Genomic DNA, 115,343 nt, shown 5'->3' with positions numbered 1-115,343 from the left:
ATCCTGGCGGGAAAAATTACCGATGCGACATCGGTGACGGCATTTCTGTTGGCCCAGGCGAAAAAGTTAATCGATTAACGCCGCCACCTCCGTTGTGGCCTGGCATTTGATGATTCTGTTGCGCATCGCTGCGCACCTTAGGAAACCGCGCGGGTCATTATCGATCGCCACGCCTGGCGATCGATAAATAACGCATTACGCAGACGCTATCTGCGCCAATACGACCTCAGCCTGCGCGCTATTCACCTCTACACCTTCAATCAACAGCTTACGCTGTTCACCTACTGGCAATGTCACTTTCAACCTCTGCCATGCCGGCTGGAAAGTGCCCTTGCGGGTAAAGGTGACATGAATGCTCTGAGCATCGCTGCGCATTTCCCAGTTCAGCCATAGCGCATTGCCCTGCTGGTAGCCCCATGATTCGCCATCATCCTCAAACAGCATGCCGTTCGTCACGCCTTTGCCCTGTAGTGGGAACAGCTGCAGGGTGCGGCAATCGTCAGCGTTGGCATCCACATGCCGCAGGCGCTCGCTGAGCGGTAATCCCGCACCGGCTCGCACCAGCATCGGCTGCGTTTCTAACGGCGCGTCCAGCGTGACCCACTGACCGGCGCTATACCATCGCTGACTGGCAAAATCATACCAGCCGGTTTGGTTATCGGGCAGCCACAGACGACGCGTGCGCTGGCCGGGTTCGACCACGCTGGCCACCAGTAGATCGCGCCCCAGCATAAACTCATCGCATTCGGCAAACGTCTGCGCGTCCTGCTCGTGATCGAGGAAAGTTGGACGCAACATCGGCTCATCATCAGCATGGGCCTGCCACAGCAGCGTATAGAGATACGGCAGCAGACGATAACGCAGCGCAATCGCGGCGCGAATCGCAGGCGTGGCGGCCGGGTACATCCAGGGCTCATTTACGGTGCGATCGTCATTCCAGGAATGAATAGTAAAACGCGGGTGCATCACGCCGTTTTGTATCCAGCGCACAAACAGTTCGGCATCGGGCTTATCGCCGGAGAAACCGCCCACGTCATGTCCTACGTTGTACAAACCAGACAGACTCATGCCTAATCCCATGCGAATGTTGTAGCGTAACGTGGTCCAGTTGGTGCGGTTATCACCGCTCCAGGTTTGCACGTAGCGCTGCATCCCGGCGCAGCCGGAGCGTGAAATCAGGAAAGGACGTTTTTCCGGGGCGAAACGCTGCTGCGCTTCCATAGAGGCGCGCATCATCAGCAGCGGCATCACCGGACGAATGTGTTTGATGGCAATGGGCGTGCCAAAGCCGTGGCAACGCGCCTCGCCATCCCACACCTCATATTCATTGTTATCATTCCAGGTGGAATCAATACCTTTTTCCAGCAGCTGTTTGGTGACATTTTCCTGCCACCATGCCACGGCGCCAGGATGGGTAAAATCAAGATGCGACCCCTCGTCATCCCAAAACACCGAGCGCTCAGGCGCATCGGCCTCAGAGTCGCGAATAAACAGCCCTTGCTCTGCCACTTCGTTGTAACGCGGATGATCCTGCAACAAGCACGGTTTGATATTGGCGGCGAGGCGCAAGCCGGCATCGTGAAACGCCTGACTCATCACTTCCGGCTGTGGCACTTTGTCGTAGTTCCAGTTGAACACGTAGCGCTTGTTGTTAATGGAGGTATAACCCGATGAAAGCTGGAATGAATCACACGGAATATCATGCTCTTCACACAGATGAATGAAGTTCATCAACTGATTTTGCGCGTCTGGCGCATCCGTATAATGCATGGTTGAACCGCTGTAACCGAGGCTCCATTTCGGGCCGAACAGCGTTTTCCCGGTGAGACGCACAAAAGCCTTGGTGACATCCAGTACCTTATCAGCAACAAACAGGTAATAATCGATGTCGCCACTCTCCGCCTGCCAGCGGCGATACGGCTGATGATAATTATCGAGCTCGTTCCCCAGATCAAACCAGCTGCTGCTGAGATTATCGTAGTAGAGACCAAAGCTGACATTGTCGCGGCGCGTAATGGTAAAGGGCACGTGTTTGTAGAGCGGATCGGTCGAAGAAGCGTTATAGCCCATAGCATCCAGGTTGCGCATTTCATAACGCTGACCGTTGCGCTGCAAATCGCCGCTTTTCTCACCCAGCCCATAGTAACGGTCATCAGGCATGCGGCGCTGATAGTGCGCTACGCCATCGCCGTGTGCATTGAGTTGATAGGCGCTGGTCGGGCGATCGCAAGTCAGCAGCTGCCACGCGCCGGCGCCGTCGCAATATTGCCACTCCAGCGCCAGCGGCTGATGCACGATTACCCGTAGCTTATCGGTGGCGATCACCAGGGTGCTGCCCTCCTCCTCAAGCGTAAAGCCCGGCAGTGAGAAGCCCGCCAGACTGTCACGCTGACGCCCTTCCCACGGCACATCACTCTGCGGCGCAATGCTCCATGTTCTGTCGAGGGTATAGGCGCCCTGACGTTTAATCGCCACGCGAAACATCCCCGATTCCAGCACATACAGGCAGAGCGTGTGTTTACCATCGACGGTCAGCGCCACATGATGCGCATCAGAGCCAGCTAAAGACCAATTTTTTAACGTTTTCATCGTTACCTACTTATTCAGGCGCGCTGTGCGCGACGTTCAGCAATAAAAGCAATCAGGAATACCGCACCGATCAGGTCAAAAAAGCCCATGGCGACAAACAGTGGATTAAAACCGATGGTGTCGGCAGTAACGCCGATCAGCAGCGAGAACAGGAAACTGGAGATCCAGGCAAACGAACCGCGCATACCGTTGACGGTTGCCATCTGCCCTTTATCAAACTTCTCTACCACCAGCGCGCTCAGCATGCAGGAGATGATTTGATGACCGAAACCGCCAATTGAGATCAGCGCGATAGCAACATAGGGATCTTTGGTGACCGCCACCATCGCCAGCGACAGCATCAGAAATGCACCGGTCACCGAGCTTGCCACCACGGAGTTAACCTGAGTGAAACCAAAAATTTTGGTGTAAAGGCGGGTCAAATAACCGCTGGCCGCGCTGCCTAAATCAGCGGCGAGGAACGGCAGCCAGGCGAACATGGCGATCTGCTTCAGGTCCATGCCCAACTCTTTCGCCAGATAAAGCGGCACCCAGAAACTCAGCACGCCCCAGGCGGGTTCCGCCATAAAGGCGGGAATGGCGATCCCGTAGAAGCGTTTGTTTTTCGACACGGTTTTCAACGCGGTAAAGAAAGGCAGTTTTACCGCCGGTGGCTCGTTGTCCTGACGAATAAATGCCAGTTCGGACGCCTGCAGATTGGGATGCTGCTCAGGGTCGCGATAGAACAGCCACCACAGCACCACCCAGCCCAGCGCCAGACAGCCCGTGAATAAGAACGCCCCCTGCCAGCCAAAGGAAGCGTGAGCGAAGTAGATAATCGGCGGTGCCAGCATCGCGCCGATGGAGAAACCTACCCCCGCCCAACCGGCGGCAATTGGGCGCTCTTTTTTTGGAAACCACTCGCCTATAACTTTCGCGTTAGCCGGCGTGGCTGCCGCTTCTGCGCCCCCCATCACAAACCGTAGAATCGCTAAATGCACCCAGCTGGCCGCCCCCGCGTGGAACAAGCAGGCCAGTGCCCAAATGGAGGCACAAATGAGAAAGCCGAGCTTGAGGCCAATGACATCGATCAGCCAGCCACAAAGGGGCTGAAAGAAGGTGTACGCCAGCTGGAATGCGCCGACAATCCACGAATATTGTTCGGTGGTGATGCCGAGACTGGTTTTGAGTTCGGGCGCCAGAATGCCTAACGAGTTACGGGTGATGTAGTTGACCGTAACGCCTGCTAAGAACAGCACCAGCACCCACCAGCGCAGATTGCGCCAGGTGCGTTTGGTGCCTGCAGCGGTTATGCCTGGATTTAAACTGCGGTTCATCGGCCTCTCCATATTGAGTCATTTCTCATCATTCGCCAGGAGTGAAACACAGTTGTGGAAAGTGGTCGCCAGCGTGATGTCGCATTTGTGATCTGGTTAACCAAAATCACTCAGAAGGTTGACTTAATTCCACAAAGAGCAGAGTTTTAACCGCTAGCGGCGTGATTATTGATGAATAAAACACGCTAAATGACCACATTGGTCAACCAAATTTAGTGAGGTAACAACATGAAGCAGACCTGGCGCTGGTATGGCCCAAACGATCCAGTCTCTCTTGCCGATGCGCGCCAGGCTGGCGCAACCGGCATCGTCACGGCGCTGCATCACATCCCCAATGGCGAAGTGTGGTCAGTGGCAGAAATCCAGCAGCGTAAAGCGCTGGTTGAAGCCGCAGGCCTGGTGTGGTCGGTAGTTGAAAGCGTGCCGATTCACGAAGAGATCAAAACCGGCAGCGGCCGCTGTCAGCACTGGATCAGCAACTATCAGCAGTCGCTGCGCAATCTGGCGCAGTGCGGCATTACCACCGTGTGCTACAACTTCATGCCGATTCTTGACTGGACGCGCACCGATCTCGAATACCTGCTGCCGGATGGTGCCAAAGCGCTGCGCTTTGATCAGATTGAGTTTGCGGTGTTTGAACTGCATATCCTGCAGCGCCCCGGCGCGGAGCGGGATTACAGTGCACAAGAGATTGCCGAGGCCGCCGAGCGCTTTGGGCAGATGAGCGAACAACACCGCGAACGCCTGACGCGCAACATTATCGCCGGATTACCCGGTGCTGAAGAAGGTTATACGCTGGACCAATTTCGCGCGCAGCTGGCACGCTATGACGGCATCGGTAAAGCTGAACTACGTGAGAATTTTGCCAGGTTCCTGCGGGCGATTATTGCTGTTGCCGAGGAAGTGGGCGTGCGCATGGCGGTACATCCGGACGATCCGCCCCGCCCGATTCTCGGCTTGCCGCGCATCGTATCCAACGCCGACGATTTGCAGTGGATGATTGATACCGTTAGCAGTCCGGCCAATGGTTTCACCCTGTGTACCGGTTCGTATGGCGTGCTGGCAGAAAATGATTTAGCCGGTATGGTGAAACGCTTTGGCCCATGCATCTACTTTGCGCATCTGCGTTCGACAAAGCGTGAAGAGAATCCAAAGAGCTTCCATGAGGCGGCGCATCTGGGTGGCGATGTCGATATGTTTGCCGTGATTAAAGCGATTGCCGAAGAGGAGCATCGTCGCAAAGCAGCCGGTCAGGAAGACGTTATCCCGATGCGCCCCGATCACGGTCACCAGATGCTGGATGACCTAAAGAAGAAAACCAATCCCGGCTATTCGGCGATTGGGCGATTGAAAGGGCTGGCTGAGATTCGCGGCGTTGAGCTGGCGATTCATCGCGCCTATTTTGACACAGCGGCGAATCAGGGAGCCCGGTAATGCGCTTTATGGATGAGGATTTTCTGCTGCAAAGTGACACCGCGCGGCGTTTATATCATGATTTCGCGGCTGACATGCCAATCTACGATTACCACTGCCACCTGAATCCGCAGGAGATTGCGGAAGATCGGCGCTTCGCCAATCTCGGCCAGATTTGGCTGGAAGGCGATCACTATAAATGGCGCGCGCTGCGTGCGGCGGGCGTAGATGAATCCTTGATCACCGGCAAGCACACCAGCGATTACGATAAGTATCTCGCCTGGGCGCATACCGTGCCGAAGACGCTGGGAAATCCGCTCTATCACTGGACCCACCTTGAACTGCGCCGGCCGTTTGGCATCACTGATACGCTGTTCGGCCCGGACACCGCGCCTGACATCTGGCACCGCTGTGCCGAAAAGCTGGCGCTAACTGAATTTTCCGCGCGCGGTATTATGCGCCAGATGAAGGTGCGCATGGTCGGCACCACCGACGATCCGGTCGATTCACTACGCTACCATCGCCAGATCGCCGATGACGCCAGCATTGATATTGAGGTCGCGCCGAGCTGGCGTCCGGACAAGGTGTTTAAAATTGAGCTGGACGGCTTCGTCGCCTATCTGGGGCAGCTGGAAGCGGCAGCGGATATCGCCATCGATAGCATCGAGGCGCTGCGCCGAGCCCTGTTGCGCCGCCTCGATCACTTCTCTGCCCACGGCTGCCGCGCATCGGATCACGGCATCGAAACCCTGCGCTTTGCGCCGGTGCCAGCAGATAACGTACTCGACGCAATCCTGGAGAAACGTCGCTGCGGTAATCAGCTGGATGAACTGGAAATCGCACAATTTAGCACGGCGATATTGGTGTGGCTCGGCAGTGAATACGCCCGCCGCGGCTGGGTGATGCAGCTGCACATTGGCGCCATCCGTAATAACAGTACGCGCATGTTCCGCCTGCTGGGGCCAGATAGCGGTTTTGATTCAATTGGCGATAATAATATTGCCTGGCCGCTGGCGCGCCTGCTGGATGCGATGGACATCGACGATTGCTTACCAAAAACCATTCTTTACTGCCTCAATCCGCGTGATAACGAAGTGCTGGCGACCATGGCCGGTAACTTCCAGGGCGCAGGCATGGCTGGCAAAGTGCAGTTTGGTTCTGGTTGGTGGTTCAACGATCAGCGCGATGGCATGCTGCGCCAGTTGGAACAGCTGTCACAAATTGGCTTACTTAGCCAGTTTGTCGGTATGCTGACCGATTCGCGTAGTTTCCTCTCCTACACGCGACACGAATATTTTCGCCGCATTCTGTGTAATTTGCTGGCGCAGTGGGTTAAGGACGGGATAGTACCTGCGGATGAGCCAATGCTGGGTGGCATGATCCGCGATATCTGTTTCAACAATGCCAAGCGCTATTTTTCGCTTAACACGGCGTGAGAGCAGCCTGTGATACGTGGTCCAGGCCGATTCTTATTCACTATGTTAAAGTGCGCGCCTCTGAGCTCGCCAGCCTCAGAGGTTGTGAATCCCTTAACGCAAAGAAAAGAGCACAATGAAAACTCCAACTTCAGCTCAGCGTCCGTATCAGGAAGTGGGCGAAATGCTACGTAATATGATTACGCAAAAGCAGTACGCCGTTGGTCAACGGTTGCCGCCGGAACGTGAACTTGCAGCACTGCTCGACGTGACGCGCACCTTAGTGCGTGAAGCTCTGATCATGCTGGAGCTGGAAGGGTTAATTGAGGTGCGTCGCGGTGCTGGCATTTATGTGATTCATGACACCCCGCCACACCCGGCATCATCACAAAAAGCCAGTAACGATGCGGGGCCGTTTGAGATGCTGCAGGCGCGTCAGCTGCTGGAGAGTAATATTGCCGAATTTGCTGCGCTGCAGGCGACGCGTGAAGACATCATGAAAATGCGCCAGGCGCTGGAACTGGAAGAAAAAGAGCTGGCCTCTGGCGCGGTTAACCAAAGTGAAAATGGCGATCGCAATTTCCATTTGGCGATTGCTGAAGCCACGCACAACAGCATGCTGGTTGAGCTGTTTAAGCAATCCTGGCAGTGGCGCGAAGACAACGTGATGTGGAGCCAGCTGCATCGCCATCTGATTAACAACGATTACCGTAAGCAGTGGCTCGACGATCACAAGAAGATCCTCGCTACGCTGGTCAAAAAAGATGCACGCGCCGCTAAACAGGCAATGTGGGAACATCTTGAGAACGTGAAGCAGCGGCTGCTGGAGTTTTCGGACGTCGACGATATCGATTTCGATGGCTACCTGTTTGAATCCTGGCCTTTGTACGTCACCCGAAATCCTAATTAAGAGCGTAATCGAAAAGGTCAACCACATGCTTCGGGAAAACTTTAACGACCTCATCTATTTAATCATGGTGGCGCGCGAATGTAGCTTTACCCGTGCCGCAGCAAAATTAGGCGTTTCACAATCTGCATTGAGCCATTCAATTCGCGGTCTGGAAGAGCGTTTAAATACGCGACTCTTAACGCGCACTACCCGCAGCGTGGCGCCTACCGAAGCCGGTGATAACTTAATAAAAAGCGTTGCACCGATGATGGCCGACATTGAAAAGGCCCTGCTGCAACTGACCGATAATCAAAACAGGCCCTCGGGGAATATTCGCATTACCGCCGGGGAGCATGCGTTGTCCTCAACCTTATGGCCGCTGCTTAAACCGTTTGTGCAGGCCTATCCAGACGTTAACGTTGAACTTTCGGTCGACAATACGTTAACGGATATCGTAAGTGGCCGTTTCGATGCGGGAGTACGGCTGGGTGAAAGCATTGAAAAAGATATGGTGGCGGTGAGGATCGGCCCAGACTGGAAAATGGTTGCCGTGGCTGCACCGGAATATCTGCAAAAAAACGGAATCCCCGCCACACCTTACGAATTGCAGAACCACAACTGTATCAACATGCGCCTTCCCACGCTGGGCGGTTTATACAGCTGGGAATTCAGCAAAGCGGGCAAAGCGATTCGCGTGAAAGTGGATGGACAACTTATTTTTAATCATCTGGCGTCGCGTATTGATGCCGTGCTTGCTGGCATGGGCATTGCCTTTGTGCCAGAAGATACCGTTAGCAAACACATCGCCAGCGGCGAATTGCAAACGGTCCTGGATGACTGGTGCGAACCGTTTAGCGGATATTATCTTTATTACCCCAGCCGCAAACAGCATACCGCCGCATTTGAGAAATTAATCGAAGCCATAAAATACAAAGGTTAAGATTTTATCTCTCCACGCTCAGCGCCTGATGCTTCGCCAAAAAGAACGGCCTCAAATAGGCCACGCTATTCGACAGCGGTAATACATCTGCGCTGAGCTGAATGCCAATCACCTCTCGCAAATAACGACGGCGGGTCTCAATGCGCTGCCACAGTGCCGGATAGGCGTGACGAATCTCCATTTGTAACGCCGCATCAGCCAGCGCTACGCACTCTTCCGCGCTCGCGCCGCTGTAACCCGCAACCGCGGGGATAATATCAATCTGGAGCATCATGCCGCTTTTCAGCACTTCAACCGAACGCGGATAAATCGGCGATGACATCCACTCTTCATCCGCCACCAGATGTCCGGGATTAAGATGCCAGCCGAAATGCTGCTTCGGCAAAACCTGCTCAATAAGATCGTAAAGCATGCCACCGCGGGTTCCGACGCGAATATTTTCCAGCCAGGCAACCACGGCGCCAAAGTAGGGTTTCGCGATGCGATCCAGATAATCGGACTGGCTTTGCGGCAGTTCACTCGCTTCAGCGATGACAAAACCGCTGCGACTTGAGAGGCCACCTTTGAAACCGGTGGTAAGCGAAAGCGGATCGCCGCGCTGTATTTTTTTATAGGTTGGATAGAGATTCGCGTTAGCGAAACGACTGCCGGTCGCCGCAATAGTTACCACCGTGTGGGCTTGCCCTTCGCCACTCAGTAGTGCGCCCAGCTCGGTTTCACGTACGCCAACCTCGATGGCATTGAGCGCATCCAGCATACAGTTCGACGCGAGGTTGGCACCATATTCGTAATGGGCTATTTCGTTCGCATTACAGGTGGTTCTGGCACCGTTATCGCCAATAAAAAGGTGGACGGCATTTTCCAGCACCGCGTCATCTTTCAACGTCCGTTTTATGGCATCAACGATGAAATACGGCAAATCAAAGAGTGTGTGGCCATTTCCCGCTGCGGGCGTGAACATCTTCCATCCCACCAGCCCAACCTTGTTGCTGTTATTTAAGCCCGCATCAGCGAAAAGCTGTTCCAGCGGAACTTCATTCTCCATCGGCTGATTGGGCAGTGAGAAGAAAGGCGTGTGCACCAGCGAAGCCGCTACGCGTGAAAAACGTGCCAGCTTGAGGTTTTCGTTGCCTAATACCAGAGTGCAGCGTCCGGACTGGTCCAGCAGTAACAGTCCCTCTTCGAAACGCGGAATAAATCCGGTGAGATACTCGAAATTACTCCCATGTTCCTTGTCCGCGTAAATCACCAGGCTATCAAAACCCTGCCGTTTCATGCCTGCCAGAAGCGTATTTTTTCGTTTTAGCAGGGTGTCATCGGAGAGAGAGACCGGCTCAACGTCACTAAACTTCACCGGCGCGGTGAGGGGGCCAAATTTGATTGCCATGATGCGTTTCCTCGCAGTGCAAATAGTTGCCTGAGATAGTAGCGTCTTTTGCCGGGCAGGATTTTGATGCAAACGAAAAAAGGCGGAGGGGTGAGCTCCGCCTTGTTTCAAGTTCCGGTCAGTGCGCCTGACCGGTCAGTTGCAAAAGGGCAACGATGATTTGCAAGATGACCCGGACTAAGTCCAGTAGCAATCGAACAATTTCCATCACTTTCCTTCTCCTCTGATAGGAGCGCGCCTTTCAGCCGCCGGGGCTTTGACTCCACCCGCCGACGGCCTAAGCACATTGTGTGAGGAGTGCTGAGCGGCTCTCATTGTGAAAGCCACAGGCCAGCACCACCTGAAACCTGCCGGGATTTGACTATCCGCGCCCCTGGAGTCATCAGAAAAACAATGAGGCTTCGCTCGTCACTCAACACCTGTATAACCATACAGTATTATTGCAAAACTTGAAATATCTCGCCGCACATTTTATTATCGCCTCTGTGAGGAGTGCTGAGCACCCCGTTCGCAGCGCGGTTACCAGCCGGTTTGCGAACATAAAAAAAAGGATTTGGCGTTTAAGCCAAATCCTTTTTTATTATCTGCGATGAATTACCGCGCGGAACTGATACGCCAGATAGCGTTGCCCGCATCATCAGCAATCAACACGCCGCCCTGCTGATCGGTGGCTAAGCCAACCGGTAAGCCTCGCACCTGCTTTTGATCGTCGGTGAGGAAGCCTGTCACCACCGGCTGTGGCTGCCCTACCGGCTTCCCGTCTTCGAACTTGACCCACACCACCTGATAGCCGTTAAGCGGCGTGCGGTTCCAGCTGCCGTGTTCGCTGATAAACGCCCCGCCACGATACTGCGGCATGTTATCTGCGCCATAGAACAACAGGCCGAGCGGTGCGACATGCGAGCTGAGTGCATAATCCGGTTTAATCGCTTTCTCAACCAGATCCGGCCTTTGCGGCTGCGCGCGCTCATCGACGTGTTGACCATAATAGCTGTACGGCCAGCCGTAGAAGCCTTTATCCTGCACCGACGTCATATAATCCGGCACCAGATCCGAGCCAATCTCATCACGCTCATTCACCACCGCCCACAGCTTGCCGCTCTGCGGTTCCCATTGTAAGCCGGTTGGGTTGCGCAGGCCGCTGGCGTAGATACGACTGGCACCGCTTGCCGCATCCACCTCCAGCACCGCCGCGCGGCGATACTCCTCGCCGATACCATTTTCCGTCACGTTGCTGTTTGAACCTACCCCAACATACAGCTTGCTGCCGTCAGGGCTGGCAAGCAGCGATTTCGTCCAGTGATGATTAATCGGTCCGCCCGGCAGTTCTGTGACCTCTACGGGCGGCGTGCGTATCTCGGTTTGCCCGGTTTCGTAAGGGAACTTCACCAGACTATCGGCGTTCGCCACATACAACGTGTTACCAACCAGCTGCATACCAAACGGCGCCGTGAGGTTTTCAATAAAGCGATGCTGCTCCCATTTTCCGTTCACGTTGCGCAGCAGCGTTATGCGATTGCCACCCTCACCGCCTTTGCCTGAGGCTTTCTGCACAAGGCCCATGATCAGCTGCTTAGGCGCGGTGGTCGGCTTTGGCGTACCATTCGATTCCGCCACCAGTACATCATTATTAGGCAGAACCAGTACCTGACGCGGGTGTTGTAGCCGATCGGCGATCTTCTCGATCTTCAGCCCATCCGCCACTTTCGGCATTTCGCCGGCTTTCCACGGCGTGCCTTCCGGCACCTGCATTGGCGGCATAAAGAAGTTCTGCGCCTGCGGCAGTTCAGGGTTAGCACCAATTTGCTTTTGCGGATCGATCAGTGCCCCGTCATCACAGGCACTGAGCAACATCGCGAGCGTTATCGCGCTAAGTACATATTTCATGCGCGACCTCCTTGTGTGCGGCGATCTCGCAGCACCAACTGCACGTTAGCGATCAGCAACAGCGCGACCACCAGCGTCGAGAGCGTGACGCCCATGGGCACCACAGCATACGCATCACGGCTATGAATAAAGGCGTTCACCACCGCCAGCACGATCGCCAGCAGCGACAGCCAGAAATGGGTCTTTTCATTCGACCTGGCCCCGCGAAATAAATAAACCAGGCTAATTAAACGTGGCAGGATGGCCAACACCAGACCGATAGCAATCAGCCAGCTGGCGGATTTGGTCCACATGATGACGAAGGTTTGCAGATAGAGGATATCGAAAAACCAGGCCGCAACGAAAAAGCCCAGCGGCAGCGGTTCCAGCAATGTGTAGAGCGTCACGCCGAACACCGATCTTCCTGAGGTATAGAACATTACTCTCTCCCTTTTACCGTATTATCATCAGATGGCGTACGCGGTTCGCTTTATTGCAACAACGTGCCACCACCTGTGAAATATTAGTAAAGATAAACAGTAACGTTTAACACTTATCTAACTTTTTAAAAATGATGACTTATCTGCCGTCAAAGGTTCTCGGCGGCTTAGCGATATCAGTGCTTTTCAATCCACAGTTCGCGGCTATACGCCACGTCTTCTGGATTGGTGATCGGATAACCTTTCACCCACGGCTTTATTAAACGTCCATTGGTGTATTGATAGATCGGAGCAATGGGCGCCTGATCGGCAATGATCTGTTCGGCTTTGTTGTAGTCAGCGTTGCGTGCCGCCACACTGGTTTCCCTACTCGCTTTTGTGAGCACCGCGTCATAATCTCCGCTGTGGAAGCGCGCGATATTGCCGCTATGAGTGGAGGTCAGCAAACTGAGGAAGGTAGATGGTTCGTTGTAATCGCCCACCCACGACGCGCGAATCACATCGAAACTACCGCTATTACGGCTATCGATATAGGTCTTCCACTCCTGATTTTGCAAGGTGACGTCCACGCCAAGATTCTTCTTCCACATCGACGCCACGGCAATCGCGATTTTCTGATGGCTTTCAGAAGTGTTGTACAGCAGCGTCAAATGCAGCGGTTTACCCGGCCCATAACCCGCCGCCGTCAATAACGCTTTGGCCTGGGCATTGAGCTCCTGCTGACTGTGCTGTTGCAAATAACTTTGCTGTGGCGTGAAGCCAGCGGTGACATCCGGCGTAAAATGCCAGGCCGGTTTCTCACCGGTGCCCAGTACTTTCTCGGCGATAATACGGCGATCGATACTCCACGACAGCGCCTTACGTACGCGCACATCCGCGGTCGGCCCTTTCTCAGTATTAAATGCGTAATAATAGGTACCGAGCTGATCCGGCGTGTAAACCTGACCAGGTAACTCTTTCTTCAGCAGCGCGTACATATTTTTGGGGAAGGATTCAGTGATATCGATATCGTTGGCGCGATAACGCTTGGTGGCGCTCGACTCTTCGTTAATCGGCAGGAACGTGACCTTGGTCAGTATCGACTCTTTGTCATCCCAGTAATGGCTGTTACGTACCAGTACGATTTTTTCATTCACCACGCGTTCCTGCAGCTGATAAGCCCCATTTCCCACCAGCTTGCCCGGCGAAGTCCAACTATCGCCCTCTTTTTCTAACACTTTTTGCGAGACCGGGTACATCGCGGCGTTGGCGACCATGCTCGGGAACCACGGCACGGGACGTGACAACGTCACTTTGAGATGTGTTGCATCGGTAGCGGTCACGCCAAGTTTATCGGCGCTCATCTGCCCTTTGGTGATGGCTTCCGCATTCTCAATACCGCTGAGCGCAGCAAACCAGGCAAAAGGTGAACTGTTCTTTGGCTCAACTAAACGCTGCCAGCTATACACAAAATCCTGCGCGGTGACCGGCTCGCCATTTGACCAGCGCGCCTCTTTACGCAAGGTGAAGATCCACGTTTTGTTATCGTTGCTGCTCCAGCTTTGTGCCACCCCCGGCACGATTTTGCCGTGGGCATCCTGATTCGTCAGTCCTTCGAACAAGTCGCGCATGACCTGAATTTCCGGCAGGCCTACCGCCTTCATCGGATCCAGTGAAGCGGGCTCATCTTTAATATGGCGGACGATTTCCTGCGAGCTAGCCAACTGTGCACCCGGCGGAATGTTGGCGGCAAATGCGGGTGAAACTGCGCTGGTGATGACTAAGGCAGCCAGCGTCTTGCGGAACGTTAATTTCATTACCACTCCTTAACCCGTAAAAACGGCGACAGCAAACAGGATTATGTCGCCAGCAACTTTCGGCACTTTATCGCAAATCGCTGATTGATATATAGCTATTTCCCTGCGTGCTGTTTACCGTTATGTTGAGGCTGGATTGCCGGTCACATTTTTCTTGCGCGCCAGAACGCTTTTGGCGGAGTTGGAAGCATTTCAATGAGGAACCTTATGTCGTCATACCATCCGCGTCCGCTGCGCGGCAAGCTGGACGCCGTCTGGCAACAATACGGGCAATCGGTGCTGGGCACGCCGCTGCTGTGGTTTCCCGCCCCGGCCGCTGATGCAGAAAGTGGGCTCATTATCGCCGGTACACACGGCGACGAGAATGCCGCCATTGCCACGTTATCCGGCGCGATGCGTACCCTGCCGGACGCGCTGCGCCGCCATCACGTGATTCTGGCGGTGAATCCTGACGGCTGTCAGCTGGGGCTGCGCGCCAACGCTAATGGCGTCGATCTCAACCGTAACTTCCCTGCCGCTAACTGGCAGAGCGGCGACACGGTGTATCGCTGGAACAGCGAAGCGGATGAGCGTGATGTCGTGCTCTCAACGGGATCGGGGCCGTCATCCGAGCCTGAAACCCGCGCGCTGTGTCAGCTGATCCATCAGATCAAACCAAGCTGGGTGGTTTCCTGGCATGAACCGCTCGCCTGCATTGACGATCCTCATCACAGCGAGTTAGCGCAGTGGCTGGCGCAGCAAACGGCGTTGCCGGTTGTCAGCAGCGTTGGGTATGCCACGCCGGGCTCGTTTGGCAGCTGGTGCGACGATCTCGGTCTGCTGTGCATCACCGCCGAAATGCCGCCGATTTCGGTGGACGAAGCCACCGAAGTTTACCTCGAAGCGATGATTAATCTGCTGCGCTGGCAGCCAGCGGCTTAAGTACGCCGTGCGTGAAATGCAGCGACGGTTCAACATCGGCAGCCAGCCAGGTTGGGCCGTCCAAATCCGCAAATGTCGCCCGTGACGTCAGCGGTAACGCCGCACGAATTGCCCGTGATGTGCACAGCATACAGCCGAGCATAATGGCAAATCCCTGCTCACGAGCGGCATCGACCAGCGCCAGCGCCTCGGTTAAACCGCCGGTTTTGTCCAGCTTGATGTTCACCATCTCATAGCGCCCTTTTAGCTGGGCCAAACTCTCACGGGTATGGCAGCTTTCATCAGCACAGATCGGCAGGGGATGGATAAAGTTACCGAGTGCGTCGTCCTGTGCCGCAGGTAGCGGCTGCTCAAGCATGGCGATGTTCAAATCGGCCAGCAATTGGCAGCGAGCCGCCAATCCCTCGGCATGCCAGGATTCATTCGCATCAACAATCAGCGTGGCATCCGGTACCGCGGAGCGAATCGCCACCAGACGTTCGCTGATGAGATGGTCATCCATTTTGATCTTTAGCAGACGCGCACCATGCTGCCAGAGCGCCTGCGCGCTGCTGGCCATCGCATCCGGGGTATCAATGCTGATGGTATGCGCGGTGGTGATTTCCTTAGCCAGTGCAACATCACACAATTCCTCCAGGCTTTTGCTCTGCTGCTGCCGCTCTAAGTCCCACAAGGCGCAGTCGATAGCATTACGCGCTGCACCCGCAGGTAACGCCTGCTGCAGGGCTTCACGCGTCATGCCGCTCTGCAGCGCACTCAACTGCGAGGCAATCTGTTTCAATACCGAGGCTTCGCTTTCGCCGTAACGCAGATAAGGCGTGGCTTCACCCACCCCTTTGATGCCGTTCTGCTCAATTTCCACCACCACCACATGCGCCTCGGTGCGGCTGCCGCGCGAAATAACAAACGGCGAATGGAGCGGCCAGGCTTCCGGATAACTCTTCACTGTTCTCATTCTTTCTCCTTAAATCCGCATGTTAATTGCGAGCCGGCTCGATTATCGTCCGGAAAGACGCTCGTAAACCCTTAAAAATTATGTCATAAACAAACGCTATATCTGTTCTGACGCGGCTAAAGTCAGATATTCACTTGTTAAAAAAGGAAATCGTATGTCTCAGACTGTTCACTTCCAGGGTAGTCCGGTACCTGTTGCAGGTCACTTCCCGCAGGCTGGCGAGCAAGCAAAGCCTTTCAATCTGGTCGCCAAAGATCTCAGTGATGTCTCCCTTGCTAAGTATGCAGGCAAACGTAAAGTTCTGAACATTTTCCCAAGCATCGATACTGGCGTGTGCGCCGCATCGGTGCGTAAGTTTAACGAACGCTCGGGTGAAGCGGACAATACCGTCGTACTCTGCATTTCGGCAGATCTGCCTTTTGCGCAGTCACGCTTCTGCGGTGCGGAGAACGTCAGCAATGTAATCACGCTCTCTTCACTGCGTGGTGCTGAGTTCAAAGAAAACTATGGCGTGGCGATTGCTGATGGCCCGTTAAAAGGCCTGACCGCGCGTGCTGTGGTGGTGCTGGATGAAAACAATAAAGTGATTTACAGCGAATTGGTGAACGAAATCACCGAAGAGCCAAACTATGATGCGGCGCTGGCTGCGTTGAAGTAATTTTTTGTATTAAAAACGCCGCCCTATTGAGGCGGCGTTTTTAGTGTGCGCGCCTATCAATGCGCGCCTTGCTGCCACATCATCGCGGCCAGCGGCTACTCGCTCTCGGTGCGCTTCTGCCCCAATCCATACTCACGCAACTTATTAGCGATTGCGGTATGCGATACGCCCAGGCGTTTGGCCAGTTTGCGTGTGCTGGGATAGGAGAGATACAGACGCGTGAGCACCGAACGTTCAAAGCGACTGGTAATGTCATCCAGCGATCCTTCCATCGCCTCTTCGCCCAGCGACACATCCAGCGCCTGCTCCGGTAACACAATATCCTGCGGTCCCAGTTCGTAACCTTCCAGCTGCGTCAGCGCGCGATACAGCGCATTTTTTAGCTGCCTTACGTTACCCGGCCAGTTGTAGCGAGTTAGAAACGGTGCCAGCTGCGATGACAGACGTGGACGCGGTAATCCCTGCTCATCGGCAAAGCGCGCCACAAACATTTCCGTTAGCGGCAGGATATCCAGCGGACGTTCACGCAGCGGCGGTAGATTCAGCGTCAGCACATTCAAGCGATAGAACAGATCTTCACGAAATTCGCCGCGTTGTACTAGCTCAATCAGGTTCTTCTGCGTGGCGCAGATCACACGCACATCAACATGCACTTCATGCTCTTCACCCACGCGGCGGAACGTCCCATCATTGAGGAAGCGCAGCAGTTTGGTCTGCATGCGTGGCGACATTTCGCCAATCTCATCCAGCAATACCGAGCCGCCGTTGGCCTGTTCAAAGAATCCTTTTTTGCCTTCCAGTGCATTAGGATACGCGCCCGCTGCGTGGCCAAACAGTTCGCTTTCAGCCACATCATCCGGCAGCGAGGCGCAGTTAAGCGCGAGGAAAGGTTTTTTACCCCGCGCGCTACGCAAGTGGCAGGCGCGCGCCAGCATATCTTTGCCGGTGCCGGTATCGCCCACGATCAGCAGCGGAGCATCGTGCATCGCCAGTTTGCGTGCTTGATCGATCACCTGACGCATTTTTGGCGTTACCGCCACAATATGATCGAATTCTGATTCGTCAGTGACGGTGAGGTTTTGCAGCTGTCGCCCCATGCGCGCCGTTGATTTCAGCGTAATCATCGCGCCGACCGGCAGATCGCTCTGGCCCTCTTCTTCTGCCAGATAAATTGGCCGCGCTTCCATCAGGAAATCGCGTCCCTGTATCACCACATGCTGCGCCTGAGCATCAACCCGCTCATTCTCCAGCCAGCGCTGGAAGTTGAAGCCGGTGATTAGCGTGCCAACGTTTTGATTACGCAGCTTCTGTTCATCAAGCGTGAAAAGGTTTTGTGCCGCGGGATTCGCCAGCTCGACCTTGCCTTTTAGATCGATCGACAACACCGGCTCCGGCATCGCCACCAGCAGCGCGCTCAATGCACGATGTTCGCGTTCAGATGGCATAAACGAGACGGTGCGCACATCTGTCACGCCAGGTGTACGGCGAATTTCCGCCATCAGATTGCTGAAGGGTTCAAACTCCAGCGCGGTAAAATTGAGGTAAATGCGGCCGAGTGGCGCAATTTCGATGCCGCGCAGGTCAATATTGCGGGCAACCAACAGGTCGAGCAACTCGCGCGCCAGACCGATTCGGTCCTGGCAGAAAACTTCCAAACGCATTGCGATGAGCCTTAGTCAGGTTTTGATTTTAGTGATAATACGCTAACTTGCAGCGCCTCAGAAGAGGCCTGTCATGAAAAGTTGACAGCCAGAGGCAGGTGATAGAGGGAAGTGTAGCGGAGCGACCAACAAAAATCCCGCCAAATCCAGGAGTTAACACAGATAATTTCACCTTTCACGCTACGGCTAGCGTGAAAGGTAAGCAATAGCTGATTATTTAGCAGCCTGCCCTGGTTTATCCCCACTTTTTACCAGCGTTTCTTTAAGCTGACCGATCAGCTCACGGCGGAAATCACCCAGACGCGGTTTGTCCTCTTCCAGCCATGGCAGTGGACGACACAGCTCCATGGCTTTGATACCAAGACGCGCAGTGAGTAAACCGGCGCCAATCCCTTGCGCAGCGCGGGTGGAGAGGCGCGCGGCGAGATCCTGCGACATCCAGTCCATCCCCACTTCACGCACTAGTTCCGAGGCACCGGCGAACGCCATATTGAGCAGTACCAGCCGGAATAGGCGGATACGACTGAAGTAACCCAGCTCGATACCATAAATGGCCGCGATGCGATTCACCAGCCGCAGGTTGCGCCAGGCGATAAACGCCATATCCACCAGCGCCAGTGGGCTAACGGCGATCATCAAGGTGGATTCCGCGGCATGACGGCTAATTTCACGTCGCGCCTGGCGATCCAGCACCGGCTGCACCAGCTGGGCATATAAAGTGACAATTTCCCGATCGTTATGGGTTTCATGCAATGCCGCATGCCAGCGTTGCAGCGCGGGATGCGCCTGGTCCAGCTGCGCCTGCTGCGCCAGTTTTTCGCAAAATGCCCGCCCTTTACCGACGCCGTGGCTGTGCAACAATTCGCGGCCAATATCGCGTTCCTCGGCACGTTGGCGCAGACGATAGAGGCGACGCCATTCACCTATCAGCGCGCCAGCGCCCGCCGCAACAATCAATCCACCGGCAATGCCCGTGCCGAGCGCAAACCAGTCGCGCGTGATCCATGAATCGTGCAGCCACTGTGCGCCCTGCGCCACCACGCTGACGCCAAAAATACCGAGCCCAACGCCAACCATCTTGCGCCACAGGCTCCGTTTAGGACGCAGTGCCGCCTCCACCGCTTTTTCGCCTTGCCCCTCTTCCAGCGGCTCGGCTTCTGCCGTGGCAAGAAACGCGCTCTCACTTTCGGGGGTGAAGGTTTGCGCGGCGCGCAGCGGTTTTTCTGCTTCTACCGTCAGCGGGCGGGCAAAATCAATGCGCCCTTTTAAAGGTGTTTCATCGCTCATCGCAATTTATCTCCCAGTAAAAATTCCAGCGCAGCATCCATGCGAATGTGCGGTAGCGGACGGTCGACATCCAGCTGCTGCGGTCTGAACTGCTCAAACTGAAATCCCTGCTGCTGCCAAAAACCGTGGCCAGGCAAACGCGGCGGCACTTCGCCGGGATAAAACGTGAGCGCTTCGTTATCGGCCAGACGATGGCCACGCAACGCAGGCAGCTTCTCGCCACGATGATCAACCAAGCCGCTTTCGGTGGCCTGCACCGACGCCAAACCAAGGCAATCCATGTTGATCCCTTCAAACGCCGCGTTCTGCCACGCATCCTGCACCAGCTGCTGCAGCAGAGAGACCATGTTGGCATGTTGATCGGCAGTCACATGATCGGCTTTGGTGGCAGCAAACAGCAGCTTGTCGATGACCGGGGAAAACAGGCGGCGGAACAGCGTGCGCTGGCCGTAATGGAAGCTCTGCATCAGCTGGGTCAGCGCCAGGCGCATATCGTTGAACGCCTGCGGTCCGCTGTTGAGCGGCTGCAGGCAATCGACCAGCACAATTTGGCGATCGAAGCGCAGGAAGTGATTCTTATAGAAACCTTTCACCACGTGCTGGCAATAGTAGTTGAAGCGCTGCTGCAGCATAGCAAAGTTGCTGCCCGCGGGGGCTTGCGCCAGTTTGCTAACCTGCATCTCTTCAACCTGCGGCCAGGGGAAAAACTGCAGCGCCGGCGCACCCGCCATATCGCCCGGCAGCACAAAGCGTCCCGGCTGGATAAAGTGCAAGCCTTCGGTTTTGCACTGATGCAGGTAATCAGTCCAGGCAGCAGCGATCGCGGCGAGGCGATTCTCATCGGCTGGCGCGAAAGGATCGAGATCGGCACACAGGCTGCGCCAGTGCGCTGACCACGCAGCACGGTCGCCCTGCAACAGCCCGACCATTTGGCGTGACCAGCTAAGGTAATCCTGCGCCAGCATCGGCAGATCCAACAGCCATTCGCCGGGATAATCGACGATTTCAAGGTACAACGTGGCAGTGTCTTTGAAGTGGCGCAGCAGCGATTCATCGGGCCGATAGCGCAGCGCCAGGCGCATTTCGCTCACGCCCCGCGTAGGCGTTGGCCACATGGGCGGCGTGCCATACAGCTGGGCCAGACCTTCATCGTAGGTGAAACGCGGCGTACCCAGTTCACGCTGCGGTACGCGCTTCACGCCCAGCAGCCGATCTTCGCGCACCACGGAAAACAGCGGCAAACGCGCGCCACTGTGTACATTGAGAAGCTGGTTAACCAGCGAGGTGATAAACGCGGTTTTGCCGCTGCGGCTTAAGCCAGTAACCGCCAGGCGCAGATGGCGGTCAACACCGCGGTTCATCAGCGCCATCAATTCATTTTGCAGTCTTTTCATCGTTCTCCCTGATGAATCGTGCCGACAAGCGTTTGAACGCTTTGCTCAGCAACGGTTCCAGGGCGGCCGCCAGCAACAGGCGCAGCGGACGGCGCGCCACCGATTTCACCGCCCAGCCAGCAATCCCGCCGGGCCCGTAAGTTACTGCGCTAATGATGATAAATTTCCCCGCCGACATCAACGCAGGTGTCGCGCGACGGCGCAGAGCAGTAAAACGTTGAGTTTGCATACAGTTTCCTATTTCACTTTTTAACCAAAATAATTCGAGCGGCAGAAAGGCGGCAAGTGCCTGAATCCCCGGGAGCTTACTCTAGTAAGTGACCGGGGTGAGGTCACGCAGCCAACGCATCTGCCGCTTGAAGTATGACGGGTAAAATCAGATTTGGCGGAAGCGGCTACGCACGCTAAATGTTTCCGAGGTGACATAGCGTTCAATCTCACGCACGTTACGTTCGTCACTGTGTAGCGTGGCTTCCAGCTCGTCGAGCAGTTCCCTTGCGCTCGGAGTGCGTTCACCCGCGGCATCGGCGGGCTTCTCATCCAGCACAAAACCGAGAATAAAATAGGCAACGATGGTGAACATAAATAAGCCAAGGAATAGCGACAGCACCACAATCACCCGCAGTAAGCGTACTGGAATGTCGAGATATTCTGCCACGCCGGCACAGACGCCGCGCACTTTACCCTGCTGAGGTATGCGCCACAGTTTACGACCGTTCATCATGGCTGCCTCCAGTTTGGATGTTCGGCATCCAAAATGGCTTCCAATGCTTCCACACGCTCACGCATACGACGTGCATCCTGGGTGATCTGTTGCAAACGCTGCAAATCATTCGATGACAAATCTGCACCGCCGTTGCGTTTGTTGCTGTAATGCAGCCATAACCAGATCGGTGCGACAAATAGCACAAAGATCGTTAACGGTATGGCGAGAAAAAGTGCGCTCATTAATTCGACTCTCCTTAATCATTTACACCCTTTTAACTCGGGCCTGCGGCCAGGCCCGTGGCGATCACTCACTGCGATTCATTTTGGCTTTCAGTGCGGCCAGCTGCTGGCTGATTTCATCATCGGCTTTCAGTTCAGCAAACTCCTGATCCAAACCTTTCGGTTTACCAAAACGCTGACTTTCCGCTTCGGCTTCCATGTGATCGATACGGCGCTCAAAGGATTCAAAACGCGCCATTGCATCGTTCAGCTTGCCGCTGTCGAGCTGACGACGTACATCACGTGAAGAGGACGCCGCCTGGTGACGCAGTGTTAATGCCTGCTGACGCGCACGGGTTTCGGTCAGTTTATTCTCCAGCTCACCAATCTCGCCTTTCATGCGTTCCAGCGTCTCTTCCACTTGCGCCGATTCCTGCTGCAGGGCCGCCATCAAATCGGTCAGTTTCTGCTTTTCGATTAACGCAGCACGCGCTAAATCCTCTTTACCTTTATTAATCGCCAGTTCGGCTTTGTCCTGCCATTCAGTCTGCTGAATCTCAGCTTGCTCAATGCGGCGCGATAACTGTTTCTTTTCCGCCAGCGCGCGAGCGGAGGTCGAACGCACTTCAACCAGCGTGTCTTCCATTTCCTGAATCATCAGGCGTACCAGTTTCTGCGGATCTTCGGCGCGCTCCAGCAGAGAGTTGATGTTAGCGTTCACGATGTCGGCGAAACGAGAAAAAATACCCATAATGATGTTCCTCTAATTTTGTAGGTAGGTGCGCAAGGCGCTCTTCACTAATACAATTCGCGTGCCAACTTTTAGTTGTTTGATTTTAATGACTTTGTTTATTTTACATCCGCCACAACATCACTTAAGGTAGTGAAATTGATTAATCAGTGGCGAATTTCATCATGGCAAACGGTAGTGACAATCTCTTGGGCGAGTCGAATAACTTTCTGGAGGTATTGGAGCAGGTCTCGCGTCTGGCGCCGTTAGAAAAACCTGTACTGGTGGTCGGCGAACGCGGCACCGGCAAAGAGCTTATCGCTAGCCGCTTACATTATCTGTCAAACCGTTGGGAAGGCCCTTTTGTTTCCCTCAACTGTGCTGCGCTGAATGAAAACCTGCTCGACTCCGAACTGTTCGGCCATGAAGCCGGTGCATTTACCGGGGCGCAAAAACGTCATCTGGGCCGCTTTGAGCGCGCCGACGGCGGCACACTTTTTCTTGATGAGCTCGCCACCGCGCCGATGCTGGTGCAGGAGAAACTGCTGCGCGTGATTGAATATGGCCAGCTGGAGCGCGTTGGCGGCAATCAATCACTGCAGGTCAATGTGCGCCTGGTCTGCGCAACGAATGAAGATCTGCCCGCGCTGGCCAGCGCCGGAAAATTTCGCGCGGACCTGCTCGATCGCCTGGCCTTCGATGTGGTTCAACTGCCGCCGTTGCGCGAACGTCGCAGCGATATCTTGGTGATGGCTGAACATTTTGCGATTCAGATGTGCCGCGAATTAGGTTTGCCTCTCTTCCCCGGTTTTAGCGAGCGCGCCCAGCTGACGCTGCTGAAGCACAGCTGGCCCGGTAACGTACGCGAATTAAAAAACGTGGTAGAACGTTCCGTGTATCGCCATCACAGCGCTGAAGAGCCACTGGATAATATCATTATTAACCCGTTTGCTCCGCGCACGCCGCTGCCAATTCACTCCGAACCGACAGCAGCTCCCCTGCCTTCTCTGCCGCTTGATTTACGCCAATGGCAAAACCAGCAGGAACGTGAGTTAGTGGAAGTGAGTTTGCAGCAGGCCAAATACAACCAGCGCCGCGCCGCCGAACTGTTACGTGTGACTTACCATCAATTGCGCGCAATGATGAAAAAGCACGGCATAGAGATGAAGGTAAATTGAATAATATCGATTATTAAATCTTTATAAATCTCACCGCTATTTTTACGGCTTTTTTACGAGTGAGTCGGCTAGATTAATTCTATCGACAACCCTGAAAGATGCGCAGGAATAGCAATAAATGGAAAATATCGAGTTAACTGGCAGGACTCGGCCGTTCATTAATACGCGCGAACGTTAAATAATGAGCGGCTTTCTTCAATTCCTTTTACATCAACCTTTTTTTAACGCTCTGCCAGAAATCGAGAACAGGCAGGTTAAGCAACAGGTAAAAACTATGTCAGGCTTAATGTTGGTTTCGCACAGTCAGAATAGTCACTCAACTCTCGCCACTATTTATGAAAGCATATTAGCGCGCCGCGGTGGAATGTGGGTGAAATGGAGCGGTGAGTTCGAGACTCTCTCTTCAGAGCTGCACCGTGAGCTGAATTTTAATAAAGGTAATGAATATGACACGCTGACATTTCGCTTAACCAAAGCTGAATATGAAGAGGGTTACCATCAATATATTCATCAGGGATTGTGGCCGGTCTTTCATCAGCGACCTGACATGGCTCGATTTTCAACCAGTAGCCAGATTGGCTATATGCGGCTTAATGAAACCTATGCGCGTGCTATTAGTGATTATGCCATGCCCGATGATGATATCTGGTTGCAGGATTATCATTTAATTCCCAGTATTAAAATGCTGCGCGATGCGGGGCTAATCAATCGTATTGGTTTCTTTTTCCATCAACCTTTTCCCGCTGGGCAATCTTTTGAATCGATACCCAACTGGCGCTATTTGGCCGATTCATTATTGTGTGCCGATCTGATTGGTTTCCAGACCACCCAGGATATGAACAATTTCACTGCATGGGTAGGATCGCGTTTCCGCTGTGAACACCTCTCGCCTTATACGCTGCGGATTCATGGCCGCCAGTTAAGCGTTGGTGTATTTCCAGTGGGCATTGATACGGCGGAAACCAGCGCGCTGGCTGAAAGCAACAGCTGCCTTTTTATGGAACAGCAGTGCCGTGAAACCTTACCGGAGAATATCATTCTTAGCAGCGGACACTTCGACGATAGCACCGGCACGCCCTACCGTATCAGCGCGATTGAGGTATTACTTCGTCAACATGAAGAGTACCACCACAAATTTTCATTGGTGCAGCTCGCTTCTATGGCGTCCGGCTATTCTCATCGCATTAAAGAATTGTCGCGCGATCTTGAGACGCGCTGCGGCGAAATGAACGGTATTCATGGTGAGCTGAACTGGTATCCCGTGAGTTATCTGAGCAATCATTATTCACGAGAAGAGCTGTGCGGATTCTACCGTGCGGCGCGCGTGGCGCTGGTAACACCGCTGATAGCCGGGATGAGCCTGATGGCTAAAACCTATGTCGCCGTGCAGGATCATACTAATCCCGGCGTTTTAATTTTGTCACAGTTTGCCGGTGCCGCCGAGCAGATGCAGGGGGCGCTGGTGGTCAATCCTTACGATCCCGATGCGATTGCAGATGCCATTCATACCGCGCTCATCATGCCACTTTCCGTACGCCGCGAACGTCACGCGAGCCTGATGAAAAACCTTCACCTGCATAACTGCTATACGTGGGCGGAAGCCTTCATCAACGCCTTGCAACCGCGCGAACAAGAGGCCGATTTGAGCGTAAAATCAGGCGTGATGCTCTCGAATGGCTTCAGTGGACGCCTGCGTTATTAACGCTGGCTCGGACCTGGACAAAAAAAAGCCCGCACAGCGTGCGGGCAACTAATACTGGAAGCAATGTGAGCAATGTCGTGCTCTTCTTCGGTAGAGCCACCGTCGAAGCGCAGATGAATAATAATCATTCTTATTATCATCTGTAAAGCCCTAATTGAGAATTTTTCTCATTTCCACACTAAGATTGTGATTACCTCATCGCCACTTTGGCGAAAAACACAGCAGAAGCGTCGCGAATTTTGGGACTCCGAGCGGTTTGGGATACACTCACGCTATTGCCTCAGAATCGTTGAGTTCTATGCCAAAACTATTCCCTTCTCTGCTGCTTGGTCTCAGCATCATGAGTGCGTCAGCGTGGGCCGCGCCAACCGACAATATCCGCCACAGCGGCTTTGTCTATTGTGTGAACGGCACGGTTAATACGTTCAATCCGCAAATGGTAAGCAGCGGCCTGGTGGTCGATACGCTCGCGGCACAGCTGTACGATCGGCTGCTGGACGTCGATCCTTATACCTATCGGTTGATTCCCGATCTGGCTGAGAGCTGGGAAGTGCGAGATAACGGTGCAACCTACCGTTTCCACCTGCGCAAAGACGTGGCCTTCCAGCACACCAACGGGTTTAAACCGACGCGCAAAATGAATGCCGACGATGTGGTATTCAGTTTTGCGCGCATGTTTGACCGTAAGCATCCGTGGCATAACGTCAACGGTGGCAGCTATCCCTATTTCGACAGCCTGCAGTTCGCCGATTCAGTGCAGAGCGTTAAAAAGTTGGATAGCGATACGGTGGAAATCCGCCTCAACAGCCCAGACGCCTCCTTCCTCTGGCACATCGCCACCCATTACGCGCCAATTTTGTCGCAGGAGTACGCCAACAATCTCAGCGCTAAAGGCCAACAAGAGCAGCTGGATCGCGAGCCCGTAGGTACTGGCCCGTTCCAGCTGAGTGAATACCGCACCGGGCAATATCTGCGGCTGGCACGTAATCCGCAGTATTGGAAAGGCGTACCGCGGCTGCAGCAAGTGGTGATTGATTTGGGCGTCGGCGGGACCGGACGTTTATCTAAACTGCTGACCGGTGAATGTGATGTGCTGGCCTATCCTGCCGCCAGCCAGCTGAGCATTTTGCGCGACGATCCGCGTCTGCGTATGACGTTGCGACCCGGCATGAATATCGCTTATCTGGCGTTTAACACCCGTAAACCGCCGCTCGATCGCCCGGAAGTGCGTCATGCACTGGCGCTGGCAATCAATAACGAACGCTTGATGGAGTCGATTTATTACGGCACCGCAGAAACGGCGGCTTCGATTCTGCCGCGCGCGTCATGGGCTTATGACAACGATGCACACGTTACCGAATATAATCCGGCGAAAGCACGAGAAGCACTGAAGGCGCTCGGTCTGGAAGACCTGCATTTACGCTTAGTGGTGCCCTCTTCTTCACAGTCATGGAATCCTAGCCCATTGAAAACCGCTGAGCTGTTACAGGCCGATTTGGCTCAGGTTGGCGTGCGGGTGACCATCGCGCCGGTGGAAGGCCGATTCCAGGAAGCGCAGCTGATGGAGATGAATCACGATCTCACGCTAACCGGTTGGGCCACCGACAGTAACGATCCCGACAGTTTCTTCCGGCCGCTTCTGAGTTGTGCCGCTATCCGCTCGCAGACCAACTATGCGCACTGGTGTTCGCCGGCGTTTGACGAAGCGCTGCAACATGCGCTGTTGTCGCAACAGCTTTCGGCGCGCATCGATAGCTACGACAAAGCGCAGCAGATTTTGGCGCAGGAGCTGCCGGTATTGCCGCTGGCCTCTTCGCTGCGTTTGCAAGCCTATCGACATGACATTAAAGGCTTAGTACTGAGCCCGTTTGGTAACGCCTCTTTTGCCGGCGTTTATCGTGATGAGAGCAGCGAGGAATAAGCATGATCATCTATATTTTGCGTCGTCTGCTACTGCTGCTGATCACCCTATTCTTGCTTTCGCTGGTGAGCTTCAGCCTCAGTTACTTCACACCCAACGCGCCGCTGGAAGGTGCATCGCTGTTTGATGCCTGGTGGTTCTGGTTTAAAGGCCTGTTGCAGTTCGATTTCGGCGTATCCAGTACCAACGGTCAGCCAATCGATATTCAACTGCGCGAAGTATTTCCCGCCACGCTAGAGCTGTGCGTAATGGCGTTTATTCTGGCGCTGCTGGTGGGCATTCCACTGGGGATCTGCGCCGGCGTGATGCGGAAAAAGTGGCAGGATAAAGCGATTAGCGCCCTGGCGCTGCTGGGTTTCTCAATGCCGGTGTTCTGGCTGGCGCTGCTCTTTACCCTTTTCTTCTCCTTGACCCTCGGCTGGCTGCCGGTTTCCGGACGCTTCGATCTGCTTTATCCGGTGCAAAATATCACTGGCTTCGCGCTGATTGATGCCTGGCTGAGCCATTCGCCCTGGCGCCATGAAATGATGGTGAGCGCGTTGACGCATATGATTCTGCCGGTAATAGTGCTGGCCGTTGCGCCGGCTACCGAGATGATCCGCTTACTGCGCAGCAGCACCAGCGACGTGATGGACAAAAATTATGTCAAAGCTGCCGCAACGCGCGGGTTGTCGCGCTTCACGGTGATTCGCCGTCACGTATTGCATAATGCGCTGCCGCCGGTGATTCCTCGTCTTGGGCTGCAATTCTCCACCATGCTGACATTAGCGATGATCACCGAAGTGGTGTTCAACTGGCCAGGCCTTGGTCGCTGGTTGATTAATGCGATTCGCCAGCAGGACTACGCAGCAATTTCTGCTGGCGTGATGGTGGTCGGTGGATTGGTCATTCTGGTTAGCGTGTTATCCGATATTCTCGGTGCGGCACTTAATCCGCTGAAACATAAGGAATGGTATGCCCTACGATAATGTCTATGACGAGAAGCGGCTGCCCAGCACGCTGCGTCGCAGCTGGCAGCGCTTATATCGCGACACCAGCGGCATGGTCGGTTTGTACGGCTTTGGCATCCTGCTCTTCCTCTGCCTGTTCGGTGGTTTGCTGTCACCTTATGGCATTGACCAGCAATTCCTGGGTTATCAACTACTGCCGCCTTCGTGGTCGCGCTATGGCGATGTCTCTTTCTTCCTTGGTACCGACGATCTTGGGCGCGATGTACTGAGCCGACTGTTAAGCGGCGTGGCGCCCACCGTGGGGTCCGCCATTCTGGTTACGGTGTTAGCGACGATCTGCGCGCTGGTGCTCGGTATCTTCGCTGGCATAACGCGCGGCGTGCGTTCGGCGGTAATGAACCACGTGCTGGACACGCTGCTGTCGATTCCTTCGCTATTACTGGCGATTATCGTGGTGGCCTTTCTCGGGCCGCGTCTGGAACATGCGATGCTGGCCGTGTTTCTGGCGCTGATCCCACGTTTAGTGCGCGAAATCTATACTGCTGTACATGATGAGATGGAGAAAGAGTATGTGGTGGCGCTGCGTCTCGATGGTGCGCGCAATCTGAATATTCTGTGGAACGCCGTGCTGCCGAATGTGCTGCCGCTGCTGGTGAGCGAAATTACCCGCTCGCTGTCAATGGCGATTCTGGATATCGCGGCGCTCGGTTTCCTCGATCTTGGCGCGCAGCTGCCCTCACCCGAATGGGGCGCAATGCTCGGTGACGCGCTGGAGCTGATCTATGTGGCGCCCTGGACGGTGATGCTGCCAGGCGTGGCGCTGATGGTGAGCGTGTTGATCGTTAACCTGCTGGGCGATGGTATCCGTCGCGCAGTAGAAGCGGGAGTTGAATAATGCCGCTACTGGATATCCGAAATCTGACCATCGAATTTATGACCGCTGACGGTCCGGTCAAAGCGGTCGACCGCATCAATCTGACGCTTACCGAAGGTGAAGTGCGCGGGCTGGTCGGTGAATCAGGATCGGGCAAGAGCCTGATCGCCAAAGCCATTTGTGGCGTAACGAAAGATAACTGGCGCGTCACCGCCGATCGCATGGTATTTGACGACGTCGACCTGCTGCGTCTGTCGCCGCGCGAACGCCGACGTATTGTCGGCCACAATGTCTCGATGATTTTCCAGGAGCCGCAATCCTGTCTCGATCCTTCAGAAAGCATTGGCCGCCAACTGATGCAGGCCATTCCGCGCTGGACCCATAAAGGTCGCTGGTATCAGCGCCTGTGGTTCTGGCGTAAAGTGCGCGCGATTGAGCTATTGCACCGCGTTGGCATCAAAGATCATAAAGACATCATGCGCAGCTTCCCGTACGAATTAACCGACGGTGAATGCCAGAAAGTGATGATCGCTATCGCCCTGGCCAATCAGCCGCGCCTGTTGATCGCCGATGAACCGACCAACGCCATGGAGCCAACCACGCAGGCGCAGATTTTCCGCCTGCTGAGCCGCCTCAATCAGAATAACAACACCACGATTTTGCTGATCAGCCACGACCTGCGTACGATGAGCCAATGGGCTGACCGCATCAACGTGATGTATTGCGGCCAGACGGTGGAAACGGCGCAAAGCGAAGATCTTATGGATACGCCGCACCATCCTTATACTCAGGCGCTGATCCGCGCGATGCCCGATTTCGGCAGCGCGCTGCCGCACAAAAGCCGATTAAATACGCTGTCGGGCGCGATCCCGTCGCTGGAACATTTGCCGATTGGCTGCCGTCTTGGGCCACGCTGCCCGTATGCGCAGCGAAAATGCATTGAGACTCCGCGTCTGACCGGTAACAAAGCCCACCTGTTCGCCTGCCACTTCCCGCTAAATATGGAGGGCCAGTAGTCATGGACACCTTGCTGGAAGTACGCAACCTGAGCAAAACCTATCGCTATCGTACCGGCCTGTTTCGTCGTCAGCACGTTGAGGCGGTGAAAGGCGTCAGTTTTACCCTGCGTGAAAAGCAGACGCTGGCGGTGATCGGTGAAAACGGTTCGGGAAAATCCACGCTGGCGAAAATGCTGAGCGGCATGGTGGAACCCACCGCGGGTGAAATGCTGATTGACGATCATCCGCTGGAGTACGGCGACTATGGCTACCGGAGCCAGCGCATCCGCATGATTTTTCAGGATCCCTCCACCTCGCTCAATCCGCGGCAGCGCGTCAGCCAGATTCTTGATTTTCCGCTGCGTCTGAATACAGAACTCGACGATGAAGCGCGCGAGAAACGCATTATCGCCACGCTGCGCCAGGTCGGCTTGCTGCGCGATCATGCTGGCTACTATCCACATATGTTGGCGCCCGGACAAAAACAGCGCCTGGCGCTGGCACGCGCATTGATTTTGCAGCCAAAAGTGATCGTTGCCGATGAAGCCCTTGCCTCACTGGATATGACCATGCGCTCGCAGCTGGTGAATCTGATGCTGGAACTGCAGGAGCAGCACGGCATCGCCTATATCTATGTCACGCAGCACCTTGGCATGATGAAGCACATCAGCGATCAGGTATTAGTAATGCATCAGGGCGAAGTCGTGGAGCGCGGCGGCACCGCCGATGTGCTGGCCTCGCCGTTACATGATCTAACCAAACGCCTGATCGCCAGCCATTTTGGTGAAGCCTTAACCGCCGAAGCCTGGCGACGTGAGCGCTGATGCCGCACCGCAGCGTGGAAAACGCGGTGCGATTTACCGCATTTATAGAGACGTGCTAGACTTCGCACGAGATTAACGTCGGTCGCCTGCTTTTTAACCATCGCGACCGCCAACAACAATGACCAAAAGGATTACAGCTATGGGTTTTCTTTCCGGTAAGCGCATTCTGATTACTGGCGTTGCCAGTAAACTCTCAATCGCCTACGGTATTGCGCAGGCGATGCACAAACAGGGCGCAGAACTGGCTTTCACCTACCAGAACGACAAACTGAAAAGTCGTGTGGAAGAGTTTGCCAAAGATCTGGGTTCAGACATTGTTCTGCCTTGCGATGTCGCAGAAGACGAGAGCATTACTGCGCTGTTCACCGAACTGGCAAAAACCTGGCCGAAATTTGACGGTTTCGTTCACTCCATCGGTTTCGCGCCTGGCGATCAGCTGGATGGTGACTACGTGAACGCCGTTACGCGTGAAGGCTTCAAAATTGCGCACGACATCAGCGCCTACAGCTTTGTGGCGATGGCAAAAGAGTGCCGCGCAATGCTGAACCCGAATTCTGCCCTGCTGACCCTCTCATACCTCGGCGCAGAGCGCGCGATCCCGAACTACAACGTGATGGGTCTGGCTAAAGCGTCTCTGGAAGCCAACGTTCGCTACATGGCGAACGCGATGGGTCCTGAAGGCACGCGTGTTAACGCCGTTTCTGCTGGTCCAATCCGTACCCTGGCCGCGTCAGGCATCAAAGATTTCCGTAAGATGCTGGCACATTGCGAAGCGGTGACCCCGATTCGTCGTACCGTGACCATCGAAGACGTGGGTAACTCTGCGGCTTTCCTGTGTTCTGACCTCGCGGGTGGTATCACCGGTGAAGTGGTACACGTTGATGGCGGCTTCAGCATTGCCGCCATGAACGAGCTGGAATTAAAGTAAGCGTTATCATCGGGTCGCCATTTATGGCGACCTCTTTATACAAAAACATCCCTCCTTATACTCGTAAGCTATTAATTATTCCCCATCATTCTTTTGCCGTGGACAGCCGTTCAGCGACGATAAGCTAGCCCTTTGTTGCACGCCTGCTTTTCAGATTCGCACGCCGTGCAGCAAGTCCGTTTTTAGCGAAAGGAATGACCATGGAACAACGCCGTTCTCCCGGCCATGACCACTGGTTTTATGAAAGCCAGACTCGCCCTAATACTACCGCCACCGCACCGCTGGTGCCCGAAGCCGCCTATATCGAAGACCGTTTTCTGCTCGGTTTGCAACAGGAAGCCACCGCACTCCAGCCGCTGTTGACGCGTTTTCAGCCCACACTGCTGGCCGCACGCGACCTGAGCCAGATCCTGTTTCCCGATACGCTCGCGACCAGTTTGACCCACACCTTGACGCTGTACGATCGTCTTAGTACCGCGCTGACGGTAGCGCAGGTGGCCGGCGTTCAGCGCCTGTGTAATCACTATTCTGCGCGGCTTAATCCTTTGCCAGGCCCGGATTCCTCACGTGAAAGTAACAATCGCCTGACGCAAATTACCCAATATGCTCGCCAGCTGGCGATGCAGCCTGAATTGATCACCACTAACAGCATCAGCGCGCTGGATGCAGTGGGATTGACGGAGCCCGATATCGTCACGCTGAACCAACTTATCGGGTTTGTCAGCTATCAGTCGCGCGTTGTGGCCTCGCTGCACGCGATGATGGGCTTGCCGGTACGCTGGATCCCTGGTGTTTCTCCGCCACCCGATGCCAGCGCAGCGTTGTTTGCCAGCAGCGCTGGCTGGCAGCCTGCGCTAAAACCGGTGGAATTGCGCTATGCCAGCGCCGAACAGCTGGCAGCGGTGACTTTCTGTCAGGGAATTGACGGGGTAGATGACGCGATCTGGTTATTGGTACACGATGCACAAGCGCTGTACGGTTTCGCCACTCTGAAGCAGCGACTGAGCACACATTTCGCTGCGGAAGAGGCGCTGGCACAAGCGGTCTGCGCACGCGTGCTGGGTTGTCGCCGCCAGTTCGGGCAACTGACGGGCGAATGGCGCGCGGCGCTGCTACAGGATGTGGAGAACGCGGGTACTGCATCGCCGGTGATAGCGATTGGCGCCCAGTTAACCCGCCAGCCCGATCGCTTTAGCGCGGCACATCTGCAACCCCTGCTCAATGCGGGCTGGGGCACCGAACGCATCTTTACGCTGTTACAAGCCGTGGCGTTTGCTAACTGGCAGGACCGCGTGCTGATGGCGTTAGGAGAAACCCGTTAGTCGGGCAGATGCCGACGCGCTTCATCAAAGAAGTGCTGAGCCAGCGGTGAAGCTCTGCCTGGCTCGGCAATCACCAACGCTGCCTGGCGCCCCATTGGGGCAATCTCAATTGGCCGACGCGCCAGATTCTGTAACAGCTCCGGCAGCAGATGGCCGCATGGCGACACCATTACGCCCAATCCCACCTGCGTACTTTGCAACAGTTGCATAATTGACGCGCTTTCAACGATAACGCGCGGAATGAGGCCAGTTTCACGCAGCTGGCCGTCGAGATAACGGCGAAAATAGCGCGTTGGCTCGGCCAGACACAGCGGGTGGCTGGCGAGCATCGATAGCGACAGCGTTTCATGCTCAAGCAGTGCCGGAAAATAGTGAGGATTGAAAAGTGCTTCCACGCCGGGATCTTTTAACAGAGCGGTTTGAAAATGCAGCTCGCGTAAGGAGGTCAGCTCAAAGAAGCCAATCCCGCCATCTACCGTGTGGCTGTTGAGCGCCTCTAAAAGCTGATCGGCGCTCATCGCTGAAACGCGATAATCAAGCTGCGGGTAGCGTATTTCAACCGCCTTTAATAATGCCGGCAGCGCCACGCTGCACTGCGGCATCACGCCCAGCCGCAAGGTGCCATTCACGCCATGCTTGAGCGATTCCACTTCCAGCTTTAAACCCTGATAAACCGAGACAATTTCCCGCGCCCACGTCAGTACGCGCTCGCCTTCCGGCGTGAAACCATCGAAATTGTTGCTGCGATTGATCAGCGATAACCCTAACTCGCGCTCAAGGTTTTTCAGCCGCATTGAAAGCGTTGGCTGGCTAACAAAGCTGGCCTCAGCCGCACGTCCAAAGTGGCGTTCGCGTTCCAGGTTACACAGATAAATTAACTGTTTGATGTCTATTTTATTTGTCCAGCAATAAGTGATGAAAGATGACGTCGGCTACCTAAAAATGCCGTGTTACCCAGCAGGCGAGCGCCAAATAATCGTGCCGGGAAAAACCGGGGGATGTTCAACCAGCCCGCCAGTGATGTCAATGTAACCCCTTCATTTTATTCCCGGGTATGCCTTACCCATTGAATTCTTTCTCCAACTTCAATTATTTACACCTCGCTCACTGGCCTTACTGCAACCAGCGTCTAAAATTGTCAGCGTGACTAGCTAGTCCTTAAATCTAATGGAACATTGATAAGAGGTCTTCCTATGAACAAACAGAGCTACAGAGGCGGCGCAGGGAATTTTGCCAACAATCCGGAACGTGCCAGAGAAGCTGGCAAGGCGGGAGGCCAGGCCAGCGGTGGTAACTTCAGAAACGATCCTGAAAGAGCCGTCGAAGCGGGTCGGAAAGGAGGCAAAATAAGCCGTCGTCCTCCAACGAAGTCTGAGTAAGGCGCCTTAGGATGTTGTCTGCCAGGGATTGGCATCAGCGTTGCTGTTATCAAGCAACGCTTTACGCCACGCCCAGAGCGCTTTTCACCTCGTTAGCAATCTTCTCAACCTGCGGGCCGTAAATCACCTGCACATCATGTTCGCTGACGCGATTAACCCCATTGGCACCGGTCGTGAGCAAGGTTTGATCGACCACTTGCTTCATCTCTTTGACCCGTACCCGCAGCCGGGTAAAACAACAATCGACATCTTCTATATTGGCTTCACCGCCGAGCCCGCTAATGATCACTTTGGTGCGCTCATCAGCCGCCACCTGCTCCGGTTTTTGCTCCTCATCAGATTCGCGCCCCGGCGTTTCCACACGCATGCGCGTAATCACAAACCGGAAGGCGTAATAGTAAATCGGCACATACATCACCCCCAGCACAATCGTCCACCACCAGTGGGTTTTCGTGCCGCCGAGAATACCAAATACCACCAAATCGATGGCGCCGCCCTGCACGTTACCGATCATCAGGTGCAGCATCGACATCAGCATAAAGGACAAGCCGGTGAGCACCGCATGCAGGATATAGAGCACGGGCGAAACGAAGATGAAGCAGAACTCCAGCGGCTCGGTGATACCGGTAGTAAAGGACGTTAATGCACCCGCCAGCACCAGTGCTTTAACGCGCTGTTTATGCTCGGGCCGTGCGGTGTGATAAATCGCGAGTGCGGCGGCCGGTAAACCAAACATCATTACCGGGATCTTGCCTTGGGCAAGGAATTGCGTGGCACCGCGCACCGTATCATCCGGGATCGCGCCGGGATGCGTCAGCGAAGTATTAAAGATATTCAGCGCGCCCACAACGCTTTGCCCCTCCACCGTCGCCATGCCACCAATCGGCGTAAACCGTACGGTTTCATTGAGAATATGGTGCAAGCCGGTGGGAATCAGCAGGCGTTCGCTGGTGCCAAGCAAAAAAGCACCATATTGCCCACTTTTACCAATCATCAGGCCAACCCACGCGATGCCTTCGCCGATGGTCGGCCAAATCAATGCCAGCAGCACGCCCACCAGCGGCAACACCACCACCGTGACGATCGGCACAAAACGACGTCCACCGAAGAAGCTGATGGCCGTGGGCAGCTGCTGCGTATAAAACCGGTTGTGCAACACCACGGTAATCAAACCTGCGATCACGCCGCCCAGCACGCTCATGTTGTAAGTAAAAATACCGAGCATGTCGATGTATTCGGCGGAGGTCATCATCGCGGCGGTTTGGTCCATGCCAGCCTTTTGCAATGCTTCTGGCGTGGTGGTCGCCGCCGTCAAGCCCTTCGACGCCAGCGTGGAGCTGATGCCGACGTTCATGGCGATATAACCAATCACTGCGGCGAATGCGGCGGTGGGCTTCTCGGCTTTTGCCAGTCCAATGGCGCTGGCCACGGCAAAGAACAGCGGCAGATTGGCAAACAGCGCTCCCGCCACTTTACGAATAAAACCAATGATCAGTTGTGGCACCTGCAGATTGGCGAAAGCATCTCCGGTAATTGCCGGGTTTTGCATTGCGGCGGCTAACCCAAGAAAGATCCCTGCGGCGGCGATCACCGAGATCGGCATCATCAAAGCTTTACCGAAAGCGTGAATTTGGCTGGCCAGATTCTTCATGCTGCGTGCCCTTCTCATCATTGAAAGAGCAATTATTAGTCAGTTATTCCTGCAGCACGTAACTCACGCACCTGACCAGCGGGAAAAATTTGATATAAGTCACGCTTTGCTACCTTTTTGCGATAAACGCCGCCTATCGCTCCATTAAACCAATCAATTAGACAACTTTTAAGGAGAGTCGCACACTTCCCGCTAACAGAAGACATATTCTGATAACAACTCATAAACAAATAAGCCTGCAACTATGAAATTTAAACGTAAGATTCAACCTTATCGCGCCGCGGCGGGCGGCTGGGGTTCATTGGAAGCGACTACCCGTTTTGTCCTTGATAGCAAAGCAGCGCTGAAAAACATGCGTAACTTAATGCGCATGAACAAAGCGCGCGGTTTTGACTGCCCGGGTTGTGCATGGGGCGATGACAACAAAAGTACCTTTAGTTTCTGTGAAAACGGCGCAAAAGCCGTGACCTGGGAAGCGACGCGACGCGTCGTTGCTCCAGATTTTTTTGCCCAGCACAGCGTGAGCACCCTCTATCAGCAAAGTGATTATTTTCTCGAATATCAGGGCCGCTTAACCCACCCTATGCGCTACAACAGTGCCACCGACCATTACGAACCCATTAGCTGGGATGACGCCTTTGCGCTGATTGCTCAGCACCTGCAGGCGATGGATCATCCAAACCAGATGGAGTTGTATACATCGGGTCGTGCCAGCAATGAAGCGTCATGGCTTTATCAACTGTTTGGCCGTGTGATGGGCACCAACAACTTCCCCGACTGCTCCAATATGTGCCACGAAGCCAGCGGCACTGGCCTAAAACGCAGCATCGGCGTGGGTAAAGGCACCATTCGTCTCGACGATTTTGATCATGCGGACGCGATTTTCGTCTTCGGCCAGAATCCAGGCACCAACCACCCGCGCATGCTGCACAGCCTGCGTCACGCTGCCGATCATGGCGCGAAAATCGTCACCTTCAATACCCTGCGCGAGCGCGGGCTGGAGCGTTTTGCCGATCCGCAAAAGCCGCTGGAAATCGTCACATCGATGGCCGGTACGATTAGTTCTGCCTATTACCAGCCCAATCTCGGTGGCGATATGGCGGCGATTCGCGGCATGGTGAAAACGTTGCTGGAAATGCAGCGTGAACGTTTGGCGGCTGGCGAAGCGGGCATTTTTGACCAGACGTTTATTAGCGCAAATACCCAAGGCGTTGAGGAATATCTAGCCGCCGTAGATAACACCCGCTGGGACGATATCGTGCGTCAATCCGGTCTGAGCGAAGCGCAGATACGTGAAGCCGCGGCAATTTATCAAAGCGCTGAGCGCGTCATCGTGACCTGGGCGATGGGTATTACCCAGCATAAACACTCGGTGGACACCGTACGCGAAATCACCAACCTGCAATTGCTGTTTGGCCAGTTGGGCAAAAAAGGCGCGGGCCTGTGTCCGGTACGCGGCCACAGTAATGTGCAGGGCAACCGCACCATGGGTATCGATGAAAAGCCGAGCAAGCCGTTCCTTGATGCACTGGGTACCCACTTTGGTTTTGAACCGCCGCGCGAGCACGGTCATAACACCGTTGAAGCGCTGAATGCGATGTTGCGTGATGAAGTGAAAGTGCTGATTGCGTTAGGCGGAAATCTCGCGGCGGCAGCACCCGACTCCCCCGTTACCGAAGAGGCGTTGCAGCATTGCGGTTTGACCGTGCACATCAGTACCAAACTGAACCGCAGCCATCTGGTGCCGGGCCATGAAGGACTGATTCTGCCAACGCTGGGCCGCACCGAACGCGATCGTCAGGCCAGCGGTAATCAGTACATCACCGTTGAAGACTCTTTCAGCATGGTACATGCCTCAGAAGGCGTGGGGATTCCGCTGGCGGAGACGCAGCGTTCCGAAACCGCGATCGTTGCGGGTATTGCGCATGCCACCTTAGGCAGCGAGAAAATCGACTGGCTGGCAATGGCGGGTAATTACGATCTGATTCGCGATCACATCGCTGCGACCATTCCGGGCTTTGACGATTTTAATAACAAGTGCGACATCCCCGGCGGTTTCTATCTCGGCAATGCCGCCGCAGAACTGCGCTTCAACACACCAAGTAAACGGGCAGAATTCAGCGCCGCCGCCCTGCCGACTTCACTGTTCCCGCAGTTGGGTGATGTGGCCGTGCCGTTTACGCTGCAAACTCTACGTTCACACGATCAGTACAACACCACCATTTATGGCCTCGATGACCGTTATCGCGGCGTGTATGGCCAGCGCGAAGTGGTATTTATCCATCCGGATGATATGGCGTCGTTAGGTTTCAGCGAAGGCCAGCTGGTGGATATTGAAACGCTGTGGAATGACGGATTAACGCGGCGCGTTAGTGGTTTCAAGCTGGTGCCGTACAATATTCCGCGCGGCAATCTCGCCGCCTATTATCCGGAAACCAACCCGCTGGTACCGCTCTCCAGCTTTGGCGACGGCAGCGGTACGCCGACCTCAAAATCGGTGCCGGTCAAGCTGGCATTAACTGCCGCCTTGCCCTCACAACGCATCGCCTAACCAAAGCGTTATCAGAAGGTAAAAAGCCGCGTAAAGCGGCTTTTTAGCCTGTTTTGACCTTGCCGCGCGCACGCGATTCGCGTAAAACTGTCAGCCGCTCTTAGGCCACGAAACTATATAAATTATGTTCCAGGATAATCCGCTGCTCGCGCAGCTTAAAGAGAAGCTTCATGCGCAGACTCCGCGTGTTGAAGGTGTTGTTAAAGGTACGGAAAAAGGCTTTGGCTTCCTTGAAGTTGATGCTCAAAAAAGCTACTTCATTCCGCCACCGCAGATGAAGAAAGTGATGCACGGCGACCGCATTCAGGCCGTGATCCACACCGATAAAGACCGCGAGAGTGCCGAGCCGGAAACCCTGGTTGAGCCGTTCCTGACCCGCTTTGTCGGCCGCGTACAAAGGAAGGACGATCGCCTGTCGATTGTGCCGGACCATCCGCTGCTGAAAGACGCGATTCCGTGTCGCGCCGAGCGTAGCGTGAGCCACGATTTCCAGAACGGGGATTGGGCAGTAGCGGAAATGCGCCGTCACCCGCTGAAAGGCGACCGTGGCTTCTATGCTGAACTGACCGAATTCATTGTCACGGCGGACGATCATCTCGCCCCGTGGTGGGTCACGCTGTCACGTCATAACCTCGAACGCCAGGCGCCTGACGTCGGCTTTGGTGAGATGCTTGACGAAAATCTCCAGCGTGAAGATTTAACCGCGTTGCATTTTGTCACCATCGACAGCGCCAGCACCCAGGACATGGATGATGCGCTGTATGTGGAAGAGAATGCCGACGGCAATCTGTCACTGACTATCGCTATCGCCGACCCTACCGCTTATGTCGCGGAAGGCAGCGAGCTGGATAAGCTGGCCGCTAAACGCGCCTTTACTAACTATCTGCCGGGCTTCAACATTCCGATGTTACCGCGCGAGTTGTCTGACAACGTGTGTTCACTGCGTCCGAACGAACGTCGCCCGGCGCTGGCGTGCCGCGTAACCGTGTTGAAAGATGGCAGCCTGGCTGACGATGTGCACTTCTTTGCCGCGTGGATCGAGTCCAAAGCCAAACTGGTTTATGACAACGTCTCCGATTGGCTGGAAAACAGCGGCAGCTGGCAGCCCGAAAGCGAGGCGATTGCTCAGCAAATTCGCCTGCTGCATCAGCTGTGCCTGGCGCGCAGCGAGTGGCGTCAAACCCATGCGCTGGTGTTCAAAGATCGTCCGGACTACCGCTTTGTGTTGGGCGAGAAAGGCGAAGTGTTGGATATCATTTCCGAGCCGCGTCGCATCGCTAACCGCATCGTTGAAGAATCCATGATCCTCGCTAACGTCTGTGCCGCAAAAGTGCTGCAGGAGAAGCTGGGCTTTGGTATCTACAACCTGCATACCGGTTTCGACCTCGCCAATGCAGAGCAGGCCGCAGGCGTGCTGGCAGGTCACGGCATCACCGTTGATCCGCAGGCGATTACCACGCTGGAAGGCTTCCGCCAGCTACGTCGTGAACTTGATGCGCAGCCTACGCAGTATCTCGACAGCCGCATCCGTCGCTTCCAGTCTTTTGCGGAAGTGAGCACCGAGCCAGGCCCGCACTTTGGTCTCGGTCTTGAAGCCTATGCCACCTGGACGTCACCGATTCGTAAGTTTGGCGACATGATCAACCATCGTCTGCTGAAAGCGATTGTGCGTGGCGACAGCATCGCCCGTCCGCAGGATGAGCTGACGACGATCATGAGCGAGCGTCGTCGCCTGAACCGTATGGCTGAACGCGATGTCGGTGATTGGCTCTATGCGCGCTTCCTGGCGCCGTTTGCTGGTACCGATCGCAAGTTCAGCGCCGAGATCATCGACGTGTCACGTGGCGGTATGCGCGTCCGCCTGCAGGAAAATGGCGCGGTCGCCTTTATTCCTGCTCCGTTCATCCACGCGGTGCGTGATGAGCTGGTGTGCTCTCAGGAGAGCGGCACCGTGCAGATTAAAGGTGAAGTCGCTTATCGCGTCACCGACATCATTGATGTGACCATTGCGGAAGTGCGCATGGAAACCCGCAGCGTGGTTGCCCGTCCAGCCGCCTGAGCATGAAAACTCGCGGGATAACAGCCGTTATCCCGCATTTCATTGCAATCACCTTCGCAAAGGTTAAATTTGCATTCTGCTTCACACTTCTGCTGCTAACCCCTGTCGTTAACAATTCATTACATTACTTTTAACTTGTTGTATTCGATCGCCTCTTTTCCCGGTCTCTACAAGGAGTTAACTCATGAACAACGTCAAAACCGGAGTCATCTGGTTAGTGGTGGCGTTAATTGGCGCAGGCGCATTTGCCATGCTGGCGCTCAGTCGCGGCGAACACGTCAACGCCGTCTGGCTAGTGATTGCCTCGGTCGCCTGCTACAGCATTGCCTACCGCTTTTACAGCCTGTTTATCTCTAAACGCATCTTTGAACTGGACGATCGTCGTCGCACACCCGCGGAACGCTTAAGTGACGGCCTCGATTACGTCCCCACTAATAAATGGGTGCTGTTCGGCCACCACTTTGCGGCGATTGCTGGTGCAGGTCCGCTGGTTGGCCCAATTCTCGCGGCGCAAATGGGTTTTCTGCCCGGCACCATCTGGATTCTGGTTGGCGTAATGTTTGCCGGTGCGGTGCAGGACTTTCTGATTCTGTTCATCTCTACGCGTCGTGATGGCCGTTCGCTCGGTGAGATGGCACGTCAGGAGCTCGGTTCGTTCGCGGGCGTGGTTACCATGCTCGGTGCGTTGGGCGTGATGATTATCATCCTCTCAGCGCTGGCGCTGGTGGTGGTAAAAGCGTTAGCAAACAGTCCGTGGGGCTTGTTTACCATCGCAGCCACCATTCCGATTGCGCTGTTTATGGGCGTGTATATGCGCTTCCTGCGGCCGGGAAAAATTGCCGAGGTGTCGATTATTGGCTTCGTACTGATGATGGCGGCGATCATCTACGGCGGCAACGTGGCAGCCGATCCTTATTGGGGGCCGCTCTTTACGCTCAAAGGCACTGAGTTGACGTGGGTGCTGGTGATCTACGGTTTTATTGCCTCTTCGCTGCCGGTGTGGCTGCTGCTGGCACCACGCGATTATCTCTCAACTTTCCTGAAAATCGGCGTCATCATTGGTCTGGCGATTGGCATTCTGTTTGCTATGCCGGAAATGAAGATGCCCGCCGTCACCAAATTTATCGATGGCAGCGGCCCGGTATTCTCCGGCGCGCTGTTCCCGTTCCTGTTTATTACTATTGCCTGTGGTGCGATTTCCGGCTTCCACGCATTGGTCTCGAGCGGAACCACACCGAAGTTGGTGGAGCGCGAAAGTCATATTCGCTTTATCGGCTATGGCGCGATGTTGATGGAATCGTTCGTGGCGATTATGGCGCTGATTTGCGCTTCGGTGCTCGACCCGGGCGTTTACTTTGCCATGAACTCTCCTGCCGCACTGATTGGGACTACGGTGGAAAGTGCCTCGCAGGCCATCAACGGCTGGGGCTTTGTCGTGACGCCGGAAATGTTGAGCGGCATTGCCCGCGACGTCGGCGAAAGCACGATTCTGTCACGTGCCGGTGGTGCGCCGACCTTTGCCGTAGGTATGGCGCATATTATTACCGAGGTGTTTAACAGCCGGGCCATGATGGCGTTCTGGTATCACTTCGCGATTCTCTTTGAGGCACTGTTTATTCTTACTGCGGTTGATGCCGGTACCCGCGCCTGTCGCTTTATGGTGCAGGACCTGGTGGGCACCGTGGTACCGTCGATGGCCAATAACCGTTCATGGCTGGGTAATATGGCCGGCACCACCGTGGCGGTAGCAGGATGGGGCTTCTTCGTTTATCAGGGCGTGGTCGATCCACTTGGCGGGATTAACACGCTGTGGCCACTGTTTGGCATCGGTAACCAGATGCTGGCGTCGATGGCGCTGATTCTCGGCACCGTTGTCTTGTTCAAGATGAAGAAGCAGCGCTACGCCTGGGTCACTATTTTACCTACCGCCTGGCTGTTCATCACCTCAATGACGGCCGGATGGCAGAAGATCTTCCACGAGAAGCCCTCCATTGGTTTCCTCGCGCAGGCGAACAAATTCAGCAAAGGTATCGATGACGGCATCGTTATCGCTCCGGCCAAGACCGTTGCCGATATGCAAACCATCGTGTTTAGCAATCAAATTAACGCGGCCCTGTGCGCCTTCTTCATGCTGGTGGCGGTCACCATGCTAGTGGCAGCCTTCTTCGTGATCCGTCGCGCACTCAACAGCACAGTGCCGACTACCCATGAATCCGAAATCTCCCTGCGCAAAGAGGTACGAAATGTCTGAGTCCATTTTTCAGTGGAGAAAGCCCACCGGTGCGTGGCAAATTCAGCACTGCTTACCAATCACACCTGCAGCGGGTGGGCAAAATCTTACGCGCTGGCAGCGACTCTGGCGGGGTTTGCAGCAAAGTTTTCGCTTAATGGTCGGCGTTCATGACTATGAAACTTATCTGAAGCATATGCGCGAACATCATCCAACGCACGCTCCAATGGATGAGCGCGCTTTTCACCGTCACTGCCTCGATGCGCGCTTTCCCAGCCAGCCAGGCAAGCTGGGTAAGTGCCCTTGCTAAAGACTTCAGCCCCGTTTATCGGGGCTTTTTCGTGCCATTCTTTAGTAAAAACAAAAATATATTTAATTTGCACCTTGTGCTGACGCAGGAGGTTGAATACTGTTGCTAAAATAATGAGATACCGCCCGCTGAGCATTCCCCCGGAGGAAGTTTCCATGACCGATGAACAAGGGCAAACGTTGCTATATACCTTGTTTGGCACCACCAGCCCTCATTGGCGTTTAACTTCAGATAGTGATGCTTTGCATTTTGCCGAAGATGAGAACGCTAACACCAATATGGCGGTTCCGCTTACCCCCGCGCAGGCCAGTTTACTTCGCGCGATGACGGTCATTACCTCCAGTATCAACCTTACGCTCTCGCTGCACGGCGAGCCGGTGCCGATGCATTTCGTCGGCCGTAAAGTTAACCAATCAACCTGGGCAGGAACCTCCTCAGCCTGGGGCGATACCTCCGCCGTCGCGCGAGATTTGACGCTGGGCTTATCTTTTGCCGAGCAGGTGGTTTCTGAAGCAAACTCGGTGATTGTGATCCTCGATCAACGCGGTAATATTCAACGATTTAACCGCTTGAGCGAAGAGTATACCGGGCTGAAAGAGCAGGAAGTGATTGGCCGCAACGTGTTTCAGCTGTTTATGACTAAACAGGAAGCCCAGGCATCACGGCGCAACATCACCGGCTTCTTCCGTGAAGGCAGTTCATATGAAGTTGAGCGCTGGATTAAAACCCGCAAAGGTCAGCGACTGTTTCTGTTTCGTAATAAGTTCGTACACAGCGGTAGCGGGAAAAATGAAATTTTCCTCATCTGTTCTGGAACCGACATCACAGAAGAGCGTCGAGCGCAGGAACGGCTGCGTGTTCTGGCCAATACCGATACGGTGACCGGATTACCTAATCGCAACGCCATCCATCAGCAGATCAGCCTGGCACTGGAGCTGGCAAAGGGCAGTCAAACCGGCGTGGTTTATCTTGATTTAGATAATTTTAAGAAGGTTAACGACGCCTATGGCCACATGTTCGGCGACCAGCTGCTGCAGGCGGTATCGTTAGCCATCCTCAGCTGTCTGGGTAAAGATCAAACCCTGGCGCGTCTTGGTGGCGATGAATTCGTGGTGCTGGCGGAACACACCAGCCAGGCCGCGCTAGAAGCGATGGCGTCGCGCATTCTTGAGCGCCTGCGCCAACCGTTCCGCATTGGCCTGATTGAGGTCTATAGCGGCTGCTCGATTGGCATCGCCCTCGCCCCGCTGCATGGCGAAGACCGCGAAAGCCTGATTCGTAACGCCGACACGGCGATGTACCACGCGAAAGAGAATGGTCGCGGTAAATTCTGCGTGTTCGCCAATGAGATGAACCAGCGCGTGTTCGAGTATCTTTGGCTGGATACCAACCTGCGTAAAGCGCTGGAGCTGGATCATCTGGTGGTGCATTACCAACCGAAACTCAATGCTAAAGGCGACGTGGTTAGCGCAGAGGCGCTGGTACGCTGGAATTCTCCCGAGCGCGGTTTGGTGCCGCCGGGCGACTTCATTTCCTATGCGGAGGAGTCAGGATTGATTGTGCCGCTGGGTCGCTGGGTCATGCTCAATGTTCTGCAGCAAATCATTAAGTGGCGTAGTGAAGGCATCTACCTGCGTGTCGCCGTGAATGTTTCAGCTAAGCAGCTGATCGATCAAAGTGTTTATACCGATCTAAAACATGCCTTAAGTGAAGCGGGCCTGACGGATTGTCCGATTGATATCGAACTGACGGAAAGCTGTTTAATTGAGAATGAAGCAGGCGCCCTGATGTTGATGAAGCAGTTTCAGGAACTTGGCGCAGAGATTCATCTTGACGATTTTGGTACCGGCTACTCTTCTCTTTCCCAGCTGGCACGTATCCCTATTGATGCCATTAAGCTGGATCAGAGTTTTGTGCGTAATATCAATATGCAACCTGTTGCACAATCGCTGGTCCGTGCGATTGTTGCCGTTGCTAAAGCCCTTAAGCTGCAGGTGATTGCTGAGGGCATTGAAACCGAAGCTGAAGAGAAGTTTGTGATGGCCAACGGTGTCGATGGGCGGCAAGGTTATTATTATGCAAAACCAATGCCCGCAGAAGAGCTCGGGCATTGGCTGGCTAAGCATCCTGCCCGCGTCTAATGCCGGTTAGCGAGATTAACCGGCTTTGCGCATGGAAGCGCTATGCCGGTTCTGCAGTTGTACCAGACGTTCCATATAGGCAATGTCTTTCGGTTCCAGCGTGAAGGCATAATCTACCCAATCCTCCGTTATATCCATCAGTTCTGCCCGTGACAGCTGCAGCACACGTTGACGAGCTTTGAGCATGGCACGTACGCCATTCAACTTTGGACGTAGCGTGTCGATAAAGGTCCGCGTAGTGCGATAACCATCGCCCGGCTGGAACACTTTATCGACCAGGCCACGCGTCTCATACCACTCTGCGCTGTGTGACTCCCCTTCCATAATCAGCTCTTCGGCCAGCTTCATGCCAGACCGACGCGCCACCAGGGAGTAACCGCCCATGCCGGGGAACAGGTTGAAGGCGATCTCGGGGAACCCCATGCGCGCACTGTTCTGCGCCAGAATGAAGTGGTGTGCCAGCGCCGCTTCAAAACCGCCACCGAGCGCACTGCCTTCAATCATTGCCAGGGTCACCGCTCCGGTATCAAACCCCCGCGCTGCGGAATGGATGCAGTCGACACAGGCACGTGCATAAGCGCGCAGCGCTTCACGACGATTATTGCGAATGCACTCTACGAAGAAACGCAGATCGCCGCCGGCGTTAAACATCTGCGGTACTAACGAACCCGTGACCCAAAAATCAATTGGCAGACCGGAACGCTGGGCGGAATAGCTCAGGTTCATGATCTCCTCGATTAATTCGTGGTTAAAACTCGGGCGTGGTTGCGCACGCAGCATCATCCACATGGTGTGGCGGCCCTCTTCATAGTAGGCCGCTAGCTGTGTGGTTTGTCCAACTTCGGTGAACAGTCTGCATGTGGGTTGGTTAATTACTGTCATTGTCTCATCCTCTGTTTATGTTTATGTGGTGCGTTAAACGCCACATCAGCGTAATCCAGAGTGAGGCCAGACCAAATGAGAGATTGATTTATAAAGCAAAATCCAGAGATATCCCCGACCACCGGCCGGGGAAGCATTAGCGGGCTTACTTGATGGCAGCGCGTTGCCCTACGGCAACATGAGAACGCTTAACGCGTCTTGAATAAACAGCGGTGATGATAGGCACGATTACAGACGTCACTATCACCGACGTGGCGACTAATGCCGTGGCAGCAGGAGCAACCGGTTTAAACTGCGGCAGCATTTCTGCAATCAGGACCGGCGTGGCGACCGCGGCTCCGGCAGTGCTGGAAGCCGCGATTCCCGCCGTGCCGTCGCCGCCACCGATGAAGCGGTCGGCAATAATCAGAGGAATGCCGGTAATAATGATGACCGCAACACCCAGCAAAATGCCCAACATCCCCGTTTGTGCAATCACCGCTAAATCGATGGTATTACCCAGCGCGAAAGCGAAGAAGGGAATCAAGGTGTGAACCGCTTTACCAAAGAAATCGCGCAGTTCCGGATCGAGATTGCCAAGCGCAAATCCGACAATAAACGGCAGTACTGCGCCAACAAAAACGTGGGGTTCAAATGAAGCGATGCCTGCGGTACCGAGGATCACCATGGTCATCAGCGGTCCCGATTCCAGCGACATCAACACAAAGGCTCCCGCCTCCTCTTTAGATCCATATTGCTGCATGATTGAGGCATATAAGCCGCCGTTGGTCATATCCATGGCGGCTACCAGGGCTAGCGTAGAAAGACCAGCAAACATCCCCACTTCAATACCATTTTCCGGCATCACGCGTGAGGCAATCGCCGCGACAACCCAGGCGACGGCAATTTTAGTGAGGACTAGCGTACCGGATTTACGCAACACCGTGCCGGTGGCGCTCAGTTTGATTGACGCCCCCATGCAGAAGAACCACACCGCCAGGATCGGTACCGTACCGCTCATCAAGCCATTAGTAAAAGAACCGAAATATTTACCCGCGCCGGGGGAAAAAGTATGGCATAGCGCGCCTAAAAACAGCGGAATCAACATCATACCGCCAGGAATTTTATCGATTGCCCGTTTAATATGCATAGGTCTGTCACCTTAACTGAGCCAAAGGGAGGTGCGTTTCAATTGCCGGAAGGCATGGGGAGCAAGATAACGGCGGGTGACAAGGAAAAAAGTGATCGCACCTTTATTTATGAAACAGTGTTTTATTTTTATTGGTTGATCATTTTGAATTTATGATGTGCATCGCCATACCAGTTGAAATGGCGGGAAAAAGAAAGGCGCCCTCAGGCGCCTGTCTCATTTTGCATACCCTTAATTCTGTCCATACCATGCGTTTTGACCATGTTTGCGCAGGTAGTGTAGATCGAGCAATGTTTGAGAAATGGGCGTTAACTCAGCTTGAAGCCTGGCAGTGTGCAACGCCATATAGGCAACTTCCTCCAACACCACGGCGCTATGCACCGCAGCGTGCGCATCTTTACCCCAGGCAAAAGGACCGTGTGAATTGACCAACGCAGCCGGAACGGCATTGGGATGAATCCCTCGTTGTGCGAAGGTTTCAATAATCACCTGCCCGGTATTCCACTCATAATCTCGCTCTATTTCTTCACGCTTCATCTGACGCGTGCAAGGGATGGTGCCGTAGAAATCATCCGCATGCGTGGTACCCAATGCAATGATCTCACGCCCAGCCTGAGCCCAGATAGTCGCGTGGCGCGAGTGCGTGTGAACAATACCGCCAACGTCCGGCCACGCCAGATAGAGTGCGCGATGCGTCGCCGTGTCAGATGACGGGCGCATTTTGCCTTCTATAATATTGCCGTTGGCTAATTCCACCACCACCATATCGTCGCGCCGCATATCCTCGTATTTCACGCCAGAAGGCTTGATCACAAGTAGACCGCGTTCGCGATCCACGGCACTGACATTGCCCCAGGTAAAGGTCACCAGGTTATAGCGTGGTAAATCGAGATTCGCTTCCAGTACCTGCTGCTTTAACGCTTCCAGCATGATTTTTCTCCTGAGAACTGTGATACCTCAATTGTGAGGAGCAGGCCAGGAAACCGTTATGGAAGGAATCGCTATAAAAGCAGCGAAAAGTGGCTGAGGCACCAAAAATGCGGTGTAAATTAAGACTTTTCTATCTTCGGAAACAATGCGCAAAGTTTAGACTTATCTAAGCATTGATGCGGACCTGATCTCTCCTAGTTTGAATGCTGTTGCAGGATGAATAGGGCAACGCATTTTACGGTGATTATCGACGGCATAGGATGTGACGAAGGAGAATTTTGGAGGACAACATCTATACTTACAGTGTTACCTCTGTGTTAACAATCAAGGAGAAGTGAATGACTACAACAATGAAACGTTTAACCGCAGCCTTACTGGCTACCACTTTAGTTGTTGCCTTGAGCGGTTGCTCCAACTGGTCGAAACGCGATCGCAATACCGCAATTGGTGCGGGTGCGGGTGCCATTGGTGGTTCCGTGCTAACCAACGGTAGCGGGCTCGGTACTATTGGCGGCGCGGCCGTCGGCGGTATCATCGGCCATCAGGTGAGTAAGTAATAAAACAATAATACGCAGGCTACGCAGCGCATCTACCGATCAACGGGCCACCGATAACGTGGCCCGAACTGTTTCAACCGCCGGCGAGTTTTACTTTCATACCTTTGGCTTCCAGCAGCGTCTTAATCACATCGCGCTTGTCGCCCTGGATTTCGATCACGCCCTCTTTTACCGCACCACCACAACCACATTTTTTCTTCAATTCAGCGGCGAGCTTTTCAAGTGCGGCATCATCAAGATCGATACCGCTGATCAGGCAAACGCCCTTTCCTTTGCGACCGCTAGTCTGACGCTGAATACGTACAATGCCATCGCCTTTTGGTCGCGGCGCTTTCTCTTCTTCGTGCGTAATGCGACCGCTATCCGTCGAATATACCAGTCGATTGTCCTGAGCCATTATGCCTCCTGTAAGCTATGCAGGATTTGCTGCAGGGTTGCTGCCGGATCGGCGGATTGGGTAATCGGACGACCAATCACCATATAATCCACACCCGCCAGTTTAGCCTGCTGCGGCGTCATGATGCGTCGCTGATCGCCTGCATCACTGCCTGCGGGCCGAATGCCAGGCGTTACCAGCGCAAATTCCTTGCCAATTACCTGCTTAAAGTGCGCGGCTTCTTGTGCAGAGCAAACCACGCCGTGCAGACCGCAATCATGGGTTAAACGCGCCAGGCGTTCTGCCTGCTCAGCCGGGGAAAGTGTAATACCCAGACCTTTCAAATCGCTCTCATCCATGCTGGTTAACACGGTGACGGCAATCAGCAATGGTGCATCATTCCCAAAGGGTACTAACGCTTCACGCGCCGCATTCATCATGCGCGCGCCACCGCTTGCATGAACATTTACCATCCACACGCCTAAATCGGCGGCGGCTGCCACAGCATGAGCCGTCGTGTTTGGGATATCGTGAAATTTGAGGTCGAGGAACACTTCAAAACCGCGCTCCTGCAGCAGCTTCACCAGTGCAGGACCAAATAACGTGAACATCTCTTTGCCCACTTTCAGCCGACACTGGCTTGGATCAATGCGGTCAACAAACTGCAGCGCGCTGTTGAGATCATGATAGTCGAGAGCCACCAGAATGGGTGAAGTGGTTACAGGCATAACGTTTCCTCAGTGACAGGCACCCGCAGGCGCGATGGACAAACGGCAAGCATTCTACCTGCGCAGAACGGTGACCACAATCACGCTACCGCATCTAACAAACCTGATTGACGAGCCTATGCACGATGTTGAGGAGTCGCAAAAGCGTAAACCCTACTGTATGTTGTAACTATATCGCGCTATAAAAAGAACATCACGGCCGCTATTGGCCGTCGAGTCCACGAATGGGTTTAACGGAAGACCACGCACGACAGGATGGACAATGCCAGTACAGTGCATGCGCCGTAAATCCACACTTCTGGCAGCGATAGCGCGGTTTGGTGCGGATCTGTTCACCTACCATGTCACGCAGGACCATCAAACTCTCTTTCGCGCGTCCATCTTCAGCTTCATGTAAGTGGAAATCCATCAGGCGATGGAATACGCGCATTGTCGGATGCCGCTGCAGCTGACGATTGATGTATAACTGCGCGGCTTCTGGGCCTTGCTGCTGCTCAAGGATGTCGGAGAGATAGAGTTCTGCCGCTGCGCCCGTGTTCTCATCAACGCAGCGTTGTAAAAATTGGGCCCAGTTTTCGGCTTGATTCAGTCGCTGATAGCAGGTTTCCAGCATAGGCAAGGTTTCGCTTACCAGTTCTTTATCCTGCTCCAGCACGCGCTGCAATCGGCTGGCAGCTTTGGCGTACTCGCCCTGCTCCATTAGAATACGGCCCATCATGATCGAAACGCGCGCACTCTGATGATCGGCTGATTCACCCTTTTTCAATAGCGTCATTGCACGATCAAGGTCATCACTGCTTAGCGCCTGTAATGCCAGCTCGCAATAGAAATGGGCGATTTCACCTTTTTGTTTGTCTTTACCGAGTTTAACCAGTTTTTCGGCCACTTCGATGGCCTTTTGCCAGTCGCTGGTCGCCTGATGAATCAGTAACAGTTGCTGGAGCGCACCAATGCGAAAATCCGTTTCTTCCACCAGCTGACCAAACATGTCTTCGGCGCGATCGTAAAGCCCCGCTGCCATATAATCACGTCCAAGTTGCTGGATCGCCAGCAAACGCTGTTCGTAGCTGAGCGAAGCGCTTTCCATCAATGCCTGGTGAATACGAATAGCGCGATCAACTTCGCCTCGCGAACGGAACAGATTGCCCAGCGTCAAATGCGCCTCAACTGTGCCGCTGTCCTCTTTCAACATATCGAGAAAGAGATCAACCGCTTTGTCCTGTTGATTGGAGAGTAAGAAGTTAACCCCCGCCACATATTCACGTGACAGGCGATTCGCTTCTTGTTGCTTATCCTGATGCGCACTGCGGCGGCCCATATACCAGCCATACGCCGCCGCAACAGGAAGAAGCAAAAACAGCAGTTCAAGCATCGAAAATTAATCCCGACGGCTAACAGTAGGTGACGTTGTCACAGCAGTGGCTTGTTCATTTTGCGCCTGAATACGCTTTAGTTTTCGCTGCGCGTTGGCCAGTGATACGCGTATGCGTAGCCAGAACAGACCACAAATCGCCCAGCCAAGCAGGAACCCGGCGCCAAACAGACTGGCGAGTAAAGTAGAAATACGAAATTCGCCCTGCGCAAGCAGATAATTAAAAGTGATGACCTGGTCGTTATGCGCTCCGAGCGTAACGGAGATAATAAAAATGACCAAAACCACGAGAAAAATTAGCAAATATTTCACAATGCATCCTGTCGAGAGGTTATCCAAGAGAAGTATGCCAAAAAAGCGCCATTGATGCTGCTTATCCCCGCATCAGTTAGCGCATTTTTCTGCAAGCGCAATCAATCATATGGGGACAAATAGCGTAATTACAATCCATCATCGCGCTGCGCAATCTCTTTCTGCTCTGCGGGGGGAACCGTTAGCGGGCCGCAAAAACGTTGGGCCAACAGGGTTGCTAGCGTCACCAGTACCCAGGAAATGATTGTTGCCATAACTATATCACGCGGCCAGTGCATACCCAGTAATAGGCGGCTTCCCATCACCATTGTTGCCCAAATAAACAACACTGCGACCGTCTTAATATGCCTGCGTGGCCATAACAGGCCGATCGCCAATAACGCCCAGCTGGCTGCAAACATGGTATGCCCGGAAGGAAATGCATAGCCGGTTTCAAAGGCCCAATGATTTTTTAACCATTGAGGTAGCTGCGTATCATTGGCCAATAAGGTGGAAACCATCTCACTGCGCTCGGTACGATGCAGCTGATAGAACTGATCGCCGCTAATGCCATGGCTTTTTTCCAGCCAAATCACATAAGGTCGAGGTTCCTGGACATGCTCTTTAATGGAGGTTTTGGTGTACTGGCCGGCAAGAATTGCGCCATTCATAATGAGAATAAGCAAAATCGCGGGTTTGAGACGAAAACGTAAACACCACAGCATCCAGGCACTGAGAATAATGCTGGTGAGAATCCCCCATGGGCTGGTTACGGTTTCCGTCATCCAAAACAACAGGCGCAGTATGTTACTGCTTTCTCCTGGCTGCCATTGCCAACCCGATATCCACACGCCCAAGGGCATCAGCAATAATAAAAACGCGCCGAAGGTGGTCCGCTTGATGATGTTTAACATTCGCTTCCTTTAAGATCTGCTGCAACACGCGCGGCATGCATAACTTTAGCTGAAAAAAGAATAACATACCCATTGCGGCTTGGATAATTGTGCTTTATCACTACAATCACTCTGACCGATTAACGGCGAGAGTTCGGGTTGTGGCACAATAGCGTAAGTTTCATCGGGCCACCTGGGCCCGTGCGTTATCATGATGATAGCGCATCCTCTGAAGGTTCTGGAGAGTCACATGCAGCTTAAACGGGTAGCAGAAGCCAAACTGCCCACGCCATGGGGAGATTTCCTTATGGTTGGTTTTGAAGAACTGGCAACCGGGCACGACCATGTCGCGCTGGTTTATGGAGATATTAGCGATCACAATCCGGTACTGGCACGCGTCCATTCCGAATGCCTGACCGGCGATGCCCTGTTCAGCTTACGCTGCGACTGCGGCTTTCAGCTGGAGGCCGCGTTAACGGCTATCGCTGAAGAGGGGCGCGGTATCTTGATGTACCATCGCCAGGAAGGCCGCAACATTGGTTTGTTGAATAAAATTCGTGCTTATGCCTTACAGGATAAGGGCTACGATACGGTTGAAGCGAATCATCAACTCGGTTTCGCCGCGGATGAGCGCGATTTCACCTTGTGTGCAGATATGTTCAAACTGTTGGGCGTCAATGAAGTGCGCTTGCTAACGAATAACCCACGCAAGGTTGAGATCCTGAGTGAAGCCGGTATCAACATCGTAGAGCGTGTACCGCTGGTTGTGGGGCGTAATCCAAAAAATGCCCACTATCTTGATACCAAAGCCGAAAAGATGGGTCATCTGCTACCGAAGTCTTGAGCAGATAAAAAAGCCGGGAAATCCCGGCTTTTTTTTAATTGAGCATGTTGCGTATCACATAGTGCAAAATGCCATCGTTCTGGTAGTAGGTTAGCTCATTGCCTGTATCGATTCGGCAGCGCGTTTCCAGCGTCTCTTTACTCCCATCCACGCGTGTCAGCGTTACCGTCACGGTTCCACCTGGCTTTAGTTGCGCCAGATTCGCTACATCAATGTACTCTTCACCGGTTAATCCTAACGTTTTGCGAGTGACACCTGCGGGAAACTCCAGCGGTAAAATGCCCATGCCAATCAAATTGGAACGGTGAATACGTTCGAACGATTCGGAAATAACCACGCGCACGCCTTGCAAGCGTGGGCCCTTTGCAGCCCAGTCACGGCTGGAACCTGAGCCATACTCCTTGCCGGCAATCACCGCTAACGGTACGCCTTCCTGCTGATACTTCATCGCCGCGTCATAAATCGCTAGCTGCTCGTTACTGGGGAAGTGTTTGGTGTAACCTCCCTCTACCCCCGGCACCATCTCATTGCGTATGCGGATATTGGCGAATGTACCGCGCATCATCACTTCATGGTTACCACGACGCGAGCCGTATGAGTTGAAATCGGTGCGTTCAACGCCGTGCGAGAGTAAATAGCGTCCGGCAGGACTTTCCGCTTTGATGCTGCCCGCAGGCGAAATGTGGTCAGTTGTTACGGAGTCACCGAGCATCGCCAGAATGCGTGCGCCCTTGATATCTTGTACTGGCTGCGGTGTTTTCTCCATATCATCAAAGAAGGGTGATAAACGAATATAGGTGGAGTCACCGTCCCAATCATAGGTTGCCGCTTCGCTGACCTTGATCTGTTGCCATTCAGGCGTGCCGTTAAAGACCTCAGCGTACTCCTTGTGGAACATATCGCTGGTCACTTTTTGCACCGCCGCTGCAATTTCTTCAGGCGATGGCCAGATATCTTTTAGGAATACATCATTGCCCTGCCTATCTTTTCCAAGCGGATCGGATTGCAGGTTGAGCTTCATATTGCCCGCTAATGCATACGCCACCACCAGCGGCGGTGATGCCAGCCAGTTAGTTTTAATCAAGGGATGAATACGACCTTCAAAATTACGGTTACCAGAGAGCACGGCAGCAACCGTAAGATCACCCTCTTTGATGGCGCTTTCTATAGCATCAGGCAATGGGCCTGAGTTACCGATACAGGTGGTACAGCCATAGCCGACCAGATTGAAGCCCAGATCGTTCAGGTAAGGCGTTAATTGCGCGACGTCCAGATAATCAGAAACCACCTTCGAACCAGGCGCCAGCGAAGCTTTAACCCAGGGTTTACGCATCAGTCCGCGCTCAACTGCATTCTTCGCTAGCAACCCCGCAGCCATCAACACGCTTGGGTTAGAAGTATTCGTACAGGACGTAATCGCAGAAATCACCACGGCGCCATCATCTAACTGATAACTTTTACCGGTTTCACTGTCGCGATAGCTTACGGTCTTATGCGGCTTTTGCGCCTGATTGATTTCAAGTTCATTACTGGCAGCAAAAGCATCAGGAACATCACCAAGCGATACACGATCCTGTGGACGTTTTGGTCCAGCCAGGCTGGATTCGACTTCGCCCATATCCAGCGCTATGGAACTGGTAAACACAGGCTCGTCCCCAGCGTTACGCCACATTCCCTGCTGTTTAGCATAGGCTTCAACCAACTCTACCTGCTCCTGGTCACGACCGGTGAGCGTCATGTAACTAAGCGTCACTTCATCAACGGGGAAGAAGCCACAGGTCGCGCCATATTCGGGCGCCATGTTGGCTATAGTGGCGCGGTCAGCAAGCGGCAGATCTGCTAAGCCATCGCCGTAAAACTCAACGAATTTACCGACTACGCCATGCTTACGTAGCATTTGAGTGACGGTTAGCACCAGATCGGTCGCGGTAATACCGGGACGCAATTTGCCGGTGAGTTTAAAACCGACCACATCAGGAATGAGCATAGAGACCGGTTGGCCCAGCATCGCCGCTTCGGCCTCGATGCCACCCACCCCCCAACCCAATACGCCCAGCGCATTGATCATCGTTGTGTGCGAATCGGTTCCAACCAGCGTATCGGGGTAAGCAACCTCTTGCCCATTTTGCGTTTCATGCCACACAGATTTGCCGAGATACTCCAGGTTCACCTGATGACAAATGCCGGTGCCCGGTGGTACAACGCGAAAGCGGTTAAAGGCTTTCTGGCCCCAGCGCAGGAAAACATAGCGTTCATGGTTGCGTTCCATTTCTAAACGTACATTTTCGTCGAAGGCTTTGTTATCACCGAAATGGTCGACGGTAACGGAGTGGTCAATGACCAAATCAACTGGCGAAAGCGGATTCACTTTGGCGACATCACCGCCAAGACGTTTTACCGCCTCACGCATAGCGGCTAAATCCACCACGGCGGGAACGCCGGTGAAGTCTTGCATTAGAACACGGGCTGGCCGATAAGCAATCTCACGATCGGCATGCGCATCTTTTTGCCATGCTACCAGGGCCTCAATATCTTCGGCCGTAACCGACTCTCCATCTTGCCAGCGCAACAGGTTTTCAAGCAGGACTTTCATTGACTTGGGCAAGCGATCGATGTTGCCCAATTGCTGAGCTGCTTTCGGCAGGCTGTAATAGTGATATTTTTTTGCCCGAACATTCAGCGTGTCCTGACTGTGCTCGCGTAACGTTAACGACATAGCGCCTCCATGTAAGTAGATCTCTTTTTAAACCTCAGTGACTGCAAGGTTTAGCTTAAAGATAGACCACATTTTCGTTAACGTTTTGATAACAACACGAATTGACACATTTTAACGTAATAAAAAATGCCCCGACATTTGTCAGGGCATTTCAAGTAATTCATTTTTAATTTGCGTTAGGGATTACATCATTGCCCAAAAGGCTGCTGCCCAAAAAACAAACGAAAAGGTATATACGCCAAACCAGGATAAGGTTGTTGTATTGAGGTTCATGATTCACTCCCTCCCGGATTCCGGGCAAAAAAAGTCCACCGTCGTCAGCGTTGTACTGATGACACCGTTTTTTTAATGCTGAGTGTTAAAGGACGGGCTTTTAACTTGCCCACCGGATAATCCGGCAAAATGAGGGACTAATTAGCGCTATTAAGAGCGGAATGCACACTGCGTTATTTGGACTTCGGATCCATGAATGATTCGATAAAATTACGTTGATTCTCACTCAGTTCCCACGATGCAGGAATGGTGACTTGCGGTTCTTTCGAAACAACGTCTTTAACTTTACATGCTGGCGTTTGCGACTGACGCGCAGCAACCGGATGTTTACGACTGAGAGTATTTGCCCACATGGCTTAACCCCACATACGCCAAATCATTAATGCCACCACTACCCAGAACAGTGCTGAAGCAGCGAAGACAGTCAACCAAGCCTTGCGACGAGTGTTACCAGAACGCTCAACTTTGGTGCTTTTAGTCCGGAAATCCGGCTGTACAGTTATTCTCGTGTTCATAGTTTTTGATAATCACTCTCAATAAAACGATTGATGACAACGATTAAGATTTAGGACGAATCCTAAACTTGTTAAGACCGAAAATCCAGTTATTTTTATTGAGCACAACGATTAACGCTATTTATCAAAACACAAAAAATTGATGAGATAAATTTAATTGCCACGATAACTATTAATTAAATAGTTACATTGTAAATTTGAGTTAGCACCAAATTAGATCCACTTTAAATTTGAGTTTAATTCGCTAACCCAGTAAAAAAGCCCTTCTCCATCAACTCTTAACTGGAGTATGGGAATATTCCTGGCGTGCTGCAAAGTAGCAAGGTAAAAATTGTGTACTGATTCGCATTTAATAACTAACAATAGAAAAACATGTGACCCATGTTTCATTTACATAAAAATAATGGAATTTTTTTGATCTACTCGTGGCGCTAAGCGCTATGGGATTCCGAAGGTGCCCACTGGACACCTTGGCAAAATAATGAGTTAGGTAATTATTTGAAAGGTAATTTGATATCGCGGAACATCGCTTCAATATCTTCATTAGAACGCAGTGCTACCGCAGCATCCACCACATCACGCGTAAGATGAGGTGCGAAACGTTGAATAAAATCATACATATAGCTACGCAGAAAAGTGCTGCGTCTGAAGCCAATTTTAGTCGTGCTATTGGTAAAGATCTCTGAAGCTTCTATACGCACCAAATCCGGATCGGCAATGGGGTCTACTGCCATGCTAGCGATAACCCCCACACCTAAGCCTAAACGCACGTAGGTCTTAATCACATCCGCATCGGTAGCGGTAAATACGATGCGTGGCGTCAATCCTGCTCGGTTGAATGCAGTGTCCAGCTCTGAACGCCCGGTAAAACCGAAGGTGTAAGTGACTAAAGGAAAATCTGCCAACTCTTCAATCGTCACATTTGATTTGCCCGCAAGCGGATGATCGGGCGTCACAACGATGGCGCGATTCCAGTGATAGCAAGGCAGCATAATCAAATCGTCATACAGATGCAGTGCTTCAGTGGCAATAGCAAAATCCGCATTCCCCTTGGAAACCGCTTCAGCAATTTGTGTCGGCGAGCCTTGGTGCATATGCAGCGAGACGCGTGGATAGCGTTCAATGAAACCCTTAATCACGCCAGGAAGCGCATAGCGTGCTTGTGTGTGCGTCGTCGCGACATAGAGCGATCCCTTATCTGGCCAGGTATGTTCACCGGCGACAGATTTAATCGCATCCACCTTCGATAAGACTTCACGCGCAATACGAATAATCTCTTCACCCGCTGGCGTGACCTGAGTCAGATGTTTACCACTGCGAGCAAAAATCTGCACGCCGAGCTCATCTTCCAGCATGCGTACCTGCTTGCTGATGCCGGGTTGCGAAGTGTATAAGCCTTCGGCGGTCGATGAGACATTAAGATTGTGATTGACCACTTCGACGATGTAACGCAACTGCTGCAATTTCATAGTTATATCTTCCTGGTAGCGACAGAGGTGCATTCCCTGCAGGCGTGTTTCCGCCTTGATGACAGCAGAGGGAGGGAAAGCGAGTCAGCGAAACGAAAAGAGTTCTATAACTACTATATCAGTTAAGGGAAGAATGTAGAACGATTAGCTATAAGGATAAGAGAAAGGCCAGCTGACGCTGGCCTTGGAGGATTACTTCTTAGCTTCCTGCCACTTGCCGTCAATATAGAACATTGACCAGCCTGTAGCTTTGCCGTCTTTTTCTGATGAAACGTATTGCTGCTTTGTTTTGCGACTAAAACGTACCATCGTCTTATTACCTTCCGGATCGGCGGCGGGCGCTTCCGACAGATATTTCAGCTTTTCAGGGAGACGATCGGCAAAGCGTTGCAGCTCTTCCACTAAAGGCGCACGTGTTTCACGCGATTTAGGGAAGGTATTGGCAGCAAGGAACACGCCAGCTGCGCCATCACGCAATACAAAATAAGCATCTGACTTTTCACACGGCAACTCTGGCAGCGGCACCGGATCTTCTTTTGGCGGGGCGACATCACCGTTGCGCAAAATTTTGCGGGTATTTTTACAATCATCATTGGTACAAGCCATGTACTTGCCAAAACGCCCCATTTTCAGGTGCATTTCAGAACCACATTTCTCACACTCAACAACGGGACCGTCATAGCCCTTGATACGGAACTCGCCCTGCTCGATTTCGTAGCCATCACACTCTGGGTTGTTACCGCAGACGTGCAGTTTACGCTGATTATCGATCAGGTAGCTATCCATCGCCGTACCACACTTCTGGCAGCGGCGACGTGCGCGCAGCGCGTTGGTTTCGGCATCATCGCCTTCCAGCACGTTGAGAACTTCATTTTCCGGAATCAGGTTAATGGTCTGCTTACAGCGTTCTTTAGGCGGCAAAGCATAGCCAGAACAACCCAGGAAAACACCGGTGCTGGCAGTGCGGATCCCCATAGGACGGCTGCACGTCGGGCAATCAATCGACGTTAATACCATCTGGTTCGGCTGCATGCCGCCCTCTTCCGGATCTTTTTCAGCATGGTCTAACTGCTGGCTGAAATCACTGAAGAAAGAGTCGAGCACGGCTTTCCACTCGGCTTCATTATTGGCAACCTGATCGAGGCTGTTTTCCATGCGCGCGGTGAAGTCATAGTTCATCAACTCGCGGAAGTTCGCTTCCAGACGATCGGTGACAATCTCACCCATTTTTTCAGCATAGAAGCGGCGGTTCTCTACGCGAACGTAACCGCGATCCTGGATGGTCGAAATAATTGATGCATAAGTCGATGGACGGCCAATTCCGCGCTTTTCAAGCTCGCGCACTAGCGAAGCTTCGCTGAAGCGCGCCGGCGGCTTGGTAAAGTGCTGGCTTGGCATCAGCTCTTTCAAATCCAGCGTGTCGCCGACATCAACCGGTGGCAGCGTCAGATCTTCATCATTCTTGCGCAGCGCAGGCATCACGCGCGTCCAGCCATCAAAACGCAGCGTGCGCCCTTTCGCTTTCAATTTGAATTCAGCCGCGCCCACGGTCAGCGTGGTGGAATCGTACTGCGCCGGTACCATCTGGCAGGCAACAAACTGACGCCATATCAGCTGATACAGTTTTTGTGCGTCAGCTTCCATATCTTTCAGCTGTTCTGCCACGACATTCACATCTGAAGGACGAATCGCTTCATGCGCTTCCTGCGAGTTCTCTTTGCTGGCATAGGTGTTCGGCGCTTCTGGCAGATATTTCTTACCAAAGTTGCTTTCAACGTAGCCACGCGCCATCGCCACCGCATCCTGGCTCAGGTTGGTGGAGTCGGTACGCATATAAGTAATGTGGCCGGCTTCATACAGACGCTGTGCCATCATCATGGTCTTCTTCACACCGAAGCCAAGACGCGTGCTGGCTGCCTGTTGCAACGTAGAGGTAATGAAAGGTGCAGAGGGTTTGCTGCTGGTCGGTTTATCTTCACGATCCAGCACTTCATAACGCGCTTTCTGCAGAATAGCGACCGCAGCGTGAGTTTGCTCACGATTGACCGGGCGGAACGCCTTATCATTTTGATGCGTAACCTGCATCGCCAGATCGGCACCTTTCGGCGTGGCAAAATCAGCATTGATCTCCCAATACTCTTCCGGCACGAAGGCTTTGATCTCGTGCTCGCGTTCCACCACCAGACGAACAGCTACAGACTGTACGCGGCCGGCTGACAAACCGCGGGCTATTTTTTTCCACAGTAGCGGCGACACCATGTAACCGACGACGCGGTCCATGAAACGGCGAGCCTGCTGGGCATTAACACGTTCGATATTAAGCTCGCCCGGCTTCTCAAACGCCTGACGAATTGCATTCTTGGTGATTTCGTTAAACACCACGCGGCTGAAACGCTTGTCATCGCCACCAATCACTTCCCGCAGGTGCCAGGCAATGGCTTCCCCTTCGCGGTCAAGGTCGGTTGCGAGATAGATGTGGTCGGCATCAGCAGCAAGGTTTTTCAGCTCAGCAACCACTTTCTCTTTGCCAGGCAGAATTTGATAATCCGCTTCCCAGCCATGCCAGGGATCAACACCCATACGGTTGACCAATGCGGCTTTTTCATCCTTCTTAACCTTTTTGCCAGTTTTCGCCTTTTCCCCGTCGGCACTTTTACGGGCAGTTGAACCGCTGGTCGGCAAATCACGGATATGACCGACGCTGGATTTCACCACGTAGTCATTACCGAGGTATTTATTGATTGTTTTGGCCTTTGCCGGGGACTCAACGATTACGAGTGCTTTACCCATATGTACCTTTACCTAAATGAAACGTCCTGATAAACGGGAGAGAATTGGAGGTCCCAAAACCCAATGGGTTCAATATTGCTGCCAACATTTCTCATTTCAAGGCAGCAGGGATAATCTCAGGCCAGATTGCGTCGACTTCTGCAACTTTATGATTAGGAGCGAGTTTTCCATCTGACAGTATCACACATCCGGGTGTGATCTCCCTGAAAGCTGAATCGCCCACACTCTACCTGATAAAATCCGTTACGCAACTTAATTAGCATTCTGCTTAATTTTGCGCCAGTTTTATAACGCAATGCTGATTTGCTGAACGCGATGACTCGCAAGTAATATAGAAGGAGAAAATTGGCTGTCAAAAAAAGGAGTGGAAAATGTCAGGACCAATGGAATCTATTTCACGCCAGGCGTTACTGGAAATAGCGAATCAGTTAACCAAAAAGCACGACGATTATTTTATCGGATTAGAAGCGAATGATGTGATTCAACAGGGTGACGTATTGGTGTTTCGCGGCCCCTATTTTCTTGATGATGAAGGCTTGCCCACCGCCAAAACCACCAAGGTGTTTAATGTGTTTAAACACCTCGCCGTTGAGCTCTCCGCTCACTATCGTCTGGCATAAAAAAGCCCGGCATTTGCCGGGCTTGATTACAAGAGTGGCTTGTCGCCGCGCTGCCACATTTTCAGAATCAACCGTTCAACGGCCAAACTGGCGCTGTTGGTAAAGCGATCCATCATTTTACGCTTACGGGCATAATGCACGCCCAGCACGGTGAAGCGCTCCATATGATTAATGATCAGCGCATCGCTGGTGCCAATTTCGTCAATCAGCCCTAAATCCAGCGCCTGACGGCCATACCAATGTTCTCCCGTCGCCACTTTGTTCAGATCAAGTGATGGGCGCATCTGCTGTACAAAATCTTTGAACAGCTGATGGGTTTCGTTGAGATCTTCCTGGAACTTCTCACGCCCTTCATCAGTGTTCTCACCAAATAGCGTCAGAGTGCGCTTATACTGGCCGGCGGTGTGTAATTCGACATCAATATCGTTGCGTTTCAGCAGACGATTGAAGTTAGGTATCTGCGCAACCACGCCAATGGAGCCAATAATAGAGAAAGGCGCCGCAACGATACGATCTGCAACGCAAGCCATCATATACCCCCCGCTCGCGGCCACTTTATCTACCACAGCGGTAAGCTGCAGTCCCGCATCGCGCAGGCGTTGAAGCTGGGAAGCAGCCAAACCGTAGCCGTGCACCACGCCGCCGGGGCTTTCCAACCGTAGCAGAACTTCATCGCCCGGCGTTGCCACTGCCAGCACGGCAGAAATTTCTTCACGCAACGAGGTCACTTCGCTGGCATCCATGCTGCCTTTAAACTCAAGTACATAAAGCGTAGGTTTTGCCGCTTCGCTGATGCCTGCTTTGGCATTGCGCTTTTCGGTTTTGGCTTTGTGCTTCTCTTCTTTCTTATGCTGCTTCAGCCATACTTTTTGCGCCTGTGGCTTCATTTTAGCGAGCTGAAGATCTTCCTTCATCTCGCGATAATCGTCGTCGAGATGCGTCAGGCGCAGTTGACCGCCGCTATGACGTTTACGCAGCGCGGCATTGAGCACAATCAAAACAATAGCTGCAATCGCCACCACCACGGTGACGGCTTTAGCCAGAAATAATCCGTAACTGGAGAAAAAATCCATTCTGCCGCCTTATTAAACAGTAAATTACAACGGGCTCAAGTTTACCCGCTTTACACCTTGCCGTCGCCTGAAATGCCGCCAGGCGGCACAGAATGCGAGGCAGATCGATTGCACCTGACGGCGATTTAAGGCATAAAGCCAAAAACCTGCTGATCCCCTATAAAGGACATCGCTGTGCATTATCAACCGAAAAGCGACCTGTTGGAAAATCGTATCATTCTTGTCACCGGTGCTTCAGACGGCATTGGCCGTGAAGCCGCCCTTACCTATGCGCGCTATGGCGCGCGCGTCATTCTGTTAGGGCGCAATGCGGAGACGCTGCAGCGCACGGAACACACTATCAACCAACTGAATAAGCAGCCTGCCGCGTCATTGTTACTGGATCTCGCCGACGCCACGCCGGAAAGTTGCCAGCAATTAGCGCTGCAGATCGCTGCCCTGGTGCCTCGTCTTGATGGCGTGCTGCATAATGCCGGCATCCTCGGCGAAATCGTGCCGCTGGAAGAACTTGATCCCACCATCTGGCGCAATGTCATGCAGATTAACCTTGATGCCACCTTCTATTTAACCCAGGCCTTGCTGCCGCTGCTATTGAAATCAGATGCTGGCTCGCTGGTATTTACCACATCCAGTGTCGGCCGGACCGGACGTGCTGGCTGGGGCGCTTATGCGGTATCAAAGTTTGCTACTGAAGGTATGATGCAGGTGCTGGCTGATGAGTATAAAAATCGTCATCTGCGCGTAAACTGCATCAATCCTGGCGGTACACGCACCAAAATGCGCGCCAGCGCATTCCCGGAAGAGGATGCGAATTTGCTCAAAACACCCGCCGACTTGATGCCGCTCTATCTCTATTTAATGGGCGATGACAGCCGCCGTAAAACGGGCATCAGCTTTGATGCGCAGCCTGGACGTAAAGCGGGGCCCGCTACCGCATGAGCGATCGCCACCAGCAGCGACAGCAGCGCCTGAAAGAACAGGTAGATGCACGTATTTCCGCCGCCACCGAAACGCGCGGCATCTTGATGGTATTCACCGGTAACGGCAAAGGTAAAACCACCGCTGCATTTGGCACTGCGCTGCGTGCCTGCGGTCACGGCAAAAAGGTCGCCGCCGTGCAGTTCATCAAAGGCGCATGGCCAAACGGCGAGCGCAATTTGCTGGAACAGCACGGCGTTGAGTTTCAGGTCATGTCCACCGGATTTACCTGGGAGACACAAAACCGCGATACCGATACTGCCGCCTGTCAGGTGGTGTGGCAGCAGGCACGCCGACTGTTAGCGGATGAGAGCCTGGATCTGGTGATCCTCGATGAAATCACCTACATGGTAAGCATGGATTATCTGGAGCTGGATGAGTTAATTCAGGCGCTACAACAACGACCATCGCAGCAAAGCGTAATTATTACGGGCCGCGGCTGCCATCGCACGCTGTTGGATATGGCGGATACCGTGACGGAAATGCGTCCGGTTAAACATGCATTTGATGCCGGCATTCAAGCACAGCAAGGCATAGACTGGTAAATCAGTGACGCCACACCATGCGGCGTCACTTTTCGTATCAGGAACCGCGTTTTGTATTATTACGACGCGGAGTATTGCTGACCACGCCGTGACGTTTTACCGCGCGACGGATTTGGTTGGCTTTAGTGCGACGACGATCTTTTTCCACCGCCACTTTGGTCACCGTCTCTTCCGGCATGCTGACTAAGGTACGCAGATAGTTTACCGCCGGTAACTCTAACTCCATCCAGCCGCCGCGAGGCAACCCTTTGGGCAGTTGAATATCACCATAACGTACGCGCATCAGACGACTCACCTGCACACCAACGGCTTCCCAGAGACGACGCACTTCACGGTTACGTCCTTCGGTCAGCGTTACGTTGTACCACTGGTTGATACCTTCACCACCGGCAAACTTAATGGTTTTGAATGATGCCGGACCGTCCTCAAGCTGCACGCCTTTGCTCAGCTGACGAATTTTATCGTCATCCACTTCACCAAACACGCGTACGGCATATTCGCGCTCAACTTCACGGCTTGGGTGCATCAGACGGTTAGCCAGTTCACCATCAGTAGTGAACAGCATCAAGCCGCAGGTATTCACATCCAGACGGCCAACGGCAATCCAGCGCGAACCACGCAGACGCGGCAGACGATCAAAGACCGTTGGACGCCCTTCGGGATCGTTACGCGTACAGAGTTCACCTTCCGGCTTGTAGTACGCCAGCACGCGGCACACTTCGGTTGCTGATTCAGCGATTGAAACCAGATGACCATCAATACGGATTTTCAGGGACTTATCACTTTCGATACGATCGCCAAGCGTCGCCAGTTTGCCGTCAACGCTGACGCGTCCGGCTGAAATCATGGTTTCGATTTCGCGACGCGAACCGTGACCGGCGCGCGCTAATACTTTCTGTAATTTTTCGCTCATGGAGCCTCGTTGTCGCCTTCCCAGGCGTCGTGGTAAGAAGAGGTACGATACAGGGATTACCAATTCCCATATCAGAATCTGTTACCGCTGCGCATCGCTTCCGCAATCTCAGACGGCCCGCGATTTTACACTAACGCAAGTTTTGTTAACACCTTTTCCTTTGCTGCCGATAACAGAGGGCCAGATAAACATCGCCAAATAGGGGCGAAGATATTAAACATTGATCCCACTGATAGATCATCCCGGTTGCTGAACACACACTCAATGCCAAGTGACTGAAATATTATCAGTTAGAACATCTCCTGCTCTTAAGAAAATCAAACCCACTTAAGCGACGTGATACATTAACCCTTTTCATCACTCCTCAGGCAGCAGAGCGCGCCACATGAAAAGGCTAGCACCAACATTAAATCTAAGTAAAAACGATAAAACAGCATAAAAATCCAATCAACAACCTTAAGTGAGCCTTTAAAATCCAATAAATTTAAATTAATAGTTAATTGGCACTATAGGTTGGATTAAGTCTGTATTTTTGTATTTTTTGATTCAGATTAAATTTGATGAATTGTTATGATGGGAAAACTGTGTAAAATTTGAGCCTGAAATCCAGTGCATCGTAATTATAACCATTTTAATATTACAACTTACATTCTTTCAGTTAACAACCCATTAACGGCTACTGTGTAATTTCACTGATATATAAACAAACGGGCGCACGCGGGATTTGATGCGTTTATTCATTTACGGAATGAATTTAATTCGCATGTCGAAAGTCTTCACCAGGGATTTTACTGACATGCTTTTATGAAGATTATTGCCATGAAAACCTCTCTGCTTTGGTCAGCGCTTGCGGCGCTGGCACTGAGCGGTTGTTCCGTGGGCCACACTGAGTACAGTCGTTCCGCGATGCAGCACGTTGATATGAGCGTGACGGGCATCCCGACTGTGCTGGGTTTGGGCATCCTCGGCACAACCATTCCTTTAACGCCAGAATATAGCCTGACGGCGGCTCACGTCGCGAAAACCGCCGTTCAGCGGGTGAAGGCGTATCATCCCTATTGCGATGTCGCGATTATTTACCATAAAAACAGCCCGGAAACTCTGGCTAAATTCCGTAATAGCGCCGTTGGCGAACCCATTAAAATGTATGGTTATAGCTTTATTTCCGCCATGCCGGTTGAATCAAGCGGCGTTAATTTAGCGCGCACCGCTATCACTAACAAATGGAATAAAAAGCCCTGCATGGCGATGGCATCTAATGCTGGCGTAGTGCAAGGAATGTCGGGCGGCGCGGTATATAATGCTGACCAAACCATTGGTGGCGTCATTGTGGGTTACAGTCATGAAATTGCGAATGTACGCAGTAAGAAAGTCATCTTAAAAGATGTCTCTCTTTATATTCCGTATAGCGATTTCAGCAAATGGCTGGAGGCAAATATTGGTCAGACGCAGAGCATCACGCCTGACCATGTGTAATCACTGGAAGGGACGGATGTCGCCGACGCCTTCCCGCACCACCACTGGCGCATCGCTGGTGAGATCGATAACCGTAGTGGGCTGCTGTCCCAGCGTGCCACCGTCGATGATCAGATCCACCAGCTTGCCAATGCTGTATTGAATCTCTTCAGGATCAGATTCGGTAAAATCGTTGCCGGGCAACATCAGCGAGGTCGACATCATTGGCTCGTTAAGACGTTCCAGCAACGCCAGCGCGACGGGATTTGATGGCACGCGTAAACCTATAGTTTTACGTTTATCATTCATCAAACGGCGCGGCACTTCTTTAGTCGCCTTCAAGATGAAGGTGTAATTCCCCGGCGTATTATTTTTCAGAATACGGAACGCCGAGTTATCGACCTGCGCATATGTCGACAGTTCCGACAAGTCGCGACACATCAGCGTAAAGTTATGGTTGCCATCCAGTTGACGGATACGGCATATCCGCTCCATGGCATTCTTCTCTTCCAGCCTGCAGCCCAGCGCATAACCCGAATCGGTAGGATAGACAATCACGCTGCCTTTGTTCAGATAGTCGACGGCCTGATTCACCAGGCGTGGCTGCGGATTGTCGGGATGAATGTGAAAATATTGACTCATAGAAACCTCATATCACCTGTCTGCAACAGCAATGCTGGGTGCCAAATCGGGGAAGCGCTCCCAAATGGGCTCGACGCCACCAGGAAGCCATAATTTGCGGCCCAGTTCTATCCACGGACAAGGTTGGTGAAAATCTGATCCTTGCGACCCTGCTAGCTGATTATCACGCGCATAAGTTGCCAACTGCGTACGCTCGTTTGGTGCCTGCTGACACTGCGCGACTTCCATCGCGTCCCCGCCCACGTCGGCAAAATGCGCAATCAATCGCTTAAGCCATTTTGCGGAAAGGCCGTAACGCCCCGGATGCGCTAAAACGGCATAGCCGCCAGAATGATGAATAGCATCAATGGCTTGTTTAATTGTACACCATTGCGGAGGCACGTAGCCGGTTTTCCCTCGCGCCAGATAATTTTTGAATACCTGCGCCATATTATCGGCTTTGCCAATTTCCACCAGATAGCGCGCAAAATGACCACGCGTGATCATACCGCCTTGCGCCAGACGCTGAGCGCCGGCTAACGCATCGGGAATACGTGCACGCTCAAGCCGTTCAGCCATCTGCTGTGCACGGTCGAGGCGACACTGATGCTGATGCGCAAGGAATTCTGTCAGCGCGGGATGCTGGCAATCCACATTCAGCCCCACAATATGGATTTCATGATTTTCCCATAACGTTGAGGCTTCTAAACCGGCCAGCACGCGGATCGGAAGGTCCTGCTGCTGCACGGCAGCCCTCGCCTCCGCGACGCCCGCAACGGTATCGTGATCGGTGATCGCTAACACGCCAACTTTCATTTCAACCGCGCGCTGTACCAGTGCGGTAGGCGACAACAGTCCGTCAGAAGCCAGCGTATGGCTATGTAAATCGTAAAGGGGAAAGCGAGCAATGTCCGACAAGATAACTCCAGCAACAGCGTAAACCGGCAGGCATGATAACGATTTTGCCCCTGGCTGAAAAAGGGTATTGACTTTTTTCGCCCGAACCAGTTAACTAGTACACAAGTTCACACGTAACGGGTATTTAATCATGGCTATTTTGGGTACGCATTTAAATGGTTGGTGGCACGATGATCCCTTGAACGGGCGACGTCGTCGTGCACAACTTGCGTAACCGCTGTGCAGATACCTAAGCCCGCCACCGAGCGGGCTTTTTTTTGAGCGAAATTCAGAGAATCCATTATGGCTATTGCGAAACCTACATTGAAGTTGATAACCGGTACCGCGCCCTACCGCGAAGATCCGGCCGCAGTGTTCCATCAGCTATGCGGCGCACGTCCAGCAACTTTGCTACTTGAATCCGCGGATATCGACAGCAAACAGAACCTGAAAAGCCTGCTGATTGTTGATAGTGCGCTGCGCGTCAGTGCACTTGGCAATATCGTTACGATTAAAGCACTGTCTGAAAATGGTCGCGCTATCTTGCCACTGCTGGATGAGGCGCTGCCCTCTGACGTGCGTATTGAAGTGCGTCCCGACGGTCGTGAACTCCATTTTTCCCAGCCGCAGGGTTTACAGGATGAAGATTCCCGCCTGAAAGCGCTTTCGGTGTTCGATGCCCTGCGCCTGATCCCCCAGCTGGTTAACAGCCCGGAAGAGGAGCGCGAAGCGATGTTGCTAGGGGGGCTTTTCGCCTATGACTTAGTCGCAGGCTTTGAAGATTTACCGCAACTGCGCAACGAACAGCGCTGCCCGGATTACTGCTTCTATCTGGCTGAAACCCTGCTGGTGATCGACCACCAACAGCGCAGTGCGCGCCTTCAGGCCAGCTTGTTTAGCCCGTCCACCAGCGAGTTTCAGCGTCTGCAAGGCCGCATTGAGCAACTACGCGGTCAGATGACGCAAGCCGCACCTGCCTTACCCGTGCAACGCGTTGAGCAGATGACGTTAAGCACCAGCCAAAGCGATGAAGAGTATTGCAGCGTAGTACGTGAGATGCAGGAAGCGATTCGTATCGGCGAAATCTTCCAGGTGGTCCCTTCTCGTCGCTTCTCGCTGCCGTGCCCTTCACCACTCGCCGCTTACGACACGCTGAAAAACAGCAATCCAAGTCCTTACATGTTCTTTATGCAGGATCAGGACTTCGCGCTGTTTGGTGCCTCTCCGGAAAGCTCGCTGAAGTATGACGCCACATCACGGCAGATTGAGATCTACCCGATTGCCGGTACGCGCCCGCGCGGTCGTCACGCTGATGGCTCGCTGGATCGCGATCTTGATAGCCGTATCGAACTGGAAATGCGCACCGACCATAAAGAGATGGCGGAACACCTGATGCTGGTTGATTTAGCGCGCAACGATCTGGCACGCATCTGCGTACCGGGCAGCCGCTACGTTGCTGATTTAACCAAAGTAGACCGCTACTCGTTTGTGATGCATCTGGTGTCACGCGTGGTTGGCACGCTACGTGAAGACCTCGACGTGCTGCATGCCTATCGCGCCTGCATGAATATGGGCACGCTGAGCGGTGCGCCGAAAGTTCGCGCCATGCAGCTGATTGCTGAAAAAGAAGGCACCCGTCGCGGCAGCTACGGCGGCGCCGTGGGTTATTTCACCGCTAACGGTGACCTCGATACGTGTATTGTCATCCGTTCGGCCTGGGTAGAAGACGGCGTTGCCACCGTGCAAGCTGGCGCCGGCGTGGTACTGGATTCTCAACCGCAAGCAGAAGCGGACGAGAGCCGCAATAAAGCGCGTGCGGTATTACGTGCCATCGCAACTGCCCATCACTGCAAGGAGATTTTCTGATGGCCGATATCCTGCTGCTCGATAATATCGACTCCTTTACTTACAACCTCGTTGATCAGCTGCGCACCTTCGGCCACAACGTGGTGATTTATCGCAACAACGTACCGGCTGACGTGCTGATTGAACGCCTGCAGCACATGGAGAATCCGATTCTGATGCTGTCACCGGGTCCCGGCGCACCAAAGGATGCCGGCTGTATGCCGCATCTGTTGCAAGCCCTGCGCGGCCGTCTGCCAATTATCGGTATTTGTCTCGGCCATCAGGCGATTGTCGAAGCTTACGGCGGCCATGTCGGCCAGGCTGGCGAGATACTGCATGGTAAAGCCTCTTCTATTACCCATGACGGAGAAGGCATGTTTGCCGGCCTGAGTAACCCGCTGCCGGTAGCGCGTTATCACTCCCTGGTGGGCAGCAATACGCCTGCGGAGTTGACTGTAAACGCCAGCTACAACGGCATGGTGATGGCTGTGCGCCACGATGCTGACCGTGTATGCGGCTTCCAGTTCCACCCCGAATCCATTCTCACCACTCAGGGCGCACGCTTGTTAGAACAGACGTTGGCCTGGGCGCTGGCGAAGTAATAGGGAGATTATGATGCAAACTATTCTGGAAAAACTTTATCAGTCTGAAACGCTGAGCCAGGGCGAAAGTCATCAGCTATTTAGCGCCATTATTACTGGCCAGCTGGAACCAACGCAGTTGGCCGCCGCGCTGGTTGCCATGAAAGTCCGTGGTGAACGTCCGGAGGAGATCGCCGGCGCGGCCTCAGCGCTGCTGGAAGATGCCAAACCGTTTCCGCGTCCGGATTACACCTTTGCCGATATCGTCGGTACCGGCGGTGATGGCAGCAACAGCATCAACATTTCCACCGCTAGCGCCTTTGTGGCGGCTACCTGCGGTTTGAAAGTTGCCAAGCATGGTAACCGCAGCGTCTCCAGTAAATCAGGCTCATCCGATCTACTGGCGGCATTTGGCATTAATCTCGACATGCCGGCGGAAAAAGCCCGCAAGGCGCTGGATGACCTGAACGTCTGCTTCCTGTTTGCGCCGCAGTACCACAGCGGTTTCCGTCACGCGATGCCGGTACGTCAACAGCTGAAAACACGTACCATCTTCAATGTGCTGGGCCCGTTGATTAATCCGGCGCGCCCTCCACTCGCGGTGATTGGCGTGTATAGCCCAGAACTGGTGTTGCCGATTGCGCAAACGTTAAAAGTATTGGGTTATCAGCGTGCAGCGGTGGTACACGGTGGCGGCATGGATGAAGTCGCGCTGCATAGCCCAACGCAAGTGGCTGAGCTGCGCGATGGTGAGATTACCGGTTATCAGCTGACGCCAGAGGACTTCGGTTTTGGCTTCCATGATAAAGACGCGCTGGCTGGCGGGACGCCGGAAGAAAACCGTGACATTCTTACCCGTTTACTCCAGGGTAAAGGCCAGCCGGCCCATGAGCAGGCCGTTGCGGTGAACGTCGCAATGTTACTGAAAGTATTCGGAAATGAAGATTTGCGCGACAACGCACAGCGCGCCATCGCTGCCATTCGCAGCGGACAGGCTTATGAGCGCGTTGTCGCTCTGGCAGCGAGAGGATGAGATGAGTATTAAGGGCACTGTTTTAGAGAAAATCGTACAAGACAAAGCCGTGTGGGTTGAGGCGCGCCAGGCACAGCAGCCGCTCGCCACGTTCCAGAACGATTTACAGCCTGCCGCACGTCATTTTTACGATGCGCTGCGTGGTTCGCGCACGGTATTCATCCTGGAATGCAAAAAAGCATCGCCTTCTAAAGGGCTGATCCGCGAGGATTTCGATCCTGCGGCTATTGCTGGCGTTTATCGTCACTACGCTTCTGCGGTATCGGTGTTAACCGATGAAAAATACTTCCAGGGCGATTTTTCGTTCCTGCCTATTGTCAGCGCGGCCATTACGCAACCGGTGTTGTGTAAAGACTTCATCATCGATCCTTATCAGATCTATCTGGCCCGCCACTATCAAGCCGACGCCATTCTGCTGATGCTCTCGGTGTTGGATGATGAACAATATCGCCAACTCGCCGCCGTAGCGCACAGCCTGAAAATGGGCGTGCTGACGGAAGTGAGCAATGAAGCAGAGCTGGAGCGCGCAATTGCGCTGGAAGCCAAAGTGGTTGGGATTAATAACCGCGACCTGCGTGATTTATCCATCGACCTCAACCGCACGCGTCAGCTGGCGCCGCGCCTTGGGCATGGTGTAACAGTCATTAGCGAATCGGGTATTCATAACTATGCGCAAGTGCGTGAGTTAAGCCATTTCGCGAATGGCTTCCTGATTGGTTCCGCGCTGATGGAAGAAGCCAATCTCACCGCTGGCGTGCGTCGCGTGTTACTCGGCGATAACAAAGTTTGCGGCCTGACTCGCGCCGAAGATGCACGAGTGGCACAAGAAGCCGGAGCCATCTACGGTGGACTGATTTTCGCTGAAGGTTCGCCGCGTCAAATCAGTATTGAACAAGCGCAAGTGGTTCAGTCTGCTGCTCCATTGAAATACGTAGGCGTATTCCGCAATAACGCAATAAGTGACATTGTCACCTCAGCGTTAACCTTGAAGCTTGCAGCCGTACAGCTGCACGGTGATGAAGACCGAGCATTTGTCGCAGAGCTGCGTGCCGCCATCCCCGCTGAGACGCAGATTTGGAAAGCGCTCAGCATCAAGGAGCATTTGCCAGCACGTGATTGGCAACATGTTGATCGCTACGTGTTCGATAACGGCCAGGGCGGTAGCGGTCAGCGTTTCGATTGGTCACTGCTGCAAGGTCAGGATCTCGGCAATGTACTGCTGGCCGGTGGCTTAAGCGCTGATAACTGCGTCGAAGCCGCTCAACTCGGCTGTGCCGGCCTCGACTTCAACTCTGGCGTAGAGTCTGCCCCGGGCATTAAAGATGCCGGTAAAGTCGCAGCGGTATTCCGCACGCTGCGCGCCTATTAATTTCGCTTGCCCGCCATCGTGCGGGCCGAATAAGGAAGATGAAAAAATGACCACGTTATTGAATCCCTATTTTGGCGAGTTTGGCGGCCAATATGTGCCGCAAATCCTGATGCCAGCGCTGCGCCAGCTGGAAAATGCCTTCGTCGAAGCACAGCGCGATCCGGAGTTTCAGGCCGAGTTTACTGACCTGCTGAAAAACTATGCCGGGCGTCCAACGGCTTTGACGCTGTGTAGTAATCTCACCAAAGGCACAAAAACGCGCCTTTATTTGAAACGTGAAGACCTGCTGCACGGCGGCGCACACAAAACCAACCAGGTGCTGGGTCAGGCATTGCTGGCGAAGCGCATGGGTAAAAATGAGATCATCGCTGAAACCGGCGCGGGTCAACACGGCGTGGCCTCGGCGTTAGCCTGCGCCCTGCTCGGCATGAAGTGCCGCATTTATATGGGTGCTAAAGATGTTGAACGCCAGTCGCCAAACGTATTTCGTATGCGTTTGATGGGTGCGGAGGTCATTCCGGTGCACAGCGGCAGCGCAACATTGAAAGATGCCTGTAATGAGGCATTGCGTGACTGGTCTGGCAGCTACGAAACCGCGCACTATATGCTCGGCACCGCGGCGGGTCCGCACCCGTTCCCGACCATCGTTCGTGAATTCCAGCGCATGATTGGTGAAGAGACAAAAGCCCAGATTCTGGAACGCGAAGGCCGCCTGCCAGATGCGGTGTTAGCCTGTGTTGGCGGCGGTTCGAACGCGATCGGCATGTTTGCTGACTTTATCGACGAAACCAGCGTGGGTCTGATCGGCGTTGAGCCTGCTGGTCACGGTATCGAAACCGGGGAACACGGCGCACCGCTAAAACATGGTCGCGTAGGGATCTATTTCGGCATGAAAGCACCCATGATGCAGACAGAAGAAGGCCAGATTGAAGAGTCCTACTCGATTTCCGCCGGTCTAGACTTCCCGTCAGTTGGCCCGCAACATGCACATTTGAACAGTATTGGCCGTGCGGAATATGTCTCGATTACTGATGACGAAGCGCTCAGCGCCTTTAAAGAACTATGTCGCTCAGAAGGGATTATCCCTGCGTTAGAGTCATCGCATGCGCTGGCTCACGCGTTGAAAATGATTCACGAGAATCCGGATAAAGAGCAGCTGCTGGTGGTTAACCTCTCCGGCCGCGGCGACAAAGACATCTTCACCGTTCACGATATTTTGAAAGCCAAGGGAGAGATCTGATGGAACGTTATAATCAGCTGTTTCAACGTCTGTCGGCGAAAAAAGAAGGCGCTTTTGTGCCCTTCGTCACCCTCGGCGATCCCTCGCCTGAACTGTCGCTGAAGATCATTGATACGTTAGTCGCTGGCGGCGCAGATGCTTTAGAACTCGGTATTCCGTTTTCCGATCCGCTGGCAGATGGTCCAACCATCCAGGGCGCTACGCTCCGTGCCTTTGCTTCCGGTACCACGGTGGCTCAGTGTTTTGAAATTCTGGCGACCGTACGTCAGAAATATCCTGACCTGCCGATTGGTCTGCTGATGTACGCTAATCTGGTGTTCAGTAAAGGTATCGATAATTTTTATGCGCAGTGCGCCGCCGTGGGTGTGGATTCGGTGCTGGTAGCGGATGTTCCGGTGGAGGAGTCGGCGCCATTCCGTCAGGCAGCAATGCGCCACAACGTGGCACCGATCTTTATCTGTCCGCCGAATGCGGACGATGCGCTACTGCACGAAATTGCTCAGCACGGCCGCGGTTACACCTATTTGCTGTCCCGTGCTGGTGTTACCGGCTCAGAGAATCGTGCAAGCCAGCCGCTGCATCATCTGGTTGAGAAGCTGCGTGAATTCAATGCGGCTCCGCCGCTGCAGGGGTTTGGTATTTCCGAGCCAGGTCAGGTAAAGGACGCCATTGCGGCAGGCGCTGCAGGTGCAATTTCCGGCTCAGCGATTGTGAAAATCATTGAACGTAACCAAAACGATCCCGCCAGCCTGCTCAGCGAACTGAAAACCTTCGTTAGCAACCTTAAAGCAGCCACCCTCTAAAATCACGAGGCCTTATTCGCGCACGCGGATAAGGTCTCGTTTCTACATTTTGTTTCCCTGCAACGTCTGTGTTGCCGCTCAGATCTGCTCGTTTTAATCAATCAACATCACTTTTAACCTGCACCACCAGCCTAACCTGGTCGATAAACGTGTTATTGGATCAATAAGTGGCAAAAATCACGCATTTCTAACTTTTTCGCATCGAGAGGTTTGCCGATTGCGCAAGCTCAGACCACAATTAACTGCGCCGCCCCATTGCGGCGAAACATCATCTAAGACAGGGAGATAACCAATGAATTTTTTCAAAGTCGTGGCAGGATTTTTGATGGCTGCAGTAGTGGCACTGACGCTGAGCGCTTGTGCACCAACAGCAACAAAAGAAGGCACGGGTGGATACATCGACGATACGGTTGTCACCACCAAAGTTAAGGCACAGTTGTTAAATGATGAATCGCTGAAATCTACTGAGATCAACGTTGAAACCTTCAAGGGCAAAGTTCAGCTGAGTGGTTTTGTTAGCTCACCACAGATGGCTAACCGTGCCGTTGCAGTAACGCGCAGCGTAGCGGGTGTAAAATCTGTGGTTAACAATATGCAGATTAAATAACACAACGGGCGACCATCTGGTCGCCCGTTTCCTTTACGGCATCCCCGTTAGAAACGGTAACCCACGCCGAAGAAGAATACCCAGGGATCGATGCGAGTATTAATATTTTGCTGCTCACCGTTGGCTTTGAATTTCACCTCTGTATCAATGTCCATGTACCACAGCGATGCATTAAGCATCCAGTCGCGGTTGATTTGATAATCCAAACCAACCTGACCCGCCAGCCCCCACGAATCTTTCACACTGAGATCGCTTAAACCGGCGTCTTTGCCTGTCTGATTAAATTTTGCATCATAAAAAGTGGTGTAGTTGATACCCGCGCCGACATAAGGACGCACTTTGCTATTGCTATCAAAGAAATAGTATTGCGCCATTAATGTCGGTGGCAGCTGGCGCACGGTGGCAAGGTTGCCGGTGGCGCCGAGGCCAACTTTATGACGGAAGGGGGTTGCTGCTAACAATTCAACGCCAATGTTGTCCGTCGCCATATAGGTAAAGGTTAAACCAAGTTGGGTATCGTTACTTACATTGAAGCCGCCCATTCCCAGCACATTGTCAGAGCCTTCGGTCGGACGTACGGTCGCGCTACCTGCGCGCATAAAGAAATCACCTGCTTCATGAGCCAGTGCCAGTTGCGGGATGGCCAGTGCCATTAGCAGCGCGCATTTTGCCAGTTTCATAATCACTCCTTTGCCAAATAAAGTAGGGTCTTAATCGTGTTCGCGGCACAACATTTACCCCTTTTTTGGTAAAAGATCATCTTCCTCAATATAAATTAATCACTTAAAAAACAATGAATTGATTCAGATCAATTTTGGCTTTACACGGCGCAATAATTGTCTGCTTGCGAAAATTTTTTGGGGTGATTATTTTACTTTTTCCTGAGTGATTTTGGTTCGATGCATGAGGAGTGGCGGGCGATCAGATGAGCGATTTACTTAACCCCTGTATGACGTGTGGCGCATGTTGCGCGTACTTCCGTGTCTCCTTTTACTGGGCCGAAGCCGATGATGGCGCCGGTGCCGTCCCCGTTGAGTTAACCGAACCGTTAGGCCTACTGATGCGCAATATGCGCGGCACCAACGATCGTCAGCCGCACTGTATTGCGCTGCAAGGGGACGTTGGCGGCTGCGTATCCTGCGGTATTTATCAGCAACGTCCGTCGCCTTGCCGTGAATTTTCGATGTCTGGAGAGAACGGGGAGGTGAACGAAGCCTGCGATCGCGCCCGTGCGCGCTATGGTCTTCCCGCCCTTTTTCACCCTTCTTTACCTGAGATGACATAAAGTTATCGCAATGCGGGTGCCAGCACGCCAATAGAACATGTACAATCGCCGGGTTAATTAATCCGGTTCTTTCAAGGAGTTTACATGTCTATCACGGCAAGCTCGTTATACCGTGACACAGGAAATTTTTTGCGCCATCAGTTGGTTACTATTTTACTGATGGCACTGCTGACCTCGTTCATTACTGTGATTGTCGGCCATGCGTTAACGCCTGGTGAAGAGCAGCTATCGTTGTTAAGTCAGTCAGATGACAGTGCATCGTCGCTGTTTGAGCTCGTGCAGAATATGTCACCCGATCAGCAACGAATTCTCCTGCGTGCATCTGCGGCGGGAACCTTCGCGGCCCTGATTGGCAACACGCTGCTGCTGGGTGGCATGCTATGCCTGATCCCCATGGTTTCTGGTGGACAACGCGTCAGTGCGCTACGTGCGATTGGCGCTTCTGCACCCATGCTGCCAAAGCTACTGTTGCAAACTTTCCTGATCACGCTGCTGGTGCAATTGGGCTTTATGGTACTGATGGTACCGGGCGTGATTCTGGCGATACTGTTTTCGCTGGCGCCAGTGATTCTGGCCAGTGAAAAGCAAGGGGTCTTCGCTGCCATGCGTGCCAGTATGCGTCTCGCGTGGAAAAACATTAAGGTCATTGCGCCAGCGATCGTGCTGTGGCTGCTGGCAAAGATCGTTTTAATGTTCTTCTTTTCATCGCTGACCGTACTTCCTGCGAACATCGCTTCCGTGGTGTTAAACGCGCTGGGCAATCTGGTCTCCGCTGTATTAATTATCTATCTGTACCGGCTCTATATGCTGTTACGTTAATCGTTAAGGCGCTCAATTGGGCGCCCTTAACTGAACGCTCCTGCCCTAATTGGAAACGCTATGAAGCAGTTACTCGATTTTCTTCCCCTGGTAGTTTTCTTCATCTTTTACAAGCTGTACGACATTTTTGTGGCATCTGGCGCACTCATTGTTGCGACTGGCCTGGCGCTGGTCGTCAGCTGGGTGCTGTATCGTAAGCTGGAAAAGATGACCATTTTTACCTTCGTGCTGGTAGCCGTTTTTGGCACGCTAACGCTGGTGTTCCATAACGATGAGTTCATCAAATGGAAAGTCACCGTGATCTACTCCTTGTTCGCACTGGCGCTGCTTTATAGCCAGTGGTTCATGAAACAACCGTTGATCCAAAGCATGCTAGGTAAAGAGCTACAGCTGCCTTCAGGCGTTTGGCGTCATCTTAATATTGCCTGGGCGATTTTTTTCCTCGCTTGCGGTCTGGCAAATATTTATGTTGCGTTTTGGTTATCGCAGGAGTTTTGGGTTAACTTTAAAGTGTTCGGTCTGACCGGCCTGACCCTACTCTTCACCCTGCTAAGCGGCGTATATATCTGGCGACAGATGCCGCAACAAGAACAAAAATAAAGCGACTCCGCCCGATATTGTCGGGCTTCTCTTCACCTGCAGAAGAACTGAGCAATGGAAGAAAAACATAAGTCGCCGCAAGGCGAAATGGTATTGCGCACTCTGGCAATGCCCGCAGATACCAATGCCAATGGCGATATTTTTGGTGGCTGGTTGATGTCGCAGATGGACATGGGCGGCGCCATTAAGGCGAAAGAGATCGCCGAAGGTCGCGTTGTCACCGTGCGCGTTGATGGGATGACATTCCTCAAACCGGTAGCGGTGGGCGATGTGGTGAGTTGCTATGCTCGCTGCATCCGCACCGGCAATAGCTCGATGACCATCAATGTCGAAGTGTGGATTAAGAAAGTTTCGTCTGAACCTATCGGTCAGACTTACTGTGCCACTGAAGCGGTATTTGTCTACGTGGCCGTTGATAACACCGGGCAATCTCGCCCCCTGCCGCCCGGCAGAAGTCATCTAAGCGATGTTTAAAACGCAAAAAGCGGTCATCTGACCGCTTTCTTTTTGCTCATCAATCACATGGTTTTACTCAATATTCGCGCCGCCATTAATACGGAACACGATATTCATGGTCAGATTTTTGCCTGGACGACCGGGTTGATAGCGCCATTTCTTCATAGCCTGTTTCACTTCTCGCTCAAACATATTGCGCGGTTCAGCAGATAAAATCTCCACGTTGTCTACGCGACCATCACTATCCACATCAAACTGCACGCGTACGCGTCCTTCTACGCGTAGCGCAAATGCACGCGCGGGATAAGCGGGCTTACTCACATTCATCGCTTTCGGGCCATCTGAAACGCTTGGGGTCGCAGTCGGATTTGCTTTAGGTGCTGTCGTTGGGCGTGTCTGCGTAGTAGGCGCCTCTTGTTTGACCGGATTTTCCTGTGGCTTCACTTCCTGCCGTGGTTTCGGCTCAGGCTTTTTCTCAACCTTAGGCTTCGGTTTGGGTTTAGGCTTCGGCTTAGGTTCAGGTTTAGGAATGGGCACTGGCTCAACCTTAGGCGGTTCAGGCGCCACTTCTGGCTCTGGTTCGGGCTCTGGCGGCGGCGGTGTCACCTCTGCGGGTGCAGGCTCTGGCTGCACTTCCGGTGCCACAAGGGACACGCTAATTGGCTGTGACGCTTTTGGAACTTCAATGACCTGATGAAAGGATGCATAGAGAATGCCAGCAATCAACGAACCGTGAAGTACCACGGATAAAATTACAGCAACAGGAGTACGTGTAGGAAAAGGCGTAGTCAACGTGGTCATATCATTCATGTTCATTGAGTGAAGCGCAGATTTTAAATGCAAATAGCAATCAGTTTCAATAAGCGATGTGTAAGGCACCCATTTTAAGGCTTTTTTTAACCCTCTTTGCGCTGAATGACAGTGTAAATATCTTTCGTTTGCACTCTGATTAACGATCACTTAACGTGTCACGCAATTTCGGCAAGTCTAACGGGAGTATCCCATCGTGCTTTACGTCATTTATGCGGAAGATACCGCTGATTCACTGGAAAAACGCAATTCGGTACGTCCCGCGCATCTTGCTCGTTTGAAGCTGCTGCAGGATGAAGGCCGTCTGATTGCTGCAGGCCCGCTACCAGCGGTTGATAGTAATGATCCAGGTCCGGCGGGTTTCACCGGCTCCGTGATTATCGCTGAATTCTCCTCACTGGAAGTCGCGGAATCCTGGGCCAAAGATGATCCCTATATCGCAGCAGGCGTCTATGAGAAAGTCGCGGTTAAGCCGTTTAAACGCGTTTTCTGATTTATGTGGCAGCCTGTTTTACTGCTTTTGGCGGTGTTTGTACTCATTGGCAGAGCACTTCTGGTATGGCGTCAGCAAGGCTGGCGCAACGCACGACAGCACATCGTCATGCTGATTGTGCTAGCAGCAGCATTACAGATGGTCAACGTGATCGTGGTGCTACGCGGCGCATAAAGCCGCGTATGCCAATCAGACCATTTGTGAAATAAATAGAATAGAGCGGCGATGTTGTTGCGCTACCTGATGACGAATGGTGTGGATACGTTTGTATCGACGCGATTGCCCTTCCAGCCAGCGAGCACGGCGACGATGTACCTGACGTAACATTCTCCAGCGCGCCACTTCATTTTTGCTGCGTCTCATCACATCCTCTCAGACAGGCTAAACTCGGCAGGGATTATAAAGATCTGCTCCAAAATGCCAAATCGAAACCTTCATCGAAGTGTCATTCACGATTAAAGGTTTCACTACCTGTGATCAGCACGTAAACTTTGCACTTCAAAGCGCGAACAGGATGTCCACTTAATGACCACATTTTATACCCTTATCAGTTGGTTGCTGCTCTTTGGCTACTGGTTGCTGATTGCGGGTGTCACGCTACGCATTCTGATGAAACGGCGCGCGGTGACCTCGGCAATGGCCTGGCTGCTGATCATCTATATATTGCCGCTGGTGGGTATAATCGCTTATCTCTCATTTGGTGAACTGCATTTGGGCAAACGGCGTGCTGAACGTGCCCGCACCATGTGGCCTTCAACCGCTAAATGGCTTAACGATCTTACACAGTGCCGCCACATTTTCGCCACAGAACATAGCGAAGTCGCGCGCTCGTTGTTTGAGCTGTGTCGTCATCGCCAGGGGATTGCCGGCGTTAAAGGCAATCAGTTGCAGTTGCTGACCAGCTCCGATGATGTCATGCATGCGCTGATTCGCGACATCCAGCTGGCGCGCCATAATATCGAGATGGTGTTCTATATCTGGCATCCCGGCGGGTTAGCCGATGAAGTAGCAGAATCACTGATGGCTGCATCGCGGCGCGGCGTACATTGCCGCTTAATGCTGGATTCAGCCGGTAGCGTCACCTTCTTCCGCAGCCCGTGGGTCAATATGATGCGCAATGCGGGCATCGATGTGGTTGAAGCGCTTCAGGTAAGCCTGCTACGTGTGTTCCTGCGTCGTATGGATTTACGCCAGCATCGGAAAGTGGTGCTAATCGATAACTACATCGCCTACACCGGCAGCATGAATCTGGTCGATCCACGCTTCTTTAAGCAGGATGCCGGTGTCGGACAGTGGATCGATCTGATGGCACGCATGGAAGGTCCCGTGGCCACCACTATGGGCATTGTGTATGCCTGCGACTGGGAAATTGAAACGGGTAAACGTATTCTGCCGCCGGCACCTGATGCGAATGTCATGCCATTCGAGCAGGAAAGTGGCCATACCATTCAGGTGATCGCCTCCGGTCCCGGCTTTCCGGAAGATATGATTCATCAGGCACTGCTCACCGCGGTTTACTCAGCACGTGAGCAGTTGATCATGACAACGCCCTACTTCGTACCCAGCGATGACTTGCTGCACGCCATCTGCACCGCTGCATTACGTGGGGTTGAAGTCAGCATTATTGTACCGCGCCACAATGATTCGTTGCTGGTTGGTTGGGCTAGCCGCGCCTTCTTCACCGAACTGCTCGAAGCAGGCGTGAAAATTTATCAGTTCGAAGATGGCTTATTGCATACCAAAAGCGTTCTGGTGGATGGGCAACTGAGTTTAGTGGGCACCGTTAACCTGGATATGCGCAGCCTTTGGCTTAATTTTGAGATCACATTGGTGGTAGATGATGACGGCTTCGGCAGCGATCTCGCCACGGTACAAGATGATTATATCGCCCGCTCACGCTTACTGGATGGTGCGCGCTGGGCGAAACGTGCCTGGTGGCAGCGCATCGTTGAACGACTGTTTTACTTCTTTAGTCCTTTACTGTAAAACGAGCGAAAATATTACCGCCTCACGGCAAGCAGGAATGACCATGGATTTAAATAATCGCCTTACTGAAGATGAAACGCTGGAGCAGGCTTACGATATTTTTCTTGAGCTGGCAGGCGACAACCTTGATCCCGCAGACATCATTCTTTTCAATCTGCAGTTTGAAGAGCGCGGGGGCGCAGAGCTTTTCGATCCTTCTGAAGATTGGCAGGAACATGTGGATTTCGATCTGAACCCCGACTTCTTCGCTGAAGTGGTGATTGGATTGGGCGAAGCCGATGGCGAGCCGATTACAGATGTGTTCGCGCGCGTACTGCTGTGCCGTGAAAAAGATCACAAGCTCTGCCACATTCTGTGGCGCGAGTAAGTATCCTTTAAAAAAACGCCGGGCATCCACCCGGCGTTTTTATTTATAGCGGATCGACTTTTAAACACGAAACCGCATGGCGGAAGCTGCCTTCCAGCAGCGGCCGCGTTTTTGCACACTCTGGGCCAGCAATCGGGCAACGCGTACGGAATACGCAACCTGATGGCGGATTAATTGGCGACGGTAGTTCCCCTTCCAGCAGCTGGATCTGCTTATTCTTCTCCAGATCAGGGTCAGGAATCGGCACCGCCGACATCAGCGCACGCGTATAAGGATGCTGCGGATTGTTATACACCGCATCGTAGGTGCCCAGCTCCACGGCATGGCCAAGATACATCACCAGTACGCGGTCGGAGATGTGTTTGACCACCGCCAGATCGTGCGCGATAAAGATCAGCGACAGCCCCATTTCGCGCTGCAACTTTTGCAACAAGTTAACGACCTGCGCCTGGATTGACACGTCCAGCGCCGACACGGGTTCATCGCAGATGATCAGTTTCGGCTCAAGGATTAAAGCGCGCGCTATTCCAATACGCTGACACTGACCGCCAGAGAACTCATGCGGATAGCGGTTGATAAGGTTCGGCAGTAAACCGACCTTCATCATCATGCTTTTTACCTTATCCTTTACTTCCTGGCGCGGCATTTTCGGGTAATAGGTGCGTAGCGGTTCAGCAATGATATCGCCGATGGTCATACGCGGATTGAGCGACGCCAGCGGATCCTGGAAGATCATCTGGATATCGCTGCGTGCCTGGCGCCACTCTTCCTGGCTTTGCCCCAGCAGATCGCGACCGAGCCACGCTACGCGTCCCTCCGTGGCTTTTACCAGCCCGATAATTGCGCGAGCCAGCGTCGATTTTCCGCAGCCCGACTCACCCACAACGCCGAGCGTTTCTCCTTCGTAGAGACGCAAGCTGACACCATCAACTGCTTTTAGCGTGTGAGGCGACTGCCAGAACCACTGTTTGCCATCCTTAATTTCGAAGTGCACCTTAAGATCGGCGATCTCGAGGAGGACTTTTTTCTCTTCAACTACGGCACTCATACTAACTCCTCCACCGGCTTGAAGCAGGCACGCAGACGACCTTCAGCAAAAGGTTCCAGCGGCGGTGCCTTGGCGCAAATGTCCATGGCGTAGGCGCAACGAGGCTGGAATGGACAGCCTTGTGGTAAGCGCAGCAGGTTTGGCGGGTTGCCAGGAATAGTGGTCAGCGACTCACCTTCTTCGGCATCCAGACGTGGCACTGCACTCAGCAGGCCAATTGAATACGGATGCGCAGGCTGATAGAACACATCGCGCGCGCGACCATATTCCATCGTTCGACCGGCGTACATCACCAGCACTTTGTCACAGATTCCCGCTACGACACCGAGATCGTGGGTAATCATCACGATCGCGGTGTTGAATTCGCGCTTGAGCTCATTCAGCAACGTCATGATTTGCGCCTGAACAGTCACGTCGAGCGCGGTGGTGGGCTCATCAGCAATCAGCAGTTTTGGCCGACACAGTAGCGCCATCGCAATCATTACACGCTGGCGCATACCACCAGAGAACTCGTGCGGGAACATCTTCATGCGTTTACGTGCTTCCGGCATTTTCACTGCGTCCAGCATACGCACTGACTCTTCAAACGCCTGTGCGCTGTTCATGCCCTTATGTAACTTCAGCACTTCCATTAACTGCTCACCCACGCGCATATAGGGATTGAGCGAGGTCATCGGATCCTGGAAGATCATCGAAATCTGCTCAGCACGCAGCTTGTTGAGCTTGTTTTCCGGCAGATTAAGGATCTCTTCGCCGTTAAACTTCGCCGAACCGCCTATACGACCATTTTTCGCCAGCAGCCCCATCAGGGCAAACGCAGTTTGCGATTTACCTGAGCCAGATTCCCCCACAATTCCAAGCGTTTCACCCGCATGCAGTGAAAAGTTGAGATCGTTCACAGCTGTTACATCGCCATCATGAGTACTAAAGGTGACACGCAAATCTTTTACATCCAGTAGCAGGTTACCGTTTCCCGCACGCGCAGCTATTGCTGGCTGAAATTCATGGATAGTCATCGGGAAACTCCTTAACGATCTTTCGGGTCGAGGGCATCACGCAAGCCATCGCCGATAAAGTTAAAACAGAACAGCGTGACCACAAGGAAGCCTGCAGGGAACATTAGTAACCACGGCGACACTTCCATTGAGTTAGCACCGTCGCTAAGCAGCGCGCCCCAACTACTCAGGGGCTCTTGCGTACCGAGTCCGAGGAAACTGAGGAAAGATTCAAACAGAATCATGCTCGGAACCAGCAGCGAGGCGTACACCACCACCACACCCAGCACATTAGGCACGATGTGACGCAGTACGATATTGAAAGTACTCACGCCCCCTACCTGCGCCGCTTCGATAAACTCTTTACGTTTCAGGCCCAGCGTCTGACCGCGCACGATACGCGCCATATCCAGCCACGACACCATGCCAATCGCCACAAAGATCAGCAGAATGTTACGTCCAAAGAAGGTTACGAGCAGGATGACGAAGAACATAAACGGGAAGGAGTTGAGGATCTCGAGGATACGCATCATGACTGAGTCAATTTTACCGCCCAGATAACCGGCTAATGAGCCATAGAGCGTGCCCACCAGTACCGCGATCAAGGCGGAAGCGATGCCGACCATCAGCGAGATACGGCCACCAATCGCGACGCGCACCAGCAGATCGCGTCCCGATGAGTCGGTACCAAACCAGTGGCCAGAAACCGTATCCGGCGCAGCAGACATCATCGCCCAGTCGGTATCGTCATATTTGAACTGCGACAACATAGGTGCAAACACTACGAACAGCGTGATTACTAGTAACACCAACAGACTGATGAACGCAGCACGGTTGTGAATAAAGCGGCGACGCGCATCCTGCCAGAGGCTGCGCCCTTCGACTTCCAGTTTTTCACTGAAGGCATCCAGAGCTTCGCTGTTTTTCTTACTTAACATCATGGGCGAGCTCCACAATCAGTAACGGATTTTTGGATCGATAACGGCATAGAGCACATCAACGATCGCGTTAAACAGAATGGTCAGAACGCCAACCAGAATGGTTAGACTCATCACCAGCGAATAGTCTCGGTTCAGTGCCCCGTTAACGAACAGCTGACCGATGCCAGGCAAACCATAGATAGATTCAATCACCATTGAACCGGTGATAATGCCGACAAATGCTGGCCCCATGTAGGATAAGACTGGCAGCATAGCGGGCTTCAGCGCATGGCGCAGCACGATACGACGCAGCGGCAAGCCTTTAGCGCGTGCTGTACGGATGAAGTTTGAGTGCATCACTTCAATCATCGAACCGCGGGTAATACGCGCGATGCTGGCAATATAGGCCAATGAGAGCGCCACCATCGGCAGCAGCATGTAATTCCATTGGCCGCCGTTCCAGCCGCCGCCAGGCAGCCAGCGTAGGGTTATCGCAAAGACCAGCACCAGTAATGGTGCCACGACAAAGCTGGGGATCACCACGCCGGTCATCGCGACCCCCATCACGGCATAATCCCACAGACTGTTTTGCTTTAAGGCCGCGATGACGCCGGCCGTCACGCCCAGCACCACGGCGAGGAAAAATGCCGCCAGGCCGAGTTTGGCTGAAACCGGGAAGGCATGGCCTACCAGATAATTCACCGAGTAATCTTTGTATTTGAACGATGGCCCAAAATCACCGTGTGCTAACTGCACCAGATAGCTCAGGTATTGTTTGCCTATCGGATCGTTGAGATGGTATTTCGCTTCGATATTTGCCATCACCTCTGGCGAAAGCACACGCTCGCCGGTAAATGGACTGCCGGGTGCCAGTCGCATCATGAAGAAAGAGATGGTGATGAGAATAAATAGCGTCGGGATGGCTTCGAGGAGCCGACGCAGGATGAATTTTAACATTGCCGTACCTACCAGGCTGTTGCTTCACAAATTAAAAAGGCGGTGCCGCAGCACCGCCACTGTCGATAGCCTGAGTGCTATTAATGTTTAATGATATACAGGTTTTTATCGACGGTTTTATCCAGCGGATCGTTACCGGTATAACCACCCACGTAAGGCTTCACCAGACGTGCGTTGACATAGTAGTAAACTGGCACGATGGTGCTGTCTTTATCCAGAATCTGCTCTGCCTTCTGATAATCCGCTACACGCGCCTTATCGTCTGTGGCTTTAACGGCATCGTGGATAACTTTATCGAAGTCAGCGCTCTTATAATGTGAGGTGTTACTGCTGCTGTCAGACAGCATGATGTTCAGGAACGATGTGGGTTCGTTGTAATCGGCACACCATGCGGCACGGGAAACATCAAAGTTGCCCTGATGGCGCGTATCCAGGAAGGTTTTCCACTCCTGGTTCTCAAGCTTGATGTTCACACCGATATTTTTCTTCCAGATAGAAGAAGCGGCGATCGCTAGTTTTTTATGCAGATCGGAGGTGTTGTACAGCAGATTGAAGGTCAGCGGTTTATCTGCGGTATAACCCGCTTCAGCCAGCAGTTTTTTCGCTTCTTCATTACGCTTGTTCTGATCCCACTTGAACCAATCTGGTGGCAACAGTTCCATACCATCGGTGGCTGGCGGAGTAAAGCTGTAAGCCGGCTGCTGGCCTTGAGCCAACACTTTGTTCACCATGATGTCACGATCCAGACCAAGCTTCAGTGCGGTACGTACGCGTGGATCGGTGAACGGGGCTTTCTGGTTGTTAATTTCGTAGTAGTAGGTGCAGAGATACGGCTTCACCATCAACTCTTTGCCATTATCACGCTGCAGCTTTTTGAACAGCTCGATGGGCATGTTGTTATAAGTGATATCGCTGCCGTTTTCAGAGAAGTAACGGTTAACATCACTGACTTCGGAGTTGATAGGCAGGAACGTCACTTTGTTCAATACGGTGTGCTCGTTATCCCAATATTGCGGATTACGCACCAGCGTCACACGCTCGTTAATTACGTGTGATTCAAGTTTAAAGGCGCCATTGCCCACCCAGTTTTGCGGTTGGGTCCACTGATCGCCAAATTTTTCGATGGCGGGTTTATATACCGGAGACATGACGGAGTTAATCAGCAACTTGTAGAAGTACGGCACCGGCTCGCTCAGCGTCACTTCCAACGTATGATCATCAATTGCTTTGACACCAAGATCGGAGGTTGGCTTTTTGCCAGCGATGATGTCATCAACATTCACGATGTGGCCATATTGTGGATAGCTAGCGTACGGGGATGCGGTTTTTGGATCGACCAGACGCTGCCAGCTGTAAACGAAATCTTGTGCGGTTACCGGCTCACCATTAGACCACTTAGCGTTCTTGCGCAGATGGAAGGTCCAGACTTTATAATCTTTATTTTCCCAGCTTTCAGCCACGCCCGGTACCGGCTTGCCATCGCTATCGCTGGTGATCAGGCCTTCATATAGGTCACGCGCGATGTTGTCTTCAGGCACACCTTCAATTTTGTGTGGATCCAGCGACTGTACCTCATCGCCGTTACCGCGGACCAACTCCTGTTTTGCTGCCAATTCAACGCCTGCTGGCACTGTTGCTGCCAGCGCGGCATTCCCTGCCAGCGCGCCGATTGCTGCTAATACGCCTGCAGCAATCAGGCTTTTTTTCGTGATGTTGTTCATTATTACGCTCCAGTTTTATTATCTTTACCAGGTCGATTCATCGCCTGGCGTCCCCTTTTCGGGTGGTCTTCGCCTGTCTGAACGAAGACCCGAATCACCCTTTAGGGTTTACCACGGTAAAGTGCCGTCCGACTGTAGCGTCGGATCGATACATTACTCAATGTTTCTTTATGTAATAGTATTTCAACGCCAGCATATCCTGCGGGTCTTTACCGGTGAAGCCGCCAACCCAAGGCTTAACCAGTCTCACGCTAACGCGGTAATAGACTGGCACAATGGGCGAGTCTTTATCGAGTTGCGCTTCCGCCTGCTGATAAAGCGAGGCACGGCCTGCTTCATCCGAATGCGTGAGTGTTTGCTTCATTAATTGATCAAATTCTGGGCTGTTATAAAAGGCCGTATTAATCGACGAACCGCTTAATAACATATTCAGGAAAGTTGACGGTTCGTTATAATCGGCGCACCAGGTTGCACGGACCACGTCGTACTGCGCCTGATGCCGCGTTTCAAGTAGTGTTTTCCACTCCTGATTCTGTAATGTGATCACAGCACCGAGATTCTTTTGCCACATTGATGCTGCAGCAATCGCCTGCCTCTTATTCTGCTCAGATGTGTTATACAACAGCGTAAAACGCAGCGGATTTTGTGGGTTAAAACCCGCCTGCGCTAATAATTCTTTCGCCGTGGCATTTCGCTCTGCCTGGGTTTGTTGTGCCCAGGCAGGAGGAGAGAGTGTAATGCCGTGGGTGAACGGCGGTGTTAAGCCATAGGCAGGAATTTGTCCTTGCCCCATAATTTTTTGCGCAATTATGTCGCGGTCAAGTGTTAACTTCAAAGCGGCACGCACGCGCCCATCATTGAAAGGCGCTTTTTTATTATTAATTTCATAGTAAAACGTGCATAAAAGAGGGCTGACTTTGACCTCGTCGCCGAGATCCTGCTGCAGTTTTTTAAACATCTCTGGCGGGACCGCGCTGTTAGTCATATCGGTCCCCCCGCTGCGATAGCGATTAATATCACTATTTTCCGAGGAGAGCGGTAAAAACACACCCTCCTCGATTACGGTATGTGCATTATCCCAATAGTCAGGATTGCGTTTAACCACGATTTTTTCATTCACCACCCATTCACTTAATGTAAAAGCGCCATTGCCTATATAGTGATTCGGCTGTGTCCACTGCTCACCCCACTGCTCAATGGCCGGACGATAAACCGGTTTCATGGCACTGTGCGCCAGCATGGCAACAAAATAGGGAACGGGTTCAGAAAGGGTAACCTGAAGGTGATGGTCGTCGAGAGCTTTAACGCCGAGTTCACCAGGCGCAGCTTTGCCAGATAGAACAGCGTCAATATTTTCAAGGTGTGCTGTTTGCAAATAGCTGGCATAGGGCGACGCGGTTTTAGGATCGGCCAGACGCTGCCAGCTATAAACGAAGTCATGCGCGGTTACCGGTTCGCCATTACTCCATCGCGCATCGTTGCGCAGCGTAAAAGTCCAAATACGGCCGTTGTCACTTTGCCACGAACTGGCGACGCCTGGCACCAGTTGTCCGTTATTGTCGGTTTCAACGAGCCCTTCCAGTAAATTACGCATGACATTCGATTCAGGCACGCCTTCTGCCTTTTGCGGATCTAATGTTGCTACTTCACTGCCATTATTAATAACAATCCGTTGCACATCTGATAATGGGGTACCAGCCGGGATTTGTGCTGCCTGGCTCTGTGCCACTATTCCCGCAAGGCATAAGGCTAGCACCGAAGGTGCAGCCATTTTCGCTACCATGCATTTCATCAACAAATATCAACCTTACTCATAAGCCTGATAGGATGTAAGCAAAAAGCGTACACATTTGTCGCTATCAGATAAAAAATTTGTGGATGAGCCGAAATTATCAGAACCGTTACCCGCGCGCCAAAGCTAAACTGCAAAAATGTTAGCAGATTCTCTTTTATCACGATCGGACATGCAGTGAAAGAGTTAATTTTTATCCAGAATTATCATCTAATTTTTTGATTTTAAAATAATTTTTGATGATTTTGCATGTAATCTATCCATCTTAGCTATTTTTTAATAAGTTATTCCAATATAACCATATAACTCCTCATCATCCCTACTATTCGTTATTGAATTGGCGAATAACCTTTTAGACATGCTAATTAGTACGAATTAGGCAGAAGATTTATCTGTGATAATTATCACAATATTGAAGCGCTTTTAGATGCGGGCTACAAAAGTTAGTAGTAAAAGTGATGATGGCTGCGATGACTTTAGCAACAAGAATAAAATAACCAAAATGGTGCAATTAATCACTTGCGCGCACCATTTTGGGTCAAGCATGCGGCGTTACAAAAAAATAACTGTGGGGTCAGTTAAGGAGTCCAGGAAAAATCGATTTCATGCCAGTTACGATAAACTCGATACCTAAAGCCATTAATAATAAGCCCATGATACGCGTAATGACGTTAATCCCCGTTTGACCAAGTAACCGAACCATTAAAGGTGCAGCACGAAAAAGAAGCCAACAGCTAAAAGCAAAAATGGCAATCGCAATACTTAAGCCAAGTAAATTTTGCCAACTGTTATAGCGCGTGCTCCAGACGATGGTTGAACTTATCGCACCGGGCCCCGCCATTAATGGTAAGGCCAGTGGCACCACGCCAATACTTTCACGAATGGCGCTCTCAGACTTCTCCTGCTTATTTTGCTTATCTTCCCCGAGCTTCCCGCTGATCATCGACATCGCTATGGTGACAACCAAGATTCCCCCCGCAATACGGAACGAATCAATTGAGATACCAAAGACATGTAAAATGCCATCCCCGAGAAAAAGGGAAGTCCAGAGAATGATGGCGACGGCCAAATTTGCCGTAAGATTGGTTTTGTTGCGCTCCGCTACACCCTGGTAGCTGGTCATACTGATAAAAACCGGGATGATGCCCACCGGATTCACTAAGGCAAACAACCCGACAAAAAACTTAATGTAGCCGGAAAGATCGAGTAGTACGGGATTCAAAGTGGGCTCCGGTAAGGTCTGAATTAAAAATCGCGCTTAATGTAGTGCAAAAGCCGGGCGTAAAACCAGAGGTAAAGGCAGAAAATTATGCTACCTGTCGCGGTCATAACCAGTTTATCTGACTGCTGTTACTCAAAAGTTATAACGATGCAGCTTCAGCGTTCAGAGAATGTGGCAAAGCACACTAACTTTACTTGCGAAAGTTAGTGCTGAAAGGTGTCAGCTTGGGTTCGAATTGATCCAAATCATTATTTACCTACCTCAACAGGGGTAATCTTACCCCATCGAAACCACTTCCGGAGCGCTTAGGCATCTTGACCAGGAAACCCTTTTAGTAAGCAAAGACAATACAGTCGTTAACTTGAGCAATTTATAAGCTTAACGTGACTATACTTCTGGATCAGGCTTGTTTACTAAAAGAGTTTAACTTCCTTCAGGAGAGCACTATGGCCGTTACTAATGTTGCCGAACTTAATGCACTGGTAGAGCGTGTTAAAAAGGCACAGCGTGAATTCGCTAATTTTAGTCAGGAACAAGTGGATGCAATTTTCCGCGCTGCCGCCCTCGCCGCTGCAGATGCCCGTATTCCACTGGCCAAAATGGCCGTCGCCGAATCTGGCATGGGTATTGTTGAAGATAAAGTGATCAAAAACCACTTCGCTTCAGAGTACATTTACAATGCCTATAAAGATGAAAAGACCTGCGGTATCCTTGCAACCGACGATACCTTTGGCACCATCACCATTGCCGAACCCATTGGCTTAATCTGCGGTATTGTACCCACCACTAACCCAACTTCTACTGCTATTTTCAAGGCGTTGATTAGCCTGAAAACCCGTAATGGCATCATCTTTTCCCCACATCCGCGCGCAAAAGATGCCACGAATAAAGCGGCTGATATTGTTCTGCAAGCTGCAATCGCTGCAGGTGCACCGAAAGACATCATTGGCTGGATTGATGCCCCATCGGTTGAACTGTCGAATCAATTAATGCATCACCCAGATATCAATTTAATCCTTGCCACCGGTGGTCCAGGCATGGTGAAGGCGGCGTATAGCTCTGGCAAACCTGCCATTGGCGTTGGCGCGGGCAATACCCCAGTCGTGATTGATGAAACAGCCGACATTAAACGTGCAGTTGCATCAATTCTGATGTCGAAAACCTTTGATAACGGCGTGATTTGTGCTTCTGAACAATCTGTCATTGTGGTTGATTCAGCATATGACGCTGTACGTGAACGCTTTGAGAGCCACGGTGGTTACCTGTTGCAGGGCCAGGAGCTGAAGGCCGTTCAGGACATTATCCTGAAAAATGGTGCATTGAATGCCGCCATTGTAGGACAGCCGGCAGCGAAAATTGCCGAACTGGCGGGGATTACCGTACCGGCAAACACCAAAATTCTTATTGGTGAAGTGAAGCTGGTGGACGAGTCTGAACCGTTTGCGCATGAAAAATTATCACCGACATTAGCCATGTATCGCGCTAAGGATTACCACGACGCCGTTGATAAAGCGGAAAAACTGGTAACTATGGGTGGTATTGGACATACCTCATGTCTGTATACCGACCAGGATAATCAGATTGAGCGCGTACACTACTTCGGCGATAAAATGAAAACCGCTCGTATTCTTATCAATACCCCAGCGTCACAAGGCGGTATCGGTGACCTGTATAACTTCAAGCTGGCTCCGTCACTGACACTGGGCTGCGGTTCATGGGGGGGTAACTCCATTTCTGAAAACGTGGGACCTAAACATCTCATCAACAAGAAAACCGTCGCCAAGCGAGCTGAAAATATGTTGTGGCATAAACTTCCGAAGTCTATCTACTTCCGTCGCGGCTCACTGCCGATTGCCCTTGAAGAAGTGGCAACTGACGGAGCTAAACGCGCCTTCATCGTTACTGACCGCTTCCTGTTCAATAACGGTTATGCCGATCAAGTTACTCGCGTACTGAAATCACACGGCATTGAAACCGAAGTGTTCTTTGAAGTTGAGGCAGATCCAACGCTGAGCATTGTGCGTAAAGGCGCGGAACAGATGAACAGTTTCAAACCTGACGTGATCATTGCCCTCGGCGGTGGTTCACCGATGGACGCTGCAAAAATCATGTGGGTCATGTACGAACACCCTGAAACGCATTTTGAAGAGCTGGCGCTGCGCTTTATGGACATCCGTAAACGTATCTATAAGTTCCCAAAAATGGGGGTGAAAGCACGTATGGTTGCCATCACCACCACCTCTGGTACAGGTTCTGAAGTGACTCCATTTGCGGTAGTTACTGATGATGCAACAGGCCAGAAATACCCGCTTGCGGACTATGCACTAACTCCAGACATGGCAATTGTTGATGCTAATCTGGTGATGGATATGCCGCGTTCTCTCTGCGCATTTGGCGGCCTTGATGCGGTGACACACTCACTTGAAGCTTATGTGTCAGTATTAGCCAATGAGTATTCAGATGGTCAGGCACTTCAGGCGCTGAAATTGCTGAAAGAGAACCTGCCTGCCAGCTATCGTGACGGCGCTAAAAATCCGGTTGCACGTGAGCGTGTTCACAATGCAGCGACTATCGCGGGTATTGCGTTTGCTAACGCATTCCTTGGGGTATGTCACTCTATGGCGCATAAACTGGGTTCTGAGTTCCACATCCCGCATGGCCTTGCTAATGCGCTGCTTATCTCAAACGTGATTCGTTATAACGCGAATGACAATCCAACTAAGCAGACGGCTTTCAGCCAGTATGACCGCCCTCAAGCACGCCGTCGTTATGCTGAAGTGGCCGATCATCTGGGACTTTCAGCTGTAGGCGACCGTACCGCGCAGAAAATTGAAAAACTGCTGGCCTGGCTGGAAGAGATGAAAACACAGCTGGGAATTCCAACCTCTATCCGCGAAGCGGGTGTACAGGAAGCTGATTTCCTCGCGAAAGTAGACAAACTGGCAGAAGATGCATTCGATGACCAATGTACTGGCGCCAACCCACGCTATCCGCTGATTGCTGAACTGAAACAAATTATGCTGGATACCTTCTACGGTCGTGAATTCTCTGAGTCTTACAGTGAAAAAGCTGCTGAGACAAAAGCAGAAGTGAAAATCGAGAAGAAAACCAAGAAAGCCTAAATAGTTTTAACTTAAAAAACCCGCTTCGGCGGGTTTTTTCATCTGCCTAAAAACTAAGCCTACGGTTGTTGTGTCCCATATATCGCTCTTAATGAGCCTTCATCAATAGCTTGTTTATAATGTTTGCGGCACACAGAGATATAACGTTCATTGCCACCAATTACGACCTGCTCCCCCTCACTGAAAGGCTTTCCGTTGGCATCGAGGCGTAACACCATGCTAGCTTTACGGCCACAGTGACAGATGGTTTTTAGCTCGACAAGTTTATCAGCCCAAGCCAGTAAATATTGGCTGCCAATAAATAGCTCACCGCGGAAGTCCGTGCGTAAGCCGTAGCACAATACGGGAATATCCAGATTATCTACTACATTAGACAATGCCCTAACCTGTTCTCGCGTGAGGAACTGGCTTTCATCGACCAGCACGCAATGCACGGGTTGCTTAGCATGCTCGTTGGCTATTTCCTGATCCAGTTGCGTGTTAGCGTTATATAAAAAAGCCGGAGACGATAGTCCGATGCGTGAACTGACCTTGCCGGCACCAAAGCGATCATCAATTTCTGCGGTATAAACCAGTGAACGCATACCGCGCTCATGGTAATTATAGGAAGATTGTAGTAGAGCCGTTGATTTACCTGCATTCATCGCAGAGTAATAAAAATAAAGTTGGGCCATTAGAAGGATCTCATCGCAACCTATATTCGTTGCGCCGCAGTTTACCATAAAGTTGTAAAGCTGTAGCGATGCATTATTTTTATCATCTGCTCAATTTAACAACAGCAACACACTCTTTAGATGTCTACATTACGAACATAGCACAATTTGATAAAGTAGTTCATGCGCTAATATTTGATTCATTACTATTACCACTGACGTGAAGGAATTCACGGAATGCCAAGCATACCGTACAAAATCACTACCAAAGAAAGTTACAAAACGCGTAAATATATTTTGCGCAGCGTTCAAAACCCACCTCTATTTTTTAATTTACGTTTTGCTTTTAAATCTGGCTATTGCAGTTATTTTTTTGCACCACTATTATGAGTTGGCAGAACCACTCCCATTTATTATATTTTGAGATTAGGACAATGAGCGAAGCACTTAAAATTCTTAATAATATCCGTACATTGCGCGCACAAGCTCGTGAATGCTCTCTGGAAACATTAGAAGAGATGCTGGAAAAGCTCGAAGTTGTGGTCAACGAGCGTCGTGAAGAAGATTCCCATGCACAAGCGGAAAATGCAGAACGTAATCGCAAACTGGAACAATATCGTGAGATGTTGATTGCGGATGGCATCGATCCAAATGAGCTATTGCAGGCTTTATCTGAAACGAAAGCACCGGGTAAAACCAAGCGTGCTGCTCGTCCAGCTAAATATTCCTATGTTGATGAGAACGGTGACAACCGCACGTGGACCGGTCAGGGACGTACGCCTGCTGTGATTAAAAAAGCTATTGAAGAACAAGGTAAAAAACTGGACGATTTCCTGCTGTAATCTCTCCAGTGCTTCGAATTGTGATTAGTGAAGAGCGCGTTCACTTTACACCAGATAAGAAAAAGGAAGCCAAAGGCTTCCTTTTTTCATAGAGATTTATTGTTGATAGAAGCTTCGGTACCAATCAACAAAATTTTTGACACCCTGCTCTACGCCGGTTTGCGGACGGAAATTAATCGCCTCATAAAGCGGTTGCGTATCAGCACTGGTACTCAACACATCGCCAGGCTGCATTGGCAGCATATTTTTCTTTGCCTCAATTCCCAGCGCTTTTTCCAGCGATTCAATATATGTCATTAAACTGACTGGCTGGCTATTACCAATGTTGTAAACACGATAAGGCGCAGAACTGCTTGCCGGTGAGCCTGCTTCTACAGTCCAGGCTTCATCTGGCTGCGGGATAACATCCTGCAATCTAACAATCGCTTCGGCTATATCATCAATATAGGTAAAGTCGCGGGTCATTTGCCCATTGTTATAAACATCAATTTTCTCACCTGCTAACATCGCACGCGTAAATTTGAAAAGTGCCATATCTGGGCGTCCCCATGGACCATAAACAGTGAAAAAACGTAATCCAGTGGTTGGCAATTGATAGAGATGCGAATAAGTATGCGACATCAACTCGTTAGCTTTTTTTGTGGCCGCATACAGTGAAACAGGATGGTCAACGGAGTCATCCGTTGAAAAAGGCATTTTGCGGTTCAGACCATAAACTGAACTGGATGAGGCATATAGCAAGTGGCCAATTTTATGATGGCGACAGCCCTCAAGAATATTGAGGTGACCGATTAAATTAGCATCGGCATAAGCGTGGGGATTTTCAATTGAATAACGTACGCCAGCCTGCGCGCCTAAGTGAATTACACGCTCAAATTTGTGTTCTGCGAACAAAGAAGAAATGGCCTGGCGATCCGCCAGGTCCATTTTTACGAATATAAAATTGGGATGTGTAGCATTCTGATCTAAACGGGCCTGCTTAAGGCTGACATCATAGTAGTCATTCAGGTTATCGATACCGACAACCTGGTGACCCACTGCCAGCAAGCGCTGGCTGACGTGAAATCCAATAAAACCTGCCGCGCCGGTGACCAGAAACTTCATACATCCCTCATTATTTATTCTACGATTTGAATAGACGCTCCGCGGCCGATTGCATAGTACGTAAAGCCGCGCTTGTTGATACGCTCTGGATCATACAGGTTACGACCATCAAAAATCACGGGTTGTTTTAACGCGGTTTTGATGACATCGAAATCTGGTGCACGGAAGTTTTGCCATTCGGTGCAAATCACTAAGCCATCTGCTCCCTGTAGCGCAGCTTCCTTGGTGCCCATCAATTTCAGGTCATCACGATGGCCGTAAACGCGCTGAGCTTCATCCATCGCTTCCGGGTCAAATGCCTGAACTGTTGCGCCAGCTTCCCATAACGTTTCCATCAGCACACGGCTGGATGCTTCACGCATGTCATCCGTGTTAGGTTTGAACGCCAGTCCCCACAGAGCAAACGTTTTGCCGCGCAGATCGTCGCCAAAATGGCGCTTAATGAAAGTCGGCAGTTTGTTCTTCTGCGAGTCGTTAACGTCCTCAACGGCCTGCAGCAGGCGTGGAGTGTAACCGATTGATTCAGCAGTGCGAATCAGCGCCTGAACGTCTTTCGGGAAACACGAACCGCCATAGCCACAGCCAGGATAGATGAAGTGATAGCCGATACGTGAATCAGAACCAATCCCCTGACGCACTTTCTCAACGTCGGCTCCCAGACGCTCAGCCAGGTTTGAGATCTCATTCATAAAGCTGATTTTGGTGGCCAACATACAGTTCGCCGCGTACTTCGTCAGCTCTGCACTGCGGATATCCATCAAGATCATACGATCGTGGTTACGATTGAACGGCTCGTAAAGTTCACGCAGCAATTCAACAACTTCATCGTTGTCAGTACCAACCACGATGCGCTCCGGACGCATACAGTCATTAACTGCAGCACCTTCTTTGAGGAATTCCGGGTTAGAAACCACGTCAAAAGCAATATTTACATCGCGTTTCTGCAGGGTTTCAGTCATTACCGCACGAACCCGATCCGCAGTACCGACGGGCACAGTGGATTTGTCGATAACGACTTTATGATCGTTCATGTGCTGTGCAATGGTGCGCGCAACTGCGGTCACATATTTCAGATCGGCAGAGCCATCTTCATCGGGAGGCGTACCCACAGCGATGAATTGCATTACACCATGATTTACGCCCTCTTCCGCATTGGTGCTGAACTTCAGGCGACCAGACTCATAGTTTGACATTACGAGCGGCGTCAGGCCCGGTTCAAAGATCGGAATATGACCTTTCTTCAAGTTTTCGACTTTCTTTTCGTCGACATCAATACAGAGAACGTCATGTCCGACTTCGGCTAACACCGCAGCCTGAACCAGACCGACATAGCCGATACCAAATACAGTGACTTTCATTGAATTATCCTGTGTTTATTGAGTTACTTTTTATTGCCTACTGCGCCTTCAAGCCATTGGGTGAAATCTTTACCCAACACTGGATGACGAACGCCGTACTCAACAAAAGCCTGCATGTAACCCAGTTTGTTACCGCAGTCATGGCTTACACCGTTCAGGTGATAGGCTTCTACCGTCTCTTTTTCCATCAGCATAGCAATGGAGTCGGTCAACTGAACTTCGCCACCCGCACCTGGAGGTGTTTTAGCCAGCAGCGGCCAGATATCAGCAGATAACACATAGCGTCCAACCACAGCCAGGTTTGACGGGGCTTCAGAAGCTTTTGGCTTCTCAACGACGCCAACCATTGGTGCGCTCTGGCCTGGGGCAAGATCGGCACCCTGGCAGTCAACCACACCATAAGCGGTGACATCCGCAACCGGCTCAACCATGATCTGGCTACGACCACTCTCTTCATAACGAGTCAGCATCTCTGCCAGGTTGTCTTTGGTTGGATCAGATTCGTATTCATCAATGATTACGTCGGGCAGGATAACGGCGAAAGGTTCATCACCAATCAGTGGATGTGCACACATCACCGCGTGGCCCAAACCTTTAGCAATGCCCTGACGAACCTGCATGATGGTGACATGCGGTGGGCAGATAGATTGGATCTCATCCAACAGTTGGCGCTTAACACGTTTTTCCAGCATTGATTCCAATTCAAAACTGGTATCAAAGTGGTTTTCAATGGCGTTTTTAGAAGAGTGTGTAACCAGCACAATCTCATTAATGCCTGCTGCAATGCACTCATTCACGACATACTGGATCAACGGCTTATCGACAAGCGGTAACATCTCTTTTGGAATAGCTTTCGTCGCAGGCAGCATACGCGTACCAAGACCTGCAACAGGGATTACCGCTTTTTTTACTTTAGTCTTATAGGCAGACATCTAAATACCTCTCTTAATAGGCCGTTCAAGTTAATACTTGATATGTCGGTTTAAAAACGAAATGAGTATACCAGTTACTATCAGACGGATTTATCCTGGATGGAGTTAATCCGCGGAATTTAAGACTATTACCCAAGTGTAAAGCCTGCCCCTGGTCCTGTCTTCAACCCGCGAAAAATTTTAATCCGATGGGTTATTCTTCCGCTGATAGCATCAGGCGAAGCCTCCCACCGGCGCCCCAGATATGACACTGCCAGGCATCGGCACGTTGGCTGATTTGGTTGAGATGTGTGCTACCCATAGTACCAAGCGGCACACCATTACTGAGTTGAATTTGATGAGTATTAATATGCAACGTCGCATTAAGCCCAGCTGAAACCAGAATCAGATTCTTGAGCTGACGATGATAATAGCCAACTAATAGCGGGAATTGTCCGCTCAAATTGGCCTGCCGCAGCAACATGTTAACCTGACGTAATAATCCATTAAGCTCTGGCAATCGCTGTTTCTGACCGGATAATTGTTCCTGTAGCAAGCCATTAAATAACGCCCGCAATAAAAGTGCGGCCAGAACCCCGTTGTCACCTGCCCTGGTAACATCAAGACAGTAGAAAGCAAGATCGTTATCAGACAGTGCCGCAATATCCAGCACTAAACCCGGCTGTTCTGCCATCGTCAACTGACGGTAGTTAATGCGGCAATTGGCGATCGTTTGCTGCACGGGTGGTTGCAACTGTTTTAGCAGCTTGGAGGCGGCAAGAGGATCGCTGACTAACGCATCCCAATCCTGGAAAAGCTGCTCGTCCTCCTCGACTTTCGACGTGAACATCGAGGGATAAAGGCACTCAAAAACCGCCTCTCTGAAGCGTTCAAGGTTTTTTAGCGGCTTAAGGAGCACATCTTGTACCCCCAGTCGCAGCACATGGGCAATGTCGGCCATATTTTGCGTTGCCGAGATAATCAGTATGGGGACGTTATTGCCGCGGCTGCGAATACGCTCAACAAACGGAATGCCGCCCATACGCGGCATTTCAAGATCGCAGACAACCAAATCCACCGACTGCGCGGATAATAGTGTTAAGCCATCGAGACCATCACCTGCTGCTAATGTGCTGGCGCCCAAGTTGGTCAATAAGTTGTCAATTAATGAACGGAAAACGACCTCATCTTCGACAATGAGAATCTTTTTGCCGATTAGCGGTTTCTCCATTCTCTCCCCCTGCGTACCAGATAATTCAATAGTGGTTCATAAAATGCAGTTGCGCCTTTCAGAATTGGCTGAAGTAGCAACACCTGTGAATGAACAACCTGACTATCTGCTACGGACCAGCGGTAATAGTTCATCCATTTTTTTCTCAACGGCGGCCTTGCCAGCCGCGATGGCTTCTTCTGCACGATGAAAGTCCAATGTGGAAATTTGAGGACAAAACGGCTGAATCAGCACATCCGGCGGGTCGCCCGCCATGCGGTTACGTTTCAGGCGATTTTCCAGTACCTGGATGGACGTAGACATAATCTCCATCGCACCCGGCGTTTGAGTAGCTCGGCGTTGCGTCAAACCCACAATGCGCTGACGCAATTTTTTTCCCCAACTCAGCGCTTCAACTGCCGCCGCTTCTTCACCGCTTTGCGGTGTCACTGAAAGTAAATCTTGCTGCATCAGGTGTGCGTCATGCTGGAGATCCACAGCAATAACGATGTCGGCACCCAGCGCGCGGGTTAATGAGATGGGTACGGGATTCACTACTGCACCATCCACCAACCAATATCCATTGTAAGCGATAGGTGGTAGTAAGCCTGGCATACTACAGGACGCACGCACAGCTTGATGTAAATCTCCCTCCGTTAACCACACCTCTCTTCCCGTACTGAGATTGGTTGCCACAACGCCAAAAGGTTTATCGCATCCATCAATTAACTCGTTTGGGATGAGTTGCCGGATATGGCTAAAAACCCGATCCCCCCGCAGCAACCCACCGCGCTGCCACGAGAGATCCATTAGACGGATGACATCCCAATAGCGGAATGCGCTCACCCATTTTTCCATCACACCCAGCCGGCCATTCACATAGGCTGAGCCAACCAACGCGCCGACGGAACAACCCGCCACAACATCGATTTCAATGCCTGCTCGTTCTAACGCATTAATAACACCAATGTGTGCCCAACCTTTAGCGGCACCTGAACCCAGTGCCAGCCCGATCCTTACTTTTCTCATCTCACCTCGTGATTGGCTTGTTGCGTAGCATCACGCCTGACAGTCGGCTACCATAGCGCACGCTTTAATTTACTTTAATCACTTCCAGGAGATGACGTGTCTGAAAAGTGCCCTTGCTGCAGCGGAAAGGAGTATAGCTTATGTTGTCAGCCCTTTCTGATTGGACAAGCGAACCCATTAAGTGCTGAGCAATTAATGCGCTCACGCTACACCGCCTATGTTGTTAAAAATGCTGCCTGGCTGGCTGCAACCTGGCACTCCAGTAAACGGGTGGCGGATCTCGAGACGTTATTATCCGAAAGTTTTTCCGGTACTGAATGGCTGGGCTTGAATGTAACTTGTTGTAATCAAGGAAGCCATGAGAATGAAGCCTTCGTAACGTTTTTTGCGCGATACCTCGAAAAAGGCCGTACTTCGGCGATCTATGAATGTTCACGCTTTCTTCGCGAGGATCAACGCTGGTACTATGTAGACGGAACAACACCTGAGTTGGGACGTAACGATCGCTGTCCTTGTGGCTCCGATAAAAAATACAAAAAATGTTGTGGCTAATCTGGACAGATACACAACGGCTTTACCATTCATCGCTTTGACAGGACTCTGATCGAGATGCAAGCGCAAACCATCCAACGAAAAGTATTACGTACCATTTGCCCAGATGCGAAAGGTCTAATCGCCAAAATTACTAATATTTGCTACAAGCACGAGCTCAATATTGTGCAAAATAATGAGTTCGTCGATCATCGTACCGGGCGCTTTTTCATGCGCACTGAGCTGGAAGGTATTTTCAACGACAACACCTTGCTGGCCGATCTTGATGGCGCACTGCCAGCAGGATCAGTGCGTGAATTACAGAGCGCAGGCCGTCGTCGTGTTGTCATTCTGGTCACCAAAGAGGCACATTGCCTGGGCGATTTGCTGATGAAAAGCGCTTTTGGCGGTCTTGATATGGAGATTGCGGCGGTCATTGGTAACCATGAAACGCTGCGCTCGTTGGTCGAACGCTTCGACATTCCGTTTGTGATGGTGAGTCATGAAGGCCACACGCGCGAAGAACACGATAACCGTATGGCAGACGAAATTGACCGCTATCAGCCGGATTACGTGGTGCTGGCCAAATACATGCGCGTATTAACACCGGCCTTCGTGCAGCGCTACCCTAATCAGATCATCAATATTCACCACTCCTTCTTGCCGGCTTTCATCGGCGCACGTCCGTATCATCAGGCGTATGAGCGCGGCGTGAAAATCATCGGCGCAACCGCGCACTATGTGAACGATAACCTTGATGAAGGTCCAATCATCATGCAGGACGTTATCAACGTCGATCACAGCTATACCGCAGAAGAGATGATGCGTGCTGGACGTGATGTAGAGAAGAATGTATTGAGTCGTGCACTGTATAAAGTGCTGGGTCAGCGCGTGTTCGTTTACGGTAACCGCACGATCATTCTTTAACCGCTTTGGCGCTGAACTGCACAACTCTTCAGCGCCACGCATAAAAAGTGGGCAAACGATTTTTATTTTCAGTGACGGTGCTTTACAGGCTGAGCGCATTTGGTATGATGCGCCCCGCTTTAAGAGGCAATGATTCAGGCCAGTGGTGGGATTCCCGAGCGGCCAAAGGGAGCAGACTGTAAATCTGCCGTCACAGACTTCGAAGGTTCGAATCCTTCTCCCACCACCATCTGAATCGTCTCCCTGAAGCCACAATATGCACATCCCTGGTGGGATTCCCGAGCGGCCAAAGGGAGCAGACTGTAAATCTGCCGTCACAGACTTCGAAGGTTCGAATCCTTCTCCCACCACCATCCAATGTCTTCCCTCCCTTTCGCTTTACTTGTTGATTTCTCCCGCTACGCACCATGACTTTTGCCGAAAAACTCGTTACCATCCCGACACTCTTTTGCGGATAGAAATGGCAGCGAAATGAAATTTGTCTCCTTCAACATCAACGGTTTGCGCGCACGCCCGCACCAATTAGAAGCATTAGTTGAACAGCATCAGCCAGATGTCATCGGCTTGCAGGAAACCAAAGTGCATGACGATATGTTCCCGCTCGAAGACGTTAGCAAACTGGGCTATCACGTGTTCTATCATGGGCAAAAAGGACATTATGGTGTCGCGCTGCTGACTAAAGCTCAACCAATTACCGTGAGTCGTGGTTTCCCAGGTGATGACGAAGAAGCACAGCGTCGTTTGATCATGGCGGAAATACCGAGTTCTATCGGTAATATTACCGTAATCAATGGTTATTTCCCTCAGGGTGAAAGTCGCGACCATCCGACCAAATTCCCGGCCAAAGAGAAGTTCTACCGCGATTTGCAAAACTATCTTGAGCAGCAGCTGGCCGTTGATAAACCGGTGTTAATCATGGGTGACATGAATATCAGCAGCACTGATTTTGACATCGGCATTGGTGAGGATAATCGCAAACGTTGGCTGCGTACCGGGAAGTGTTCGTTCCTGCCAGAAGAGCGGGAATGGATGGATCGCTTACTGCAGTGGGGGCTGGTTGATACCTGGCGCGATAAATTCCCAGCAACCAACGACCGTTTCTCATGGTTTGATTACCGTTCAAAAGGCTTCGATGATAACCGTGGACTGCGCATTGACTTGCTGTTAGCGAGCCAACCGTTGGCCTCGCGCTGTGTTGATAGTGGCATTGATTACGACATTCGCAGTATGGAAAAGCCGTCGGATCACGCACCGGTTTGGTCAACATTCAAGCTGTGATACAGCAGCGTGGCGTTTTTACGCCACGCGCTTTTATTTGATGATCTTCCAGATAAGCGGATTGGTGCCTATCGCTTTCTCATCACGTCCGCACTGCAGTAATACACCTTCCGCCTTTACTACCGCCCCTTCTGAATAGCTGCGGTTCTCATAGGTACAGCATTGCATGCAGTTGCTTTGCCGATTATTTTGTCCCTGTGTCCAGACTTCTGGCGGCATATCTACCACGACATCGGTATTTCCCATTCGATTATTTTCCGGCTGGCGATTAGCCAGCGCGGCAGTGCTGCATAACAGCAGTCCACTGAGCAATATCATTACATTCCGCATCACTCTGTCTCCTTGGTTTTGCGACGAGCCGTTTTCGGTTTGGCTTTCTTTTTTGGGCCAGGCGCTGTCAATCCGCGAAAGGCCTGTAACGAGGGACGCTGGCGCGCTTCACCAATCAGCCCAATCAAGGTGCTGACCAGCGGCTGCATAAACTCATCATATCGGCAGGCTTTTTCACTGATGCGTGTCAGTGTGGACTCCCATTGCGCCGTCATATCCGGACGGGCAGCCATTTCAGGCAACGCATGAATCAGCGCCCTACCAGCCTCCGTTGAATGAATATAGCGTCCCTTTTTTACCAGGAAAGTGCGGCGGAACAGTAATTCTATAATGCCTGCACGCGTAGCTTCCGTACCTAAACCATCGGTCGCACGCAGAACTTTCTTTAATTCTTTATCCTGAACAAAACGCGCTATGCCTGTCATTGCCGATAACAAGGTCGCATCGGTGAACGGACGCGGTGGCTGCGTTTGCTTTGCCAGCACTTCACCACGCTCACACAGCAGTTCATCGCCTTTGCTGACTACCGGCAGCGGCGTGCCATCGTTCTCTTCATCACGTTCTTTGCTGCCCAACAGTGCACGCCAACCTGCCTCAGCCAGAAAGCGTGCTTTGGCAATGAATTTTCCTCCGCCGATGTCGAGATCGATAACGCATTTGCGAAAGATCGCATCCGGACAAAACTGCATAAGATACTGACGCGCGATTAACCCATAAATGCTGGCTTCATTTTCCGTAAGATTCACTTTGCTGGCGCGAGCGGTGGGGATAATCGCGTGGTGAGCATCCACTTTTTTATCGTCCCAGCAGCGATTCTTCTGGTCAGGATTAAAATCAGCGGGTGGCGTTAAATTGGGCTGATGTGCCTGTATGGCGTTCAATACCGCATGACGCCCGGCAAAGTGCTCATCAGGCAGATAGCGGCTGTCAGATCGCGGATAAGTGATCAGCTTGTGAGTCTCATACAGCCGCTGGCAGCAATCTAATACGGTCTGCGCGCTGAGCCCGAAACGCTTACCTGCTTCAATTTGCAGGCCTGAAAGTGAAAACGGCAGCGGCGCAGTATCCGATTCGCGCTTATCGTTATAGCCGGTGACCAGCGCAGGTTTGCCGTTAATACGCTCCAGCACGTGATCCGCCAGCGGTCGATGTAACAATCGCCCCTCTTCATCCTGCCAGGGCTCACAGGCATCACTCGGCACCCAGCTGGCAACAAAGCGTTCGTCTTTTGGCGTGACGATGTGTGCTTTGACTTCGAAGTAATCCTTCGGGATAAAGTTCTCAATCTCTTCATCGCGACGCACCACCAGGCCCAGCACCGGCGTTTGTACACGCCCGACTGACAGCACGCCATCGTAACCGGCATTACGCCCCAGCAAGGTCCATGCGCGGGTCATATTGATGCCATACAACCAGTCGGCACGTGCGCGCGCCAATGCCGACACGCACAACGGAATAAATTCACGGTTCTCACGCAAGCGCCCGACGGCACGTTCTACTGCCGAAGGATTGAGGTCGTTAATCAGGCAACGCTGTACCGTTTGGCGTTTTTCTGGCGCGAGTTGCAGGTAATCCAGCACCTCATCCACCAGCAGTTGGCCTTCACGGTCGGGGTCTCCCGCATGCACCACAACGCTGGCTTGCTGCAGCAATCCTTCGATCACTTTCAGCTGCTTCGCTACCGAAGGACGCGGCTGTAAGCGCCACTTATCAGGAATGATCGGCAGATCGGCCAGATTCCAGCGCGCATAGCGGCTGTCGTAACTATCGGGCTGCGCCTGCTCCAACAGGTGCCCAACACACCAGGTCACAACCTGGCCATTCCCGCAGGCAATATAACCATCACCACGACGATGCGGTTTCGGCAACACGTCGGCAATCGCACGCGCTAAGCTAGGTTTTTCAGCAATAAACAAACGCATGGATGGCGTCGTTCCTTAACATCAGGTAATTACGGTAATCAGAGGATGATCTGCGTTGGCGGCAAACAACTCGCCTATTAGCGCGGCAGTGACACCTGCTTCTGTCGCGCAGCGCTGAAACTCTTCTACGGCGTCATGTTGAACCGCGACTAACAGACCGCCGGAAGTTTGCGGATCGCAAAGCAGTGCGCGTGTTGCATCATCAAGAGGAGAAATAGATGCACCGTAGCTGGCAAAATTACGGCTGGTGCCACCCGGTACCGCACCCGCAGCGATGTAGTCATCTACGCCCGCCAGTCGCGGCACATTCTTTGCTATCAGCTCAGCACGCAGCCCTGAACCCTGGCAGATTTCACTCAAATGCCCCAGCAAGCCAAAACCCGTCACATCGGTCATGGCACTGACGCCATCAAGTTTGGCAAAGTCTGCGCCGGCGTTGTTGAGCTGGCACATCACCTCAGCCGCTAAGGATTGATGCTCTGAACGCAACAGGCCTTTTTTCTCAGCGGTAGTCAGAATGCCAATCCCTAACGGCTTGGTAAGGAATAGCTGACATCCTGCCTGTGCCGCACTGTTCTTTTTCACTCTTGCCACATCAACAATGCCGGTAACGGCCAGACCAAAGATAGGTTCTGGCGCATCAATCGAATGACCACCAGCCAGCGCGATTCCCGCGGCCTGACAAGCGGCGCGGCCACCTTCGACCACCTGTTGCGCCACCTCCGGACTCAGCACATTCACGGGCCAGCCTAGAATGGCGATCGCCATGATCGGTTTCCCGCCCATGGCATAGATATCGCTGATGGCATTGGTGGCGGCGATACGGCCAAAGGTAAAGGGATCGTCGACGATCGGCATAAAGAAATCCGTGGTGCTGACCACCGCTGTACCATTGCCAAGATCGTACACTGCGGCATCATCACGCGTTTCATTACCGACCAGCAGTTGCGGATCGTGAAATGGGCTCAGCTCACTGTGGAGAATGGTTTCCAATACCTGCGGCGAAATTTTGCAGCCGCATCCAGCACCATGGCTGTACTGCGTTAAACGGAGTGATTCACTCATGGCGAGGTCCTTATGCGCTAAACAGAAGGCGCTATGTTAGCCTGGCTGCAAGCTGGTGGTAAGTGCTGCGCGGCCTAACCTCGATCTTTCGCACAGGCTGTGTGCAATCTCTGTAACAGCGCATAACGTGCCGCATAAACTCGCCGCTGTCTGTCAGAAATAACTGACAAACCGTGCAGTGTCAGGCGCCACAACCGTGGTGTTGGCTTTCAACTGCGGCGTACCCAGATAGAGAAAACCAACAATCGCATCCTGCTCACGGCAGCTAAACGCTTCACGAACGAGTGGATGATCGGTCCATGGCCCGCTACGCCAGATGCCGTTAAAGCCTTGCGCGACAGCAGCCATCTGCATCGCCATTACCGCGCAACTGGCAGAGGCCAACTGTTCCCAATGCGGTACTTTGGCATTCTCTTCACAATGCGCCACTACAGTGATGATCATCGGCGCGCGGAATGGCGCCGAAGCCGCTTTGTCGATGGCTTTTTGCTCTAAGTTGCTATCGCGTGCGGCTTGTTCCAGCACGTTGCTAAAGCGATCGCGCCCTTCATTTTCAACAATAATGAAGCGCCATGGCTGCAGCGTGCCGTGATCCGGCGCGCGCATGGCGGCGTGCAGAATATTTTGCAGGGCTTCACCCGTTGGAGCCGGTTCTGCCAGGCGTGAGGCCGAGCGACGATTCACTAATAAATCCAATGCATCCATTATTCTTCTCCCATGAATAAAAAGCGTGGCCTAATCCTGGCACAGCACGATCTTTTGTAACAGTCTGGCGCTATTTCCTGCTGACTTTTCGCACGCCGCTCTTTAGGATGAACGCGACATCGGGGCTGACCGCGTGCTGGCTGCCCTGTTACGTGAATATGGAGAGTTTATGCGCACACTGTGGCGAATTATTTCCGGTCTGTTCCGCTGGAGCTGGCGGGTACTGAATTTTATTCGGGAATTTATTCTTAATTTATTTCTTATTGTATTGATTCTGGCAGGCGTCGGGATTTGGATGCAAGTTTCCAGTTCAAGCAGTAATGAACCGGTCCAGCAAGGTGCACTGAAAATCGATCTGAGCGGTGTTCTGGTCGACAAACCTTCCGTCAGTAATCGTCTAAGCCGCATCAGCCGCCAGCTGTTGGGCGCGAATAGCGATCGTTTGCAGGAAAACTCTCTGTTTGATGTGGTTGATGCGATCCGCCAGGCGAAGACGGATAAAAACATCACTGGCATCGTGCTTGAACTGCGTGACTTTGCCGGCGGCGATCAGCCTTCCCTGCAATATGTTGGTAAAGCGCTGCGTGAATTCCGCGATGCTGGCAAACCGATTTATGCTGTGGGCGATAGCTATAGCCAGGCACAATATTATATTGCCAGCTACGCCAACAAAGTTTATCTCTCGCCGCAAGGTACGGTGGATCTGCACGGTTTTGCCACCAATGGCCTTTATTACAAAACGCTGCTGGATAAATTAAAAGTCAGTTCACATGTTTTCCGCGTCGGAACCTATAAATCTGCCGTTGAGCCATTCCTGCGCGACGATATGTCACCCGAAGCGCGCGATGCCGACGGTCGCTGGGTTGGTCAGCTTTGGCAGAACTACCTGAATACGGTGGCGGCTAATCGCCAGATCACAACCGACCAATTGTTCCCAGGCGCAGCGGGCATTATTAGCGGCCTGCAAGCCGTTCAGGGCGATTCAGCGAAATATGCGCTGAACAATAAGTTAGTGGATGTACTTGATACGCGCGCAGCCGCCGATCAGGAGCTGGTCAAAACCTTTGGCTGGGATAAAGCGAATAACGATTATCGCAGCGTGAGCATCTACGACTATACCGTTAAACAACCGCCTCAGAATCAGGATGGCAACATTGCTGTTATCCTCGCCAGCGGCGCCATTATGGACGGTGAAGAGAGTGCCGGAAATGTCGGTGGTGATACCACTGCGTCTCAAATTCGTGATGCGCGACTCGATCCAAAAATCAAAGCCATCGTACTGCGCGTCAATAGTCCTGGCGGCAGCGTTACCGCCTCCGAGGCAATACGTGAAGAGCTGGCTGCGGCGCACGACGCCGGTAAACCGGTGGTTGTTTCGATGGGCGGTATGGCGGCATCTGGCGGCTACTGGATTTCAACACCGGCGGATTACATTGTGGCGGCACCGAGCACCCTGACCGGTTCCATCGGTATCTTCGGGGTGATTAACACCGTTGAAAACAGCCTTAGCGCCATTGGCGTGCATACAGATGGTGTTGCCACCTCACCGCTGGCAGATATGGCCACGACTAAAGCGCTGCCGACTGAAGTACAACAGTTGATGCAGCTGACGATTGAGAATGGCTATCGTAATTTCGTTGGATTAGTGGCGGCATCACGCCATAAAACACCCGAGCAAATTAACGCCATTGCACAGGGCCACGTATGGACCGGAAGTGATGCCAAAGCCAATGGGCTGGTTGATGCGTTGGGCGACTTTGATGATGCCGTGGCAAAAGCCGCTGAGTTGGCTAAGGTCGGCAAACCACAGCTGAGCTGGTATCAGGATGATCCGGGTATGATTGATCTGCTGTTAAATCAGATGAACGCCTCGGTACAAGCCGTTTTACCCGCCGCCCTTAAGGTTTGGCTCCCTGCTCCAATGCTCGATGTGATGAGCGCTGTTAAAGAACAACCGGGATTGCTTAATAACCTTAACGATCCGCAAAACCGCTACGCTTTCTGCCTAAACTGCGGCAACGTACGCTAATCTTTACAGCCCGGCCGCTGGTCGGGCTGCTTTTCGTTGGCAATCCCCTTATACTGCGCGTTTTACGGCAAGTCTGAGCTTCTTCATGCAAAAGAAAAATATCTATGTGGCCTACACGGGCGGCACCATCGGGATGCAGCGTTCGGCGCAGGGCTATATTCCGGTATCCGGTCATCTCCAGCAGCAGCTAACTACGATGCCGGAGTTCCATCGACCTGAAATGCCCGATTTTACCATCCACGAATATCAGCCGCTGATGGACTCCTCGGATATGACGCCGCAGGATTGGCAATCGATTGCTAATGATATTAAGCAAAACTACGATCGCTATGATGGTTTTGTCATCCTGCATGGTACTGACACAATGGCCTTCACAGCGTCAGCCCTCTCATTCATGCTGGAGAACCTCGCCAAACCGGTCATTGTGACAGGTTCACAAATTCCATTGGCCGAATTGCGTTCTGACGGGCAACAAAATTTGCTCAATTCACTCTACGTTGCAGCAAATTATCCTATCAACGAAGTGGCCCTGTTCTTTAATAACACGCTGTTTCGTGGCAACCGAACCACCAAAGCGCACGCCGATGGCTTCAATGCCTTTGCTTCACCGAATCTGCCCCCCTTACTGGAAGCAGGGATTCATATAAAACGCCTGAATACGCCCGCAGCACCGCAAGGCCATGGTGAATTGATGGTGCACCCGATCACGCCGCAGCCGATTGGTGTTGTCACGATCTATCCCGGCATTTCTGCGGATGTGGTACGTAATTTCCTGCGTCAACCGGTGAAAGCGCTGATTTTGCGTTCTTATGGCGTGGGTAACGCACCACAGAACGCTGAATTCCTCGCAGAACTGCAGCAGGCCAGCGATCGTGGCATTGTCGTCGTGAACCTCACGCAATGTATGTCTGGCAAAGTGAATATGGGTGGTTATGCTACGGGTAATGCGTTAGAGCATGCCGGCGTCATCAGTGGTTTTGATCTCACGGTTGAAGCGACATTAACCAAACTGCATTTTTTGTTGAGCCAGAATCTTACCAGTTCGGAAATTCGTGCCAAAATGCAGCAGAATTTACGTGGCGAACTGACCGAAGATTAATACGGAGCGAAACTGATGAAACGGGCATTGATAATTATCGATATTCAAAACGATTTTTGCCCCGGCGGCCCAATGGCGGTTCGTGATGGTGATCAAACCGTGGCGGTAGCGAATCGCTTTGCGCGAGAGTTTCATGACCGGGGCGAGTGCGTCGTGGCATTGCAGGATTGGCATCCTGCCAATCATGGCAGTTTCGCCTCCATTTCAGGTGAACCCGTTTACACGCTAGGTGAGTTAAACGGATTAGCGCAAATCTGGTGGCCGGATCACGGCATTGAAAACACTCCTGGCGCGGATTTCCATCCTCAACTTGATCGCGCATTGATTGATGCGGTATTCCACAAAGGTGGTGATGTCGAAGTCGATAGCTACAGCGCTTTTTTCGATAACGGACATCGACGCAAAACAGAACTCGACAACTGGCTGCGTGAGCGAGGCATCAGCGATTTAGTGATGTTAGGTCTTGCTACCGATTACTGCGTCAAGTACAGCGTGCTGGATGCGTTAGAACTGGGCTACAACGTCGAGGTCGTTAAAGAAGGCTGCCGCGGTGTGAACCTGAATCCGGATGATAGCGATATTGCGTTCGCGCAGATGGAAGCGCAAGGTGCGGTATTAATCTGAAAATGTGGGCTGGAGCAACCAGCCCTTTTTTATTTTTAGTGCAGGTTGATGCGCGTGACATCGGGCTCGATACCGAAATCTTCTTTAAGCTGTTTCTTCGACTTCATCACCATATCCCCACCTTTACTGATGGTCATATGTTGTGGATCGTCATTGTGGCGTGCCTGCCACAGCATGACCAGCTGCAGGCAGTTATCTTTCTGCTCTTGCGTCAGCGCGACGCCGTCCGGCCATTTGCCCGTTTCAACTGCCGTAGATAAACGCGCATACACTTCCGGCGTCATTGCCGCCAGCATCGCTTCCAGTTCCTGTTTCATGCTTAACCCTCTTGCTGATTGCCCTGCTCATCAGTGAAATTCAACGAGGCGGAGTTTACGCAATAGCGCTCGCCGCTTGGTTGAGGGCCGTCCGGGAATACATGCCCAAGATGAGCATCGCAATTACCACAGCGAATTTCGACGCGGTGCATACCATGCGTATCGTCTTCCAGATAGCGAATAGCTTCATCACTATAAGGTTGATAGAAGCTTGGCCAGCCACAGCCTGAATCGTACTTCGTTTCGGAGAGGAACAGCGGCGAATTACAAACTAAGCAGTGGTAAATTCCTTCCTGCTTGTTGTGCAGCAACGCGCCCGAAAAAGGGGGCTCCGTTCCACGATGCTGAGTAACATAGCGCTGCATTTCGGATAGCTGCGCGATTTTTGCCTCGGGTGCGGTGTCTTTAGCCATTTTATCTTCCGGAGTGTCATTCTGAAAAAATCGACTAGTATTCTAACAAACGTACAACATCTATCGGGTCTTTTTTCGTGCTAACGCTTCTGACATCTCGGCAAGAGCACGATTTTGTGATGGGGATCACCCTTTGCAAAACTCATCCCTTTTCAGCCTGCATTCGGCGTAACATAGGCGCGCAATAAGGGTGCTGCGTAAGCGATTGCGCAACGAATTATTCCTGGTGTCGGAATTGACCTGTCGCAACAATTGACACGATTCCGCTTGACGCCTGGTAAGGTTTTTGTAATTTTACAGCCAACCTTTTATTCACTAACAAATAGCTGGTGGAATATATGACTATCAAAGTAGGTATCAACGGTTTTGGCCGTATCGGTCGCATCGTTTTCCGTGCTGCACAGCAGCGTTCTGACATCGAAATCGTCGCGATCAACGATCTGCTCGACGCCGATTACATGGCTTATATGCTGAAGTACGACTCTACTCACGGTCGTTTTGACGGCACTGTAGAAGTTAAAGACGGTGCGCTGATTGTTAACGGTAAGAAAATCCGTGTTACTGCTGAGAAAGACCCGGCTAACCTGAAGTGGGACGAAGTGGGTGTTGACGTTGTTGCTGAAGCGACCGGTATCTTCCTGACCGACGAAACTGCACGTAAACACATCACCGCTGGTGCGAAGAAAGTGGTTCTGACGGGTCCATCTAAAGACAGCACCCCAATGTTCGTGCGTGGCGCTAACTTTGACAAATATGCCGGCCAGGACATCGTTTCTAACGCATCTTGCACCACCAACTGCCTGGCGCCGCTGGCTAAAGTTATCAACGATAACTTCGGCATCGTTGAAGGTCTGATGACCACCGTTCATGCAACCACCGCAACGCAGAAAACTGTTGATGGCCCGTCTCATAAAGACTGGCGCGGCGGCCGCGGCGCAGCACAGAACATCATCCCATCTTCTACCGGTGCGGCTAAAGCAGTAGGCGTAGTTCTGCCAGAACTGAACGGCAAACTGACCGGTATGGCATTCCGCGTTCCAACGCCAAACGTGTCTGTTGTTGACCTGACTGTTCGCCTGGAAAAACCAGCGACCTACAAAGAAATTTGTGCAGTGATCAAAGCTGAGTCAGAAGGCAAAATGAAAGGCGTGTTGGGCTACATCGAAGATGACGTCGTTTCTACCGATTTCAACGGCGAAACTCTGACTTCAGTATTCGATGCTAAAGCGGGTATCGCTCTGAACGATAACTTTGTGAAACTGGTTTCCTGGTACGATAACGAAACAGGTTACTCACACAAAGTTCTGGACCTGATTGCACTGGTTGCTTCTAAGTAAGCAAAGCGGTGAAACAGACAAGGGGTGACTTCGGTCACCCCTTTTTTTCGACTGGATGAAGAGAAGGTCTGACAATGCAAGATACGCTATATACCCTTCCGGTAGTGAATCAAATCACCCCCTATCTGTCACAGCGTCAGCAAGGTGATTTACCGATTCTGGTGGTAAGCCATCCAAAAGTCCGCGCGGCCATTGCGCTGCAGGGCGCACATCTCCTTTCATGGCAGCCGAGTGGACAACAACCGGTAATTTGGCTCAGTGAAAAGACACCATTTACTGCCGGTAAAGCGATTCGTGGTGGCGTGCCGATCTGCTGGCCATGGTTTGGTCCAGCAGGCGAACCGGCGCATGGCTTCGCGCGCAATATGCCGTGGACGTTGACTGCGCATGACGAAAACGATGATGCCGTCATGCTGACTTTTACGCTGGAAAGCAACGCACAGACCAAAAAACTGTGGCCGCATGACTTTACTCTGCTCGCTCGCTTCCGCATCGCAGAGCACTGTGAAATTGAGCTGGAAGCATATGGTGACTATGAAGCGACAGCCGCGCTGCACAGCTATTTTCAGGTTGCCGATATTGCGCAAGTGGAAGTCAGTGGCTTAGGAAAGAGCTTTATCGATAAAGTTAACGATAATTCGATTGGGGAATCCGATGGCAAACAGACCTATCCCAATCGAGTGGATCGTGTCCATACTGCCGCAGATGATTGTAGTGTAATCCATGATAGAGCGGGTAAACGTCAGATTGAAGTTTATCACCATTATCAAAGTGACGTTGTCACGTGGAATCCCGGTCCTGAACTATCCTGCAGCATGGGCGACATGGCCAATGAGGGATATAAAACCATGGTATGTGTTGAAACGGCACGGATTAGTAAGCCATTAAAAAGTGCAGGTGAATCTCCTGCTCGCCTGAGCGCCACCCTTCGGGTCGTCAACAAATAAACTTCTGCAGGGCTATACGATATCCAGCGCTGTTTTACTCTGCGGCGCTGGAAACACCCCATCAATAATCGTGAGTTCTTCCTGACTGAGATGAATACTTAGCGCGGCAGCATTCTGTCGCACATGATCTTCACTGCTGGCTTTAGGGATCGCTAAAATACCCTCCATGCGA

The 115,343-nt window shown here is 52.3% G+C and carries 107 protein-coding genes, 2 tRNA genes, 1 pseudogene and 1 other annotated feature (2 of these 111 cut by a window edge); of the genes and pseudogenes, 54 read left to right on the top strand and 56 right to left on the bottom strand.

Annotated elements, in window-relative coordinates; translation table 11 throughout:
* Window positions 1–78: the end of an NUDIX hydrolase gene (locus CRO19_RS19110; protein ID WP_097097708.1), read on the top strand. 468 nt of this gene lie to the left of the window's left edge; the window shows 78 of its 546 coding nt (coding positions 469–546); its start codon lies off the left edge, out of view; the stop codon is at window positions 76–78.
* Between the two features lie 117 nt (window positions 79–195).
* On the opposite strand, the gene CRO19_RS19105 is transcribed toward CRO19_RS19110, so the two are convergent.
* Window positions 196–2,589 carry a glycoside hydrolase family 31 protein gene (locus CRO19_RS19105; RefSeq protein ID WP_097097255.1) on the bottom strand — a complete coding sequence of 798 codons (2,394 nt, stop codon included), beginning with the start codon at window positions 2,587–2,589 and terminating at the stop codon, window positions 196–198.
* A gap of 14 nt (window positions 2,590–2,603) precedes the next feature.
* Entirely contained in the window at window positions 2,604–3,905 is a 1,302-nt protein-coding gene (locus CRO19_RS19100) for an MFS transporter (protein ID WP_097097254.1), read from the bottom strand.
* Window positions 3,906–4,133: 228 nt separating this feature from the next.
* Here CRO19_RS19100 and uxuA point away from each other — a divergent pair, with 228 nt between their 5' ends.
* From uxuA to CRO19_RS19080, 4 genes are all read left to right on the top strand, one after another.
* A complete protein-coding gene (gene uxuA, locus CRO19_RS19095) occupies window positions 4,134–5,339 on the top strand; it encodes a mannonate dehydratase (RefSeq protein WP_097097253.1) in 1,206 nt (401 codons plus the stop codon).
* Window positions 5,339–6,754: a glucuronate isomerase gene (gene uxaC / locus CRO19_RS19090; protein ID WP_097097252.1), complete on the top strand. Its 1,416-nt coding sequence runs from the start codon at window positions 5,339–5,341 to the stop codon at window positions 6,752–6,754. Before uxuA ends, uxaC begins: the two co-directional genes overlap by 1 nt.
* A 115-nt stretch (window positions 6,755–6,869) precedes the next feature.
* The gene (gene uxuR / locus CRO19_RS19085) at window positions 6,870–7,643 is read left to right on the top strand and encodes a Uxu operon transcriptional regulator (RefSeq protein WP_097097251.1); all 774 of its coding nucleotides are present in this window, start codon (window positions 6,870–6,872) and stop codon (window positions 7,641–7,643) included.
* Window positions 7,644–7,668: 25 nt separating this feature from the next.
* Window positions 7,669–8,562, top strand: a complete 894-nt coding sequence (locus CRO19_RS19080) for a LysR family transcriptional regulator (protein ID WP_097097250.1) — start codon at window positions 7,669–7,671, stop codon at window positions 8,560–8,562.
* A 4-nt stretch (window positions 8,563–8,566) separates the two neighbouring features.
* Here the strand turns inward: CRO19_RS19080 and CRO19_RS19075 are convergent, their stop codons facing one another.
* From CRO19_RS19075 to CRO19_RS19055, 4 genes are all read right to left on the bottom strand, one after another.
* On the bottom strand, window positions 8,567–9,949 hold the full coding sequence (locus CRO19_RS19075; RefSeq protein ID WP_097097249.1) for a M24 family metallopeptidase: 1,383 nt from the start codon (window positions 9,947–9,949) through the stop codon (window positions 8,567–8,569).
* A 594-nt stretch (window positions 9,950–10,543) separates the two neighbouring features.
* Entirely contained in the window at window positions 10,544–11,836 is a 1,293-nt protein-coding gene (locus CRO19_RS19065; protein ID WP_097097248.1) for a PQQ-dependent sugar dehydrogenase, read from the bottom strand.
* Entirely contained in the window at window positions 11,833–12,255 is a 423-nt protein-coding gene (locus tag CRO19_RS19060; protein WP_097097247.1) for a DUF2231 domain-containing protein, read from the bottom strand. The genes CRO19_RS19065 and CRO19_RS19060 overlap by 4 nt, the downstream gene beginning before the upstream one ends.
* A gap of 176 nt (window positions 12,256–12,431) precedes the next feature.
* Window positions 12,432–14,051 (bottom strand): peptide ABC transporter substrate-binding protein, encoded by a 1,620-nt coding sequence (locus CRO19_RS19055; RefSeq protein ID WP_097097246.1) that lies wholly within the window; start codon window positions 14,049–14,051, stop codon window positions 12,432–12,434.
* A 207-nt stretch (window positions 14,052–14,258) separates the two neighbouring features.
* On the opposite strand from CRO19_RS19055, the gene mpaA reads away from it, so the two are divergent.
* Window positions 14,259–14,972, top strand: a complete 714-nt coding sequence (mpaA, locus tag CRO19_RS19050) for a murein tripeptide amidase MpaA (RefSeq protein ID WP_097097245.1) — start codon at window positions 14,259–14,261, stop codon at window positions 14,970–14,972.
* Here the strand turns inward: mpaA and ycjG are convergent.
* Window positions 14,941–15,927, bottom strand: coding sequence for an L-Ala-D/L-Glu epimerase (ycjG, locus tag CRO19_RS19045; protein WP_097097244.1), 987 nt, complete (start codon window positions 15,925–15,927; stop codon window positions 14,941–14,943). The two genes, mpaA and ycjG, sit on opposite strands and share 32 nt — an antisense overlap.
* Window positions 15,928–16,081: 154 nt before the next feature.
* On the opposite strand from ycjG, the gene tpx reads away from it, so the two are divergent.
* Window positions 16,082–16,585 carry a thiol peroxidase gene (gene tpx, locus CRO19_RS19040; RefSeq protein ID WP_097097243.1) on the top strand — a complete coding sequence of 168 codons (504 nt, stop codon included), beginning with the start codon at window positions 16,082–16,084 and terminating at the stop codon, window positions 16,583–16,585.
* A gap of 95 nt (window positions 16,586–16,680) precedes the next feature.
* On the opposite strand, the gene tyrR is transcribed toward tpx, so the two are convergent.
* The 7 genes from tyrR to pspA form a co-directional block, all read right to left on the bottom strand.
* On the bottom strand, window positions 16,681–18,246 hold the full coding sequence (tyrR, locus tag CRO19_RS19035; RefSeq protein WP_097097242.1) for a transcriptional regulator TyrR: 1,566 nt from the start codon (window positions 18,244–18,246) through the stop codon (window positions 16,681–16,683).
* Between the two features lie 213 nt (window positions 18,247–18,459).
* Window positions 18,460–19,533 (bottom strand): YcjF family protein, encoded by a 1,074-nt coding sequence (locus CRO19_RS19030; protein WP_097097241.1) that lies wholly within the window; start codon window positions 19,531–19,533, stop codon window positions 18,460–18,462.
* Complete coding sequence (locus CRO19_RS19025) at window positions 19,530–20,927, bottom strand: YcjX family GTP-binding protein (protein ID WP_097097240.1); 1,398 nt, start codon at window positions 20,925–20,927, stop codon at window positions 19,530–19,532. The genes CRO19_RS19030 and CRO19_RS19025 overlap by 4 nt, the downstream gene beginning before the upstream one ends.
* The gene (gene pspD / locus CRO19_RS19020; RefSeq protein ID WP_007888070.1) at window positions 20,908–21,156 is read right to left on the bottom strand and encodes a phage shock protein PspD; all 249 of its coding nucleotides are present in this window, start codon (window positions 21,154–21,156) and stop codon (window positions 20,908–20,910) included. The genes CRO19_RS19025 and pspD overlap by 20 nt, the downstream gene beginning before the upstream one ends.
* Window positions 21,157–21,303: 147 nt before the next feature.
* Complete coding sequence (gene pspC, locus CRO19_RS19015; RefSeq protein ID WP_007888072.1) at window positions 21,304–21,651, bottom strand: envelope stress response membrane protein PspC; 348 nt, start codon at window positions 21,649–21,651, stop codon at window positions 21,304–21,306.
* Entirely contained in the window at window positions 21,648–21,875 is a 228-nt protein-coding gene (gene pspB / locus CRO19_RS19010; RefSeq protein ID WP_097097239.1) for an envelope stress response membrane protein PspB, read from the bottom strand. The genes pspC and pspB overlap by 4 nt, the downstream gene beginning before the upstream one ends.
* Before the next feature lie 64 nt (window positions 21,876–21,939).
* Complete coding sequence (pspA, locus tag CRO19_RS19005) at window positions 21,940–22,605, bottom strand: phage shock protein PspA (protein ID WP_097097238.1); 666 nt, start codon at window positions 22,603–22,605, stop codon at window positions 21,940–21,942.
* 164 nt (window positions 22,606–22,769) lie between these two features.
* Between pspA and pspF the strand changes: the two genes are divergently transcribed.
* The 9 genes from pspF to CRO19_RS18960 all read left to right on the top strand — a co-directional run bounded on the left by pspF (window position 22,770) and on the right by CRO19_RS18960 (window position 33,281).
* The gene (gene pspF / locus CRO19_RS19000) at window positions 22,770–23,762 is read left to right on the top strand and encodes a phage shock protein operon transcriptional activator (protein ID WP_097097237.1); all 993 of its coding nucleotides are present in this window, start codon (window positions 22,770–22,772) and stop codon (window positions 23,760–23,762) included.
* 274 nt (window positions 23,763–24,036) lie between these two features.
* Window positions 24,037–25,464 carry an alpha,alpha-trehalose-phosphate synthase (UDP-forming) gene (locus CRO19_RS18995; protein ID WP_097097236.1) on the top strand — a complete coding sequence of 476 codons (1,428 nt, stop codon included), beginning with the start codon at window positions 24,037–24,039 and terminating at the stop codon, window positions 25,462–25,464.
* A gap of 298 nt (window positions 25,465–25,762) precedes the next feature.
* Window positions 25,763–27,385 (top strand): ABC transporter substrate-binding protein SapA, encoded by a 1,623-nt coding sequence (gene sapA / locus CRO19_RS18990; RefSeq protein WP_097097235.1) that lies wholly within the window; start codon window positions 25,763–25,765, stop codon window positions 27,383–27,385.
* A 2-nt stretch (window positions 27,386–27,387) separates the two neighbouring features.
* On the top strand, window positions 27,388–28,353 hold the full coding sequence (sapB, locus tag CRO19_RS18985; RefSeq protein WP_097097234.1) for a putrescine export ABC transporter permease SapB: 966 nt from the start codon (window positions 27,388–27,390) through the stop codon (window positions 28,351–28,353).
* Entirely contained in the window at window positions 28,340–29,230 is an 891-nt protein-coding gene (gene sapC, locus CRO19_RS18980; protein WP_097097233.1) for a putrescine export ABC transporter permease SapC, read from the top strand. Before sapB ends, sapC begins: the two co-directional genes overlap by 14 nt.
* Entirely contained in the window at window positions 29,230–30,225 is a 996-nt protein-coding gene (gene sapD / locus CRO19_RS18975; RefSeq protein WP_097097232.1) for a putrescine export ABC transporter ATP-binding protein SapD, read from the top strand. The genes sapC and sapD overlap by 1 nt, the downstream gene beginning before the upstream one ends.
* Window positions 30,226–30,227: 2 nt before the next feature.
* Window positions 30,228–31,031, top strand: a complete 804-nt coding sequence (gene sapF, locus CRO19_RS18970; protein ID WP_097097231.1) for a putrescine export ABC transporter ATP-binding protein SapF — start codon at window positions 30,228–30,230, stop codon at window positions 31,029–31,031.
* Between the two features lie 139 nt (window positions 31,032–31,170).
* A complete protein-coding gene (gene fabI / locus CRO19_RS18965; protein ID WP_007892455.1) occupies window positions 31,171–31,959 on the top strand; it encodes an enoyl-ACP reductase FabI in 789 nt (262 codons plus the stop codon).
* Between the two features lie 200 nt (window positions 31,960–32,159).
* Window positions 32,160–33,281 (top strand): CMD domain-containing protein, encoded by a 1,122-nt coding sequence (locus CRO19_RS18960; protein WP_097097230.1) that lies wholly within the window; start codon window positions 32,160–32,162, stop codon window positions 33,279–33,281.
* Here the strand turns inward: CRO19_RS18960 and CRO19_RS18955 are convergent.
* Complete coding sequence (locus CRO19_RS18955; RefSeq protein ID WP_097097229.1) at window positions 33,278–34,174, bottom strand: LysR substrate-binding domain-containing protein; 897 nt, start codon at window positions 34,172–34,174, stop codon at window positions 33,278–33,280. The genes CRO19_RS18960 and CRO19_RS18955 overlap by 4 nt on opposite strands.
* 300 nt (window positions 34,175–34,474) lie before the next feature.
* Between CRO19_RS18955 and CRO19_RS18950 the strand changes: the two genes are divergently transcribed.
* Entirely contained in the window at window positions 34,475–34,660 is a 186-nt protein-coding gene (locus CRO19_RS18950) for a con-10 family general stress protein (protein ID WP_097097228.1), read from the top strand.
* 61 nt (window positions 34,661–34,721) lie between these two features.
* Here CRO19_RS18950 and CRO19_RS18945 read toward each other — a convergent pair whose 3' ends face one another.
* Complete coding sequence (locus tag CRO19_RS18945) at window positions 34,722–36,311, bottom strand: PTS transporter subunit EIIC (protein WP_097097227.1); 1,590 nt, start codon at window positions 36,309–36,311, stop codon at window positions 34,722–34,724.
* Window positions 36,312–36,555: 244 nt separating this feature from the next.
* On the opposite strand from CRO19_RS18945, the gene CRO19_RS18940 reads away from it, so the two are divergent.
* The 5 genes from CRO19_RS18940 to pdeR all read left to right on the top strand — a co-directional run bounded on the left by CRO19_RS18940 (window position 36,556) and on the right by pdeR (window position 45,602).
* On the top strand, window positions 36,556–38,862 hold the full coding sequence (locus tag CRO19_RS18940; protein ID WP_097097226.1) for an FdhF/YdeP family oxidoreductase: 2,307 nt from the start codon (window positions 36,556–36,558) through the stop codon (window positions 38,860–38,862).
* Window positions 38,863–38,986: 124 nt separating this feature from the next.
* Window positions 38,987–40,921 (top strand): exoribonuclease II, encoded by a 1,935-nt coding sequence (locus CRO19_RS18935; protein ID WP_097097225.1) that lies wholly within the window; start codon window positions 38,987–38,989, stop codon window positions 40,919–40,921.
* Between the two features lie 184 nt (window positions 40,922–41,105).
* Window positions 41,106–43,172 carry a carbon starvation CstA family protein gene (locus CRO19_RS18930; protein WP_097097224.1) on the top strand — a complete coding sequence of 689 codons (2,067 nt, stop codon included), beginning with the start codon at window positions 41,106–41,108 and terminating at the stop codon, window positions 43,170–43,172.
* Window positions 43,165–43,461, top strand: a complete 297-nt coding sequence (locus tag CRO19_RS18925) for a YbdD/YjiX family protein (protein ID WP_097097223.1) — start codon at window positions 43,165–43,167, stop codon at window positions 43,459–43,461. The genes CRO19_RS18930 and CRO19_RS18925 overlap by 8 nt, the downstream gene beginning before the upstream one ends.
* A gap of 155 nt (window positions 43,462–43,616) precedes the next feature.
* The gene (gene pdeR, locus CRO19_RS18920) at window positions 43,617–45,602 is read left to right on the top strand and encodes a cyclic di-GMP phosphodiesterase (RefSeq protein WP_097097222.1); all 1,986 of its coding nucleotides are present in this window, start codon (window positions 43,617–43,619) and stop codon (window positions 45,600–45,602) included.
* A gap of 15 nt (window positions 45,603–45,617) precedes the next feature.
* Here pdeR and CRO19_RS18915 read toward each other — a convergent pair whose 3' ends face one another.
* The 3 genes from CRO19_RS18915 to araD form a co-directional block, all read right to left on the bottom strand.
* On the bottom strand, window positions 45,618–46,484 hold the full coding sequence (locus tag CRO19_RS18915) for a crotonase/enoyl-CoA hydratase family protein (protein ID WP_097097221.1): 867 nt from the start codon (window positions 46,482–46,484) through the stop codon (window positions 45,618–45,620).
* Window positions 46,485–46,629: 145 nt separating this feature from the next.
* Window positions 46,630–47,613, bottom strand: coding sequence for a 2-keto-3-deoxygluconate transporter (kdgT, locus tag CRO19_RS18910; protein ID WP_097097220.1), 984 nt, complete (start codon window positions 47,611–47,613; stop codon window positions 46,630–46,632).
* 231 nt (window positions 47,614–47,844) lie between these two features.
* On the bottom strand, window positions 47,845–48,543 hold the full coding sequence (gene araD / locus CRO19_RS18905) for an L-ribulose-5-phosphate 4-epimerase (protein ID WP_097097219.1): 699 nt from the start codon (window positions 48,541–48,543) through the stop codon (window positions 47,845–47,847).
* Between the two features lie 338 nt (window positions 48,544–48,881).
* On the opposite strand from araD, the gene osmB reads away from it, so the two are divergent.
* Window positions 48,882–49,100, top strand: coding sequence for an osmotically-inducible lipoprotein OsmB (gene osmB / locus CRO19_RS18900; RefSeq protein ID WP_097097218.1), 219 nt, complete (start codon window positions 48,882–48,884; stop codon window positions 49,098–49,100).
* 73 nt (window positions 49,101–49,173) lie between these two features.
* Here osmB and yciH read toward each other — a convergent pair whose 3' ends face one another.
* From yciH to pgpB, 5 genes are all read right to left on the bottom strand, one after another.
* Window positions 49,174–49,497, bottom strand: a complete 324-nt coding sequence (gene yciH / locus CRO19_RS18895; RefSeq protein ID WP_097097217.1) for a stress response translation initiation inhibitor YciH — start codon at window positions 49,495–49,497, stop codon at window positions 49,174–49,176.
* Window positions 49,497–50,204: an orotidine-5'-phosphate decarboxylase gene (gene pyrF, locus CRO19_RS18890; RefSeq protein WP_097097216.1), complete on the bottom strand. Its 708-nt coding sequence runs from the start codon at window positions 50,202–50,204 to the stop codon at window positions 49,497–49,499. The genes yciH and pyrF overlap by 1 nt, the downstream gene beginning before the upstream one ends.
* A gap of 202 nt (window positions 50,205–50,406) precedes the next feature.
* Window positions 50,407–51,576 carry a lipopolysaccharide assembly protein LapB gene (lapB, locus tag CRO19_RS18885; RefSeq protein WP_097097215.1) on the bottom strand — a complete coding sequence of 390 codons (1,170 nt, stop codon included), beginning with the start codon at window positions 51,574–51,576 and terminating at the stop codon, window positions 50,407–50,409.
* A 6-nt stretch (window positions 51,577–51,582) separates the two neighbouring features.
* Window positions 51,583–51,888, bottom strand: coding sequence for a LapA family protein (locus CRO19_RS18880; RefSeq protein ID WP_097097214.1), 306 nt, complete (start codon window positions 51,886–51,888; stop codon window positions 51,583–51,585).
* Between the two features lie 128 nt (window positions 51,889–52,016).
* Window positions 52,017–52,781, bottom strand: a complete 765-nt coding sequence (gene pgpB / locus CRO19_RS18875) for a phosphatidylglycerophosphatase B (protein WP_097097213.1) — start codon at window positions 52,779–52,781, stop codon at window positions 52,017–52,019.
* A gap of 229 nt (window positions 52,782–53,010) precedes the next feature.
* Here pgpB and ribA point away from each other — a divergent pair, with 229 nt between their 5' ends.
* A complete protein-coding gene (gene ribA, locus CRO19_RS18870) occupies window positions 53,011–53,604 on the top strand; it encodes a GTP cyclohydrolase II (RefSeq protein ID WP_097097212.1) in 594 nt (197 codons plus the stop codon).
* A gap of 34 nt (window positions 53,605–53,638) precedes the next feature.
* Here the strand turns inward: ribA and acnA are convergent, their stop codons facing one another.
* The 5 genes from acnA to topA all read right to left on the bottom strand — a co-directional run bounded on the left by acnA (window position 53,639) and on the right by topA (window position 61,367).
* Complete coding sequence (gene acnA / locus CRO19_RS18865; protein WP_097097211.1) at window positions 53,639–56,320, bottom strand: aconitate hydratase AcnA; 2,682 nt, start codon at window positions 56,318–56,320, stop codon at window positions 53,639–53,641.
* Window positions 56,321–56,766: 446 nt separating this feature from the next.
* Window positions 56,767–56,946 carry a YciX family protein gene (locus tag CRO19_RS26565; protein WP_097097210.1) on the bottom strand — a complete coding sequence of 60 codons (180 nt, stop codon included), beginning with the start codon at window positions 56,944–56,946 and terminating at the stop codon, window positions 56,767–56,769.
* Between the two features lie 3 nt (window positions 56,947–56,949).
* Entirely contained in the window at window positions 56,950–57,108 is a 159-nt protein-coding gene (locus CRO19_RS18855; RefSeq protein WP_097097209.1) for a YmiA family putative membrane protein, read from the bottom strand.
* A gap of 494 nt (window positions 57,109–57,602) precedes the next feature.
* Window positions 57,603–58,577, bottom strand: coding sequence for an HTH-type transcriptional regulator CysB (cysB, locus tag CRO19_RS18850; protein ID WP_007892425.1), 975 nt, complete (start codon window positions 58,575–58,577; stop codon window positions 57,603–57,605).
* 192 nt (window positions 58,578–58,769) lie between these two features.
* The gene (gene topA, locus CRO19_RS18845; RefSeq protein WP_097097208.1) at window positions 58,770–61,367 is read right to left on the bottom strand and encodes a type I DNA topoisomerase; all 2,598 of its coding nucleotides are present in this window, start codon (window positions 61,365–61,367) and stop codon (window positions 58,770–58,772) included.
* A gap of 371 nt (window positions 61,368–61,738) precedes the next feature.
* Between topA and CRO19_RS18840 the strand changes: the two genes are divergently transcribed.
* Window positions 61,739–61,987 carry a DUF2498 family protein gene (locus CRO19_RS18840; protein ID WP_097097207.1) on the top strand — a complete coding sequence of 83 codons (249 nt, stop codon included), beginning with the start codon at window positions 61,739–61,741 and terminating at the stop codon, window positions 61,985–61,987.
* 26 nt (window positions 61,988–62,013) lie between these two features.
* Here the strand turns inward: CRO19_RS18840 and sohB are convergent, their stop codons facing one another.
* Window positions 62,014–63,060: a protease SohB gene (gene sohB, locus CRO19_RS18835; protein WP_097097206.1), complete on the bottom strand. Its 1,047-nt coding sequence runs from the start codon at window positions 63,058–63,060 to the stop codon at window positions 62,014–62,016.
* A gap of 174 nt (window positions 63,061–63,234) precedes the next feature.
* Between sohB and CRO19_RS18830 the strand changes: the two genes are divergently transcribed.
* Window positions 63,235–63,999, top strand: coding sequence for a YciK family oxidoreductase (locus CRO19_RS18830; RefSeq protein ID WP_097097205.1), 765 nt, complete (start codon window positions 63,235–63,237; stop codon window positions 63,997–63,999).
* A complete protein-coding gene (cobO, locus tag CRO19_RS18825) occupies window positions 63,996–64,583 on the top strand; it encodes a cob(I)yrinic acid a,c-diamide adenosyltransferase (RefSeq protein WP_097097204.1) in 588 nt (195 codons plus the stop codon). The genes CRO19_RS18830 and cobO overlap by 4 nt, the downstream gene beginning before the upstream one ends.
* Before the next feature lie 37 nt (window positions 64,584–64,620).
* Here cobO and rluB read toward each other — a convergent pair whose 3' ends face one another.
* The gene (gene rluB / locus CRO19_RS18820) at window positions 64,621–65,496 is read right to left on the bottom strand and encodes a 23S rRNA pseudouridine(2605) synthase RluB (RefSeq protein WP_097097203.1); all 876 of its coding nucleotides are present in this window, start codon (window positions 65,494–65,496) and stop codon (window positions 64,621–64,623) included.
* Between the two features lie 819 nt (window positions 65,497–66,315).
* On the opposite strand from rluB, the gene CRO19_RS18815 reads away from it, so the two are divergent.
* The gene (locus CRO19_RS18815; protein ID WP_320204493.1) at window positions 66,316–66,972 is read left to right on the top strand and encodes a serine protease; all 657 of its coding nucleotides are present in this window, start codon (window positions 66,316–66,318) and stop codon (window positions 66,970–66,972) included.
* On the opposite strand, the gene CRO19_RS18810 is transcribed toward CRO19_RS18815, so the two are convergent.
* Both CRO19_RS18810 and rnm read right to left on the bottom strand, forming a co-directional pair.
* Window positions 66,973–67,593 carry an L-threonylcarbamoyladenylate synthase gene (locus tag CRO19_RS18810; protein ID WP_097097201.1) on the bottom strand — a complete coding sequence of 207 codons (621 nt, stop codon included), beginning with the start codon at window positions 67,591–67,593 and terminating at the stop codon, window positions 66,973–66,975.
* 12 nt (window positions 67,594–67,605) lie between these two features.
* Window positions 67,606–68,490 (bottom strand): RNase RNM, encoded by an 885-nt coding sequence (gene rnm, locus CRO19_RS18805; RefSeq protein ID WP_097097200.1) that lies wholly within the window; start codon window positions 68,488–68,490, stop codon window positions 67,606–67,608.
* Between the two features lie 154 nt (window positions 68,491–68,644).
* Window positions 68,645–68,749: a sequence feature (Trp leader region), on the top strand.
* Window positions 68,750–68,772: 23 nt separating this feature from the next.
* Here rnm and CRO19_RS18800 point away from each other — a divergent pair.
* The 6 genes and pseudogenes from CRO19_RS18800 (at window position 68,773) to CRO19_RS18770 (ending at window position 75,947) form a co-directional block, all read left to right on the top strand.
* Window positions 68,773–70,335: an anthranilate synthase component 1 gene (locus CRO19_RS18800; RefSeq protein WP_097097199.1), complete on the top strand. Its 1,563-nt coding sequence runs from the start codon at window positions 68,773–68,775 to the stop codon at window positions 70,333–70,335.
* Window positions 70,335–71,928, top strand: a pseudogene (gene trpD / locus CRO19_RS26265) (bifunctional anthranilate synthase glutamate amidotransferase component TrpG/anthranilate phosphoribosyltransferase TrpD). The gene CRO19_RS18800 and the pseudogene trpD overlap by 1 nt, the downstream one beginning before the upstream one ends.
* A gap of 1 nt (window position 71,929) precedes the next feature.
* Window positions 71,930–73,297 carry a bifunctional indole-3-glycerol-phosphate synthase TrpC/phosphoribosylanthranilate isomerase TrpF gene (gene trpCF, locus CRO19_RS18785; protein WP_097097196.1) on the top strand — a complete coding sequence of 456 codons (1,368 nt, stop codon included), beginning with the start codon at window positions 71,930–71,932 and terminating at the stop codon, window positions 73,295–73,297.
* 46 nt (window positions 73,298–73,343) lie between these two features.
* Window positions 73,344–74,537 (top strand): tryptophan synthase subunit beta, encoded by a 1,194-nt coding sequence (gene trpB, locus CRO19_RS18780; protein WP_097097195.1) that lies wholly within the window; start codon window positions 73,344–73,346, stop codon window positions 74,535–74,537.
* Window positions 74,537–75,340, top strand: a complete 804-nt coding sequence (gene trpA / locus CRO19_RS18775) for a tryptophan synthase subunit alpha (RefSeq protein WP_097097194.1) — start codon at window positions 74,537–74,539, stop codon at window positions 75,338–75,340. Before trpB ends, trpA begins: the two co-directional genes overlap by 1 nt.
* A 292-nt stretch (window positions 75,341–75,632) precedes the next feature.
* Window positions 75,633–75,947, top strand: coding sequence for a BON domain-containing protein (locus tag CRO19_RS18770; protein ID WP_097097193.1), 315 nt, complete (start codon window positions 75,633–75,635; stop codon window positions 75,945–75,947).
* 47 nt (window positions 75,948–75,994) lie between these two features.
* On the opposite strand, the gene ompW is transcribed toward CRO19_RS18770, so the two are convergent.
* Window positions 75,995–76,627 carry an outer membrane protein OmpW gene (gene ompW / locus CRO19_RS18765; RefSeq protein ID WP_097097192.1) on the bottom strand — a complete coding sequence of 211 codons (633 nt, stop codon included), beginning with the start codon at window positions 76,625–76,627 and terminating at the stop codon, window positions 75,995–75,997.
* Between the two features lie 245 nt (window positions 76,628–76,872).
* On the opposite strand from ompW, the gene CRO19_RS18760 reads away from it, so the two are divergent.
* The 4 genes from CRO19_RS18760 to yciA all read left to right on the top strand — a co-directional run bounded on the left by CRO19_RS18760 (window position 76,873) and on the right by yciA (window position 79,125).
* Complete coding sequence (locus CRO19_RS18760) at window positions 76,873–77,232, top strand: YkgJ family cysteine cluster protein (protein WP_097097191.1); 360 nt, start codon at window positions 76,873–76,875, stop codon at window positions 77,230–77,232.
* Window positions 77,233–77,316: 84 nt separating this feature from the next.
* Window positions 77,317–78,051 carry a YciC family protein gene (locus tag CRO19_RS18755; protein ID WP_097097190.1) on the top strand — a complete coding sequence of 245 codons (735 nt, stop codon included), beginning with the start codon at window positions 77,317–77,319 and terminating at the stop codon, window positions 78,049–78,051.
* A 60-nt stretch (window positions 78,052–78,111) separates the two neighbouring features.
* Window positions 78,112–78,651, top strand: coding sequence for a septation protein A (locus tag CRO19_RS18750; RefSeq protein WP_097097189.1), 540 nt, complete (start codon window positions 78,112–78,114; stop codon window positions 78,649–78,651).
* 54 nt (window positions 78,652–78,705) lie between these two features.
* Complete coding sequence (gene yciA, locus CRO19_RS18745; protein WP_097097188.1) at window positions 78,706–79,125, top strand: acyl-CoA thioester hydrolase YciA; 420 nt, start codon at window positions 78,706–78,708, stop codon at window positions 79,123–79,125.
* 54 nt (window positions 79,126–79,179) lie between these two features.
* Here yciA and tonB read toward each other — a convergent pair whose 3' ends face one another.
* On the bottom strand, window positions 79,180–79,908 hold the full coding sequence (tonB, locus tag CRO19_RS18740) for a TonB system transport protein TonB (protein WP_176519173.1): 729 nt from the start codon (window positions 79,906–79,908) through the stop codon (window positions 79,180–79,182).
* A 205-nt stretch (window positions 79,909–80,113) separates the two neighbouring features.
* Here tonB and CRO19_RS18735 point away from each other — a divergent pair, with 205 nt between their 5' ends.
* Together CRO19_RS18735 and CRO19_RS26135 are read left to right on the top strand one after the other, a co-directional pair.
* On the top strand, window positions 80,114–80,410 hold the full coding sequence (locus CRO19_RS18735) for a YciI family protein (protein WP_007892393.1): 297 nt from the start codon (window positions 80,114–80,116) through the stop codon (window positions 80,408–80,410).
* 3 nt (window positions 80,411–80,413) lie between these two features.
* The gene (locus tag CRO19_RS26135) at window positions 80,414–80,584 is read left to right on the top strand and encodes a hypothetical protein (RefSeq protein WP_176519172.1); all 171 of its coding nucleotides are present in this window, start codon (window positions 80,414–80,416) and stop codon (window positions 80,582–80,584) included.
* 15 nt (window positions 80,585–80,599) lie between these two features.
* Here CRO19_RS26135 and CRO19_RS25895 read toward each other — a convergent pair whose 3' ends face one another.
* On the bottom strand, window positions 80,600–80,773 hold the full coding sequence (locus CRO19_RS25895) for a YciY family protein (protein ID WP_097097186.1): 174 nt from the start codon (window positions 80,771–80,773) through the stop codon (window positions 80,600–80,602).
* A gap of 162 nt (window positions 80,774–80,935) precedes the next feature.
* Here CRO19_RS25895 and cls point away from each other — a divergent pair, with 162 nt between their 5' ends.
* Both cls and CRO19_RS18720 read left to right on the top strand, forming a co-directional pair.
* Window positions 80,936–82,396: a cardiolipin synthase gene (gene cls / locus CRO19_RS18725; protein ID WP_097097185.1), complete on the top strand. Its 1,461-nt coding sequence runs from the start codon at window positions 80,936–80,938 to the stop codon at window positions 82,394–82,396.
* A gap of 37 nt (window positions 82,397–82,433) precedes the next feature.
* Window positions 82,434–82,763: an HI1450 family dsDNA-mimic protein gene (locus CRO19_RS18720; protein WP_196250121.1), complete on the top strand. Its 330-nt coding sequence runs from the start codon at window positions 82,434–82,436 to the stop codon at window positions 82,761–82,763.
* A 43-nt stretch (window positions 82,764–82,806) separates the two neighbouring features.
* Here the strand turns inward: CRO19_RS18720 and oppF are convergent, their stop codons facing one another.
* From oppF to CRO19_RS18685, 7 genes are all read right to left on the bottom strand, one after another.
* Window positions 82,807–83,811 carry a murein tripeptide/oligopeptide ABC transporter ATP binding protein OppF gene (gene oppF, locus CRO19_RS18715; RefSeq protein WP_097097184.1) on the bottom strand — a complete coding sequence of 335 codons (1,005 nt, stop codon included), beginning with the start codon at window positions 83,809–83,811 and terminating at the stop codon, window positions 82,807–82,809.
* A complete protein-coding gene (locus CRO19_RS18710; protein WP_097097183.1) occupies window positions 83,808–84,827 on the bottom strand; it encodes an ABC transporter ATP-binding protein in 1,020 nt (339 codons plus the stop codon). Before CRO19_RS18710 ends, oppF begins: the two co-directional genes overlap by 4 nt.
* Window positions 84,828–84,838: 11 nt before the next feature.
* Entirely contained in the window at window positions 84,839–85,747 is a 909-nt protein-coding gene (oppC, locus tag CRO19_RS18705; protein WP_007892380.1) for an oligopeptide ABC transporter permease OppC, read from the bottom strand.
* Window positions 85,748–85,762: 15 nt separating this feature from the next.
* Window positions 85,763–86,683, bottom strand: coding sequence for an oligopeptide ABC transporter permease OppB (gene oppB / locus CRO19_RS18700; protein WP_007892378.1), 921 nt, complete (start codon window positions 86,681–86,683; stop codon window positions 85,763–85,765).
* An 80-nt stretch (window positions 86,684–86,763) separates the two neighbouring features.
* On the bottom strand, window positions 86,764–88,404 hold the full coding sequence (oppA, locus tag CRO19_RS18695) for an oligopeptide ABC transporter substrate-binding protein OppA (protein WP_097097182.1): 1,641 nt from the start codon (window positions 88,402–88,404) through the stop codon (window positions 86,764–86,766).
* Window positions 88,405–88,561: 157 nt separating this feature from the next.
* Window positions 88,562–90,175, bottom strand: coding sequence for an ABC transporter substrate-binding protein (locus tag CRO19_RS18690; RefSeq protein WP_097097707.1), 1,614 nt, complete (start codon window positions 90,173–90,175; stop codon window positions 88,562–88,564).
* A 595-nt stretch (window positions 90,176–90,770) separates the two neighbouring features.
* Window positions 90,771–91,418, bottom strand: a complete 648-nt coding sequence (locus CRO19_RS18685; protein ID WP_097097181.1) for a YchE family NAAT transporter — start codon at window positions 91,416–91,418, stop codon at window positions 90,771–90,773.
* A 446-nt stretch (window positions 91,419–91,864) separates the two neighbouring features.
* On the opposite strand from CRO19_RS18685, the gene adhE reads away from it, so the two are divergent.
* A complete protein-coding gene (gene adhE, locus CRO19_RS18680) occupies window positions 91,865–94,540 on the top strand; it encodes a bifunctional acetaldehyde-CoA/alcohol dehydrogenase (protein WP_097097180.1) in 2,676 nt (891 codons plus the stop codon).
* A 59-nt stretch (window positions 94,541–94,599) separates the two neighbouring features.
* Here the strand turns inward: adhE and tdk are convergent, their stop codons facing one another.
* The gene (gene tdk / locus CRO19_RS18675) at window positions 94,600–95,214 is read right to left on the bottom strand and encodes a thymidine kinase (RefSeq protein WP_097097179.1); all 615 of its coding nucleotides are present in this window, start codon (window positions 95,212–95,214) and stop codon (window positions 94,600–94,602) included.
* A 413-nt stretch (window positions 95,215–95,627) separates the two neighbouring features.
* On the opposite strand from tdk, the gene hns reads away from it, so the two are divergent.
* Window positions 95,628–96,035, top strand: a complete 408-nt coding sequence (hns, locus tag CRO19_RS18670; protein WP_097097178.1) for a histone-like nucleoid-structuring protein H-NS — start codon at window positions 95,628–95,630, stop codon at window positions 96,033–96,035.
* A 96-nt stretch (window positions 96,036–96,131) separates the two neighbouring features.
* Here hns and CRO19_RS18665 read toward each other — a convergent pair whose 3' ends face one another.
* The 5 genes from CRO19_RS18665 to rssA form a co-directional block, all read right to left on the bottom strand.
* Window positions 96,132–97,139 carry an NAD-dependent epimerase gene (locus CRO19_RS18665; RefSeq protein WP_097097177.1) on the bottom strand — a complete coding sequence of 336 codons (1,008 nt, stop codon included), beginning with the start codon at window positions 97,137–97,139 and terminating at the stop codon, window positions 96,132–96,134.
* Between the two features lie 14 nt (window positions 97,140–97,153).
* On the bottom strand, window positions 97,154–98,497 hold the full coding sequence (locus CRO19_RS18660) for a UDP-glucose dehydrogenase family protein (protein ID WP_097097176.1): 1,344 nt from the start codon (window positions 98,495–98,497) through the stop codon (window positions 97,154–97,156).
* Window positions 98,498–98,520: 23 nt separating this feature from the next.
* Window positions 98,521–99,429 (bottom strand): UTP--glucose-1-phosphate uridylyltransferase GalU, encoded by a 909-nt coding sequence (gene galU, locus CRO19_RS18655; RefSeq protein WP_007892362.1) that lies wholly within the window; start codon window positions 99,427–99,429, stop codon window positions 98,521–98,523.
* A 193-nt stretch (window positions 99,430–99,622) separates the two neighbouring features.
* A complete protein-coding gene (gene rssB, locus CRO19_RS18650) occupies window positions 99,623–100,639 on the bottom strand; it encodes a two-component system response regulator RssB (RefSeq protein ID WP_097097175.1) in 1,017 nt (338 codons plus the stop codon).
* Window positions 100,640–100,741: 102 nt separating this feature from the next.
* The gene (gene rssA, locus CRO19_RS18645) at window positions 100,742–101,647 is read right to left on the bottom strand and encodes a patatin-like phospholipase RssA (RefSeq protein WP_097097174.1); all 906 of its coding nucleotides are present in this window, start codon (window positions 101,645–101,647) and stop codon (window positions 100,742–100,744) included.
* A gap of 96 nt (window positions 101,648–101,743) precedes the next feature.
* On the opposite strand from rssA, the gene CRO19_RS18640 reads away from it, so the two are divergent.
* From CRO19_RS18640 to xthA, 5 genes are all read left to right on the top strand, one after another.
* A complete protein-coding gene (locus CRO19_RS18640; protein WP_097097173.1) occupies window positions 101,744–102,199 on the top strand; it encodes a YchJ family protein in 456 nt (151 codons plus the stop codon).
* A gap of 57 nt (window positions 102,200–102,256) precedes the next feature.
* Entirely contained in the window at window positions 102,257–103,105 is an 849-nt protein-coding gene (gene purU, locus CRO19_RS18635) for a formyltetrahydrofolate deformylase (protein ID WP_097097172.1), read from the top strand.
* 144 nt (window positions 103,106–103,249) lie between these two features.
* Window positions 103,250–103,334 (top strand) — tRNA-Tyr (locus CRO19_RS18630).
* Between the two features lie 39 nt (window positions 103,335–103,373).
* Window positions 103,374–103,458, top strand: a tRNA-Tyr gene (locus CRO19_RS18625).
* A gap of 118 nt (window positions 103,459–103,576) precedes the next feature.
* The gene (gene xthA / locus CRO19_RS18620) at window positions 103,577–104,383 is read left to right on the top strand and encodes an exodeoxyribonuclease III (protein WP_097097171.1); all 807 of its coding nucleotides are present in this window, start codon (window positions 103,577–103,579) and stop codon (window positions 104,381–104,383) included.
* 33 nt (window positions 104,384–104,416) lie between these two features.
* Here the strand turns inward: xthA and CRO19_RS18615 are convergent, their stop codons facing one another.
* The 4 genes from CRO19_RS18615 to CRO19_RS18600 all read right to left on the bottom strand — a co-directional run bounded on the left by CRO19_RS18615 (window position 104,417) and on the right by CRO19_RS18600 (window position 108,405).
* On the bottom strand, window positions 104,417–104,713 hold the full coding sequence (locus CRO19_RS18615; protein ID WP_097097170.1) for a YnjH family protein: 297 nt from the start codon (window positions 104,711–104,713) through the stop codon (window positions 104,417–104,419).
* On the bottom strand, window positions 104,713–106,635 hold the full coding sequence (locus CRO19_RS18610; RefSeq protein ID WP_097097169.1) for a DNA topoisomerase III: 1,923 nt from the start codon (window positions 106,633–106,635) through the stop codon (window positions 104,713–104,715). The genes CRO19_RS18615 and CRO19_RS18610 overlap by 1 nt, the downstream gene beginning before the upstream one ends.
* 21 nt (window positions 106,636–106,656) lie before the next feature.
* Window positions 106,657–107,700, bottom strand: a complete 1,044-nt coding sequence (gene selD, locus CRO19_RS18605) for a selenide, water dikinase SelD (RefSeq protein WP_097097168.1) — start codon at window positions 107,698–107,700, stop codon at window positions 106,657–106,659.
* Window positions 107,701–107,853: 153 nt separating this feature from the next.
* Window positions 107,854–108,405, bottom strand: coding sequence for an NAD(P)H nitroreductase (locus CRO19_RS18600; protein ID WP_097097167.1), 552 nt, complete (start codon window positions 108,403–108,405; stop codon window positions 107,854–107,856).
* Window positions 108,406–108,574: 169 nt separating this feature from the next.
* On the opposite strand from CRO19_RS18600, the gene sppA reads away from it, so the two are divergent.
* From sppA to pncA, 3 genes are all read left to right on the top strand, one after another.
* Window positions 108,575–110,434 (top strand): signal peptide peptidase SppA, encoded by a 1,860-nt coding sequence (gene sppA, locus CRO19_RS18595; protein ID WP_097097166.1) that lies wholly within the window; start codon window positions 108,575–108,577, stop codon window positions 110,432–110,434.
* 85 nt (window positions 110,435–110,519) lie between these two features.
* Window positions 110,520–111,533 carry an asparaginase gene (gene ansA, locus CRO19_RS18590; RefSeq protein WP_097097165.1) on the top strand — a complete coding sequence of 338 codons (1,014 nt, stop codon included), beginning with the start codon at window positions 110,520–110,522 and terminating at the stop codon, window positions 111,531–111,533.
* Between the two features lie 15 nt (window positions 111,534–111,548).
* The gene (gene pncA, locus CRO19_RS18585; protein ID WP_097097164.1) at window positions 111,549–112,157 is read left to right on the top strand and encodes a bifunctional nicotinamidase/pyrazinamidase; all 609 of its coding nucleotides are present in this window, start codon (window positions 111,549–111,551) and stop codon (window positions 112,155–112,157) included.
* Window positions 112,158–112,192: 35 nt separating this feature from the next.
* On the opposite strand, the gene CRO19_RS18580 is transcribed toward pncA, so the two are convergent.
* Complete coding sequence (locus tag CRO19_RS18580; protein ID WP_097097163.1) at window positions 112,193–112,474, bottom strand: YeaC family protein; 282 nt, start codon at window positions 112,472–112,474, stop codon at window positions 112,193–112,195.
* 2 nt (window positions 112,475–112,476) lie between these two features.
* Window positions 112,477–112,887, bottom strand: coding sequence for a peptide-methionine (R)-S-oxide reductase MsrB (gene msrB / locus CRO19_RS18575; RefSeq protein WP_097097162.1), 411 nt, complete (start codon window positions 112,885–112,887; stop codon window positions 112,477–112,479).
* Window positions 112,888–113,225: 338 nt separating this feature from the next.
* Here msrB and gapA point away from each other — a divergent pair, with 338 nt between their 5' ends.
* Window positions 113,226–114,224, top strand: coding sequence for a glyceraldehyde-3-phosphate dehydrogenase (gene gapA / locus CRO19_RS18570; protein ID WP_007889697.1), 999 nt, complete (start codon window positions 113,226–113,228; stop codon window positions 114,222–114,224).
* Between the two features lie 74 nt (window positions 114,225–114,298).
* Window positions 114,299–115,171, top strand: coding sequence for a D-hexose-6-phosphate mutarotase (locus CRO19_RS18565; protein WP_097097161.1), 873 nt, complete (start codon window positions 114,299–114,301; stop codon window positions 115,169–115,171).
* Window positions 115,172–115,183: 12 nt separating this feature from the next.
* Here the strand turns inward: CRO19_RS18565 and CRO19_RS18560 are convergent, their stop codons facing one another.
* On the bottom strand, window positions 115,184–115,343 hold the final stretch of the coding sequence (locus CRO19_RS18560) for an aldo/keto reductase (protein ID WP_097097160.1). Its footprint extends 689 nt past the window's final position; the window shows 160 of its 849 coding nt (coding positions 690–849); its start codon lies beyond the right edge, outside the window — the gene reads right to left on this strand; its stop codon occupies window positions 115,184–115,186.

Source organism: Candidatus Pantoea floridensis (assembly GCF_900215435.1).
Taxonomy (GTDB): Bacteria; Pseudomonadota; Gammaproteobacteria; order Enterobacterales; family Enterobacteriaceae; genus Pantoea; species Pantoea floridensis.
Note: the sequence above shows the minus strand (reverse complement) of the source record. Positions and strands in the feature narration are given on the sequence as shown.

Bases quoted from the DNA above. Each gene is read 5' to 3' on its own strand.
- oppF (WP_097097184.1), bottom strand. From the start codon at position 83,811: ATGAGTGCCGTAGTTGAAGAGAAAAAAGTCCTCCTCGAGATCGCCGAT.
- CRO19_RS19100 (WP_097097254.1), bottom strand. From the start codon at position 3,905: ATGAACCGCAGTTTAAATCCAGGCATAACCGCTGCAGGCACCAAACGC.
- CRO19_RS19105 (WP_097097255.1), bottom strand. From the start codon at position 2,589: ATGAAAACGTTAAAAAATTGGTCTTTAGCTGGCTCTGATGCGCATCAT.
- CRO19_RS18935 (WP_097097225.1), top strand. From the start codon at position 38,987: ATGTTCCAGGATAATCCGCTGCTCGCGCAGCTTAAAGAGAAGCTTCAT.
- tonB (WP_176519173.1), bottom strand. From the start codon at position 79,908: ATGACCACGTTGACTACGCCTTTTCCTACACGTACTCCTGTTGCTGTA.
- pspC (WP_007888072.1), bottom strand. From the start codon at position 21,651: ATGATGAACGGTCGTAAACTGTGGCGCATACCTCAGCAGGGTAAAGTG.
- cls (WP_097097185.1), top strand. From the start codon at position 80,936: ATGACCACATTTTATACCCTTATCAGTTGGTTGCTGCTCTTTGGCTAC.
- uxaC (WP_097097252.1), top strand. From the start codon at position 5,339: ATGCGCTTTATGGATGAGGATTTTCTGCTGCAAAGTGACACCGCGCGG.
- rluB (WP_097097203.1), bottom strand. From the start codon at position 65,496: ATGAGCGAAAAATTACAGAAAGTATTAGCGCGCGCCGGTCACGGTTCG.
- pyrF (WP_097097216.1), bottom strand. From the start codon at position 50,204: ATGCCTGTAACCACTTCACCCATTCTGGTGGCTCTCGACTATCATGAT.
- CRO19_RS19065 (WP_097097248.1), bottom strand. From the start codon at position 11,836: ATGAAATATGTACTTAGCGCGATAACGCTCGCGATGTTGCTCAGTGCC.
- mpaA (WP_097097245.1), top strand. From the start codon at position 14,259: ATGTCGTCATACCATCCGCGTCCGCTGCGCGGCAAGCTGGACGCCGTC.
- CRO19_RS19030 (WP_097097241.1), bottom strand. From the start codon at position 19,533: ATGAGCGATGAAACACCTTTAAAAGGGCGCATTGATTTTGCCCGCCCG.
- sppA (WP_097097166.1), top strand. From the start codon at position 108,575: ATGCGCACACTGTGGCGAATTATTTCCGGTCTGTTCCGCTGGAGCTGG.
- acnA (WP_097097211.1), bottom strand. From the start codon at position 56,320: ATGTCGTTAACGTTACGCGAGCACAGTCAGGACACGCTGAATGTTCGG.
- CRO19_RS18810 (WP_097097201.1), bottom strand. From the start codon at position 67,593: ATGAGTCAATATTTTCACATTCATCCCGACAATCCGCAGCCACGCCTG.
- oppC (WP_007892380.1), bottom strand. From the start codon at position 85,747: ATGATGTTAAGTAAGAAAAACAGCGAAGCTCTGGATGCCTTCAGTGAA.
- purU (WP_097097172.1), top strand. From the start codon at position 102,257: ATGCAAGCGCAAACCATCCAACGAAAAGTATTACGTACCATTTGCCCA.
- CRO19_RS18610 (WP_097097169.1), bottom strand. From the start codon at position 106,635: ATGCGTTTGTTTATTGCTGAAAAACCTAGCTTAGCGCGTGCGATTGCC.
- tyrR (WP_097097242.1), bottom strand. From the start codon at position 18,246: ATGCGTTTGGAAGTTTTCTGCCAGGACCGAATCGGTCTGGCGCGCGAG.
- cobO (WP_097097204.1), top strand. From the start codon at position 63,996: ATGAGCGATCGCCACCAGCAGCGACAGCAGCGCCTGAAAGAACAGGTA.
- sapB (WP_097097234.1), top strand. From the start codon at position 27,388: ATGATCATCTATATTTTGCGTCGTCTGCTACTGCTGCTGATCACCCTA.
- galU (WP_007892362.1), bottom strand. From the start codon at position 99,429: ATGTCTGCCTATAAGACTAAAGTAAAAAAAGCGGTAATCCCTGTTGCA.
- CRO19_RS19025 (WP_097097240.1), bottom strand. From the start codon at position 20,927: ATGAAAAGACTGCAAAATGAATTGATGGCGCTGATGAACCGCGGTGTT.
- CRO19_RS18995 (WP_097097236.1), top strand. From the start codon at position 24,037: ATGTCAGGCTTAATGTTGGTTTCGCACAGTCAGAATAGTCACTCAACT.
- pspA (WP_097097238.1), bottom strand. From the start codon at position 22,605: ATGGGTATTTTTTCTCGTTTCGCCGACATCGTGAACGCTAACATCAAC.
- CRO19_RS18690 (WP_097097707.1), bottom strand. From the start codon at position 90,175: ATGGCTGCACCTTCGGTGCTAGCCTTATGCCTTGCGGGAATAGTGGCA.
- CRO19_RS18660 (WP_097097176.1), bottom strand. From the start codon at position 98,497: ATGAAAGTCACTGTATTTGGTATCGGCTATGTCGGTCTGGTTCAGGCT.
- pgpB (WP_097097213.1), bottom strand. From the start codon at position 52,781: ATGTTAAACATCATCAAGCGGACCACCTTCGGCGCGTTTTTATTATTG.
- yciH (WP_097097217.1), bottom strand. From the start codon at position 49,497: ATGGCTCAGGACAATCGACTGGTATATTCGACGGATAGCGGTCGCATT.
- ompW (WP_097097192.1), bottom strand. From the start codon at position 76,627: ATGAAACTGGCAAAATGCGCGCTGCTAATGGCACTGGCCATCCCGCAA.
- cysB (WP_007892425.1), bottom strand. From the start codon at position 58,577: ATGAAATTGCAGCAGTTGCGTTACATCGTCGAAGTGGTCAATCACAAT.
- CRO19_RS18755 (WP_097097190.1), top strand. From the start codon at position 77,317: ATGTCTATCACGGCAAGCTCGTTATACCGTGACACAGGAAATTTTTTG.
- kdgT (WP_097097220.1), bottom strand. From the start codon at position 47,613: ATGCATATTAAACGGGCAATCGATAAAATTCCTGGCGGTATGATGTTG.
- xthA (WP_097097171.1), top strand. From the start codon at position 103,577: ATGAAATTTGTCTCCTTCAACATCAACGGTTTGCGCGCACGCCCGCAC.
- rssA (WP_097097174.1), bottom strand. From the start codon at position 101,647: ATGAGAAAAGTAAGGATCGGGCTGGCACTGGGTTCAGGTGCCGCTAAA.
- CRO19_RS18750 (WP_097097189.1), top strand. From the start codon at position 78,112: ATGAAGCAGTTACTCGATTTTCTTCCCCTGGTAGTTTTCTTCATCTTT.
- CRO19_RS18720 (WP_196250121.1), top strand. From the start codon at position 82,434: ATGACCATGGATTTAAATAATCGCCTTACTGAAGATGAAACGCTGGAG.
- CRO19_RS18770 (WP_097097193.1), top strand. From the start codon at position 75,633: ATGAATTTTTTCAAAGTCGTGGCAGGATTTTTGATGGCTGCAGTAGTG.
- adhE (WP_097097180.1), top strand. From the start codon at position 91,865: ATGGCCGTTACTAATGTTGCCGAACTTAATGCACTGGTAGAGCGTGTT.
- pspD (WP_007888070.1), bottom strand. From the start codon at position 21,156: ATGCAAACTCAACGTTTTACTGCTCTGCGCCGTCGCGCGACACCTGCG.
- CRO19_RS18565 (WP_097097161.1), top strand. From the start codon at position 114,299: ATGCAAGATACGCTATATACCCTTCCGGTAGTGAATCAAATCACCCCC.
- CRO19_RS18665 (WP_097097177.1), bottom strand. From the start codon at position 97,139: ATGAAGTTTCTGGTCACCGGCGCGGCAGGTTTTATTGGATTTCACGTC.
- CRO19_RS18950 (WP_097097228.1), top strand. From the start codon at position 34,475: ATGAACAAACAGAGCTACAGAGGCGGCGCAGGGAATTTTGCCAACAAT.
- CRO19_RS18840 (WP_097097207.1), top strand. From the start codon at position 61,739: ATGTCAGGACCAATGGAATCTATTTCACGCCAGGCGTTACTGGAAATA.
- CRO19_RS26565 (WP_097097210.1), bottom strand. From the start codon at position 56,946: ATGTGGGCAAATACTCTCAGTCGTAAACATCCGGTTGCTGCGCGTCAG.
- gapA (WP_007889697.1), top strand. From the start codon at position 113,226: ATGACTATCAAAGTAGGTATCAACGGTTTTGGCCGTATCGGTCGCATC.
- lapB (WP_097097215.1), bottom strand. From the start codon at position 51,576: ATGCTTGAACTGCTGTTTTTGCTTCTTCCTGTTGCGGCGGCGTATGGC.
- osmB (WP_097097218.1), top strand. From the start codon at position 48,882: ATGACTACAACAATGAAACGTTTAACCGCAGCCTTACTGGCTACCACT.
- CRO19_RS19075 (WP_097097249.1), bottom strand. From the start codon at position 9,949: ATGGCAATCAAATTTGGCCCCCTCACCGCGCCGGTGAAGTTTAGTGAC.
- uxuA (WP_097097253.1), top strand. From the start codon at position 4,134: ATGAAGCAGACCTGGCGCTGGTATGGCCCAAACGATCCAGTCTCTCTT.
- tdk (WP_097097179.1), bottom strand. From the start codon at position 95,214: ATGGCCCAACTTTATTTTTATTACTCTGCGATGAATGCAGGTAAATCA.
- CRO19_RS18940 (WP_097097226.1), top strand. From the start codon at position 36,556: ATGAAATTTAAACGTAAGATTCAACCTTATCGCGCCGCGGCGGGCGGC.
- pspB (WP_097097239.1), bottom strand. From the start codon at position 21,875: ATGAGCGCACTTTTTCTCGCCATACCGTTAACGATCTTTGTGCTATTT.
- trpB (WP_097097195.1), top strand. From the start codon at position 73,344: ATGACCACGTTATTGAATCCCTATTTTGGCGAGTTTGGCGGCCAATAT.
- trpA (WP_097097194.1), top strand. From the start codon at position 74,537: ATGGAACGTTATAATCAGCTGTTTCAACGTCTGTCGGCGAAAAAAGAA.
- sapF (WP_097097231.1), top strand. From the start codon at position 30,228: ATGGACACCTTGCTGGAAGTACGCAACCTGAGCAAAACCTATCGCTAT.
- yciA (WP_097097188.1), top strand. From the start codon at position 78,706: ATGGAAGAAAAACATAAGTCGCCGCAAGGCGAAATGGTATTGCGCACT.
- sapC (WP_097097233.1), top strand. From the start codon at position 28,340: ATGCCCTACGATAATGTCTATGACGAGAAGCGGCTGCCCAGCACGCTG.
- CRO19_RS18925 (WP_097097223.1), top strand. From the start codon at position 43,165: ATGTCTGAGTCCATTTTTCAGTGGAGAAAGCCCACCGGTGCGTGGCAA.
- CRO19_RS18600 (WP_097097167.1), bottom strand. From the start codon at position 108,405: ATGGATGCATTGGATTTATTAGTGAATCGTCGCTCGGCCTCACGCCTG.
- CRO19_RS18580 (WP_097097163.1), bottom strand. From the start codon at position 112,474: ATGAAACAGGAACTGGAAGCGATGCTGGCGGCAATGACGCCGGAAGTG.
- tpx (WP_097097243.1), top strand. From the start codon at position 16,082: ATGTCTCAGACTGTTCACTTCCAGGGTAGTCCGGTACCTGTTGCAGGT.
- CRO19_RS18760 (WP_097097191.1), top strand. From the start codon at position 76,873: ATGAGCGATTTACTTAACCCCTGTATGACGTGTGGCGCATGTTGCGCG.
- fabI (WP_007892455.1), top strand. From the start codon at position 31,171: ATGGGTTTTCTTTCCGGTAAGCGCATTCTGATTACTGGCGTTGCCAGT.
- sapD (WP_097097232.1), top strand. From the start codon at position 29,230: ATGCCGCTACTGGATATCCGAAATCTGACCATCGAATTTATGACCGCT.
- oppA (WP_097097182.1), bottom strand. From the start codon at position 88,404: ATGAACAACATCACGAAAAAAAGCCTGATTGCTGCAGGCGTATTAGCA.
- ansA (WP_097097165.1), top strand. From the start codon at position 110,520: ATGCAAAAGAAAAATATCTATGTGGCCTACACGGGCGGCACCATCGGG.
- sohB (WP_097097206.1), bottom strand. From the start codon at position 63,060: ATGGATTTTTTCTCCAGTTACGGATTATTTCTGGCTAAAGCCGTCACC.
- uxuR (WP_097097251.1), top strand. From the start codon at position 6,870: ATGAAAACTCCAACTTCAGCTCAGCGTCCGTATCAGGAAGTGGGCGAA.
- CRO19_RS18930 (WP_097097224.1), top strand. From the start codon at position 41,106: ATGAACAACGTCAAAACCGGAGTCATCTGGTTAGTGGTGGCGTTAATT.
- selD (WP_097097168.1), bottom strand. From the start codon at position 107,700: ATGAGTGAATCACTCCGTTTAACGCAGTACAGCCATGGTGCTGGATGC.
- pdeR (WP_097097222.1), top strand. From the start codon at position 43,617: ATGACCGATGAACAAGGGCAAACGTTGCTATATACCTTGTTTGGCACC.
- CRO19_RS18960 (WP_097097230.1), top strand. From the start codon at position 32,160: ATGGAACAACGCCGTTCTCCCGGCCATGACCACTGGTTTTATGAAAGC.
- CRO19_RS19080 (WP_097097250.1), top strand. From the start codon at position 7,669: ATGCTTCGGGAAAACTTTAACGACCTCATCTATTTAATCATGGTGGCG.
- topA (WP_097097208.1), bottom strand. From the start codon at position 61,367: ATGGGTAAAGCACTCGTAATCGTTGAGTCCCCGGCAAAGGCCAAAACA.
- sapA (WP_097097235.1), top strand. From the start codon at position 25,763: ATGCCAAAACTATTCCCTTCTCTGCTGCTTGGTCTCAGCATCATGAGT.
- ribA (WP_097097212.1), top strand. From the start codon at position 53,011: ATGCAGCTTAAACGGGTAGCAGAAGCCAAACTGCCCACGCCATGGGGA.
- CRO19_RS26135 (WP_176519172.1), top strand. From the start codon at position 80,414: ATGTGGCAGCCTGTTTTACTGCTTTTGGCGGTGTTTGTACTCATTGGC.
- CRO19_RS18615 (WP_097097170.1), bottom strand. From the start codon at position 104,713: ATGCGGAATGTAATGATATTGCTCAGTGGACTGCTGTTATGCAGCACT.
- ycjG (WP_097097244.1), bottom strand. From the start codon at position 15,927: ATGAGAACAGTGAAGAGTTATCCGGAAGCCTGGCCGCTCCATTCGCCG.
- pncA (WP_097097164.1), top strand. From the start codon at position 111,549: ATGAAACGGGCATTGATAATTATCGATATTCAAAACGATTTTTGCCCC.
- oppB (WP_007892378.1), bottom strand. From the start codon at position 86,683: ATGTTAAAATTCATCCTGCGTCGGCTCCTCGAAGCCATCCCGACGCTA.
- CRO19_RS18815 (WP_320204493.1), top strand. From the start codon at position 66,316: ATGAAAACCTCTCTGCTTTGGTCAGCGCTTGCGGCGCTGGCACTGAGC.
- araD (WP_097097219.1), bottom strand. From the start codon at position 48,543: ATGCTGGAAGCGTTAAAGCAGCAGGTACTGGAAGCGAATCTCGATTTA.
- trpCF (WP_097097196.1), top strand. From the start codon at position 71,930: ATGAGTATTAAGGGCACTGTTTTAGAGAAAATCGTACAAGACAAAGCC.
- CRO19_RS19060 (WP_097097247.1), bottom strand. From the start codon at position 12,255: ATGTTCTATACCTCAGGAAGATCGGTGTTCGGCGTGACGCTCTACACA.
- CRO19_RS25895 (WP_097097186.1), bottom strand. From the start codon at position 80,773: ATGAGACGCAGCAAAAATGAAGTGGCGCGCTGGAGAATGTTACGTCAG.
- msrB (WP_097097162.1), bottom strand. From the start codon at position 112,887: ATGGCTAAAGACACCGCACCCGAGGCAAAAATCGCGCAGCTATCCGAA.
- CRO19_RS18915 (WP_097097221.1), bottom strand. From the start codon at position 46,484: ATGACAGTAATTAACCAACCCACATGCAGACTGTTCACCGAAGTTGGA.
- CRO19_RS18710 (WP_097097183.1), bottom strand. From the start codon at position 84,827: ATGACTATCCATGAATTTCAGCCAGCAATAGCTGCGCGTGCGGGAAAC.
- CRO19_RS18800 (WP_097097199.1), top strand. From the start codon at position 68,773: ATGGCTATTGCGAAACCTACATTGAAGTTGATAACCGGTACCGCGCCC.
- CRO19_RS18855 (WP_097097209.1), bottom strand. From the start codon at position 57,108: ATGAACACGAGAATAACTGTACAGCCGGATTTCCGGACTAAAAGCACC.
- CRO19_RS18945 (WP_097097227.1), bottom strand. From the start codon at position 36,311: ATGAAGAATCTGGCCAGCCAAATTCACGCTTTCGGTAAAGCTTTGATG.
- rssB (WP_097097175.1), bottom strand. From the start codon at position 100,639: ATGGAGAAACCGCTAATCGGCAAAAAGATTCTCATTGTCGAAGATGAG.
- hns (WP_097097178.1), top strand. From the start codon at position 95,628: ATGAGCGAAGCACTTAAAATTCTTAATAATATCCGTACATTGCGCGCA.
- CRO19_RS19055 (WP_097097246.1), bottom strand. From the start codon at position 14,051: ATGAAATTAACGTTCCGCAAGACGCTGGCTGCCTTAGTCATCACCAGC.
- pspF (WP_097097237.1), top strand. From the start codon at position 22,770: ATGGCAAACGGTAGTGACAATCTCTTGGGCGAGTCGAATAACTTTCTG.